The organism is Geomonas ferrireducens (genome assembly GCF_004917065.1).
In the GTDB taxonomy this organism is placed as follows: domain Bacteria; phylum Desulfobacterota; class Desulfuromonadia; order Geobacterales; family Geobacteraceae; genus Geomonas; species Geomonas ferrireducens.
The window spans coordinates 343,003-457,556 of the sequence record NZ_SSYA01000002.1; the positions used below are offsets into that span (position 1 = coordinate 343,003).

Sequence of the window (114,554 nt, forward strand, 5' to 3'; positions counted from 1 at the left end):
CCCGAACGGGCCGTAGAGCAAAAGGTCGGTCTGCCAACCTCCCGCCTGCAGCACGGAGGGGAGGAGCAGGGTGTAGAACCAGACCCCGAAGCCGAGCAAAAGCCCGGTTATGGCGCCCGCCTTGTTGCCGCGCGGCCAGTAGAGGCCGCCGATCAGGGCGGGGGCGAACTGGACCGCTGCGGAGAAGGAGATGAGCCCCATGTTGGCGAGCATGTAGGTCTCGCCCACCGCGCTTTGGTACAGGTACCCGAGCAGGATGACGAGCACGATGCCGAAGCGCTTCAGGTTGATGAGCAGGAGTGGGAACCAGGACTGCGGCCTGAAGCGGATCACGACCGGCATCAGCACGTGGTTCAGAAGCATGGTGGAGACGGCGATGGATTCGACCATCACCATTCCCGCCGATGCCGAGAACCCGCCCAGGAAGGCAACCAGCGCGAGCCATGGCGACTCAAGCCGCATCGGCAGGGTGAGCACGAAATAGTCGGCGCCGGTGTTGCTCCCGGTCATCAGGATCCCGGCGAGGGCGATGGGCATGACGAACAGGTTCATGAGGAACATGTAGGCCGGAAAGCGCCACGATGCGCTGTTCAGGTGCGCCTCGTGCGCGTTTTCCAGCACCATGACCTGGAACTGACGCGGCAGGAGCATGACCGCGCTCATCGAGAGCGCGAGGATGCTGAACATCGAGGAGTAGGAGTTCTCCCCGGTGGCATCGAGCGTGACGAGGCGCGACAAGGTGTGCGGCTCCTTCTGGAACATGCGCCAGAAGATGTCTCCCATGCCGTCGAAGGCGAAGTAGGTGATGAAGGCGCCGACGACGAGCATCGCGACGAGCTTGACCACCGACTCCAGGGCGATGGCCGCCACGAGGCCGTCGTGCCGCTCGGTCGAGGTCAGGTGTCTCGCACCGAAGAGCACGCTGAACACCGCGAGCAGCAGCGCCGTGAATAGCCCGGGGTGCGGGGATGGGATGTAGGCCTGCTCCATGAACCCGAGGTGGAAGTCGTGGTAGCCGGTGATGATAGTAAATGAGGTGGAGACCGCTTTCAGCTGCAGGGCGATGTAGGGCATCACCCCCATGACCGTGATCACCGTGATGATGGCGCCCAGCCACTGCGAGGAACCGTAGCGGGAGCTGATGAAGTCGGCGATGGAGGTTATGTTGTTCTCTTTGGAGATGCGCACCATCTTCTTCAGCAGAAACCACCAGGTAAAGGCGGTCAGGGTGGGCCCCAGGTAGACGGGGAGGAAGTCGATCCCGGTGGTGGCCGCCTTCCCGACGCTGCCGTAGAAGGTCCAGGATGTGGCGTAGACCGCGATGGAGAGGGAGTAGACCCAGGGATTGGCCGTGATGCTGCGCCCGGCCTTCTGCCGCTGGTCGGCGTAGTAGGCGACCAGGAAGAGGAGGGCTATGTAGAGCAGGGCAGTGCCCCAGACCCAGTTGACCTCAAGCATCAAAGCTGCCCCTTGGTATCGGTTTCGCGGCGCGCGGCGCGGCTGAAAAGGTAGACGATGAAGATGGAGAAACTCCATCCGACCAGCAGGTACAGGTAGAGAAGCGGTATCCCGAAGGGGAGAACCTCCTTGTTGAAGATGCTGATAAACGGGTAGTTCATCATGACCAGGCCGAGCACGAAGCAGATGACCCAGGTGTCCTTCAATTTGAGCCGGTGTATGACCACTTCCTTCAGTGTCTTTTTCATGACGGTAACCCCGCTGCCTCGATCACCAGGTCGACCCCTTGGTGAACGGGAAGGGCGCTGTCGACGACGATTGCCTCGCCCGGTTGCGGCGCCTCGAACTCCGCCTCCAACTGGCGGTAATGTTCCCAACGCGCGTCCGATACCTCTGCGGCATCGCCGTTTCGGGCCTCCAGGCGCAGGCGCGCGACCTCCTCGGAACAGCGCGTCTCGACGAGCAGAAACGGGACGCCCAGCCTCAAGGCGAGCTCGCGGAAGCGCTCCCGGTCCGCACTGCGCCGGAAGGTGGCATCCACCACCATCCCTTCACCCCGGGAAAGCGAGCGCTCCGCCTCTGTCAGAAGGGCGAGGTAGGTGGCTTGATCCATGTCGCTGTTGTAGATCCCTGCACGGTATGACCGGGTGGGCGCCGCTCCCACGGTGGCAACGCCGGCCAGTTCCTTGCGCACCACGTCGGAACGCTTTAGGGCGAACCCCAACTCCCGGCTGAGCGCGCGGGCGAGTGTGCTCTTGCCGCTTCCGATCATCCCGCAGGTGAGGACGAGCATGGGATGCATTCTTGCTCTCAAGCTGTAGCCGCGCGCCAGCCTGAAGTAGCGGACCGCCGTGTCCTTGACCTCGATACGCTCTGCCTCGGTGAGGGACGCATGCTCCAGGCGCAGGCTGGTCACCTTGCCGCGCACGAAGGCGCGCTGGGCCTTGTAGAAGTCGAGAAGCGGCGCCATCCCCACGTCTCCGCTTGCCGCCTGGTAGGCGTTAAGAAGCTCGCCGGCCAGGTCCTTGCGATCCGCGTATTCCAGGTCCATGAGCAGGAAGGCTAGGTCGGCGGCCGTGTCGATGTAACGAAACTTGTCGTTGAACTCTATGCAGTCGAAGATGCAAACCGGGTCGGTGAGGCAGATGTTGCCGGAGTGCAGGTCACCGTCGCAGTCCCTGATGAAGCCCCCGGTCACCCGCTCCCGGAATAGTGCGTCGTTTTCCTGGAGAAAGGAGATCACCCACTGCCGAATTTCAGTCATCTGGGCGGCTGAGATAGTCAAACCTACGAAAGAGGCCGCTTGTCGGAAATTCTGTTCCCAGTTCTCGCGTATAGCCTCGGTTTCGCCATAGGCATCGATCACCGGACCACGTTCGGCCCCCTCGTGGAAGCGCGCCACCGCCTGTGCGATGCGCGTCATGTCCCGGGCTTCGACGTTTTCTTCGGCAAGGAGCCTGTCGAGCATGCGTTCCTGCGGCAGGCGCCGCATCTTCACTGCGTAGTCGATCACCGGACCTGTGCCGCCGAAACCGGGGCCGTCCGTAGTGTCGCGCAGCTCGACAACGCCCAGGTAGACCTCCGGACAAAGACGGCGGTTCAGGCGAACTTCCTCGTTGCAGTAGAAGCGGCGACGGTCGAGGGTGGTGAAGTCGAGAAAGCCGTAATTTACCGCCTTTTTCACCTTGTAGACGAAGCGATCGGTGAGGAATATGAAGGAGACGTGTGTCTCAACCAGGCGCACTTCTGTCGTCGGGTCTGGGTAGGCCTTAGCTTCAAGTAGCGATTTTATAACGTTTCGGATCATCGTTTTACCGGTAAAGTTATGATTTCATTTGAGAATAGTACCATACCGCATTTGAGGCGCAACCGCTTAAAATGCAGCTAAATGTTGTTTGACGCTGCTACCTATTTATGCTAGCTTTCATGGTAATTAACCGCGCCACCCACGGATACTGTATCCAGAGAGGGTGCCGCGTTTTTTAGGTTTTTGCCCCAAATCTACCGAAGCCACAGGTACCCCATGACCAAGAAGTGTCTGCCGCTCCTTTTTCTACCCCTGTTGATCAACGCCTGCGCCACCGAGCAAGCTTCGGTTCCGACTCCGCTTGCCGATCTAGGCGCCATCACAGCGCCGACTCCGCCCCCGGGTGGCGGGAAGACCATGTACCTGTTCGCTCTCGCGAGGTTGCGGGCGGCCGAAGGTGACCTGGACGCCGCGCAGGTCTTGCTGCGCGAGGGGATAGCGGCCGACCCGAACTCCGCATTCCTGCACCACACCGCGGCCCAGATCTACCTCCAGCAAAACCGTCCCGAGGATGCGCTTGTGGAATGCCAGGCGGCCATCGGCATCGATCCTTCGTCAGTGCCGGCACAGCTTCTTTGCGGCAACATCCTGATGACGCTTCAGCGCGAAAAAGAGGCGGTCCAGCACTACAAGAAGGTGATCGAGCTCGACCCTTCCAAGGAAGACGTCTACCTGCACGTCGCCATCTACTACCTGAAGAACTTCGAATACGAGCAGGCCGTGGACACGCTGAAGGCGCTGGTGAAGGCTTCGCCCGATTCGGCGCTTGGGTACTACTACCTTGCCAAGACCTACGAGCAGATGCGTCTGCCGAAGGAGGCGCTCGCCTATTACAAGAAGGCCATCGAGATAAAGCCGGACTTCGAGCAGGCCCTGATCGAGATGGGCATCTCCCAGGAGACCCAGGGGCTCATCCCTGACGCGATCGATAGTTACAAGGACCTTCTTGAGATCAACCCTAACAACGCCAACGTGATCCAGCACCTCGTGCAGCTCTACATCCAGCAGAAGCGGCTCGACGAGGCCCTCGCCCTGTTGCAGCAAAAGGGTGGGCGTTCACTGGAGAATTCTCGCAAGATCGGGCTTTTGCTGCTCGAGCTTGAACGCTACGACGAGGCCATCAAGGTCTTCCAGGATATCCTCAAGGCCGAGCCGGACGCGCAGCAGGTCCGTTTCTATCTCGCCAGCGCCTTCGAGGAGAAAGAGGATGTAGATCAGGCCATCGAGCAGTTCCAGATGATCCCGCGGGACTCCGCCTATTACCTGGACTCTCTGGGGCACCTGGCCTACCTGTACAAGGAGAAGGGGCACCCGGAAAAGGGGGTAACCCTGCTGCTGGAGGAAATCGCCAAGCAGCCTTCCCGCATCGAAGCGTACCTGCATCTGGCCGGCTTTTACGAGTCGATGGAGCAGTACCAGTTAGGCATCAACACCCTGAAGTCGATGGACGCGAAACTCCAGGCAGACCCGCGTGTCCTGTTCCGGTTGGGGATCATGTACGACAAGCTGGGACAAAAGGAACTCTCTGTCGACATGATGAAGAAGGTCATCGCGGCGACCCCGAACGACGCGCAGGCGCTCAATTACCTCGGGTACACCTATGCGGAGATGGGGGTGAACCTGGACGAGGCGCTCACCTACCTTAAAAAGGCGGTCGAACTGAAGCCGGACGACGGGTTCATTCTGGACAGCCTCGGGTGGACCTACTTCAAGCTCAAGCGCTACAACGATGCGGTTACCCAGCTCGAGCGTGCGGTCGAGCTTTCCGACGGTGACGCCATCGTCATGGGGCACCTGGCCGACGCTTACTGCGCCGTCCGCGCCTACAAGAAAGCACTGCCGCTCTACAAGAAGCTGCAGAAGATGGAGCCGGAGCAAAGCGCCGAGCTCGCCGAGAAGATCAAACACTGCCGACAGGAAGCCGGCGAGAAATGATCCCGCTGCGTCGTCTTCTCCTCCTCGTCCTTCTGACGCTGACCGCCTGCAGCCAGGGTGCGCCCGCGGACCGGGCCGGGAGCCGTGGACCCGGCGCCAATGGTTCCTCCTTTGTCACCGGGAGTATCGGGGAGCCTTCAACCCTCATCCCGACCCTCGCTACCGACACCTCGTCGAGCGACATCGCCGGGCTCGTCTACAACGGCCTGGTCCGTTACGACAAGAACCTTAAGCTCGAGGGGGACCTGGCTGAGTCCTGGGAAGTCTCCCAGGACGGCCTGCAGATCACCTTCCACCTGCGGCGCGGCGTAAAATGGCATGACGGCAAGGATTTCACCTCGCGCGACGTGCTCTACACCTACCGTGTCACCGTCGATCCCAAGACTCCGACCGCGTACGCCGAGGATTTCAAGCAGGTGCAGAGCGCGCAGGCCCCGGACGCCTACACCTTCAAGGTACGCTACGCGAAGCCTTTCGCACCGGCGCTCGCCTCCTGGGGGATGAACATCCTCCCCGCCCATCTGTTGGAAGGCAAGGACATCACCAAGAGTCCGCTCGCGCGCAGCCCGATCGGCACCGGCCCGTACATCTTCAAGGAATGGGTTCCGGGACAGCGCCTGATCCTCGAAGCGAATCCGAACTACTGGGAGGGGAAGCCTCGCCTTTCCCGCTACGTCTATCGCATCATCCCCGACAGCTCCACCATGTACATGGAGCTTAAGGCCGGTGGCATCGACATGATGGGGCTTTCCCCGGTGCAGTACCAGCGCCAGACCAACACCAAGGAGTTCCTGGCGCGCTTCAACAAGTACCGCTATCCGGCCTCCGCCTACACCTACCTCGGTTACAACCTGCGCCTCCCCATGTTCCAGGATGCGAGGGTGCGCCGGGCGATCACCTGCGCCATCAACAAGGAAGAGATCATCCACGGGGTGCTGCTCGGGATGGGGCAGATCGCCCACGGTCCCTACAAGCCCGGGACCTGGGCCTACAAGGCGAAGGTGGAAAACGACCCCGCGTACGATCCGGCGCGCGCCCAGGCCCTCTTGCGTGAGGCGGGATACGTCATGGGAGCGAACGGCATCCTGGCGAAGGACGGGAAGCCGCTCAGCTTCACCATCCTGACCAACCAGGGTAACGACCAGCGTCTTAAGGCGGCCCAGATCATCCAGATGCGGCTGAAGCGCGTCGGCATCGACGTGAAGATCCGCGTGGTGGAATGGGCGTCGTTTCTCACCAACTTCATCGACAAGGGTAAGTTCGAGGCGGTGCTCCTCGGGTGGACCATCTCCCAGGACCCGGACCTCTTCGACGTCTGGCACTCCTCGAAGACCGGGCCCAAGGAACTCAACTTCATCAACTACAAGAACCCCGAGTTGGACCGGCTCATCGTGGAGGGTAGGGGGACCTTCGATATGGAGAAGCGGCGCGACTGCTACTACCGCATCCAGGAGATCCTTGCGAAGGACCAGCCCTACACCTTCCTGTACGTCCCGGACGCCCTGCCGGTGGTCTCCTCCAGGATAAAGGGGATCGAACCGGCGCCAGCGGGGATCATGCATAACTTCATCAAGTGGTACGTGGAATAGGTGATTTAGGCGCCGTAGCGTCCCCGCCCCCGGAGGGGGAGGGACAGGGAGGGGGAACGCAGCGGCTCGATCAGGCTTGGCCCCCCCCCCCCCCCCCCCCCCCCNGGATAAAGGGGATCGAACCGGCGCCAGCGGGGATCATGCATAACTTCATCAAGTGGTACGTGGAATAGGTGATTTAGGCGCCGTAGCGTCCCCGCCCCCGGAGGGGGAGGGACAGGGAGGGGGAACGCAGCGGCTCGATCAGGCTTCCCCCCTCCCGACCTCCCCCCTCCTGGGGGAGGGGCGCTTCTCACTGACAAATGCAGCTGGGTGAAGAGCTTCGCTTCAACAAAAGGATTATGGCCAACTACCTGATAAAACGTATTCTCATGCTGATCCCACTGCTTCTTGGGATCACGCTGATCACCTTCACGGTGATCCATCTCGCACCGGGCGAACCGGTGGAGATGCAGACGGCGATGAGCCCGAAAGTCTCGGCTCAGTCTCGGGCACGGCTGCGCGAGTTCTACGGACTGGACAAGCCGCTGCACGTGCAGTACGGCAAGTGGCTCGGGAACCTCTCCCGGCTTGACTTCGGCCGCTCCTTCGCGCCGGACAACCGCCCGGTGCTCGACAAGATCAAGGAAAGGATCCCGATCACCATCTCGCTCAACGTGATCGCGCTGATCCTCGAATTCGGCCTGGCACTTCCCATCGGCATCCTGGCGGCGGTACACCGCGACACGCTGCTCGATCGCGCCATCTCGGTCTTCGTCTTCGTCGGTTTCGCCGTGCCGACCTTCTGGCTGGCGCTTCTCTGCATGTACTTCTTCGGGGTGAAGCTCTCCTGGCTCCCGATCTCCGGCATACACTCGCTCGGCAGCGAGCAACTCCCCTTTTTCGGGCGCGTTCTCGATCTCGCCAAACACCTGGTGCTTCCCATCGCCATCGCCACCTTCGGGAGCCTTGCCGGGCTGTCGCGCTACATGCGCTCCACCATGATCGAGGTGCTTTCTCAGGACTACATCACCACCGCCCGCGCCAAGGGGGTGAAGGAGCGCGTGATCATCTACCGGCATGCCTTGAAGAACGCGCTTCTTCCGGTGATCACCCTGCTAGGCTTTTCGCTCCCCGCCCTGATCGGCGGCAGCGTCATCTTTGAGACGATTTTCTCCATCCCGGGGATGGGGCAGCTCTTCTACCAGGGCGTCATGGCACGCGACTATCCGCTCGTCATGGGGATCCTGGTCATCGGCGCCTGCCTCACCCTGATCGGCAACCTCCTGGCCGACCTGAGTTACGCCTTCGCCGATCCCAGGATCAGGCACGGAAAGGGGTAGGGGATGCGGATATCGTCGCTTCATGGAGGGGGCATGCGAGACAAGGTGAGCAGCCCGGCCAGGGAGTTTTGGGAGCGTTTCACGACCAACCGCTTCGCGACCGCGGGACTCGTCATCATCGCGGTGCTTTTCCTGCTGTCTTTGGCGGCGGCTCTCGTGACGCCGTACAGCCCGGACACCATCGACGCGTGGCACGTGCTCCTGCCGCCGTCCGCGGACCATTGGTTCGGCACCGACGAGTTGGGGCGCGACGTCTTCACCCGCGTCGTCTACGGCGCGCGCGTCTCACTGAAGGTCGGTTTCGTCGCGGTCGGCATCGCCGTCGTGGTCGGTACGGTGGTGGGGCTCTTCGCCGGGTTCTACGGCGGCTGGATCGATTCGGTGCTGATGCGGGTCGTCGACATCATGCTCTGCTTTCCGACCTTTTTCCTGATCCTTGCCGTGATCGCCATGCTGGAGCCTTCCATCTGGTACATCATGGTTATCATCGGGCTTACCGGATGGATGGGGGTTGCGCGTCTGGTGCGTGCCGAGGTTCTCTCCTTGAAGAGCCGCGATTTTATCCTGGCCGCCCGCGTGTTAGGGGCGTCGGATCTGCGCATCATCTTCCGTCATGTCCTCCCCAACGCGCTCTCGCCGGTGCTGGTTTCGGCGACGCTCGGTGTGGCAGGCGCCATACTCACCGAGTCGGCACTTTCCTTCCTCGGCATCGGGGTGCAGCCGCCGACGCCCAGTTGGGGGAACATCCTGACCTCCGGCAAGGACTACATAGAATTCGCCTGGTGGCTTTCCCTTTTCCCGGGGCTCGCCATCCTGGTAACCGTGCTCTCCTACAACCTGGTAGGGGAGGGGATCCGCGACGCACTCGACCCGAGAAGGCGAGGCTAACGGCCGTTCAACGTTCCGCGTTCTGCGTTCCACAAGTTGCCGTCTCGTGGCACTGTACGATTTGACTGCCGCCACGATGCAGGGGCGGACAAGGAAAGCCGTGGCGAACGTTGAACGCTGAACGTTGAACATCTTTAGAGAAAGAGGTGCACATGGCAGAATTTTGCGAAGAGGCATTTGACGTATTGAAGGTCGATAAAAGGGATTACGTTCCGACCACCCTCGAGGATGAGGTGCGGGTCGACAAACTGGTCAGCGACCTGCTGCACCGTTTTTACGAGGAGATCCAGCAGACGGGCATGTCGCCGGAACAGGCGACGGCACTGGCCGGCGCCGCCGATTACTTCACCCGCGATTTTGTCGTCTCCATCAAGCAGCGCAGCATCTTCGACGAGCGTGCGGGGATCGTGCGTCAGTTCGCCGGCAACTGGTACATCGTCAACACCATGGAGCCGCTCATCGACGAGATCGAGGGTTACCTTGCCGGGGTCCGCGAGTTCTACCGTTTCCTTTACGGGCACCAGTTGATCTCGCTCAAGTTCCTCCAGGCCATCGAGGCTGAATGCTCGGAACTCGACTACTACGCCGGGCGCATCGAGAGCTTCTGGGATATCGTCGGGGACGGGTATCTCACCTGGGAGAAGGAGTGCACGCTTAAGGACTAGAACCCGTTCAACCTTCAACGTTCAACGTTGAAACCTTGCTCCGATTGGCAAAATCCTCCCCTCCCTCCGGGCCTTCGCCCACCGTAGGGCTTCGGTCCGCAGGCGGGAGAGGGGGGCACGGTGGTGACCATAAAAACGTCCTGACCAGCCGACCTCTTCATCGCTCTCGCTACTCAACACTCACGGAGCCCATGCCGTTTGAAAGACCTAATCGCCAAAGTCCGCAACCAAAACCTCTTCTCCACCGGTGAAACCGTGGTGGTCGCGGTCTCGGGCGGCGCCGACTCGGTGGCTCTCCTCGATATCCTCACCCGGCTCGATACTGAACGCCTGAAACTCATCGTCGCCCACCTGAACCACTGCCTCAGAGGCGCGGAATCAAACGAAGACGAACGCTTCGTTGCCGACCTCGCCGCCCGCTACCATATCCCTTTCCTATCGATACGGGTCGATGTCGCCTCGTTCGCCGCTGCGGAAGGGCTTTCCCTTGAAGACGCCGGACGTCAGGCACGCTACGCATTTTTCCGCGAGGTCGCCCGCCGTCACGGCGCGACCAGCATCGCCTTGGCCCACCACATGGACGACCAGGCCGAGACGGTGCTGATCCGCCTCTTGCGCGGCTCCGGCGGCGCCGGGCTGAGCGCCATGGCTGCGGTCGGCGACAACATGCTGAAACGGCCGCTCCTGAAAGTAACCCGCGCCGAGCTTGAGCGTTACTTGACAGAACACGGCCTAAGCTGGCGCACCGACTCGACTAATGCGGACACCGCGATCCTGCGCAACAGCATCCGCCACGAGCTGATCCCACTGCTTAAAAAGTACAACCCCAAGGTGACCGAGCGACTCGCCGCCACTGCGGAAATCCTCGCCTCGGACGAGGAACTCCTCGAGCAGCTGACCGACGAGACCTTCGCGCGGTTGGCCCGCAGTGAGGATGAAAGCGTCCGCCTGGGGATCGCCTCCCTGCTCGGCGAACGCCGCGGCCTGCGTCTGCGCCTGTACCGTCACGCGCTGCGCGAACTGCGCGGAGACCTCATGCGCATCGCGCTGGCGCACCTCGAGGCGATCGACCGCCTCGTCGCCTCCAGTCGCCCCAACGCGAGCTTAAACCTCCCGGACGATCTGCGTGTCGAGCGCAGCTACGACGAACTTCGCTTCACCTCGGTAACGAAGCCGATCGAGCAGAGATGGGAAGTGGCGATTTCGGGGGAGGGGAACCACCCCTTGCCGAACGGCATGACGCTCAGCGTGCAGCGGGTGCCACGGCCTGCCGACCTCGTTACCGGTTCTGAGAAGATCGCTTACGTGTCGGCGGAAGCTGCACCTTTTCCATGGCTTGTGCGCCCTTTTGCGGCCGGTGACCGCTTCACCCCAATGGGGCTGAACGGCTCACAGAAGGTGAAGGAGCTCTTCATCAACAAGAAACTCCCGCCGCACGAGCGCAGCAGGGTGCCGCTTGTTTTCAGCGCAGGGGATGTCATCTGGGTAGCCGGCGTGAGAGTTGCCGAGAAGGGACGGGTAAAACCCGCAGCTGACGCGGTTTTGCGTTTGGAAATTCTTGAAATTACACCTTAAAGCTCTTGTCAACCTGCACCCTTTATGGTAATCCTTTTTACTCATTTGAATGCTTTTTCTTTCTTTCTCATAAATGCTTGGCATAAGACGAACTTCAACCTCGCGGCCCGTGCTATGTATCAACGGCAAACACTGACAGTACACGGGGTTGCGGCACACCGATTAATCGGGAGGAAACTTGAATCAATTCTATAAAAACTTGGCGCTCTGGCTTGTTATCAGCTTGATGATGATCCTGTTGTTCAACCTGTTCAACAAGCCGAAGCCGACCCAGGAAAAACTCGACTACAGCGACTTCATTGAGGCCGTGGAAACCGGCAAGGTGAAGAACGTGAACCGTCCGGTGGCGAGCGTCGTCATCCAGGGGGACGAGGTCTTAGGCAAGTTCGCCGACGGCAAGGAGTTCAGGACCTTCAAACCGGCAGACGCCAAGCTGACCGACCTGCTGATCGAGAAGAAGGTCGCCGTGTCGGCCCGCCCGGAGGAGGAGCACTTCTCCTGGTTCTCGCTGCTCATCTCCTGGTTCCCGATCATCTTCCTCGTAGCGGTCTGGATCTTCTTCATGCGCCAGATGCAGGGTGGCGGCGGCAAGGCAATGGCCTTCGGCAAGAGCCGCGCGAAGCTTCTCACCGAGGCGCAGGGGCGCATCACCTTCGAGGACGTGGCCGGCATCGAGGAAGCCAAGGAAGAGCTTGAGGAAATCATCTCCTTCCTGAAGGATCCGAAGAAATTCACGAAACTTGGCGGCCGTATCCCGAAAGGCGTGCTGCTCATGGGCCCTCCGGGTACCGGCAAGACCCTTCTGGCCCGCGCCATCGCGGGTGAGGCGGGCGTTCCCTTCTTCTCCATCTCCGGTTCCGACTTCGTCGAGATGTTCGTCGGCGTCGGCGCCTCCCGCGTGCGCGACCTCTTCGTACAGGGCAAGAAGAGCGCTCCCTGCATCATCTTCATCGACGAGATTGACGCAGTCGGCCGTCACCGCGGCGCCGGCTTGGGCGGCGGTCACGACGAGCGCGAGCAGACCCTGAACCAGCTTCTGGTCGAGATGGACGGCTTCGAGTCCAACGAAGGGGTCATCCTCATCGCCGCCACCAACCGTCCCGACGTTCTCGACCCGGCGCTCCTTCGTCCGGGCCGCTTCGACCGCCAGGTCGTGGTGCCGCGTCCCGACGTGAAGGGGCGCGAGATGATCCTCAAGGTGCACTGCAAGAAAACCCCGCTCGCCCCGGACGTCGACCTCGGCGTTGTGGCCCGCGGGACCCCTGGCTTCTCCGGTGCGGACCTCTCCAACGTGGTCAACGAGGCCGCTCTCCTCGCCGCTCGCAAGGAAAAGAGCATGGTCGAGATGATCGACTTCGACGACGCGAAGGACAAGGTCCTCATGGGTGTCGAGCGCCGCTCCATGGTCATCTCCGACGAGGAGAAGAAGAACACCGCATACCACGAGGCGGGACACACCCTCGTCGCTAAACTCATCCCGGGCGCGGACCCGGTGCACAAGGTCTCCATCATCCCGCGTGGCCGCGCTCTCGGCGTCACCATGCAACTCCCGATCGAGGACAAGCACAGCTACTCGCGCGAGTCGCTGCTCGACCGCATCGCCGTTCTCCTTGGCGGCCGCGTAGCCGAGGAGATCATCTTCAACTCCATGACCACGGGCGCGGGGAACGACATCGAGCGCGCCACCGACATAGCGCGCAAGATGGTCTGCGAGTGGGGCATGAGCGAGAAACTCGGTCCGGTTTCCTTCGGCAAGAAAGACGAGCAGATCTTCCTCGGGCGCGACATGGCGCACCAGAAGAACTACTCCGAGGCGACCGCCATCGAGATCGACCACGAGATCAGGCTCCTCGTCGAACAGAACTACGCACGCGTACAGGACCTGCTGCGGAGCAACCTCGACGCCCTGCACCGCATCTCGCACGCCCTCATCGAGAAGGAAAACCTGACCGGCGAGGAAGTGGACCGCATCATCGAAGGCAAGGAGATCGCCTCCGAGCCTGCGGTGACCGAGTAACGATGCAGATTCAGAAGTGGGAACTTTCCCGACGCACCCTGTCCCTGGAGCGTCCGCAGATCATGGGCATCCTGAACGTGACTCCGGACTCCTTCTCGGACGGGGGGCGCTTCTTCTCCCTTGAGAGGGCCGTGGACCGGGCCCGCGAGATGGAGCGAGAGGGTGCCGACATCATCGATATCGGCGGCGAAAGCACCCGGCCCAATGCCCCCGCGGTAAGCCTGCAGGAGGAACTGGACCGGGTGATTCCCGTTATAGAGGCCCTCAAAGGTAACATCTCCGTCCCCATCTCCATAGATACCTACAAGGCGGGGGTCGCGAAGGCCGCCTGTGCCGCCGGCGCCGAGATCGTTAACGACGTCACCGGCCTCATGTTCGATCCGGAGATGGCCGCCGTCGTGGCCGAATCCGACGCGGGAGTGGTGGTCATGCACACCCGCGGCATGCCCGACACCATGCAGAAGGACACGAACTACGATGACCTGATCGCCGACGTGAAGGAATACCTGGCAGGCTCCATCGACATCGCTCGACGGGCGGGGGTTGCCGCGGGGCGCATCGTCGTCGATCCGGGGCTCGGCTTCGGCAAGAGCGTCCAGGGGAACCTGGAATTGATCAAACGGCTTGAGGAATTCCAGCCGCTTGGCTGTCCGATCCTGGTCGGCCTATCCCGGAAGTCGTTCATCGGAACGGTCACGGGACGAGAGCAAGGAGAGAGGATCTTCGGCACGGCAGCCGCGGTCGTCATGTCGATCGCGCACGGAGCCGCTATCATACGGGTTCATGACGTGGCAGCCATGAGGGATGTCGCCGTCATGACGCGGGCGCTCATGTAACCCGCAGGCCCGACAAACCGGAAGCGCTGCTTCCCGACCGGTGCGGATGAATTCATTCCTGCAAAACATAGGCATACTGCGGGACCTCCTGGACCTGTCGCTCGCGATACTGATCGTCTCCAGGCTGGCGCGACTCCTCAAGGGGGTGCTCGCGCTGCGCATCCTCGCCATCCTTTCGGCACTCGTGGCCCTTCATCTCCTGGCGCGCTTTTTCTCCCTGCAGACCGTCCGGCTCATCATCGACCTGATCCTGGCCTCTTCCGTTGTCGGCCTCGCGGTCATCTTCCAGACCGACATCCGCAGGGCCTTCGCAACGCTGACCAGAAGCCGCACCGAAAAGGACGTCGAGATGTCCGACGTCATCGACGAGCTCGTCTTCGCCGTGGCCGGGCTTGCGCAGAAAAAGATCGGGGCGCTCATCGTCATCGAGCGCGCCATCTCGGTGGACAGCTACCTTGCCGTCGGAACCGATATCGACGCCAAGGTGACCAGCGAGCTGATCTCCTCGATCTTCCTGCCGTATTCGCCTATTCACGACGGTGCCGTGATCATCCAGCACGGCAAGCTGACCAAGGCGGGGTGCTTCCTGCCGCTCACCCAGAACCTTGAGGTGAACAAAGCCCTTGGGACCAGGCACCGCGCCGCCATCGGCCTCTCCGAGTTGGTCGACGCCCTTGTCGTCGTGGTATCCGAGGAGACCGGGACCGCCTCGGTGGTGGTGGGGGGAAAGAAGACCGACGTGGTAGACATGCCGTCCCTGGGCAAGACGCTTAGAAGGCTCGTCGAGCCGAGGTGGCTCAAATGACGACCATGCACGCAAGAGGGCATGAATGGCTGAAAGGGGTCAAGGCGCTTTCCGTGCTGCTGGCCGTCCTGATCTGGCTCAGCGTGATCGTCGAGCGACCCGGGGAGATGGTGCTCACCGTTCCCGTCGGCCTTGATCGCATGCCGCCGGGGCTGCAGCTTGACGGGGTGGCGCCAGCCGAGGCGGAGGTCGTTGTCTCCGGGCCGCGGATTCTATTGTTCCTGCTGCCATTTCACCAGACCCGTCTCAGGATCGATCTGACCGGCGCCAATGCGGGGCAGCAGCAGATCTCGCTGAAGGATGGCCTTTTCGATCTTGATCCGGAGATCAAAGTGGTTCACGTCGCCCCCGCGACGGTAACCATCGCGCTTACCAGCAGGGAACAGAAGTAGGGCTGTTTTTAGACTGACTATTTTTACGAGGTGAAGAGAATGAAGAAACTTTTCGGTACCGACGGGGTCCGCGGTGTGGCCAACGTCTACCCGATGACGGCGGAGATGGCGATGCAGATCGGCCGCGCCGCCGCCTACATATTCAAAAACGGCAAGAAACGCCACCGCATCGTCATCGGCAAGGACACCCGTCTTTCCGGCTACATGCTCGAAAGCGCGCTCATGGCAGGCATCTGCTCCATGGGCGTCGACGTTCTCTTGGTCGGCCCGCTACCGACGCCGGGCATCGCCAACATCACCTCCTCGATGCGTGCCGATGCGGGTGTCGTGATCTCCGCCTCGCACAACCCGTTCGAGGACAACGGCATCAAGTTCTTCTCGAGCGACGGTTTCAAGCTGCCGGACGAGACCGAGCTGATGATCGAGGACCTGATCTTCTCGAAACGCATCGACTCCCTGCGCCCGACCGCCAAAGAGGTCGGCAAGGCGTACCGCATCGACGACGCGCAGGGGCGCTTCGTCGTCTTCCTGAAGAGCACCTTCCCGAAGGATCTCGACCTCTCCGGGCTGAAGATCGTTCTCGACTGCGCCAACGGTGCCGCGTACAAGGTCGCCCCGGCGGTATTCGAGGAGCTTGGCGCCGAGGTGATAACGATTGGCGTGAAGCCCAACGGCACCAACATCAACGCTGACTGCGGCTCGCTGCACCCCGAGGTGATGAGCGAGGCGGTGAAGCAGCATGGCGCAGACCTCGGCATCGCGCTCGACGGCGACGCGGACCGCGTCATCTTCGTCGACGAGTACGGCAACGTGGTGGACGGCGACAAGATCATGGCCGTCTGCGGGACTGAGATGATCCGTCAGGGGACTCTGAAGCAGAACACCCTGGTCGCAACCGTGATGAGCAACATGGGGCTCGATATCGCCATGAAGCGCGCCGGCGGTGAGGTGATCAAGACCGCAGTCGGTGACCGCTATGTCGTGGAGGAGATGCTGAAAGGTGGCTACAACCTGGGCGGCGAGCAGTCCGGCCACATGATCTTCCTCGACCACAACACGACCGGCGACGGCATCCTCTCGGCACTGCAGGTGCTCGCCATCATGCAGCGCCGCCAAAAGCGCCTCTCCGAGCTCGCCCTCGTCATGCACTCCCTGCCCCAGGTGCTCGTGAACGTGCGCCTTTCGCAGAAGACGGACGTGATGCAGGTCCCCGAGATCGCGAACCTCGTGAACGACGTAGAGGGTAGGCTGAAAGGGGAGGGTAGGGTGCTGATCCGGTGGTCCGGCACCGAGCCCCTTTTGCGCATCATGCTCGAAGGGGACGACGAGACGAAAATTCGCAACTGGGCCAACGAGATAGCCGAAACCGCGGCGTCGGCCCTGGGAGGAGAGAACCGTGGCTAAACTGGGCGTCAACGTCGATCATGTAGCGACTCTGAGGCAGGCAAGGGGCGGGAGTGAGCCCGATCCGGTCGCGGCCGCGGCCATTGCCGAACTGGCGGGCGCCGACGGCATCACCATCCACCTGCGCGAGGACAGACGGCACATCCAGGATCGTGATCTAAAGATCATGCGCCAGACCGTGCAGACCAAGCTGAACCTGGAAATGGCGGCAACCGACGAGATGATCGCCATCGCCCTCGCGGTGAAGCCGGAGTGCTGCACCCTGGTCCCCGAGAAGCGGGCTGAGCTTACCACCGAAGGGGGGCTCGACGTCCGGATCCACCAGGAAGCGTTGAAGGTCGCCATAGAGAAGCTGCAGGCGGGAGGCATCATCGTGAGCCTCTTCATCGATCCCGATCCCGACCAGATCAAGGTCGCCAACAAGATCGGCGCCGATTACATCGAGATCCACACCGGTTCCTTCGCCGATGCGCCCACCTGGAAAGAAGAGGAGCAGGAGCTGATCAAGATCGAGAACGCGGTGAAGCTCGCGCGTAAGCTCGACCTCGGCGTCAACGCCGGACACGGCCTAAACTACACCAACGTGAAGAAGGTAGCCGCGATCGGCGGCATCGAGGAATTCAACATCGGCCACTCCATCATGTCGCGCGCCATCCTGGTCGGTCTCGACCGCGCCGTGCGTGATATGTCCGAACTGGTCCGCTACTCATAAGGAGACAGTCATGGCAAGAGCAAAAGCGCGTCACATACTGGTGGAAACCGAGGCCGAGTGTCTCGCACTCAAGGAAAAGATCGAAGCGGGTGCCGACTTTGCCGAGGTCGCAAGGGCGCACTCCCTTTGCCCGTCCGGCAACCAGGGGGGACTTCTCGGAGAGTTCGGGCCCGGCCAGATGGTCGAGGAGTTCGACAAGGTGGTCTTCAGCGGCGAAGTGGGGAAGGTGCTCGGCCCGGTGCGCACGCAGTTTGGCTACCACCTGATCGAGATCACCAGCCGCACTGCGTAAGGCTTTTCGCGTGCACCCCTCTCCCTCAGGGCCTTCGCCCACCGTAGGCTACGGTCCGCAGGCGGGAGAGGGGGATAGTCATCGTTTGCGGCCTCGTTGGATGAACCCGGATCACCTGCGACACGGAGGAAATTAGATGGCAGAGAAGCAATCCCTGGGAAGCCTCATCTTCAGCGCACCTTTCCTGCTCGGCCTGGTCGGGGTCGGCTGCATGATCTACGGAGTCGCCGAAGGGTTCAAGGTAATGCAGTTCTTCTTCGGGGTCTGCATCGTCCTCGGGAGTTTGGCCCTGCACTGCATCAGGAAGAAGGACTGGGACGCCCACTGGAAGGAAATGGACCAGATCCGCGAGGCCCACGAGAAGAGAATGGCCGAAGAGGCTGAGAAAAAGAAATAGCCGTCCCTTCCCATTTTTTGTCCGGCAGGTGAACATGAAACCCGTAACTTTGGAAACCCCGCTGCAAACCTCGTTCGACAGGGTCGCCCCGCTTCTAACCGATTTCTCGCTCTACTCGCAATGGAACCCGGTTTTCCCCAGGGTGACCCCGCTCGGTGACGATGGGCGCCACGACCTCGTCGTGCATCTGCCCGGGATGGAAATCTTCCACGTAACCGCTTCCCTCGTCACTGCCGAGCCCGGGCACGTTTCCTGGAAAAGCAGACTCTTCTTTTCCGGCCTGCTTGCCTGGACTTTCTCCTGCCGCATCGCGGTTGAGGCGCCTGACCGGCTTCTCTTCCAGCAGCGCTCCGAATTCACCGGCCTGCTAGCCCCCCTGTTTTGCCTTGCCCTGAACCGTCCCGCCGCCTCGGGGCTGGACGAGTTGTCCCGCGCCGTGCGCCGCTGGGGCGAAAAGGGGAACGTGCGCTGCCTTAAATGTTGAAATGAAATCGCGGCGTCAGCCGCGTTGAAGGAGGAGAGATGAAAGAATCCTGCTGTCCGGACCATGCATCCGTTCTTAACCTGCCCAAGGTGCAGGGGCGCTGGCCCGGCTCCTGTTTCGTTTGTTCCGAAGGACATCCTCACGGCCTCGGCCTGCGCTTCCATCACACCACCGACGGCGTCGCCTGCGTAACGAGCATCCCCGCCACCTATTGCGGCTTTGACGGGATGGTCCACGGCGGCATCATATCCGCCCTCCTGGACGAGGCCGCCGCCTACGCGCTCTTCGCGCGCCACGGAAAGCTCGGCGTCACCCGCGACATCACGGTCCGTTTCCTGAAGCCGGTGCCGACCGGCACCGATATCCGGGTCGTTGGCGAGATCGTCAGCTTCGATCCTCCCCAGGCGGAGGTCGCCATGGCGATCTACGACGCCGAAGGGCAGCGCCTGGCAGAGGGACGCACCAACTGGTCCTTCCCGCGCCTTTCCCGCATCGCCGCCTTGGCCGGCGTCGAGGAGGGTGTGCTCCAGGACTTCCTCGACGACTGCCGCAAGATGTAATTGACAGATACAGGAGAACTCAACGATGAGTGAATTGCTGATCCCCCGTACCCCGTCCGCCTACGACTACCCGCTGCTGATAAAGAACATGCTGCTCTACCCGGTGGTCGATAACCCCGAGCAGGAGATCGTCTACCGCGACCTCTACCGCGGCTCCTACCGCGATTTAAGGGACAGGGTGCGGCGTGCGGCCGGGATGCTGACCGAACTCGGCGTCCGTCCCGGGCAGACCGTGGCGGTCATGGACTGGGACAGCCATCGCTACCTGGAGCTTTTCTTCGCCGTGCCGATGATCGGGGCGGTACTGCACACGATCAACGTCCGCCTCTCGGCTGAGCAGATCCTTTACACCATCGACCACGCCGAGGACGACGTGCTCCTCGTTAACGCCGAGTTTCTCCCGATTCTCGAGCAGATCCGCGGCAGGATCGATAACGTGCGCACCTACGTTCTCATCCGCGACGACGCCGAACAGCACGACGGCACCGTCCCTTTCGCGGGGGAGTACGAGGAGCTTATCGCCAAGGCCGCGCCGATCTCGGAATTCCCCAACCTGGACGAGAACACGCGGGCGACCACCTTCTACACGACCGGCACTACCGGCATGCCGAAGGGGGTCTACTTCAGTCACCGGCAGCTCGTGCTGCACACCTTCGGGCTGCTCGCGACGCTGGGATCGATCACCGCGCACGGCGGGCTGCACCGTGACGACGTCTACATGCCGATCACCCCGATGTTCCACGTGCATGCCTGGGGACTTCCTTACGTCGCCACCATGCTCGGACTGAAACAGGTCTACCCCGGCCGCTATCTCCCGGAGACCCTGCTCGAGTTGAAGGAGAAGGAAGGTGTCACCTTCTCGCACTGCGTCCCGACCATCCTGCACATGATGCTGAAGCACCCGCATGCGGAGAGGATGGATCTCAGGGGATGGAAGCTCATCATCGGGGGGGCCGCCATGTCGCGCAACCTCTGCGTCGAGGCGCTCAAAGCGGGGATCGACGTCTTTACCGGCTACGGCATGTCGGAGACCTGCCCAATCCTCACCATCTCGCAGCTCACGCCGGCCATGCTGGAGCTCTCGCACCCGGAACAGGCGGATATCCGGTGCAAGACCGGGCTCACCCTGCCGCTGGTCGACCTGCGCGTCGTGGACAACGACCTGAAGGAGCTTCCCCGCGACGGCGTGAGCGCCGGCAACGTGGTGGTCCGCTCGCCGTGGCTCAGCCAGGGGTATCTGAAGGATCACAAGGCCTCCGAGCGCCTCTGGACCGGCGGATACCTCCACACCGGCGACGTGGCGGTGCGCGACGAGCTCGGATACCTGCGCATCACCGACCGGAGCAAGGACGTCATCAAGGTGGCCGGTGAATGGGTCTCTTCGCTGGAACTCGAGGATATCATCACGCATCACCCGCTGGTGGCCGAGGTGGCTGTCATCGGTAAGGCGGACGAGAAGTGGGGCGAGCGCCCCCTGGCCCTGGTCGTCCCGAAGCCTTCCACCAACTTGACCGAGAAGGATATCGCTCATCACGTCCGGGCGTATGCCGACAAGGGGGTGGTGAGCAAGCAGGTGGTGCTCGTCAAGGTGAAGTTAGTCGAATCGATCGACAAGACGAGTGTCGGGAAGATCAACAAGGTTGCGCTCAGGGAGAAGTACCTCTCCTGATCGGCCGCTTTTGAGGTGATGATGGCTAAGACGCCACAGAAAAAGAGGGTAGTGGAGATGAACCCGCTGGAGATCGAGATCGCCATCGCTTCGCTGCACTCCACCGGGGATTACCAAGTGCTGCGCCGCCTGAATCTGGCGCGCGACGCAAGGCTCGGGCGCCCGGGGCCGGAGCACGCGCGTGTGGCCCTTTGCCTCGATACGGAGACCACCGGGCTAGATTTTCGGCGAGACAGGATCATCGAGCTTGGTGTGGTCGCCTTCGAGTACGATGCCGAGACCGGCGAGATCTACCGCATCACGGACCGTTACTCCGGCTTCGAGGACCCCGGCTTCCCCATTCCCCCGGAGGTGCAGGAGATCACCGGGATCTCGGACGATATGGTGCGCGGTCAGGCGTTCGACGATGCGTTCATGAACGCCCTTGCCGCCAAGGCCGACCTGGTCATCGCACACAACGCCGCCTTTGACCGGAAGTTCGTCGAGTCGCGTTACCCCGCCTATGCTAAACTCCCCTGGGCCTGCACCGTGTCGCAGATCGACTGGGGTTCTGAGCGGCTTTCCTCGCGCACCCTCGAGTTTCTGCTCTTCAAGACCGGTTCGCTCACCATCAACGCGCACCGCGCGCTCGACGACGCCGAGGGGGTGCTTGGGCTCCTTCTCGAGCGGCTCCCGGTGACCGGCGCTTCCATTTTCATGACCCTTTTGAAGCGGGCCCACGAGATCACCTCGCGCATCTTCGCCGTCTCCGCCCCCTTCGACAAGAAGGACGTCTTAAAGGAACGCGGCTATCGCTGGAGCGACGGCTCGCAGGGTGGGAACAAAGCGTGGTGGCGCGACGTTCCCGCTGACGAGGAGCACGAGGAGCTAGCCTACCTCGCCCGGGAGATCTATCCCCGCGGGAACACGAGCGCCGTGCAGGTCGTACGCTGTGACGCCCTAGCACGCTTCTCCATCCGCGAGTAGCGGCGAAGTCCCGGGGGATAGAGGGAAGGGGAGAGCTAAGGGGCACAGTGCGTCCACGCAGCGCTGCATGAGCGCAAGGTTCCCCCCTTTGCGAAGGGGGGACAGGGGGGATTTGCCTTGGTTAGGCCAAGCAACGGGATAGCGGCATCTTCCCCGAAAAACATCCGGAGGTGTGATACATGAGCTTCGACAAAGCCGACATCCTCATCGTCGGGGCGGGCATCATCGGCCTCACCATAGCACGTGAGCTGGTGCGGACCGGCCACGGTGACATCGTCATCATTGAGAAGGAAGCGGAACTCGGAGTGCACGCCTCGGGACGCAACAGCGGCGTGCTGCACGCGGGGATCTACTACTCGCCGGACAGCATGAAGGCGAAGTCCTGTCTGAACGGCAACTTCCTTATGCGGGCGTACTGCAAGGAGAAGGGGCTCCCCCTGCTGGAAAACGGCAAGGTCATCGTCACCCGCACCCCCGCCGAACTCCCCGTCCTGGACGAGCTCTTCCGCCGCGCCACCGCTAACGGCGCCAAGGTCGAGATGATTGACGAACGGCAGCTGGCTGCCATCGAGCCCAACGCACGCACCGTGGAGCGCGCCCTGTTTTCCCACTACACCGCCGTGGTCGATCCGAAGGCGGTGCTGAAGAGCCTCAGAAAAGACCTGGAGGAGAGCGGCCGGGTCACCTTCGTGATGGGGTGCCGCCTGACCGGGATCAAGGGTAGCGGTATCGCGGTGACGAGCCGTGGGGAGATCCGTTTCAACCGTTTCGTGAACGCCGCGGGGGCCTTCTGCGACAAGGTGGCTGATTTCTTTGGGGTGGGGCAGCAGTACCGTCTCATCCCCTTCAAAGGGGTGTACCGCCTGCTTAAAAAGGACGCTCCCTACACGGTCAACTCAAGCATCTACCCGGTGCCGGATATCCGTAATCCCTTCCTCGGCGTCCATTTCACCCGCAGCGTCCACGGCGACGTCTATCTCGGTCCCACCGCCATCCCCGCTTTCGGTAGGGAGAACTACGGCATCCTTGCCGGGATCGACTCCGAAGCGATCTCCATCGCCTGGGAAGACCTCATCCTCTTCATGACCAACAAGCCGTTTCGCAACGTGGCGCTTAGCGAACCTGCCAAGTACCTCCCATCGGTCTTCTTCAAGGACGCCGCGCGGCTCGTGAAGGAGCTCAAGCCTGAAGACGTGGTGCCCGCCTCCAAGGTGGGGATCAGACCGCAACTGGTGGATTGGGAGAAAAAGGAGCTGGTGATGGACTTCCTGGTGGTCGCCGAAGGGGAGGGGGTGCACGTGCTGAACCCCATCTCGCCCGCCTTCACCTCGTCCATGGATCTGGCGCAAGGGATCGTGACGCAATATTTCTAGAGAGCGTTCTACGCTCTATGTTCTGAGTTCTACGTTACGGATAGCAAAAAAGAGAAACCGCCGGGGCCTTTGGGCCTTCGGCGGTTTCGTTTTTTAGGCGCCCTTCCTTTACTTCAAGCGGACTGCGACTTGAGACGCTTGTTGAGAGTCTGGCGCGCAACGCCTAGAATGTTCGCCGCCATCCCCTGGTTCCCCTTCGCCATCCGCATTGCCTCGGCGATCATCTGCTCCTCAACCTCTGCTATGGTCGGGAAACGGCCGAAAACCGCGCCAAAGGCCTGCTCCAGGCTTTCCGTCCGCGGCGCCGGGGCCTCCGGCACGCTTTGCACCTCGGACCCCATGGCGCTGCGGAAGGTCTCCATGGAGAGAACGCCTCCTTTATGCCGCAGGACCGCTTCGGAGACGAGCGCCTCCATCTCGCGCACGTTCCCCGGGAAACGGTAGAGGGCCAGCATGACGGCGAGCTCGGGGGGGGGAGTAGGCTTCTTCTTATCCAGTTGAGTCGCGGCCTTCTCGAGGAAGTGGTCGAGCAAAAGCGGGACATCGTCCAGCCTTTCGCGCAGGGGGGGGAGGTGTACCCGGTGCGCGCATAGTCTGTAGTAGAGGTCGTTTCTGAACTTTCCCTGTTTGATGAGTTCCTGCAGGTCCCGGTTCGTCGCCATGACGATGCGGGCGTCGCTCTTCTTTACGAAGTCGGAGCCGACCGGGTAGTACTCCTGCTCCTGTAAAAGGCGAAGGAGCTTGATCTGCGACATCTCGCCCAGATCTCCGATCTCGTCGAGAAAGAGCGTCCCGCCTGACGCGCGGGTGATGAGCCCGTCACGCGCCACGTCGGCACCGGTGAAGGCTCCCTTTACGTGGCCGAAAAGGGTATCGGAAAACATGTTGTCGTCCAGCCCCGCGACGTTCAGAGGAACGAAGGGACCTGTGCGCCCGCTCAGGTCGTGGATGGCGCGGGCGGCGAGCTCCTTCCCCGTGCCGGTCTCGCCGGTGATGGTGACAGGCTGCCTGGTCCCGGCGACCACCTCGATGTACTGGAAGACGGCGCGCATCGCCTTGTTCGATGAGACGATGCTGGAAAAGGCCTCCGGGTGGTCCAGGCGGTCGGTGAACATGTACTGTTTCAAGGTGGAAAGCTCGCTGGAGAGGCTTTTCAGCTCAAGCGCCTTTCCAACCGAGGTGAGCAGGCGCTTCACGTCGATCGGCTTCACCATGTAATCGAAGGCGCCCCCCTTCATGCAGCTCACCACCGTCTCCACCTCATTGCTGGCGGTGGAGACGATCACCTTGATCTGCGGGTACCGGTTTACGATCTGCGGCAGCAGGTCGAGGCCGGATAGGTTGGGCATGTGCAGGTCGAGTACGATGACATCGACCTCTTCGCGCTCCAGAAGCGGCAGCACAAGGCGACTGTCGCTTTCGGTGAGGATGTCGCCGAAACCGCTGTTTTTGAGGCAGGAGCGGCAGCCGTCGAGGATGTCCGGTTCGTCGTCCACCAGCAAGATCCGTTGCGTGTTGCGTCTTTTCACAACAGTAAAACCTCCAGCACAATTGACTCGACAAAATTCTTCGGCAGTTCCAGGTGCGGTCTGAGCAAGCGGGAAGCTGCACCCGCCTTTCCGGGGATTTCCTATGAACCGGTTCCGTCCCGCCCAGGTTCGAGGGGGGGCAGGGTGAAGAAGAAACTTGCCCCTTTGTCGACTTCCCCTTCCGCCCACACCCGGCCGCCATGCCGTTGCACGATGCGCTGCACGGTGGCGAGCCCGACGCCGAAACCCTTGAACTCCCGGTCGGAGTGAAGCCGCTGGAAAGGGCTGAATAGCTTGCCGGCGCATTCCATTTTGAACCCGGCGCCGTTGTCGCGCACGACGAAGGCCTCTGTACCGTCCACTTCCGTCTTCAGGAACTCGATGCGCGCCTCATCTTTTTGAGACGAGTACTTGCATGCGTTGGAGATGAGATTTTGCAGCACCACCTTCAGGAGGTCAGGGTCGCCGTAAGCGGTCAGGTCCGGTGCGATGGAGAAGAAAAAACGTCGGCCCGGCTCGGCCAGTTGCTGAGTCGCGGTGATGAGGAGCGCCATCTCGCTCAGGTCGACCGGCTGCTTCGAGAGCTCGGAGCGCGATACGCGCGAGAACTCAAGCAGGGTGCGGATCAGCTGGTTCATGTTCACCGTCTCGTTATAGATGATGTCGATGAACTCCTTGCACCCCGGCTCGAGCTTCTCACCGTAAATTTCCAGGATCACCTGGCAGTAGCCGTTGATGTTGGTGAGCGGGGCGCGCAGGTCGTGTGAGACCGTGTAGCTGAAGCCTTCGAGGTCTCGGTTGGCGATCTCCAGCTCTTGGGCCCGAGCGGAGAGTGAGTCGTTCAGCAGCCTGATCTCGCGCTCGTTTTGCACCCGTTCAGTGATGTCCTCCAGTACCGCCACGAAATTGCTGAGGGCGCCGGCTTCGTCGAAAACGGGAGATATGGAGGCGGCCTCGTAGAAAGGGGCGCCGTTCTTGCGCTCTCCGGTCAGCTCCCCGTGCCACTGGTTCCCGGCGGCGACCGAGGACCAGATGGCATCCCCACCTTGCAGAATGGTGGCGAGGTGGCGTCCCTTGACCTCCGACTCCTGGCGTTCGGTCAGTTCGACGAATTTCGGGTTCACGTATTCGATGAAGCCCCGTGGATCGGTGATCACGATGCTGCTCGGGCTTTGCTGCACGGCCCGGGAAAGCTTCCGTACGAAGGCCTGCTGCGCGGCGAGTTCCCTCTCGATGGTCAGGGTACCTAGGCACGCTTCGATGGCAGCGAAGAGTTTCGCGGACTCGATCGGCTTCAGAACGTAGCGCGACACGCCGAGCTCGATCGCCTCGATCAGGTATTCCATGTCGCTATGCGCGCTCGTGATGATGACCGGCAGGGATGGTTTGAGCTCGAGAAGCTGTCGTGACATCTCGATGCCGCTCATGGCGGGCATCTTAATGTCGGTGACCACGAGGTCCGGGGAGATCCTGCCGAAAAGCTCCAGCCCCTTTGCCCCGTTTTCCGCACCACGGACGGTCAGGCCGGGAAAACGGCGCGCGAGAAGGCCCAGCACCGTTTCACGCGTGACTTCCTCGTCCTCTACGTAGAGCAGGGTGAACCCCGCCCCTGGTTTCGTTGACATGCTATACCTCGATTCTGAACTCGGCCCCGTTCCCGGTGTTTCGCGCCGAGAGCGAGCCGTTCATGCTTTTTTCCACGATGTTCTTGGCCATGAACAGGCCGATGCCGGTTCCTTTTCCCTGTTCCTTGGTGGTGAAGTAGGGCTCGAAGATGCGTCCCATGATATTGACGGGGATGCCGCCAGCGTTGTCGGCGATGGTGATGACGGATTTTTCCCCCTCGCGGGCCACCGTTACCTTGATCCTCGGTTCCGCAATCCTTTTTTCGCATAAGGCGTCTGCGGCGTTGTTGAGGATGTTGAGCAGTACCTGGGAAAACTCGTTGGGGTGCCCTACGATGGGCGGCACGTCGCCGTCCGCGACCTCAACCTGGATGCCCTTGTCGGCGAGGCTTCCCTCCATGAGCGCCAGGGTGCGACGGACCACCTTTTTCAGTTCGAACGCGCTCTTCTCCCGGTCCGGCGTGAAGAAGTTCCTGAAATCGTCGATGGTCTGCGACATGTGCCGGACCATCTGCATGATCTTCCCGGTGCTCGTCTCCAGGTACTCGCGGCTGAAGTTGCCGTACTCGTAGGAGAGGGTGAGGTCCTGGACCAGCAGCCCCACCGCGTTCAGCGGCTGGCGCCACTGGTGCGCGATGTTGCCGATCATCTCGCCCATCGCAGCCTGGCGGCTTTGCTGCATGAGCACTTCGTCCTTCTTCCTCAGTTCGTCCATAGCCTGCAGACGTTCCGCGGTTTCCTGGGTGAGGGCTGCGGTCCGCTCCACGACGCGCTGCTCGAGCTCCCGGTTCAGGCTCGACAGGGACGCCTTCGCCCCAAGCAGTTCCTGGTTCTTTTCCGCAGCCATCTCGTAGGTGGCGAGGAGCAGTTCGATGGTGTGGGCACAGTCGGCCTGAACGCGGTAGTTTTTGCCTCGATAGGCGACGGCGACCTCTCCGTCGTTGTCACCCTGGTGGCAAACCCGTTCCCCGTTCAACACGGCGCTGATGCGGGATAGGAGCAGTTTCTTGCTGTACGGCTTCGATACGAAGTAGTTGGCGCCCACTTCGAGGCTGTGCAGCACGTCCGCCGGATCGTTCAGGTGGGTGAGCAGGATGATCGGTGTTTCACCCCCTGTCTTCGACTCTCTGATGCGGCGGCAGAGCTCGAAGCCGTCCATCCCCGGCATGAGAATGTCGCTGATCACCAGATCCGGCATTTGCGGGAGGGCCTCGAGCGCCTCGTCTCCGTTTCTAGCCACGACGACCCGGTACCCCTGTTCGGCGAGCATCTGCTCGAGGAGCTTCGCCTGGGTGGGGCTGTCATCTACGATGAGGATGCGGTGCGGAACCGCTGTCGAGCTGCTTTGATTCATGTTCGTTGCCAACTCCTTCATTTCAAGGCGGCGGCGCCTTTAGCCGCCAGCGTGGTCAGCAGACCGATGATGCCGTCGGGGGATAGGACGAGCTGGGCCGCGTCGATCTGGATCGCTTCGCCCGGCATCCCGAAGACCATGGACGTCTCCTTGTCCTGCGCGACGGTGACGCCTCCACTGTTGCGGAGCGTCTTGAGTTCCAGGGCCCCGTCCTTCCCCATGCCGGTCAAGAGCACCCCGACCGCGTGCCGACCGTAGTGCTGAGCCACGGTGCGAAAAAGCGCCGACACGGCGGGACGCACGCCGTTTTCAGGGTCCGTGCTGGTGAGGCGGATGCGCCCTTGAGGGGCGACTTCCATGTGGTAGCTGTCGGGCGCCACGTAGACCCGACCCGGTTCCACGGTCATGCCGTCGGCAGCGAGGAGCACCGGCATGGTGGAGTGCTGGTTCAGCCAGTGCACGAAGTTTTCCGTGAAACCTACGGCCATGTGCTGCACCACGAGGACCGCGGCGGAAAAGGATGCCGGGAGCGCGGAGAGTATGCGGCGCAAAAGGGGCGGACCGCCGGTCGAGGCGCCGATGGCCACCACTTTTATCGAAGCGGTGGGGGCGGTCCGGGGCGTCTGGACTGCGGCTGGCGCAGGCGCGATCTTGCCGGTCGGGAACACGCGGCGCACCACCTTGATCTCGGACATGAGCTTCACATGGCGGATGAGGTCCGCCACCGACTCGCGGTAATCGGGAGAGCCTGGCGCGGCGGGCTTGGCTAGCACCATGAGGGCTCCCGCCTCCATGACCCGGAACAGGGTGGCCGAATCCTTCGGGTTCATCTTCCCGGTGACGATCACGATGGGGACGGGGCAGCTCGACATGATGGCGCGGGTGGCGTCGAAACCGTCCATGCCTGGGAGGTTGACGTCCATGGTGATGATGTCCGGCCTGAGGCTCTTTGCGGCCTCCACGGCGGACTCGCCGCTCTCCGCGGTGCCGATCACGGTGAGCTCGGGGTCCGCGTCGAAAGCGGCCACCAGCGCCTGCTGCACGGTTTTTGAATCTTCAACTACGAGAATTCTGATCACGCGGCTTCCTTGTCAGGTGAGTTTCTGGATGACCTCGATGAGGTTGGTCTGGTCGAAGCTGCTCTTCACGAGATAGGCGCTCGCACCGACGTCGATGCCGCGCTCCCGGTCGGTACGCGACTCGAGCCCGGTGACGAGGATCACGGGGAGCGAGGCGAGCTTCGCGTCGGCGCGGATCGACCGGGTGAGCTCGAAGCCGTCCATGCGCGGCATCTCGATGTCGGAGACCACCACGTCGCAGGGGTCGGTTTTAAGTTGTGCCATGGCGTCCGCCCCGTCGACCGCGGTGCGCACGAGGAAGCCGGAGGCCTCCAGGATGTTCTTAAGCAAGGTCCGCGAGGTGATGGAATCTTCCGCCACCAGAACGGAAACCCGCGCCTGGCGAGCCGGGGCGCTTGGTACCGGCAGGGAGGTGACGTCGGCACCGCCCCCCAGGGCGGAGCGGAAGAGGTCGGCAACGTTCAAAACGGGGACCACGCGCCCCGAACCGAGCACGGTGGCACCAGCGACGTTGCGCACCCTCGAGAGCTGGCGCCCGAGCGGCTTCACCAGTATCTCCTGCACCCCGATCACCTGATCCACGGCGAAAGCGATGCGCCGGTCGGCGGCGCGCAAGAGGACGTAAGAGACCGTGGTGTCCGGCTCGACGCTCCGGCGTCCAGTTTCCAGGATGCCGGCCAGTGAGACGAGCGGGAGCACCTCGCCCGCCGCGACCACGGTGTCGCGGTTTTCCACCCGTTTCACCTCTGAGAGCGGCACGCGCGCGCTCAGCTCGACCACCGTCGCCGGGATGGCGCAGTAGCGGCCGGCGACCTGCACCAAGAGCGCGCGCATCCGGGCGAATGAGAGCGGGAAGACGAGCCGGAAGCTCGTTCCCGCGCCGGGCGTGCTTGTGACCGAGACGTGCCCCCCCAGCCGCTCCAGCGTCTCGCGTACGATGGCGAGGCCGACCCCGCGTCCGGAGATGCTGCTGATGGTGCCGCTGGTGGAAAGCCCGGACTCGAAGATGAATTGAAGCGCCTCGGCGTCGGGCATGCGCGCGATGGCCTCCTCGGTGGCGAGTTCCCGGCGCAGCGCAGAACGTTTCACCTGCTCGAGGTCGATGCCGCAGCCGTCGTCGGTTAGGATGAGTTCGGCGCGGTTCGCGTCCTGCAGCCTCACCTCGACGCTCACCGTGCCGCGGCGCGGCTTTCCCGCGGCTTCCCTTGCCTGCGGCAGCTCGATGCCGTGATCTACCGTGTTGCGCACGAGGTGCAAAAGCGGCTCCATAAGCTCGGCCAGGATGCGGCGGTCGAACTCCAGCTCTCCTCCGGAGAGGGAGAAGTCGGCCTCCTTGCCGAGCTCGCGGGTAAGGTCGCGCACCAGTTTCGCGAACGGGTCGAGGATCGAGGAACATGGGAGGAGCTGCAGCTTCTTCATCTCCTCGAGGAGCGGGTCGACGAGAGCCTGCAGCGAACGGGTGTGCTTTTCCGCGTTCTTCTCCAGGAGGCGCAGGCGCCCCTCCACGGTACGTTCATGCCGGCACCTCTGTTCGAGAAGTCCGGCCAGCGAGGCCTCACCGTCGGTACCCTTCTTGAGCGCGCGCCTTGCCGCCTCGAGGGAGCGGTCGCGCTCAGCGCCACGCTCGGCTACCTCGCCGGCAAGGGTGGAGAGTTCCTCCTGCAGTACCGAGGCGGCAAGTTTCGCGGAGACCAGTTCCTCGGACTGCAAAAGGAGCGTCTCGAGAAGCCGCGCGGAGACCCGCACCGTTTCGTCGGCGGCATAGGAGGGCGGTGAAGGGCGTGGCTTTTCCGGGGTAGGCGCCTGGGTGGCCGCAACGGCAACAACAGGGGGCGTGGGCACCGTCGGAAGAGGAGAGGGGGGAACGCTTTGGGAAGCACTCTGTTGCGGCGCCGGTGCAGGTGCGGCGGTGGGGGCGCCTGCCGGGAAGATGCGGGCCGAAAGCCGGTTTATCTCGCGGTGCAGGAGATCGAAGGTTTCCATACCGAACTCGGCCTCGCCACGCTTGATCCCTGCCAGCACCTCCTCCAGCTCCTGGCAGTCATGGGCGACGTCGGCGAGGTTCACGGCGTGCGCCGCCCCTTTCAGGGTGTGCACGCGGCGGAACACCCCTTCAAGCAGGCGCTGCCGCCCTGCCTCCTCCTCTTCGCGTTCCAGGGCGAGGAGATGGGAGGAGAGGGCGTCCAGGTGTTCCTGCGCCTCTATCGCGAAGGTCGCGAGCAGTTCTTTTAACAGCGCCTCGTGGTCGCTCATGTCGTAATAGTCACCTTAATTCGTGATCGCCCGCCGCTGAGGGGGATCAGGCGAGCCGGTAGCCGCTCACCAGTTTCTGCAGCTTCTGGTTCAGCTCGTAGAGGTTTTTCGCCGCCGCTTCGATCTGGCGCGACCCCTCCACGTTCTGATCGCTTGCCTGGTTGATGCTCTGGATGGCGATGGCGATCTGGTCCATGCCGATCGCCTGCTCCTGGGTCGAGGTGACGATCTGCAGCGTCGCGTTCGAGGAGTCCTCGATGCTCGCGGCGAGCTGGCGGATCGACTCGCCCGCTTCGCTTGACTGCTTCATGCCGGCCTCGACCGCCTTGCTCCCTTGCTCGGTGGCAAGGACGGCAGCGGTGGTGGCCTTCTGGATCTGGCCTATGATGCTGCGCACCTGGGAGGTCGCCTGCTTCGACTGGGTGGCGAGGTTCTTCACCTCCTGGGCCACCACGGCGAATCCTTTGCCGTGCTCACCCGCCTTGGCGGCCTCGATGGCGGCGTTCACCGCGAGGAGGTTCGACTGCTCGGCGAGGTCCGCTACCGTGGCGATGATCTCGCCGATGGCCTGGCTCTGCTCGGAGAGGTTCACGATGCGTTCGGCGATGAAGCCCATGCGCTCGTCGATCCCCTGCATGCCGTCCAGGGTACTGTTCACGGAGTCACGGCCGGTCTTGGCGATCTGCGCGGAGCGGTGCGCCCCCTCATAAACCTGGCGCGACTTCTGCGAAGTGAGGTCGGTGGTCTGGCGGATCTCCTGGACCGTGGCGTTGGTCTCGGAGATGGAGGTGGCGGTCTGGGCCGAGCTGGAGGCAAGCTCGCTCACCGTGGTCATGATTTCGGCGGCGCTCCCTGCGAGGACGCTCACCACCTCGGAGATTTCGAGGCTCAAGTCCCTGAGATTTCTGGTCATCACGCTGAAGGAATTGCCCAGGCGGTCCTTATCCGAGGCGGGGAGCACCTCGATGGTTAAATCCCCGGCTGCGATGCGGTCGGCGCTGGCGGCGAGCCTTTTCAGGGAGGCAACCATGTTGCTCATGGCGTTGCCGAAGACGTCGCGCTCGGAGAGGGGAACCACCTCGAGATCGAGGTCGCCGATGGCGATCCGGTTCGCGTTCTCTCCCATGCGGCGCAGGGAGAGCACCATCTTCCTCATCGCCCGTAAAAGCTGTCCCAGTTCGTCGGGAGAGGCGCTGTCGAGCTCGACGGAGACGTCCCCCTGGGCCAGGCGGTCGGCGGCCTGCACGGCGTCGTTTAAGGGCCTTGTGATGGATGCGGTGATGGCGAAGGCGATCATGGCGGCGATGATGCAGGCGAGTGCCACGAGGACCGCGGTGATCGCGAAGGTGAAGCGCTGGTTCCTTGCGGATTCCGCGGCGAAATTGCTGGCCATTGCTTGGGATGCCTTCAGCACCTCTTCCACCTGGGCATCGATCTGGGCCACGGTGCGACGGGCGTAGTTCTTGTGGAAGGCGACCGCCTCCTTCACCTTACCCTGCCGGGTGAGCGCGATGGTCTTGGCGCGGACCTCCTTCCATTGATCCATCGACTCCTTGATCCGGTCGATCTTCGCCTGATCGCCGGGGAAGCGCTCGCGGGCGAGGGCTAGTCCGCGGTAAACCTCCTGCTCGTCCTTGGCTATCTCAGCAAGGGTCGCTTCCAGGTCTTCACGGTCGGCTGCATATAGGACTACGTCCTTCATACCGCGGTGCATCCGGGCGATGTTGGTGTCGACCTGCTGGATCGCATTGGTCACCGTGAAGGGGTGCTCGTAGAACTCGCTGAGCAGGCGCCCCTCGGCGGCGAGGTTCTTGAGGGAGAGCGCGCCGATCAGGACCAGGAACACGAGCAGCACTGAAAAGCCTGCGATCAGTCTGGAGCGGATTTTAAGGTTGCTGAGCATGGAACCTCCAAAAGTCAGGTTGAGATGGCGGCATCAACCTCGATCTTGATTTCAATGTCTACCCGACCTCTTCGTGCACGATGAGGCGCGGGTCGGCCAGGATCCTGGCCATGTCTAGCAGGGCGAGCCGTTCGGCGGTTACCCCGGCAAGGAACTCGCCTCTCATCCCGGTAAAGGTGTCGGGTGTCGGGTGCAGTTCCGACAGGGGCAGAGAGCGCATCCCCTCGACGCGGTCGGCCAGGACGCCGAATTCCATGGTGCCGTCGCTTACAACGATCACCCGGTTCAGGTCGGAAAGTCCGGTTGCCGGGAGTTCGAAAAAGCGGCGCAGGTCGACGATGGAGATGATCTTGCCGCGCACGCTGGTGATCCCCAGGACGAAGGGAGGGGCGCAGAACAAGGGGGTGAAGTCGGCCAGGGGAAGCGTAGCCGCGATGAAGGAGAGGTCGATGGCGTAGTGCTCGCCGGAGAGGGTGAACTCCAGGCAGTCGACGCAGGCAACACTCCCGGCGTCCTCGGCAGGTTTTCGGCTCATGACCCGGGCGCGTTCCTGGAGCAGCAACTGCTCGCGCTCGTGGTCGTGCCGGTCCTGGAGAACGGCGTCGAAGGCAGCCTGCTGGCGGGTGAGCAGTGAGGCCCAGTCTATGGCGGAACTTCTCTGCGACATGCTTCTTCTCCTAAGCGTGAAAACCGTGCTGCCTTACCGCCTGCTGATGCCCTTGATCAGGTGGATCAACATGCCGGCTGTCATCCCCTCGGTGTCGGGGATGGCCTCGTTCGGGTCGAGCCGCTGCAAAAGGCGCAGGGCATTGCCGAAACTCTGTTCCGCCTCCTGCCGCTCGCCGCGCTTGCGGAATAGGTTTCCGAGCGCGAAATAGGCGAGCAGGTAGTCGTGGTCGAGGTAGAGTGCGTGCTTAAGCGAAGTGATGGCCCCTTCGTCATCCCCCGCCTGCTCGCGGATCATGGAGAGGAGGTAGTGGCTGTTCGGGTTCAGCCGCTCGAGCCGGATCGATCTTTCGCAGAGCTCGCGAGCCTCACCGTAGCGCCCGAGGTTCGCGTAGCAGCGAGCCGCGAGGGCGAGCTGCTCCGCATGCTCTCCCCCGGCAAGCGCAACTTCGGCTGCCCTTTCATAGGCTCCCGTGTCGAAGAGCGAAAGCGCCTGCTGCAGCACGTCCGGGCCCTGCGGTGTGGCTGCTATCGCCGGCGCCGCATGGAGTTCCGCCCCGCCCCTCTTTTTGTTGACCGGGGGCTGCTTCTCCGCGGCGGATGTCATGGTCCGCCCGACCACACGCCCGGGGTATGCACCTGGCAGGGGCGCCGGCATGCCGGCAGTAACCCGAAACGCGGCTCGCGTGGCTTTCTGGCGCGGGTCGCTTCTTTTCAGCGCGAGGGCGCCATCGAAGATGTGGCAGGTGAAACCTTCCACCTTGTGGTGGTCCACCTCGGTCGGTCCCATGAAGAGCCAGCCGCCAGGCCTCAGCGCGGCGGAACCTGGCGACGGTCTTCTCGATCTGCTCCTCGTGAAAATAGAGCATCACGTTGCGGCAGAAGATGACATCCGCACCCCCGGCAATGGGGGAAGGGGTATCGGCGTTCTCGGCGAGGTTCAGATGCCCGAAGCGGACCATCTCCCTGATGCCGTTTGCGATCTCGAAGCTGCCGTCCGGCCGCTGGGTGAAATAATTCATGAGCCACCCGGGGGCGTTCCGGAAGGACCATTTGCCGTACACCCCCAGCCGGGCCCGCTCAAGGGCGTGCTCGTTAAGGTCCGTGCCGAGGATGGTGATCTTCCAGCCGGTCGTGTCCCGGAGTACACGGCTCAGGATGATGGCGATGCTGTACGGTTCCTCACCGGTGGAGCATCCGGCGCTCCAGATCCGGATGGTGCGGTTGCCGCGCCGCCTGGCCGCGATCAGTCCCGGGAGCACCCGTTCCTCGAGCACCTGGTAGCTCTTCGGGTCGCGCAGGAAATAGGTCTCGCCGATGGTGAGGGCGCTGGCCAAAAGCCGCAGCCGCTCCTTTCCCAGGGGTGCGGACATGAGCTGCAGCAGGTAACGCTCCAGTTCCTCGACCCCTTCCTGGTGCGCAAGGGTAGCCATCTTCTGCGCCAGTTCGGCAAAGCGTTCCTTGCGGAAGTGAAGCCCAAGTTCTTTTGCTACGAACGCGGCGAACAGCTGCAGCGTCGCGCTTGTCTGCGAATCCGCCATGTCAGGTGCGTTCCAGCGCCGCGGCGATCTGCGCCTCCTCGTCAGGGAAGAGCAGGGCGTCGAGGTCGTGGATCAGTACCAGTCCGTCCGCGGTCCGCGCCACTCCGGCGACGAACCCGGCTCCCGCCACGATTTCGTCGGCGGCAAGGATGCCGGCCGCAGGCGGCTCGATGACCCCTTCGGAACCGTCCACGACCAGGGCAAGGGTGAGCCTGCCGGTGCGCGCGATGACGAACTGGTCGCTCAAGGCGACGGGGCGCTCGGGGAGCCTGAAGCGCCTCCTCAGATTGATAGCGGGAACGATCTCTCCGTGCAGGTCCAGGATGCCCATTACAACGTCCGGGGCCTTGGGGAGCTGGGTGAGGGCCGCCGCCCGGACCACCCGTTTTACGTGGTCCAGACGCAACGCGTAACGCTGGTCGTCAAGGGTGAAGATGAGCAGTTGAATCGTGTCGATCGGTCTTCTCCAATTAGCGGCGTCTATGCGGCTCTCTAATGTACCTCGTGCCGGGCTTGGATTCAAGCGTATTTGTAGGTTTTAAGGGCGAAAAAGGGGGAAGGTGCGCTTTGAGAACTTGCAGTCGTTAGCGATTGCAAATCCGGCGGGTGCCGCTAGTATTGCAGCTGTTTTGCCAAATCGGAATGTTAGCGGGAGGTGAGCCGATGCACGATATCGGCAGGCAGATCATGTTGAGACTGAGGGAGGCCCTGCCATACGCGCGCGTCTATTGGGAGCGCGAACCGGATGGCGACGGCCTGCGCGGCAGTGCGATAAGTGCGGAACTGGAAATGCGGAAGTTTACCATGCAGTTCGATGGTCCACCGAAGGAGGAGTGCCCCGAAGTACTTGAACCGGCCCTCGTGGAACAGGTGGTCGACGATTTCGTCGACTTCTTCGCACGCTCCATCTACCCGAAGGAAAAATTCACGCGCATCATCTGAAAGGTTGCCGCCCGGAAGAAAGGTCAGCGCCGGAGCGTTTCCTCGGCAAAACCGCGAATGTCGGGCAGGAAGGCGTGGAAATCCTCTTGCAAGAGGCGGTAGTGGCGGGTAAGCTCCAAGCCGCCCGAAGCGAGCGGGTTCGCCCTCGGCACGCGCCGCGACATGCGCCGCAGAGCATCGGTCACCCCTTCGGCGTGCAGGTAGGAAGGGATCAGCTCCTCGAAGATCACCGGCACCAGTCCCTTGAGACGCTCCGGGAGCTGGTCGCGGCGCGCCTCGACGCTTGCGCGTGCGCGCTTTAGGTAGTCCGGGAGCGCTTCAGTGCTGCATTGCCGCCATCCCACGGCGAGGAAGTGATCATAGAAGATGTCGACCATGATGCCGCGGTACAGGCCGAAGTCGGCCCCCAGGCGCTTCCTGCTCGCGGTGAAAGCCGCATGGTTCTGGGCGAAGGAATCGATGCGACGGTGCAGTTCTATGCCGCGTCGCAGCTTGTCCGGATAGGCGTCGGTGAGGCGCCCCTTCACGAAGTCACCCATGAAGTTGCCGGTGAGGATGTCGGGGTCGTCGCCGGAGAGGTATAGATGGAACAGGTAGTTCATGAGAAGGGATGATACCAGAACCGCTCGAAGCGGGGTAGGGGGTAAAGCGCCATGCTGGGTGCTCTGACCGGAGACATAGTCGGCTCCATCTACGAGTGGAACAACATAAAGAGCACTGAATTCCCGCTCTTCCAGGATAGCTGCCGCTTTACCGACGACTCCGTACTCACCGTGGCGCTCGCCGACGCGATCATGACCGGCGCGCCGTACGACGACACCATGAGGCATTACTACCGCAGCTACCCGGACGCGGGGTACGGCAGGGGCTTCGTTGCGTGGGCCGAGTCGGACGCCCCCAAGCCTTACAACAGCTGGGGCAATGGCGCCGCGATGCGCGTGAGCCCGGTGGGGTGGGCCTGCGACACGCTCGCCGACGCTTTGTGCATGGCGCGGAACTACACCCTCCCGACCCACGGGCACCCCGAAGGGGTAAAGGGGGCGCAGGCCGTTGCCGGTGCGGTCTTTCTGGGGCGCAGCGGCGCCTCAAAGGACGAGTTGCGCAGCTTCATCGCCGGGGAATTCGGCTACGATCTCGCGCTCAGCTGCGATGAGATCAGGCCCTCGTACCGTTTCGATGTCTCCTGCCAGGGGACGGTTCCGCAGGCTGTCACCGCGTTTCTGGAATCAAACGATTTCGAAGGCGCCATCCGCCTCGCCGTCTCCCTGGGCGGCGACTCAGACACCCTGGCCTGCATCACCGGGGCGATTGCCGAGGCCTTCTACGGTGGGGTCCCGGCTCGCATCGCGGAGCGGACCATGGATTTTCTGGATGATCGGTTGAGGCGGGTGACGGTCGCTTTCGAAGCGCGCTTCGTTGCGGGGCGCTTTGCTGCTGCAAAAGGGTAAACGCTGAAACAGCAAAGGCTGGTCGACCATCGGTCAACCAGCCTTTTAAGGTGCGGGGATAAGAAGCGTCAGGCGCCGTGCTCACGTTGCCATTTCTCAGCGACGTACTGGTAGTTATCCTGCATTTCCTCAAGCATCGAATAAGCTTCGTCGGCTCTGTTTCGCACCCCTATGCCCGTTGCCGCTGTTGTCTCTGCCGGCTCCTCGATGCATGCCTCAGGCAGGATCGAGGTGAGCATCTCGATGATCTGTTGCAGCCGGTCCAGCACTTCCCTCTTGAAGGTCTCGTCGTCCATGGCACTCCCTCAGCCCAGATGGGATAACGGGAAGGAGTATACCGTATGAGCGGCGAGGCTCCAGTTACTTCATCAACTGTTTCCCGATGTCGAAACCCTGGCCCACTTTTTCGCCCAGTGCGTAGTAGCCGCGGTTGGTCGGGCTGTAGACGATGGGCTGCACCTTGGTCGGATCGGGGAGACCGGCTTCGTCGAGCACCGATGCTTCGGCCTTGACGTCTACGATCACGCCGATGAACTGGGTGTGCACCCCGATCTCCACGGTCTGCAGCAGCCTGCACTCGATAACGAGCGGGAACTCGGCGACGTACGGTGCGTCGACCAGATCGCTTTTCACCGGCGTGAGGCCTGAGGCGGCGAACTTGTCGGCGTTTTTGCCCGAGGCGATACCGGCGTAGTCGGCGGCGGCCACGAAGTCGCGGGAGGGGATATTTACTGTGAACGCCTGGCGCTCCATGATGGCGTCGTAGCTGTGCCGCGACTTTCGCAACGAGACGGTTACCGCGGCCGGGTCGGAGCTGCAGACGCCCCCCCAGGCGATGGTGGCGAGGTTCGCTTTTCCTTCACTGTCGTAGGTACCGACCAGCCAGACCGGCGTCGGCATGGCATGGGTTGCCTTGCCCAGACTCTTTTTCATAGGTCCTCCGTGGAATTATTTGATGATGTCGGACAGGAGCTTGCCGCCGACGCCGATGTTGTCGCGCTCCATCTCCTTGATGAAGACGATGAACTTTTCGGCCGGGATCTGTGTTACAGTGCTGGCGGCTTCTGTCAAAGCCTGAACCAGTTCGCCTTTTTTCTCTTTGTTCGCCATGGTTCCAAGGTCGATGGTGATGACGGGCATGCAGGTGCTCCTCCTTAAGTCAGTTTTTTCCAGAAGTGTGGCACTGTAACAGATATCTCACGGCAGTTCAACACGGGCTGAATGTGCAAGCTTCACGACTGTGCGAGTATGTAATCCGGTAAACCGGTAAATATGAGTATAGGGGCGTTAGTTGTTGAAGTTACGATTGTTACGGCTACAGTGTAACGCGCAGCAGTGAGTAGGTTGGAAGGATTGAAGAGTATATGATCGAGATCAGGGAAGCTGACATAAAGGTGGAATTCTACCGCGCCTCCGGGCCCGGCGGCCAGCACCGCAACACGACCGACTCCGCGGTGCGCATACGCCATCTCCCGACCGGAATCGTGGCGCAGGCAAGCGAGAGCCGCTCGCAGGCCCAAAATAGGGAAAAGGCGCTGGAGCGGCTGGCCGAGTTGCTGCGCAGGCGCGAGCAAAAGGCGAAGAAGAGGGTAAAGACCAAGGTGCCGAGAAGCGCCAAGGAGAAGCGGCTTTCCGACAAGAAGGCGGTATCGGAAAGGAAGAAGGGGAGGGGGAGAAGAATTGAAGAGTAACTGATTGACAATTGACAACTAATACTGGCACAGCTTCCACCGCAATCGACAGTAATTCGTCTGCGTCTTTGACCGTTCTGCCGGAGACAGAAGGTCTTTAGTCATCAATTATCAATTGTCCATTGTCAATTGCCTTTATACATCTCCGTCATGATGGTCTTGAAGGCGAGGGCGGCGGGGGAGAGTTCCCTACCTCTGCGGCTCACGAGGAAAAACTGCCTCTTTATGCTGACGCCGTCGACAGGAACCTGCACAAGTGACTTCTGCTCCAGTTCGTGCTGTACCGAAACCGCCGAGACGAAGGATACCCCGATTCCGGCAATCACCGCACGCTTCACCGCCTCGTTGCTCCCAAGATGCGCCGCCACATTGAGCCGCGCGGAGTCTATCCCGGCCTCGCGCAGGGCCTGAGCGGCAGCCTTTCCGGTGCCGGAACCTGTCTCCCTAAGCACGACCTGCTCGCCCAGCAAATCCTCCTTGCTGATTCCCTTCTTGCCGCTCCAGCGATGCCCTGCGGGCGCGATCAGGACGAGTTCGTCGTCGGCAAGCGGCATGAACTCGAGGCTCTCCTCCTCGAAACGCCCGCCTACCACACCCAACTCCACTTCTTCTGAGATCAGCTTTCCCAGCACATCGCGGCTGTCCCCCTGGCGCAGCACGATGGTGACCCCGGGGAAACGGCTGATGAGCAGCGGCAGCGCCGCCGGGATCATGTACTCGCCGGGGATGCTGCTTCCCGCGATGTTAAGCTCGGCCTCCTCGACGCCCTTGAAACGCGCCATGGCGACCGGGATCTCTTTCGCGGAGTCTATAAGTTTGCGTGCTCGCTCGAGCAGTATCTTCCCCCCCTCGGTCGGTAGTGCCCCCTTGCCGGTGCGGTCCAGAAGCTTCATGCCGAATTCGCCTTCCAGTGCGGATATATGCTGGCTGACCGTGGACTGCGTGATGAAGGTGGCCTCCGCTCCCTTCGAGAAACTCCCGCTTTCAGCTACCTTTATGAACACTTCGAGCTGTTTCAGGTTCACCGTCCCCTCCTTATTGGTCGATACGATCCATAGTATTTATTTTATCGAATTTATCAATTTGACTCTTGATGGTCAATTGGTTATTGATGTCAGGCCCTTATTCTGCTTCGGCCGCCTGAGATAACCATAAAAAGAGGCCTTCGTGATCGCAGCGGGAATCGACATAGGATCGCCCGAAGAGTACCAGGTAGCCCCTCTGCCTGCCGCGGTGAACATCATCGAAAAAGATTTTGAAAAGGGCGTGGCACTTCTACCCAAGGAGAAGGGAGGCATCGTCTACTGCAACGGCGGCGGTCGCAGCTACTCCGCCTATCGCAAGCTTATGAAGCTCGCCTATCCCTCCATTTACCAGGCCATCCTTTCCGAATGGAAAGAGGCTGGCCTGCCTGTGGTCAAGTCGCAGCTTTAGGCACGGCATCGTGCCGTTGAATATACGTCTGAACAAGGAGTCCGAATGAAAAGGTTGTTGCTGCCGCTTTTGGCCCTATCCCTCTGCCTCGCTCCCGCCGCCTGGGGCCAGAGCCGCAGCGGTATCGTGAGCGTCGAAGTCGATCTCTCCTGCCAGGAAGCGGGTAAGGAGACGAAACTCTGGGTGCCCTACGCCGTATCCGACCGGTACCAGAACGTCACCGACGTCAAGGTTTCCGGTGATTTCTCCGCTTCTGCGGTCTACACCGACAAGGTGAACGGCACGCCGATGCTTTTCGCCCAGTGGGACAAGGACGCGAAGAGCCGCAAGCTCACCTACACCTTCAAGGTGGAGCGCGAGGAAATCCAGATGAAGAACCTGTCGGGCAAGGAACCGGCATGGAACCCTGCTGATTACGCGGAATACCTTGCTCCGACCTCGATGGGGCCGGTGGACGGCGAGGTGAAGAAGCTCGCCCAATCGATCGTCAAAGGCAAAAAGACCGTTCTGGAGAAGGCAAGGGCGATCTACGACTGGACCTGCGAGAACATGTACCGCGACCCGGCGACGGTCGGCTGCGGCAAGGGGGATGTCTGCGAACTCCTGAAGAAGCCGGGCGGCAAGTGCACCGACATTTCCTCGGTCTACATCGCCCTTGTCCGTGCCGCCGGGGTGCCGGCGCGCGAGGTCTTCGGCGTGCGCCTCGGCAAGAAGGCCGAGGAGGATATCACCACCTGGCAGCACTGCTGGGTCGAGTTCTTCCTCCCCGGCACCGGCTGGGTCCCGGTCGACCCCGCCGACGTGAGAAAGGCGATGCTCGTCGAGAAGCTCGAACTTGGCGACGCCAAGACACGTGCGTACCGCGAATACTTCTGGGGGGGGATCGATCCGTACCGTTTCAAGATCGCCTCGGGTCGTGACGTTGTGTTGAACCCGCCCCAGGCCGGCGCTCCGCTCAACACCTTCGGCTATCCCTATGCCGAGGTCGGCGGCGATGTGCTCAACTGGTACGATCCGAAAGGGTTTAGCTACCGGATAAGCTACAAGGAAAAATAGATAAAGAAGTTACCTCAGTCTTGAACTTGGGCCGCGCACTCCTCTGCGCGGCCCCTTTTTTATTTGTCTGTCCGGTGCGATTGATGTATCTTCCCATACTGTTTGTCCGATTTTGTCCAAGGAGCTTACCCGTGCAAATCCGCATCGTTATCGCCGCATCCATCCTCGGCGCCGGCTTCATCGCGTCCCATGCCATGGCTTCCGAAGCCCCGGCCGCTTCCCCTGCAGCTGCAACCCCGGCCGCCGTTGTCATGCCGCAGACCGGCGACCAGGCCGCCACCATAGCCGCACTCACCCAAGAGAACGCGCTCCTTCAGGAGAAGCTCAAGGCGCTGCAAAGCTGTAGCATCACCTCGACCGATCTCGCCGCGCGCAACAGCAAGAGGCTCAAGGAAATCACCGCTGACGTGCGTGCCCAGCGTCAGTCGATGGCCGACTTCGAGAGCTACGTCAAATGGATGTCCGGACACGTTGCCGGATATTCCAAGTACATTCAGGCCGGCTCGGTCGCGGCGCGCTTCGCCAGGGTATTGCCGATTCCCTACGCGGGACAGGCCTCGCTCTTCACCAAGTTCGTCTCCGACGCTGCGGTTTCCCTCGGGGCCACATCGGTTTCCATCAACAAGTACCTGGGGACTTCGCAGCAGTTCCTGAACCGCGCAGACGCCCTCGACCCGAACAAGCCGAACTACAACCAGGAAGTCTCCGATCTCGTCCGTTTCGCGGACCAGGATCTTCTTAAGGGGATGGGGGACGTGCAGGAGCGCTTGGCCACCACCTCCCAGCTTTCCACTTCGTCGCTTTCGTTCCTGGAGAGCCTGAACCACTACGTCGGCACCACGGACGAATACTGGAACAAGACGAAGGCGCTTCTTAAAAGCGACGACAAGGCGGAGAAGAGTTTCCTCGCCGAGAGCACCGCGGCCCTCAGGAACAAGGCCCAGGTGTTCAATACGAAGCTTCAGTTTTTCGACACTACGGTCAAGAAGACCTCGCCGCAGATCAAGGCGCTTGTCGCCTACGATGACCTGGTGCGCAGCATGGAGCCGAAGCTCGCCAAGGCGAAGTAACCAGGACGACGGGCACTATCCCGCCTGAGAAGGCGTCGACCGCTGGACATTTATTGAATGCAAAAAGGCCTCTCCCGTCAGGGAAGAGGCCTTTTTACTTTCAAGCAGGTGTTTATCTAGAACTTGTAGCCGACGGAGACCGCCACAAGGTGTGCGTCGTTTTCGTACTTGCCGTTGGCGGACGTTTCGTCAACTCCGTAGAGCGTGTTGTGCTTGCTCCGGTTTTCGTAGAGCTGATAGGCGTAGGAGAGGGCGACGGTGACCGGCTTCAGGTTCAGGTCCGTGCCGACGCAGAAGACGTGGGTCTTGGCATCGGGAATGGAGGGGTCGAAGGTGCTGTCCGGTACAGCGGTGTCGCCGTACACGTAGCCGGCCAGGAGGGCGACGGTGTCGTCGTACTGGTACCTGCCGCCGAGGTTCAGCCCCCAGCTGTCCTTCCAGTTTCTTTGCGTGGTTTTCTTCTGGTCGTTCTCTAGTCGGATTGTCAGATCTTCGAACTTGGACCACCCCTCCCAGCGCATCCCTGCTTCGACTGTGAGTTTTTCGATCCCCTTGAATGCAACGCCTGCGGTGAACTGGGGCGGCAGGGTTAGGTCGGTCTTCCCTTTCAAGGAGGGTAGGAGGGGAGTGGAGAAGGTTGCCTTGCCGGAAATGTCCACGTGGGCTTGGCTGCGGTACGAAGCTCCGACAGTCAGGTGGTCGCAGATGTCATAGGCTGCTGCTACGTTGAAGCCGATACCCGTGCCGTCACCCTTAAACTTTTGCCCGATATCGAAATTCGGAATCCCGCTAGGGAGCATGTTCTGCAGCGTGGCGTCGAGGTAGAAGACGTCCAAGCCTGCGGCGACGGTGAGTGAGGGGAGGACGCGGTAGGATACGACCGGGTTGAAGTCGAAGGTGGTGAGCTCCGACTTGGTCGCGATGTAGCGGCCGTCCCAGCCGTTGCCCCACTCGGTGCCGAGGCCGAAGGGGTTGAAGACGCCGAAGCCCGCGCTCAGTTTGTCGTTGAACTTGTGGGTCACGTAGAAGGTGCTCGGAAAAAACGCCGCACTGTCGGAGGCGGTGTTGCTGCCGACGGAGCTTGCGTACTCGCGGGAAGAGAATATGGCCGTGGTGCCGACCTGGAGCTGGGTCCCCTCCAGTTTGTTCATCAGTGCGGGGTTGTAGAAAATGGTGCTCGGGTCGCTCGCGTGGGCGGTGACCGCGTTCCCCTGTCCCAGCGCGGACGCGCCGTGGGTGAAGACTGCATAACCGGCGGCGTGGGCTGCGGACAAAGCACCTGCTCCGAGTGTGACCGCCGATGCAAACACGCCGGCGATCAGGCTCTTCCTGTAGTTCATGGATCCTCCTCAACGATTGATTTCATTCGACGACACCTTCTGCTCCGCCCAAGGGCAGGCGGCATTCCAAATACCATAGCCTACCAATCTTGTAAAGCTTGCATGTGCCGTGCTTTATCGGGAATGTGTGCTGAGCAGTGGGGACTTGCCCAACTGCCTGATTGACGAATCAGCGGGAGATGTGATAAACCCTAATGATTCGAAAAGCTTAACAGGAGCGTTTGATGCAGTCAGACCGGAAGTACCTGATGGAGCACGCAGAAGAATCGTTGCGGCTCGACATGAAGACCGACAACGCCGTTACCGGGGAGCAGGCACGCTGGGCGGGGCTCGCACCGGGGATGAGCGTCGTCGATATCGGCTGCGGCCCGGGCAAGACCACGGCGATGCTCGGCGAACTGGTACAGCCCGGGGGGAGGGCGGTCGGCGTCGACTTCTCCGAGGAACGCATCGCCTACGCCCGTGAGCACTACGGCTCGGACACCGTGAGTTTCGAGCGTTGCGACCTTTACCAGCCGCTCAACTACCTGGGGCAGTTCGACTTCGCCTGGTGCCGGTTCTTCCTCGAATACCACCTCTCCAACTGCTTCCAACTGGTGCAGAACATGTCCGAGGCGGTGAAGCCTGGGGGCATCCTCTGCCTCATCGACCTTGACTACAACTGCCTCAGCCACTTCGGCCATTCACCCCGGATGGAGCGCGCCGTCGCCGCAACGATCAGGAGCCTTGAGGTGAACGACGACTTCGACCCCTACGTCGGCCGCAAGCTCTACTCCTTCCTATACGATCTGGGCTACGAGGATATCGACGTGCAGGTCGGGGCGCATCACCAGATTTTCGGAGAGTTGAAGCAGGTCGACGAGTTCAACTGGACCAAGAAGGTCGAGGTCGCCGCCAAGAGGTCAGGATACGGTTTTGATGAGTACGCCGGGGGATACGAGGAGTTTCTCGAGGAATTCCGCAGCTTCTTTGCCAACCCGCGTCGTTTCACCTACACACCGATCATCTCCTGCCGCGGACGCAAACCTCAGGCTTCCTGAGCCTCGCGCCCCTCTTCCTGCTCTGCCGCTCTCATGCGGCATGTGATGAGCGCTTCGACGATGTGTCTGTCGAAATGGCTTCCAGCCCCTTCCCGGAGCAGCCGGAAGGCGTCCTCCGTCTTCATCGGATCGCGGTAGTGGCGCTGCGAGGTGACCGCCTCGTAGAAGTCGGCGACGGCGATGATCTTCGCCCCCAGCGGTATGTCCTTTCCCCTTAATCCTTTCGGGTAGCCGGTCCCGTCGATCTTTTCGTGATGGGCGCCGGCTATCTCCGGCACCTCGCGGTAGATCCCTTCGAAGTTGACCTGTTCCAGGATGTCGCGCGTCTTGTGGCAGTGCGTCTTGACGATCTCATACTCCATCTCCGAGAGCCGGCCGTTTTTCTTCAGTATCGCGTCGGGGACTCCGATCTTCCCGTAATCGTGCAGAAGCGCCGCCACCCTGATCATCTCCCGCTCCGCCGGCTGAAGGCCCAGTTCTTCGCAGATCTCTTCCGAGTATTCGGTGACCTTTTCGGAGTGACCGGCGGTGAGCGGGTCCCTGGCGTCGATGGATGCCGCCATGACCTTGAGAAACGAGCCGAACTGGTTGGACTTCGCCTCGTGCAGCTTTGCGTTGCGTATGCTGATGCCGATCACCGGTGCGATCCCCATCAATAGCGAGACGTCGCTTTGCACGAGCGGCCGCTTCGACTTCAGGTTATCGACGGCGATGATCCCGAGCGACTCCCCCTCGCATATGATCGGGCAGCAGATGAAGGTCTGGGAAAGGAGCTGCTTGGCGAAGTTCTGGCTCTTGCCGGAGAGGTTCCCTTCGATCTCCTTCACGTCAGCGACCAGGAAGGGGCGCTGTTCGCGGAAGGAGATGACGAAAACCCCTTTGGAGTCGGGGCGGTCCAGATGGAAGGTGGTTTTCCCGAGGAAGGCGAGCTGTTCGTCGTGGTAGCCGAAGCCGGCCTGGAACACGAGCCGCGTCTTCTCCGGGTTGGAGAGCAGGATGAGGCCGCGGCTGTAGTCGAGGCGTTTCTCCAGGATCTGCACCACGTTCTGCAGGATGTCGTTGACCGCGGTCTGCCTGCTGATCACCTGCCCGATCTCGTTGGTGACGAGGGCGTTGGTGTAGTTGATCTCCATCTTCTTGAAGAGGTTGTCGCTCAGGTCTTTCAGGCTTTTCTGGCTGGTGAAGAGGGCGGTCTTCTCGCTGCGCAGGGAGCCGATCTTCAGGACGAGGAGCAGGGAAAGCGCCCAAGGGGCAAATAGGTAGATCGACCGAATCTGTCCGGCGCGGAAGCAAAGGCCCATCACGAGGAGGATGACGACGAAGGCGTAATTCCTCGCGTAGCGCCAGAAGTTGATGCTCGACTTCTCCCAGGTGACGATGTAACGGCACACGGGGTCGCCGTTGAAGATGCACTCCGGGTGCTCGATGCGGGGAAGCTTTGCCTGGAACAGGCTCGCCACCGCTTCGAAAAAGCCCATCCTGTTCTGGCACTGGAACGGCTCTTCCTGCGTGCCGGGCCTCGGGGTCACGATGATTTCATAGCTGTTGCTGCTGATCTGCCTCGAGGTGTAGGTGGAGGAGCGGACGAGGTTGCAGTTGACGGTATCCCCGATGAGGCTGAAGGCGCGCGCAAGCCCGACGAGCCCGAGGAAATAGAGCCTGAGGATCCCGATGGCGTCGGGAGACGCGGCGTAGCGTCCCGCTTCTCGGGCGATGTTTTCGTTGCCGGTAAGCTTCAGGAGGCGTTCGTAGAAGAGGTTGACCTGCTCCTGGGTGAACCAGTGCCCCGGATCGGCCACTTCGAGCGGGGTCATCCCGGCGTAGCTCAGCAGTTCACCGACGTTGATGAAGTTGTACCGGTTCTTTATCAGCTTGATGTATGTGTCGATGATGCTGCTGTTGTATAACGGATCGTTCATCATCTGTTCCTTAAGTGCCTTGAGCCGACTCTGTTCCCTGCGTCCTTCTGTGCCTGTTGCGGTTGTGGAGGTCACCTAGGTACTTGATGAACTTGGAGGTATGGGTCTGTATGTTGAATGCCCAGAGTGTGTACTTGCGTTCGAACGGGAGACCTGTGTGCTCTGCGTAGCTCGCCGGGTAAACGAGTACCGGCAGGTCGTTTTGCTGGTACTTGTGCGTGATGATCGATAGCGCGATGAGCAGGATGTCCTTCGGGAACTGTTCCTGGTCGATGATCAATACGGTGATGCAGTTGGTCAGGTCCGACAGGTTCAGGCCGATGTCGGAGATGTTGACCATGATGACCGCCTTGGCCGTCCCGCCTCTTTTAAGCGTGTAGAGGTGCCGCTCCAGCTTGAAGCCCGCCTCCCGGTAATCCTGCGCGAGTTCGCCGCAGTCGCACCCCGGCTCCAGGTCGAAGGCGTTCAGCATGAGCCCGCCGGAGTGCTGCTCGTAGAAGGCCTCGAGGTCGAACAGATCTTCGCGGGTGGTGCGGGTGAGGCTCCACGGGCCGGAGAAGTTCCAGTTGTCCGAGAAGGTGCGGTGGTAATGGAAGTAGGCGAAGGTGTCGATGGAGCAACCCTTCTTGTCGCCCATGGCCTGCACCGCTTCGCCGAAGACCCGGTTCGGGAATTTGTTGTCCGGGCGGTAGTAGCAGATGAGGTAGTCCATCTTCGACGACTTGAGGTTGTAGGAGTCGTTGGTGGAGTGCGAGAGATGGTTCAGCACGATGAGCCCGCCAAGGCTCGACTCCGCCTTGTTCGAGGCGTGATGGTGCACAAGCCAGCTCCCCCGGTAAAAACGGAGCATCGCCAGGTGTCCCAGGATGGTGCCGTGTTCCTGGTAGACGAAGTGGCGCGCGATGCTCGGGTTCTCCGTGTAGAGGCGGCGGTAGGTCTCCTTCAACTGGGCCTTGTTGGCCTGCACGTAGTGGTACTTCTCCGGGTAGATGAAACCGCTGTCGAAGAAGAACTGCCACAGTGCGTCGAGGTCTATCTGCGTGCTGATATAGGAGTGCTTGTCCTTGGCGAGGTAAAGGATGGAGAGCAGGCTCACATGGTCGCGGATGTCCATGTCGAGAAAGCAGAGCCCGCACTTCACCAGGGAGGACTTTTCCTTTAACGGCTTGTCCTCGCGGTAGATCACCTGCGCGGAGCACCTCGTTGCGAAGCCGTTGCCGATGCGCAGTTCCAGGTCCGGGATGATCATCCCAGGCAAAAGGACGCTCGACTCGAAATCCTCGCAGACGGAAAAGCCCGACCCGGAGATGTCCAGCACCTTAAGGTCGATGTTTTTGTGACTGAAGGGGTGTCTGAAAACGGCATTGGGCAAGGGGAGCAGTTCGTGGCGGAGGCTGCGGACCTCCTTCGCCTTGAAGCGCCGCATGTGGGCCTGCAGCGGCTCCAGGACGTAGATCCTGCGGCTGTGCCCGAGCGTCTGCGTTGCGATGCGGCACTCAGCCGAGTAGAGGGTGGTGTGATCGTCGCTGAAGATGACCTGCACCGCCGCTTCGTCGTTGATCCAGTTGAAGTTCCTGCTGCCGTCTCCCGTTGCCTCTACCCGGAAGGTGAGAGCGCTGAAATCGAGCAGGGTCCCGTTGAGACGCGCACCGTTTTGAAACAGTTCGACGGCGATCCCCTGGCAGGGGTGCCGGCGCGACTTCCGGTAGTTTACCTCGATGCACTTGTCGGGAAGGAGAAAGGTGGCGCCTTCCTCGTCGATGCTGATCAGCTCGGGCTCGGCCATGATAAGCCGGTGGCCGCTCACCACGAATATGTTGTCGAAAATACAGCCGACCGTCGATGTGTTCATGGCGTCGGTCGCGATCCAGCGGCATTCGAGCTTGTTGTTGAGACAGGGGAGGGGAGCCGCCTCGAGCGTTACGGTGCGGGGATATTTGGAGTGTCTGAAGTTGACAAGGATGGATTCTTCCTGGAAGTTGATGAAGTTCAGTTTGTTGATCAGTTTGTTTAGACCAACTTCCTTTTCTGAACCGGGTGCAAACTCTATTACTGTATCTGGCCGGGCAAATTGAAGAATCTTGCTGGCGTCTTTCATCAGGACCTCACATGGCGACAGGAGAAAGCAAAGGCTGTGCTGCCGAAATAACCGTGACCGGCGGCTGTCAGCAGAGCGCAAAGCATGCTTCCGAAGCGCGATGTGATTATTAGCACGATTCGTACACATTTTCACTAATAAAACGCCGTGTGAAGCAACAAAAATACAGCAGTAGCCGAGGTTCTATCAGGAGGGAACGTCATGTTGGGGTGGGCTGAAGGTGGCGTCATCCTTTGGACTGCAGCGATGCCTCCAGGTAGGCGTTGAAATCGAGGGTTTTCGCGAGGGGAGACGCGGCCTGTAGCGGCTCCACATCGACGCTTTTCTCTTGCTGGGGCGCGGAGCTTCGCGCGGCGACGGTGCGGTTTCTGCCCCGGGCCTTCGCCTCGTACAGCGCGACGTCAGAGGCGTGCACGAGATCGTGGAAAGTCCGGCCGTCCTCGGGGAAGGAGGCGACGCCGAGGCTTGCCGTCAGGCGCCGCAACGGAATGTCGCTCTCGCCTGGGAAGCGCTTGTTTTCGATCTCGGTCCGGATCCTCTCGGCGACGATGAGTGCCTCGCTCTTCGAGGTCCCCGGAAGAACCGCGCAGAACTCCTCGCCGCCGTAACGCGCGACGATATCCATCTCGCGCAGCGATTCCTTGATGATGTCCGCGGTAATCTTGAGCGCCTCGTCCCCTGCGAGGTGCCCGCAGAGGTCGTTGTAGCTCTTGAAGAAGTCGAGGTCGATGAAGATGATGGTGAGGTTCAGGCTGTGGCGCGTGCTGCGGTTCAATTCCTCTTCGAGCCTGCTCTTCAGGAAGCGGCGGTTGTAAAGTCCGGTGAGGGCGTCGGTGACCGAGAGCTGTTCGAAACGTTCGGATTCCTCGAGCACCTCGGTACGCTCGATCATGAGCGAGGCCAGGTTCGCGAACGAGGTAAGGAGCTGCAGGTCCGCGTTGGTGAAGGGGCGGAGGTCCTTCTTGTCCGAGAGGTTCAAGACCCCGATTACCTTGTCTTTAAGCTTTAGCGGGATGCAGATGAGCGATTTGGACTTGAAGCGGAGCCGGTTGGCCATGGCGACGCGGCTGTCCTTCTCCACGTCGTTCACCAGGAGGGGCTGCCCGGTCTTCGCCACCATGCCGGCGATCCCCTTGCCCACCTTCAACTGCAGACAGCGGGCGATGTTGAGCGTCATGCCGAGCGTGAAGACGATGTGCATCCCCTCGCCGTCCTTGTCGATCAGCATGATGGATCCCTGGGTTGCCTCGATCAGGTCGGACGCGATCTTCATGATCGCCTCGTACAGCTGCTCCTTGCTGTCGATCTGCAGCAGCGTGTCGGTGAGCGACATGAGGCGCTCGGAGAGGGCGTTCTCCTTGGAGCGCTCCGCGTCCCTCACGATCCAGCTCATTTTGGCGGCCATGGCGCCGGTCAGCATGTTGATGAGCAGGGCCGAGTTCTGCGGGATATCGCTCTCCGGCAGCGCCAAAAAGCCCAGCCGCTCCCCTTGAGACTTGAGAGGGAAGAAGGCGCACATGGCGGTGTTGAGCCCGGGGAGGACGGCGCGCATCTTGGCGTCGTAGGGAACCGCTTTACCCCCTTTGGCCGGCGCCAGGAACAGGTGCAGCGCGTCGGACGGAACGACCCCGATCTCGTCGGGCATCCCCCACACCCCGGTCACCGGATAGGACTTACCCTCGGCGTCGGGGAGCGCCACGGCGATGCGCGGGACCTCGAACTCGGTGGCTATGGTCTCGCAACCGATGGCGACGCAGGCGGTGACCGAGGTACATCGGTCGATACGCTCGAGCGCCTGGGAAACGGCCTGCAGGTGCTGGTCGGTGACCGACTCGCAGGGAGCGGCGGCGTTCTGGGGGAGGGGAGTGCTTACCGTCGGGAAACGGTATTGCTCGATGGCGCGTCCCACCTCCTGGGCTACTTCCTCCACCTCTTCGTAGCGTGCAGTGTGAAGCGATTCCACGTAAGGGAGCAGCGAAAAGGCATCTCCGCCGCCTTCGGTGCGGGAAAGGGCGGCAAGCTGCCACAGGTCGATGGACTCGTCGCGCACCCCGTCGCCCACGAGGCAGCAATCGTCGCCGCCCACGCCGAAGGGGATGAGGAATCCGAGGAATCCGCCGCCGTAGCGGCACACCGACGGAGTTCCCTCCTCGAAGAAGACGTCCATGTTTTCTTCGAAAAACTGGCGGGATACGTCGCGGCAGAGAGGGTCTTCGACGATGGTGGAGCAGGTTTCGAACTGGTGACAGGACGCGACGGCGCCGTTACGCCTGCGGTACAGGGTAAGGCTGTAGTGCGCGAGGGAGGGAAGCTCCTTCAGCTGCACCAGCAGGTCGTGAAGTGGTATGTCAGCCGTTTGCTGCGCCACGTTTCAGTCACTCCGGTTTCAAAGTTGCTTTTCACAGGCGGCAGGCATATCGGCCGCGCCCGGAATCGCATCAAAAATGCACGTTCTGCGCCAAGGTCCGCACGCTGTTTTTCTATCAAAAGGGCACAAGCGCCCCATCAGCGAAGGACATTACATCTAGATAATTACCGGTTTCTTCGACTTCACTCAACACTGCCAGACGGTATACTCACTGGCGAAGGTTGTTAGGGCTTGCTGCATTTTGGGCTATGTTAATATTATGGACCTCATGCATAAAGTCAGTATTTTAAATCACACATATCATAGTTTTATGTGCTTGATTCCAGGAAGGATTGGGCAACATCACTGTATCGTCCTTGCAAGGGCTCACAAAAGACGAATTTGTCACGCCTGAGCCTTGACTGATTAAAAGAACCTTTGTCTCAAGGCGACCCACGGCGCCGCTGACAGTGCAATGTTCGTCATGAGCCTCGTGAGAAATAATTTGATTGATTCCCGCGCATTTAGCCGGTAAACTCCACGCTCCGTTGAAGCGTTACAAGGGCATGGAATCCAACGTTGCACGATACTCCGCTATACAACAGTCGCATCTTCGACTCCTACCTGAAGCTCCTCAGGCAGAAATACCCCCATATCGACACGGCGGCGCTACTGGCTCACGCCGGGATGAATCCCCACGAGGTGGCCGACCCGGGACATTGGTTCACGCAGCGGCAGGTGGACCGGTTTCACGACAGGCTGGTGCAACTGACCGGCGGGCGCGGCATCGCCCGCGAGGCCGGCCGCTACGCCGCATCTCCGGAGGCCCTTGGGCCGCTTCGCTCCTTCATGCTAGGCATGGTGGGGCCCGAGTACATCTTTCATTTCATCAGCAAGGTCGCCCCGAGGTTCACCCGCTCTTCCCGCTGTACACACCGCAGGACCGGTTCCCGTGAGATCGAGGTCACCGTCGCCTTCAACGAGGGAGTGCGGGAGAATCCGAATCAGTGCGAGAACAGGATGGGTTTCTTCGAGGCTGCCTTCCTCGTCTTCGGTCATGACTTCCCTGAGATCGAGCATACCGAATGCGTCTTCGACGGCGGCGAGGTCTGCCGGTACCTGATCCGTTGGCGCCCCGCACTGACTGCGCGCCTGTTGCTCGCACGGCGCATAACCTTCATTGTTCTGCTCGTTCTCTGCGTCTCCACCTTCTTTCTGAGCCATTTCCTGCTGGAGCCGGTCCTCATCTGCAGTCTGGTTTTTTACCTGCTGCTCGCCTTGCTCGGCAACCGTGTCGAGCGCAAGGACCTTCTTGCCTCGCTCACCAGCATGCGTAATTCCAGCGAAAGGCTGCTTGCCCAGGTTCAGGAGAACTGCGACAGCGCTCTCACCATCAACGAGATCGGCAAGGTGATTTCGACCCGGACGGAGTTGGAGGACATCCTCGCCAGTGTGAACCAGGTGCTGCACAAACGGCTCGGCTACGGGCGCGGCATCATGATGCTTGCGGACCCGGAAAAAAACGCGCTTTTGCTGCGCGGCTGTTTCGGGCTCTCCCCCGAGGACGAGGAGAAGATCCGACGCATCGAGCTTCCGCTCGACGACTCCGTCGCGCCTGGGGTCATCGTCAGCTGTTTCCGTGCCCAGAAGTCGATGCTTGTCGACAACATAGACGACGTAAGGGACCAGGCGATTCCCGAGAATTTCTCCCTCTTCGTGGCCCTCGGGGTGCGCTCCTTCATCTGCGCGCCCATCGTCTGCGAAGGCGAAGCCCTTGGTATCCTTGCCGTTGACGACGCGAATCGTGACGGAGGGCTGCTGCAAAGTGACCTGAACCTGATCCAGGGGGTCGCACCGGTGATCGGGGTAGCGATCCGCAACGCCATGCGCCTTGCCAACGAGCGCAAACTCTCCGATCAGCTCAGAAAGGCCTCCGAACAGTTGGAGCGGCGGGTCTCCGAGAGAACCGCGGAGCTGAGTCAGGCCTACGCTGAACTCGAGTTCCTTTACGACTCGGTGTCGCACGACCTGCGCACCCCGCTCCGGGTGATCTACGGGTACGGGGAACTGCTCCTCGACGGTTACGGGGAGCGACTGGACGCGACGGCGCGCGAGTACCTGTCGAACATCATCGGCGGCGGCGAGCGGATGGAGGCGACGCTCGACCGGATGCTCGACATATCAGAGGCGCGTATTGCTCCCATCAAAGAGATCGGCGTCGATCTGAGTGCGATGGCGCAGCGTATCTTGGCCGAACTGAGGGTTACCGACGTGAAACGAGCCGTGCGCGTCGAGATCGAGGAAGGGGTGCAGGTGAACGGCGACGAGAAGCTTCTCGCCAGCGTGATGGAGAACCTCCTGGGGAACGCCTGGAAGTACAGCGCGGGAAAGCCGGAAACGGTCATCTGCTTCGGCAGGCGCGACGGGATCTGCTACGTGAAGGACAACGGCGTAGGGTTCGACATGTCGCAGGCGAACAAGCTCTTCCTCCCTTTCCAGCGGCTGCACCACGGCTCCGACTTCGCCGGGCACGGCCTCGGGCTCTCCATGGTGCGGCGCATGATCGAGCGTATGGGGGGGACGGTATGGGGCGAGGGGAAGCCCGGCGAGGGCGCCACCTTCTACTTCACCATCCCGCCGGGTGACGCCTCTTAGCCTACCTCTTCGTACTCGCGTTCGCGGAACTCGACCCCGAGTGACATCGCGAGCTTACGTACCTTGTCCACGTCTACCCCGGGTACTGTGACCACGCTCGCCGTCACCTGCGGCACGTGCCGCGGCGCCTCGCGCAGAAACTCGCACACCCCCGCAAAACCGCCCTCTCCGAAAGGGGTATTGCAGAGCCTCTCGTACTCCACGGCGTCGGAAGCGTTCAGGCTTACCGAAAGCGCGTCGACGAGCCCGGAGAGCTCTGGCAGCACGTTTCTGCCATGCACGAGATTTGCCTGCCCGTCCGTGTTGATCCTCACCTTCAGCCCGCGCCTCTTCAGCTCGGCCGCCACTTCCTTCACCAGATCCAGCCTGATGAGCGGCTCGCCGAAGCCGCAGAACACCACCTCGTTAAAATCCGAAGCGGCGTCGACAGCCGCGATCACCTCGGCGTAATTCGGCTCGTGGGAGAGTTTCAGCTCGTGCCCCTTGACCGCGAGCTCCTCGAATTTGGGGCAGAAGGTGCAGCGGTTCGAGCAGCGGTTGGTGATGTTCAGGTAAAGCGAATTGCGTATCTTGTAGGCGATGGTGTCTTCCTGCGCCGCCTGCTCGATGCGGAAGAGCCTGCGCGTGTTGAAGGAGGTGATGCGCCCGACGTCGTCCGGCGAGAGCCCCTTCAGTTCTGCGACTTTCTCGGCCGCGTAGCGCACGAAGGCGGGCTCGTTGCGCTTGCCGCGGTGCGGCACCGGCGTCAGGTACGGCGCGTCCGTCTCCACCATGAGCTTTTCGATCTTCACGCCGCGCACCACTTCCCTGAGCGACTCGTTGGAGGGGTAGGTGATGGTACCTGGGATGGAGATCATGAAGTTCAGGTCGATGCAGGTCCGGGCCATCTCCAGGTCGCCGGAGAAGCAGTGCAGCACGCCGCCGACCTCCTCCGCCTTTTCCTCCTTGAGGATGGCGAGGATCCGGTCGTGGGCGTCCCGGTCGTGGATGATGAGCGGCAGCGAGAGTTCGCGGGCCATCCTGATGAAGCGGCGGAACACCTCTTCCTGGGCGGGGCGGGGGGAGCGGTCGCGGAAGAAGTCGAGCCCAACCTCGCCGATGGCGACCACCTTTGGGTTGTTGAGGGCGAGCTCGCGAACCGTCTGGTAGTCCGCCTCGGTCACCCCCTCGGCGTCGTGGGGATGGATGCCGACCGAGCAGTAGATGTTATCGCGTGTCCTGGCGAGTCCGCAGGCGGCGATGCTCGACTCGAGGTCGGCGCCGACCGCCATGATGGTGCCGACACCCGCCTCTTTGGCGCGCGCCATCATCTCCTCGAAATCTTCCGTGTACTCGCTGCCGTATATGTGCGAATGGCTGTCGATCAGTTCCATGAAGTGCTCCTTCGGCGTTGATCTGGTAACTTCTGTATCCCATTGATGTTTGCATCGGTGCATGCATGACCATTCCCTCTCCCCTTGGGCCTGCGCGCCGTAGCGCTTCGGGCTGCAAAGACGGGAGAGGAGTGCCGCAGGCCGGGTGAGGGCGTGGCCGACGGCAACATGTCGCCAATTGCTACGCCCTCACCCCCGCCCCTCTCCCGGAAGAGAGGGGGGAGGGCGAAGCACCATATATTACTGGAAGATATTGCGAGATGCCAGAGCTTTCTGGATTGCCTTCCCGGTAGAAAACTACCTGTTAAGCAGCAAACCTGCTCTGCTTCGGGAGGCTATTCGGTCACGCTGCGGATCGAGGCCTCGATGCCGTCCATGAGGATGGTGAGCTCGTTCATGGAGATTGAGAGGGGCGGGAACACGACGATCACGTTGCCCAAGGGACGCAGGAAGAGGCCGTGCTTTCTCGCCTCCATGATGACTCTCACGCCGACGCGCTCCTCCCAGGGATACGGCTCGCGCGTGTGACGGTCCCGCACCAGCTCGATTCCGCCGATCATCCCTTCCTGGCGCACGTCTCCCACGTTGGGGAGCTCCATGAGCCGCTGCAGACGGTCCTGGATGTAATCGATCTTCTCCGGAAGCTGCTCCAGGAGCCGCTCCTTTTCGAAGATATCGAGGCTTGCGAGGGCCGCAGCGCAGGCGATCGGGTTGCCGGTGAAGGTGTGCCCGTGGAAGAAGGTCTTGAGCGCGCTGTACTCCCCCCAGAAGGCGTCGTAGACCTTGCGGGTGGTGAGCGTCGCGGCAAGCGGCAGGTAACCGGCCGAGATCCCCTTCGATATCGCCATGATGTCCGGCGTCACCCCTTCCTTGCCGCAGGCGAACATGGCGCCGGTGCGCCCGAAGCCGACGGCGACCTCGTCCGCGATCATGAGGACGTTGAAGCGGTCGCAAAGCTCGCGTACCCCTTTCACGAACCCGGGAGGCTGCACGATCATCCCGCCTGCGCCCTGAACCGACGGCTCGATCACGAGTCCCGCCAGCTCGTGCGCGTGCTCTTCCATGAGGCGCTCCAGCTCCTTAAGGCAGAGAAGGCCGCACTTCGTGCAGTCCCCCTCCGGCGAGAGCGGGCAGCGGTAGCAGTAAGGGGAGGGGGCCATGATGGTCGGGAAGAGTAGCGGCGCGTAGACCTCGTGGTAGATGGCGATGCCGCCTACGCTCATGGAGCCGACGGTGTCGCCGTGGTAGGCGTTGTCGAAGCGGATGAACTTCGTCTTTTCCTTGTTGCCGGTCTGCTGCTGGTACTGGAAGGCCATCTTGACGCCGATCTCCACCGCGGTGGAGCCGTTATCGGAATAGAACACCTTGGCGAGTCCCGGAGGAGCAATATCTATCAGGCGTTTGGCAAGTAGCGCCGCGCGGTCGTTGGAGAGGCCTAAGAGCGTTGCGTGCTCGAGCCGGTCCACCTGCTCCTTGATCGCGTCGTTGATCTCTTTTTTGCAGTGGCCGTGCACGTTGGTCCAGATGGCCGCGACGCCGTCCAGGTAGCGGTTGCCGTCCGAGTCGATGATGTAGGACCCCTCGCCCCTGGTGATGATGATGTTTTCCGCTCCCTCCCACTCGCTCATCTGGGTGAAGGGGTGCCAAAGGTAATCGCTGTCGTAGCGCCTTAGAGTTTCCGTATCCAGTTCGATCACGTTCATCCTCCTGAAAAAGGCTCTGCCGCCGCACCGTTCAAGGTATCGGCGGCAGAGCCGGCGTTGTCAATCGTCGATTGTCAATTGTTAGTCAAACATCTCGCGCAGCATGATCCCGGTTGCCGGTTGCTGCAGCAGGTGATCGGTGACGCGGGTCACCGTCTCGCGCTCGTCGGCTCCCTGGATGTCCGGGAAGAGGCCGAGGAGTTGCGAGCCGGAAAGGGAATCGATCATGTGCGGCGCGTAGGACTCGGCCTGGTCGGGGGTGTCCGGGTAGCGGTTCACGATGACCCCCTTCACATTCAGCCCCATGGTGCGTGCGGTGAAGGTGGTGAGCAGGGTGTGGTTGATGGTGCCGAGATTCGGGCGCGCCACCACCGCGATGGGAAGCCCCAGGTGCAGGGCGAGGTCGGCGACAAGAAGCCCGCCTGCAAGGGGTACCATGAGCCCGCCGGCCCCTTCGACAATGACGAACTCGTGCTTCTGGGCGAGCCGGTCGTAGGCCTCCTTGATCACCTGGAAGTTGATGCGGACGCCGTCCTGGCTGGCCGAGACCGAAGGGGCGAGGGGCGCTCTGAGTAGGTAAGGGGTGCAGTCGGGCGTCAACGGCACGCCGGCTCCGAAGCAGAGGAGCTCGGCGTCCTCGGAGATTAGCTTTCCGTCCCGCTCGATGCAGCCGCTCGTTACCGGCTTCATGACGCCGACGCTGTGTCCCAGCCTCCTGAGCAGCATGGCGATGGTCGCCGACGCGATGGTTTTTCCCACACCGGTATCGGTGCCGGTGATGAAGATGCTTTTTGCTGACATGTAGGTTCCTTTCCGCTTCGTGCTAGTGCGCGCACATCACCGTGGTGAGGCCGAGATCGCTGAACATGGTCAGGTCGGTATCGACGTTGCGCCCGAGCGTGGTGAGGTAGTTGCCGATCATGGTGCCGTTGGCGCCGGCGAAGAAAATCCAGGACTGCAGGTCGCGCAGGTTCTTCTCCCTGCCTCCACAGATGGTGATGCGCTTCTCCGGCAGGATCAGGCGGTACACGGCGATGGTCTTCAGACACTCCATGGCGCTGATGAGGGCGGCCCCCTCGAGACGGGTCCCATCGATCGGGTTCAGGAAGTTCATCGGCACCGAGTCGACGTCGAGCTCCTTCAGCGTGAAGGCCATCTCGACGCGCTGTGCCGCGCTTTCACCCATGCCGAAGATCCCACCCGAGCAGACCGTGACGCCAGCCTTTTTCACGGCGCGAACCGTTTCCACGTCCTCGCGGTACTCGTGCGTGGTGCAGATATTTGGGAAAAAGCTCTCTGCGGTCTCGAGGTTGTGATGGTAGGTATCCATCCCGGCATCCTTCAGCTTGAGCGCGGTCTCCTCGTCGATGATCCCGAGCGAGCAGGAGGGGAGGATGGTGGTTTCCTTGCGGATGCGGCGCAGCGCGGCGAGGATCTGCTCCAGTTCCTGCCCTTTCACCGTGGTGCCGCTCGTGATGATGCCGAAACAGGCGGAGCCGTTGGTCTCTGCCGTCTTGGCGCATTCAACGATCTGATCCTCCTGTACCAGCGGGTAGACCGGCGCGTCGGTTGAGTGGTGCGAGGACTGGGCGCAGAAGGCGCAGTTCTCGGCGCAGCGTCCGGACTTCGCGTTGATGATGGAACAAAGATGTATTTCGTTGCCGACGAAGTGTTCCTTGACGCGGGTGGCGGCGCGGAACAGGTCGTATATTGCCGAGCCCTCGACCTCGGTGAGGCGGACGGCCTCCTCGGGTGTGATGGAGCCACCGGCGATGATCCTTTGTGCAATTTCAGCGATTAATTTTTCCATGAACGATCCTCCAGCCGGTCATGTAGCACGCGGGGGAGCTGGTTGTCAACCTCTTCCGGAAAACTGGTTGACGATTTACCTCCGCCCGGTCTCAGGGGCGAACACTATTAGCCTGACTGTGAACGGGGGGTAGGGCGGGGCTAGAGTTCTTCCGTGGTGAAGGCGACGACGTCGTCGATGCTGTCGGCGTTAATGAGCACCATGACCAGGCGGTCGAGCCCGAGGGCGATGCCGGCGGCCTCAGGCATCCCGGACAGTGCGGCGAGAAACTTCTCAGGCATCGGGTAGGTCCGCTTCCCCTGCGCTGCACGCTCGGCTGCTTCCGCCTCGAAACGGGTACGCTGCTCGATGGGGTCGATCAGTTCGGAGAAGGCGTTCGCGATCTCGAGCCCGCCGATGTAGAGCTCGAAGCGCTCCGCCACCGTGGGGTCGGACGCCTTGAGCCTCGCGAGGGCCGAGCAAATGGCGGGGTAGTCGTAGATGAAGGTGGGACGCGTGAGGCCCAGGTGCGGTTCGATGCGCTCCACCATGAGCTCGTCGAAGCTCCCGTCGGCAAGAGCCGCTTCCGCAGTGGTGTCGGTGTAGCGCCGGAAGGCGTCGCGGACCGTGATCCGCTCCCATGGAGGCGAGAGGTCGATCTTGTGGCCGCGGTAGTCGGTGCTTTCGCTCCCGGCGGCGGCACGGACCAGTTCCTCGGTCTCGGCCATGAGGACCTGGTAGTCCGCCTGTGCGCGGTACCACTCGAGCATGGTGAATTCGCTTAAGTGGCGCGAGCCACGCTCGCCATCCCGCCAGCAGCGGCAGATCTGGAAGATGCGCGGATACCCCGCGGCCAGAAGGCGCTTCATGCAGAGTTCCGGGGAGGTCTGCAGGAACCAGCCGTCGCTGGGGATGGCGTCGATCTGTGCCTCGGGGGCGGGAGCAGGTATGCGAAAAGGGGTCTCGACCTCGAGATACCCCTTTTCATGGAAAAACATCCTGATCCTGTTGAAGATCGCGCCACGCTGGGCCAGGGCCTGTGAGCGCCTGGCCAGTGGCCAACTTCCCGGCATCTTTTTACCCCTTCACCCTGGTGGAGTACTCGCCGGTACGGGTGTCGATGGTGATCAGCTCGCCTTCTTCGATGAACGGCGGTACGCGCAGGACGTAGCCGGTCTCGACGGTGGCGGGCTTGGAGTCGCTGCCGGAGGTGTCGCCTTTGACCCACGGGTCGGTCTGCACGACGCGGAGGTTGACGAAGTTGGGAACCTCGACGCCGATCGCCTTCTCCCTGAAGAGGAGCACGTCAACTGGGAGGTTGTCGATCAGGTAGTTTTTGGCGTCGCCCATGGCGTCTTCGCTGATGTGGATCTGCTCGTAGGTGGTGTTGTCCATGAAGCAGTAGTGGTCGTCTTCCTTGTAGAGGTACTGCATCTTGCGATCCTCGAGCTGCGCGGGCTCGAAGGTCTCGCCGGAGCGGTAGGTGCGGTCCAGGGTAGAGCCGGTGATCATGTTCTTCAGCTTGGTGCGGTAGAGCGCCTGACCCTTGCCCGGCTTCGCGAAGTCGAAGTGGGTGATGATGTACGGCTCGTTGTCGATGGCGATCTTCAGGCCTTTTCTCAGATCGGCTGCAGTGTACATAGGTTCTTCCTCGTTCTTGATTGATATTTGGATAGGGCTCTAGCGTGCGGCGTGGGCGGCACGCGCTAAACCGTTATCGGGTCTATGTTATCCGTATTGCCTTGCAGCGATGCTGAATGTGGCTGGGACAGACGCCGGTGACGTACGGGGGAGGGCTACTTGGCGCGATAGGTGATGCGGCCGCGGCTCAGGTCGTAGGGGGAAAGCTCTACGGTGACCTTGTCGCCCGGCAGGATCTTGATGAAGAACTTCCTCATCTTGCCGGAGATGTGTGCCAGCACGATGTGGTCGTTTTCCAGCTTCACCTTAAACATAGCGTTGGGAAGCGGCTCTATGACCGTCCCTTCGACTTCAATTGCTTCTTCCTTGCTCATTTTCGCTCCTGGCGGTATGTGTGGCTTGTTTTAACAACAGGCGAGTCTACAAATATTTACTTAAAAAAGCAAGCTGGTTTTCGCCGTCTGCTCCATTTTCCTCACGGTATCATCGCTATTTACAGAACATCCATAACATGCTAAAAAAATGACGAGATTTCAGCCAGAGGTGTCCTTTTACATGTCAAAACTGATCAGGGAGATCCCGCTCTCCAACGGGCTCACCGTTCGTTTCTTCGATGCATCCCGCCGCTACTTCGGCGACTACCACCAAGTAAGGGTGAAGATAAGCTGCGACGTGCCTCTTACTCCGGACCTCTTCCAGGACGAGGCGTCCTATGAGGCAGCCACAAAGCTTCTCGGCGCCTGTGTCAGTTACCAGAAAGAGATCGAGCACCAAGGCGTTGCCGGCGCCTCGGTCGAGGAGACCGTCGACCGGGTGATCGCCCATTTCGTAGAGCACTCCCTTGATTATTTCAGTGGTCCCGGTTTCCCTAAAAAACTTGCGCAGGCCGAGCTCGTCAAGGCCCAGGGGCGCAGAAGAGGGTTCATCCCGCGGGGCGTCCATGACTGAGCACGAGGTCTCCATAGAGAGCCTTTGCTACGGCGGTGCCGGGTTTGCACGCCTAGACGGCAAGGCCTGTTTCGTACCTTTCACCGCGCCTGGGGACATCGCCCGCGTCCGCGTCGTGAAGGAGAAGCGCTCCTTCGTGGAGGCCGAGCTGCTCGAACTGGTGACGGCCTCCCCGTTGCGTATCGAGCCGTCCTGCCCGGTGTTTGGCGCCTGCGGCGGCTGCGACTGGCAGTTCCTCTCCTACGCCGAGCAGTTGGCGACAAAGGGGACTATCTTCACCGACACCTTGAGCCGCATCGGCAAGGTGCCGCGCGAGGTGGTCCTCCCGGTTTCCCCCTCGCCGGAGTGCTACGGCTACCGCTCGAGGGTCCAGTTGAAGGTCTCCCGGCACAAGGGCGCATTGAGGCTTGGTTTCTTCCGCACCGGTTCCCACGACATCGTCGACTTCGGCGCCGGGTGCCCCCTGGCTCACGAGCTTTTGAACCGGATGGCGGATGAGTTCCGCTCTCTCTTGTCGCGGCTGCCCCGCGGCGAGGCGGTACAGCAACTCGATCTCGCCATGGGCGACGACGGGGAGGGGATCGCCATCCTGCACTGCCGCGAGGCGCGGCCGGAACAGGTGGCTGTGGAGCTTGCCGCCGCACGCGACCTTATCCCATCCGTATCGGGAGCGTACGTGAAGGGGGGGGCGAAGGGCGAGCTCATCCGCGCCTTCGGCATCGATTCCCTGAGCTACCGTATACCCGCCGACCTGTTTCCGGGATCACGGGAGCTGCGCCTTCGTTTCAGTCGCGGCGGCTTCTCCCAGGTTAACTACCGGCAGAACCTAGAGCTCATCCGCACCGTCTGGGAGTGGGCGGCCCTCACCGGCAAGGAACGGGTGCTCGATCTTTACTGTGGCAACGGCAACATCTCCATCCCGCTGGCCCCTCACGCCGCCGAGGTCTTCGGGGTGGAGGGATTCGCTCCCTCGATCCAGGATGCGGTGGCCAACGCAGAGGCGAACGGCGTCGAGAACGTCTCGTTCCAGGTGAGCGACGCATCACTCGCGGTCCGTCGTCTGGCGAAGCGCAAGGAGAGGTTCGACGTAGTTGTGCTCGACCCGCCGCGCGCTGGGGCCGAAGCCGCCGCCGAACTGGCTCAGCTCGAACCGGAACGGATCATCTACGTCTCCTGCGACCCGACGACCCTCGCGCGCGATCTCGCGCAGCTGCAGGGCGCCGCATACCGGGTCACGCGGTCCAAGCCGGTCGACATGTTTCCGCAGACGTATCACCTAGAAAGCGTTACCGAACTCATTCGGATGTGATGTGAGTTTGTTATTTCCACCATTATCGGAGGCTGCATGTTTTTCGGACTGTTCGGCAAGAAGGATTTTCGTCACTACCAGAACCAGGGTGCCAAGCACCTCGCGGCGGAGCGTTTCGCCGATGCGCGCGTCGATTTTCAGGAAGCGCTGAGGCTTTGCCCTGCTGATGCCGCTCAGGAGGCTGCCGCGATCCAGGAAGGTCTCGACCATGCTTGCGATCGTCTGGGCGAGTTGAACCTCCAGGAAGGGGAGCACGCGCTCAGGGCGGGCGAGGCGCAGAAAGCGTACGACCACTTCCGCCTTGCCGCCGATCTCGCCGTCGACCGCGGCCTCAAGTCGCGCGCCGAGGCCGAGGCCCTGAAACTGGAGCAGCCTGCTCCCGCCGCCGCTCCCGCGGCCGGTGCTGCTGCCGGTGCCGGTGCCGGTGCCGGTGCTGCTGCGGCTCCGGCCGGCGTCGGCAACTACAAGCCGCACAGCGGCGGTTCCTGCACGAGCTGCAAGGGGCACGGCGGGCACCACCACGAGGAGCCGGCCCCCATGGAAATGAGCCTCTCCGAGGAGGACCAGTTCTACCTCATGGTCCAGCCGCTCCCCGGCGACCTCCCGGGACGCTACGCCGCCATGGGTCCGAAATTTGCCCGTGCCTACCTTCTGATTCATGAGGGTAACGACCGCGACGCTTTCACAATTTTGCAGGAAATGTTGTTATCTGGTGAAAATGACATTGTATTATACGAAGTGGCACTTATAATGTTCAGGGGCGGCCAAATTCATGAGAGCGAAAAGCTCCTGAATCGTGCTCTCGCCCTCAACCCGCAGAACGCTGCGGTGTACCTCGCGCTGGTCCAGCTTTACGCAGGCGGCGGGGCTTATCCGCAGGCCATGGCGGTCGTGGAAAAGATGCTCGAGCTTGACATCCTCGCCGACCAGGCCCAGTTCATGCTGGGCGAGTTGCACGAAACAACGGGCAACACCGAGCGCGCCATGGAGCTTTGGACCAAGTCGCTCGAGTATCCGAGCGTGGCGCGTTCCGCCGCTGAAAGGCTCATTCCGATTCTCAACGGGCAGGGACGCACCGACGACGTGAAGTTCCTGACCAAAAAATATTTAAAGGGTTGTTGTTAAAGCAAGTGGTTCCCCGGAGGTGGACAATGAACAAATCAGAACTCATTGAATCTCTCGCTGCCAGAAAGACCCTCTCCTTCAAGAAAGCCGAGGAGGTGGTCAACGCGGTCTTCGCTTCGATGACCGAAGCCCTGCTATCCGGTGACCGGATCGAGATCAGGGGCTTTGGAAGCTTCGTGGTGAAAGAGTACGACGCCTATACCGGAAGGAACCCCAAGACAGGCGAATCCATTGCAGTAAAGGCCAAGAAGCTTCCTTTCTTCAAGGTCGGCAAGGAACTGAAGGAAAAGGTCTCCGGTTAGCTGAACTTTCCGTCAACGTTCGCGGGATCCGAAGATCTTCGTAGTCACCATTGCGCCCGCCGGCCTCCCGCCGGCGGGCGCCCATTGTTTTTGTAGCTGTAGTACAGCTTTTACAGAGCCAGAACCGGCCTTGCCATGTTTCCCACCTTTTGGTCGTATATCGTAGAGGCCCTCGGCGGGCTCGCGCTCTTCATCCTCGGCATGCGGACCATGTCGGAGGGGCTGCAAAAGGTCACCGGAGAGCGCCTGCGCCGCATCCTCGAGCGCACCACCGGAAACCGCCTCACCGCCCCTTTGCTCGGCAGTTGTCTCGCATCGCTGCTCCAGTCCGGCCCGGCTGCGTCCGTGCTCGTGGTCGGCTTCGTGAACGCAGGTCTTCTCTCGCTCTACCAGGCCCTGGGCGTACTGCTCGGCACCGGTATCGGCACCACGCTCGCCATCCAGTTCATCGCCTTCCGGGTCTCCGCACTCGGGCTGCCGGCCATCGCCCTCGGCGTCTTCTTCAGCTTCTTTTCGCGCAGCAGGAGACTCTCCAATCTCGGCCGGATGCTCCTCGGCATCGGTCTCGTCTTCTTCGGTCTTTCCATCCTGGAGGGGGCCTGCCTGCCGCTCAGCGAGAGCGCCATCATCGCGGGGCTGCACCAGACGCTTCCTTCGCTTCGCCTGGTGGCGGTCCTTATCGGCGCGCTCCTCACCTTCGTGGTGCAGTCCGGCAGCGCCACCCTCGGTATCGTAATAGCACTCGCCTCGGCCGGCGTTCTCTCCTATGATTCCGCCATCGCCATGGTGATAGGCGAAGTGGCTGGCGCCGCGCTCATTCCGCTCATCGCCTCGATCGGCGGCAGCCAGACCGCGAAACGGGCGGTGATCATCTACCTCGGCATCAGTTGGGGCGCCATCGCCCTCGCGCTCATCTTTTTCCCGCTTTTTCTGCGCCTGGTCGCCCAGGTCTCGCCCGGTGATCTGACCCTTTTGCACCAGGGCGCTCCGCCCGAGGCCGTGGTGCAGGCCATGCGCCCGCACATAGCCCGGCACCTGGCCAACGCGCATACCATTTTCACCGTCGCGTCGCTTCTCGTGTTTCTCCCCACCATCGGCTTTTTCGCCCGCTCCGCCGAGACGCTGCTCCCGACCAGACGCTCCGAGAGCGAGCCGAGGCCCCGCTTCATCGACGTCCGGGTGATCAAGACGCCGACCATCGCCCTCGTGCAGGCCTGGAACGAACTGGCCCGCATGGGGAGCATCGCCGCCTCGATGTACGCCGACCTCGTTTCCGAGTTCGACGGCTTCAACCCCAAGGTCGCCGCCGCGGTACGCAACAAGGAAGTGGTTCTCGACGTCCTGCACCGCGACATGTCCCAGTTCCTGGTGGCCCTCTCGCGCGAGACCCTCTCGCTTGAGCGCGCCATGGAAATCCCGGCCATGCTGGAGCTCGTGAACGAGATCGAACAGGTGGGGGACCATATCGAAGCGGTGCTCAACTACCTGATGCGCAAGAAGGAAGAGCGGCTTCGTTTTTCGTCAAGCGCGATGGACGAGTTGAAGCGTTTCGCGGCGCGGGTGGGCGCCGTGGTCCAACTCTGCGAGGCGGTCCTGAAGGGAGAGGACGCCCCCGACGTGACCCCACTCAAACTCGAGATCGCTTCGCTGGAAAGCGAGCTGCAGACAAGTCACCTGCGCCGTCTGAAAAGCGGCAAGTGCAGCATTGTCTCCGGGCTTTTGTACGGCGACATGATCGCCTCGTTCTCCAAGATCGCCCAACTCGGATTCTCCATGATCAACGAAAAGAAAGGAATAACCCCATGACCGACAAAGTAGCCTCCATCGACCTCGGCACCAACACCGCGCGCCTCCTGATCGCCAGCCGGGATCCCTACCGCCAGATCCTGCTCAAGAGGATCATCACCAGGCTCGGGGGGGGCTTCACCAGGGAGTTCGGGCTCTCGGAAGAGGCGCAATTGCGCTCGCTTGCAGCACTCAAGGAATTTGCCGCCGACATGGCGGCGCACGGCGTCCGTCGCGTGAGAGCCGTGGCGACTTCCGCGGTCCGCGACGCCAAAAACGGCGCGGAGTTCTGTCGTCGTGTGCAGGAAGAAACCGGCATCACCCTCGAGGTGATCGATGGCAACGAGGAGGCCATCCTCACCCTCAGGGGGGTCGCATCCATCCTCGACAACAAGGACGAGGATCTCGCCGTTTTCGACGTTGGAGGGGGGAGTACCGAGTACACGCTGGCGGCGCTGCAGCAGCCGCTGTTCTCGCGCAGCCTCCCGATCGGGGTGGTGCGTCTAACGGAAGGGAAGGGGAGCGTCGCCGCCATGGAGGAGAAGGTCAGACGCGAGCTTGAAGGGCTCAAAAGGGAACTTCAGGGGGAGGGGCACCTGGAGCGTTTTGCCGCCGCAACCCTGGTCGGCACCGCCGGCACCGCTACAACCTTGGCCGCCATCGACCTCGGTATGACCGACTACGATTACCGCCGGGTGAACAACTACACCCTGCCGCTTGCGAAGGTCGAGGCGATGTTCGAGCGGCTGCTTCCCCTGACGCCTCAGGAGCGCCTCCGGGTGCCGGGCCTTGAGCCGGGCAGGGAGGATCTCATCGTCGCCGGTATGCTGGTGGTGCTGACCACCATGCGCGTCTTCGGTTTCGGTAGCTTCAAGGTGAGCGATTCCGGACTGCTGGAAGGGGCGATCCTCGGGGTCTAGCTGCGGCGGGCTTTTTTGACAACGCTCAGGGCCGCGACTATACTCATTAACACTTCGGCCACATCTTGCTCATTATTCGCTGTCTGGCCGCGCATCCTTCGGATACCGGTTCAGTCTTCTCCGCCCTGAAGGAGCACGTGTCATGCATCTCAGCAGCGCTTCATACTTAAAAATCATCGAAGAGCTGCGGGACGGACTGTACATCGTCGACATGAACCGGAGGATCGTCTTCTGGAACCATGCCGCGGAAAGGATCTCCGGCTACGGCGCGGATGAGGTAGTCGGGAAGCCGTGTGCAGACAACATTCTCTGCCACGTCGACGATATAGGCCTAAACCTCTGCTGCAGTGAATGTCCCCTCGCGACCACCATAGAATCCGGCACTCCGCACGAAGCGCGCGTCTTTCTGCACCACAAAAACGGTCACCGGCTGCCGGTCTTGGTCCGGGTCGTGCCGCTCACCGACGACGACGGCAAGGTAATCGGCGGCGTCGAGATGTTCTCCGACGACAGCTTTACCGCGGCCAACGAGATGCGGCTGCAGGAGCTGGAAAAACTGGCCCTCTTGGATGGACTCACCCAGCTTGCCAACCGCCGTTACCTGGACCGTGAGCTCGAGGCCCGCCTTGAGGAACTTAACCGCTACGACATCCCCTTCGGCGTCCTGTTCATGGACCTGGACGACTTCAAGTGCATCAACGACCGCTACGGGCACGATACCGGCGACCGGGTACTGCAGTTCGTCGCCGGTACGCTGAGCGCCAACTCCCGCCCCTTCGACCTTTACGGGCGTTGGGGAGGCGAGGAGTTCGTCGGCATCGTACGAAACGTCACCGCCGCGAACCTCAAACACATGGGGCAGCGCCTGCGCAAGCTCGTCGAGAAGTCCTTTCTCCTGGTAGATGACGTGCATCTGCGCGTCACCATCTCCATCGGCGCCACCATGGCGCTCAAAACCGACACGCTGCAAACCCTCCTGCAGCGCTCAGATTCCCTAATGTACCAGAGCAAGACGTCCGGCAAAAACCGGCTCAGCATCGGGTAGTCCCGCCGCGATACTGTTTTCAGCCGCGGCGCGGCAACGCCATACTCCTTCTCTCCCCGAATAACCTCTCTGTGTTTAAAAAAGCATGCCGGTGTAAGGCCTAGCTGCCGCGAACTTTGCGGTATGCACTGTCGCGCCGCATGCGCTGACTAAGAAAACCCAGCGCTGAGGTTCGGCCTGCCTCTTCACGGGCATCTTGTTTCCTACTCTGTGACAAGGAAAACGTCTATCACGAAAGGAGAGGTCTTTGTGTCGCAAAAGTCTTTCCTTTAGCGAGCTGCCGCATCGTGGGGACAATGTCAGAATTGGTGGTACACTGAGGGGCGTTTTCCAATCAAACCATGAGCAAAAGGAGGCACAAATGCGGAGCAGGAAAGCAAGGTACCTTTCAGTTTTCGCTTTTATGACTGCGGTTTTGATCTGGAGTGCGTGCGTGCAGAAAAGAATGGATCCCGTAACCAGCGAAATGGCCCCGGAAGGCAAGGTAGATCCAGCCGATGCCGCCATAGATCCGGCGCACTGGGGCAGGCTTTATCCCATTCACTACCAGCAGTGGAAGCTGACCAGCGAGCCGACCCCCGCAGGTCTCAGCAAGTACAAGAGGGGGTACGACGTCGGTGAGGAGCGACGCGACAAGCTGGACGAATACCCCTTCCTTGCGCTTTTATACAACGGCTGGGGCTTCGGGGCTGAGTACAATGAGCCGCGCGGCCACTATTACATGGTGCAGGACCAGCTCGAGGTCGATCCGGGGAGGATCAAGGCGGGGGGCGCCTGTCTCACCTGCAAGACACCTTACGCGCCGAAGCTTGCCAAGGACATGGGGGCGGCATATTTCCCGACCCCGTACAAGGAGGTCCTGGCGAGGCTTCCCAAGGATAAGCAGACCTTGGGTGTTGCCTGCGTCGATTGCCACGACAACAAGGGGATGGCCCTGAAGATCTCCCGCGGCTTCACGCTCGGAAAGGCGCTCAAGGAGATCGGTCTCGATGAGACGAAACTGACCAGGGAACAAAAACGTAATTTCGTCTGTGCCCAGTGTCACGTGACCTATATGATCCCGAAGGACAAGGACATGCATTCCACCAACGTGATCTTCCCCTGGGCGGGGAGCCAGGAAGGGCACATCACCATCGAGAACATCATCAAGCAGATCAAGAGTTCACCCGCGAACGGTGAGTGGGTGCAGGCGGTTACCGGCTTCAAGCTCGGCTTCGTCCGCCACCCCGAGTACGAGTTCTACTCGAATCAGAGCCCGCACTACATGGCAGGCGTCACCTGTGCCGACTGCCACATGCCTGTGATGACGGTGGATGGCGAGGACCTGACCGATCACAGGATCATGAGTCCGCTCAAGGGGAGCATGTCCGCCTGCGCCGCCTGCCACGGCGAGACCCCTGCGCAGCTAAGGCAGAAGGTCATCGACATCCAGGACCGTTTCACCGATCGCTATCTCAAAGCCGGATACGCCGTGGCGACCGATGCGAAACTGTTCGAGATGGCAAACCGGGCGAAGAGTGCGGGCAAGCAGATCGACCAGGAACTGTACGGGATGGCGCGCGAGCATTATGAGCAGGCCTTCTACCGGCTCGTGTTCGTGGGGGCCGAGAACTCCACCGGTTTCCACAACCCCGCAGAGGGGATGCGCGTTCTGGAGGATGCGGTAAATCATGCCTCCGCAGCCGACATGCACCTGCGCCAGCTCCTCGCCCAGGCCGGCGAGAAGGTGCCCGAGAAGGTCGACCTCGAGCTTCCGAAGTACCTCAACAACCGCGGCACGAAGAAGCTCCAGTTCAGGCCGGAATTCGAGGTGAAGCCGCCGACCATAGTGCGGTAGATCGCAACCTAGGCGGGAGGAGCCGTCCCCCTCCGGGTGGACGGTACGCGGCAACACCTGTGAGGCATAGAAAAAGGGCAACGGGTCGTGGGGAAAGTATCCCCAGCTCCGTTGCCCTTTTTGTTGTCCTCGCGTATCGGCGCGTTATCTCAGGCGAAGTCCTTGGCGTTGATCACGGTGCCGCTACGCATGCCGTGAATGCTCGACCAGTACGCCTGGGCCACCTGCTCGGCGGGCATCCCACCGGTCGCGTCCATCCCGAGCGCTTCGAGCGTTTCCTTCACCCACGGCGGGCTCACCACGTTGATACGTATGCCGCGCGGCATCTCGAGCGCCGCGGCGCGTACGAAACCTTCCAGCCCGGCATTGACCATGCTGATCGAGGCGCTCCCCGGCATCGGACTGTGGCTCAGGACACCGCTGGTCAGGGTAAAGCAGCCGTTGTCGCTTATGTAGTTCATCCCCACCCGCACCAGGTTCACCTGGCCCATCAGCTTGCCGGCCAGCCCGGTCTGAAAGTCCTCGTCGGAAAGTTCCGCCAACGCCCCGAAGCGGGCGACCCCGGCGGCACAGGCGAGGGCGTCGAAGTGGCCCACCTCCTGGAACATCCGCTCGATGGACTCCTTGTTCGACATGTCCACCCTGTGGTCGCCGCTTCTGAAGGCGACCTTGACGACGTCGTGCTCGGTCGCCAGGAGTTTCGCCACTGCCTTCCCTATGGTTCCCGTCGCTCCCACCACGATAATCCGCATATGCTCCTCCTGTTAAGCGGTTATGGTTTGAGGGGCCCGGTGTCTCTCTTTAGAGCCCCAAGTACAGCGCGAAGTATATCTGATCTTCGCCGTTCTTGTTGAACCCGTGAGCGAATCCTATCGCAGGGGTGACCTTGGCCCAGTAGCCGATAGTCAGATCGGCGCGCAACTCGACACCGGCGCCGACTCTGGTTTCGTCTGCTGCGAAGGGGCGCAGGCCGCCCCAAACCTGGCCTGCGTCTACGAAGAGAGCGGTGTGCAGCTTTTCTGCGAAGGCGGGAACGGTGCCGGGGCCGGAGAATGGGTACATGATCGGCGCACGGTACTCGATGGTTCCCGTTGCCACGTACTTGCCGGTCATGGAACGGAGCGGATAGCCGCGCAGCGGGTACGGGTTGAGGTCGGACGGTGCGCCGCCCAACTGGAAGGCCTGCTGGCCGTACTGAAGGTCGCCATCGGCGAAGGCACCGGCCAGGCGCAGATAGAGCACCTGGTTCCCCGGTTGCCGAATCGGCAGATGCAGGTACTCCTGCCAGGTCGCGCTGTACTCCGAGAGGTTGATGTCGCTCCCGAACCCTTTGTCGAAGCGGCGGTACAAAAGCGAAACCCTTCTCCCTTCCTCGGAGCTGATCGAATAGGGGTACTTAAGCACGTCGTCGAAGTCGATTCCGGCGAAGAGGTTGTCCCTGCGCCCCTGAAAGACGGGGACGCCATGGAAGGTGCCGTCGTCAGCCACGTCGCTCAGCGCCTTCTGGTCGAGAAGTTCATAGCCGGCCCGCAGGCGGTAGCGCGATTCCAGCCGGTTCAGGGGGACGGCGGCCTCGACGGACACCCCGCGGTTCAGTTCGTAGTAGTCGTTGCCCGTCTGGTAAAGGTCCCCGTACAGAAACGGTTCGTTGTGCGCCCGGAGGGTGAAGGTCGGATAGAACGAGTCGTTTTGGTAGATAAGGCTCCCGTAGCCGCGTTTGCGGCCTTCACTGTAGGCGCCGCTTACGGCGTAGGTGTGGTAGCCGAGCGCATCGCTTCCAGCGGTATAGGCGCCGATGGCGACCCCCTCGCCGTCGGCGTAGAAGCGCGGCAGCCAGAAGCGAGGTGCGATCGTCTTCAGCGGCGTGTATGAGGCGGAGGGGAGCAGCGCCGGAGTTTGAGAGGTGGCAGTCTGGACAGTCGTCGGCTGGGCTGTCCCAGCCTGTGTTGCCGCAGTATCGGAAGTGGCGCCTTCGGGTGCGGTCGGCTCCGATGCGGGAGAAGTGGGGAGGGCGCGGGTAAGCGGCAGTGAGGGGCCGCGGCTTTCACTCCAGTCGGAGCGCTCCAAGTTGAATGCCGCGATCCTGAAACCGTGTGAGGTGTAGTGCGCGATCAGCATGCGGCTTCCGTCGGGAGAAGGCTCAGGCTGCAGGGCGCCGGTCAGCAGGTGACTCACCTGGTAGCTCTTGCGCGCCTTGAGATCATAGGCAAAGACGTTGAAGACCCCGGTCTCGTCCGAGATGTAATAGACGACCGCGCCGTCGGGCGCCCAGACGGGGTAGGCGAGGGAGTTCCCCGCGCTTAGCAGGACGCTCTCGGATTTCCGGCCGAGGTCATAAATCATGAGTGAACTCCGGCCGTAATTGTCGGTCCGGATGTAGCTGAGCGTGCGGCCGTCGGGCGACCAGCGCGGAGCGGAAACCCGCTCCCCCTGGTAACGCGTCACCGTGGAAGGTTTCGGTTTTTCCAGTCCCGCCAGGTTCTCGAAGAGGACGAGATTTTGGCTCCCGGAGCCGCTTTGCACGGCGGCAAAGAGTTTTCCGTCCGGGGAGAGCTGCACTTCGCCGAGGCGCTCACCCTTGGTGAGTCGGTCGGTGCGGTCATGGTCGAGGTCGTGGACGTAGAGGTCCTGGTACAGGTCGAAGCCCCGTGTGATCTCGGCTTGGGTGAAGTAGATGCGTTTGCCGTCCGGTGACCAACTGAGGCTCCCGTCGGAGAACTGGCGCCTGAAGCTTGCCAGCACGCGCCGGCCGGTGGCATCGGTCACCACGATCGAGGTGTGGTCGTGCGGGTCGCGCCTTGTGAATGCGATGCGACTTCCATCCGGGGAAAAGCGCGGGTAGGTGAGGTTTTCACCTTCGTCGCTGATGCGGGACAGCGTCGTGAAGGGCTTCTGGGAGAGGACAGCGATTCTTGCGCTTTGCTCCTTTCTCAGCGCCACGAGCATATCCTCGTACACATCCCGATAGCTATTGCCGTTGAAGTTCCTCTTGGCAGGCGCGCTGATGGTGTAGGGGATACGCCCGGCATGGGCCTGGGTGAGCGTTCCCGCCGCGTCCTGGCCGTAGGTCTCGGCGATGTAGCGTTGCAGGCGGTAGCCGTAGATGTAGGGGAGGCTCCCCGCGGGCCAGAAAGGCACATCGCCGTTGATCTGGTCCACGCCCGGGAGGTTGTTTTCCGCTACGGCCGCACGGAAGATCATGTCGTAGTAGCTCCCCTTGCCGCGCCCCTGGCCGGTGTACTTCGTCTCGGCCCAGGTTGCCATCCCCTCGTGCCACCAGCGCGGCATGAAGGTGTTGGGCGGGGCCGTCGCAAGGAACATGACCACGGCGATGGGATCCATCCAGGGAAGCGGTTTGCCGAAAATGGCGCGGGTCACCTTGGAGTAGCCGCGCGCCGGGTCGGCGGATAGGATGTGGGCGTACTCGTGCGTGATCAGCGTCCTCATCCAGTCGTCGTACTCCCCGAGCGTGGAGGCGAGTGAAGGGGGGACCACCTGCAGGTAGATCGTGTTGTACGGGATGGTGATGGCGAGCCCGTTGGTGAAGTCGCTGTCGTCGATCAGGATCACCTGGGTCTTTTCCGCTGGTTGCCACTTGAATTCATGGGTGAGCTTTTCGTGTGCCTCCTCGGCCAGGCGAGCGGCCTTTTGCGCCGCAGCCTCCAGTCCTTGGTGGTAGTGGATGGCGAAGTGAGCGGTCTCGATGGTGGAGTAGGTGAACCTGGTATCAAATTTGGCCGCCTGCGCGGTGGTTGCCAGACAGAAGAGGGTGACGACGGCAAGCATCAAAGATTTCATGATGTCCTTTCCAAACGGTAGTGGGATAGCGGTTGCGGGGGATGGACGCGGGGGTGCCTCAGCTGATGCTTATCTGATTCAGCTAAGGCAAATCCCCCCTGTCCCCCCTTCGCAGAGGCCGCTACGGGGGGCAGGCTCCCCCTTCGCGGAGGCTGCTACGGGGGGCAAGCTCCCCCTTCGCAAAGGGGGGAACGTGATACCCGCTCACTCTTCGAGACTAACGGGATTGCCGGACGAACCCTACTCGAGCCCGACCAGGTCGCGCCCCTTCGGGTAGTCGATGACGATGTCGTAGGAGACCTTCCGCTTCTCGCGCGGTGCAAGCTCGAGTTTCCAAATAATGGTGCCGTCTTCCTTGGTCTCCGCCGGTTTCAGTGTTAGTTCTTCAACTTTGACCGCAATCTCGGCGTTCCCCGGCAGCGGCTTCTGGTCTTTTAGTTCCACGGAAACCGGTCGGCTCTTGAAATTCTGCAGCTCGATGTCGACGTGATAAGTGACGCTGCTGTCGGCGATGAGGCCGCCTTTTTTCTTCACCCTTGCCACTTCGCGCTTCACCTTCACCTGGTCATCGCTGCCGAAGTAAAGGTCGAAATCCTCGCCGGAAGCGACCGTTTTCAACTGGCTTTTGCCCACGAAGACGGCGTCGTTGAAGATGTTGATCTCGCCGGCAAGAAGGGGATAGGTGCTGCGGTTGGTGACGGTGGATTTGAGATAGGCCCGCGGCGAGAGTTTGGGCACCGTCTCGTAGCCGACGCTGACCGGGAGCTTTTCTATCGCTATCACGCTCTGCGCGTGGCTGCTGTCGGCGGTAACGTCCACAGGCTGCACCACCTCGAACTGCACCGAGGTCTGACCCTGTGCCACCTGGGCCGCACTGAACTCCGTCTGCTGCATCCGGTCCTCGGCGGGTGCCGCCGGGGCCGCGCCGTACGCGGGCGCAGCCATCTCCATCTTGGCGCGTGGCAGGTACGGAATGGGGCGTGGCGGCTCGTAGAAAGAAACGCGCCACGGGAAAAGCTCGGGTGCGCCACCGCCGGAGGCGGGGCTCGCGGTGGATAGGGTAAGCTTCACCCCGGGCCAGTCTTCACCGGTCATCTGCCAAATCTGCGCGCGATAGACAAGCTCCGCCTCTTTACCGTCCGGGGCGAGCCGCACGTCGTAGGTCGGGGTCCATGTCGCCTGCGGCACCAGGTAGCTGAGCTCCATGTCGAACTTCATCTCGCGCTCGGCCTCGATCGCGACCTGAACCGAGCGCACCTCCTTCATTCCGTCCGTCCGGTTCTGCTCCAGCTCTTTTTTAAGGGCGGCGATGCGGTCCTGCAGGGGACGCTTTTCCGCTTCCGTGTCGTAGATTTTCTCTTCGATCTTGCCGGTGTTCTCACCGACGAAGCGCATCGCCTGGTCGAGTTCGCCGGTGATCGGCTTTCCTGCGCCGATCTCCTTCGAGATCCTTTCTCCATAGCCGACCCGGATCGAGTCGACGAACGCCTTCTGCGCCGCGAGCGCCTTGCGGCGCGCCTCGATGCTCTCAACCTTTCGGGTTAGCTGCACGATCTCGTCCTCAAGTTCGCGCACCCGCTTTTCACGGGTCCGGTCCAGAAAGACCTTTTTCACCGAGATGCCGGCGATGCGCGCGCGGCCGGATCCCTTTCCCTCGGCCCTGAGCGACTCTTCCATCATGAGCTGCGGCATGTCGTCGAAGTTCACCAGGTTCATCCCCGGCCTGAGGGTGAGGGCCGCATGACGGGTAACCTGGGCGCGGTCGGAGAAAACCGTGACCGCCGTGATCCTCGACTGCGCCTGCAGCGTGCCGGTAGCGGCATGCAGGGAAAGCGGCCATGCAAGCAGTAGGGTGATCAGGAACAATCTAAAAGCATGCATTTGACACCTCGGTTCCAAGTATCGGTTATCGGGGACGGCGGATGGATATCCTCTTGTGATGGCTTGCAAAATCTCTGTTTCTATAGCGCGTCCGTGACGGCAAGTCAATGAGAATGGGCTCAGGCCTGCGGTGCGCGACGCTAGAACCTGCAGTTTCCGTGCGGCTGTCTCGATCTGCACGCATTGTTTGGTGGTAAGATGGCGATATTCTACGATATTTGAATACTCTACTTATGCTGTAGGCAATGTATTTATTTTTGTTGACCGAATTGGTTGAATAAAGTATCTTGCCTAAAATTGCACGCTCAGGTGTGCTTTGCGCTTTTCGAATCGACGGTAGGGGAGGGGCCATGAGGATAGACGAGAAAAAAATACGGGAGCTGGCAGCCCGAACTTCTCCGTTTTCTCCGGATGAACTGCGGCGGGAGGAGAACGTTTTCTTCATAGGTGGCAACCTTCCCGAGCGCCAGACCATAGAGACCCTGTACGAGAGTCATTACCAGAGCAACGCCGCCCTGTTTCACCTCACCTTCGGGGAGCGGGACCGCTTCGGCAACGGCGAGAACCTCGCCCGTCTCATCAAGAAGAACTTCAATGCGCGTCTCACCGGCAGGCTCGACTTCGCCGCGACGCCGCAGATGATCGACCGCGCCTATGCCGCCGGCATCGATATTCTCGATATCCCGCTGCGCGCTGACCGGCGCGCACACGCAGCAGGCGAGGGGGGCAAGCATGAAGAGCGGGGTAAGGCCCTGGCATACGCCCGCACCATATTCCCCAAGTGGTCCGTTGTCTCAACCCTCGCCGCGGCCCGGGAATCTCCCGCCGCCATAAAAGCGGGGATCGATGCCCTGCTTGAGGCCGGCATCGTCCCGCTGGTCGAGCTGTCGGGAGACGCTGCCGGGGGCGCCGAAAAAGAGCTCACCCAGCTGTTCGGCTACCTGCAGTCCGCCTGGCAGAAGAAAAAGGTGCTGGTCAAGCCGCTGCTGCCGCTCATTTATCTGATCACTCCCTTGGCGCCGGCCGCGCGTAAGGGGATCCTGCGCGGCTTCATCGACAGCGTCGAAGACCGTCGCCTCCTGGCTACCTCCGACCTCAGGCGCTTGCTGCGCGTGAAGGAAGTGGCAGAATCTTTCGAATCGTCCGGACTGTAAGTCCCTGTCATAAATAGATCCGCAAGAGGGCACACCGCACCAATGGAAAATAACCACCTCCTCGAAAAACCGCTCAAGATCGACAACCGCCCCATGTGGCTCATCCTGCTGGACCGCACAGCGCGCTACCAGGTCATGGCTGTCGTGGCCCTGGTCATCGCCGTGCTGGTTCGCCTGACTCCTCCCGAGGGACTCTCCGTGGAAGGTTACCGGGCGCTGGTTCTTTTCGGCGCCACGGTCTTCTTCTGGATTTCCGGACTGCTCCCCATTGCGGTCACCGCCCTCTTGTCCATGGTCATGCTCCCGCTTCTCGGCATCATGGACGCGAAGAAGACCTACTCGATGTTCGGGAACGAATCCGTCTTCTTCATCCTCGGGGCCTTCATCCTTGCCGCCGCCATGACCGGCACCGGCATCTCGGCCCGTCTCGCCAGGGCCATGCTCGCCCGCTTCGGCCGGACCCCGACAAGGCTTGCCCTGACCGTGTTTCTTTTGTCCGCCTTCCTCTCCTTCATCATGAGCGAGCACGCCGTCGCCGCCATGCTCTTCCCGGTGGTGACGGAACTCGCCACTGCGCTACGCCTCGAGAAAGGGAAGAGCAGTTTCGGGCGGCTCCTTTTCATGTCCATGGCGTGGGGATGCATCATCGGCGGCATCGCCACCTTCCTCGGAGGCGCCCGCGCACCGCTCGCGGCCGGACTTCTGAAGGAGTCCACCGGACTTCACTTCTCCTTCGTGGAATGGTCCACCGCCGCCTGCATGATCGTCCTGCCGCTCCTCGTGCTCGGCTTCGTGATCCTTTTGAGGTTCTTCCCTTCTGACATCGACGACGTTGAAGTGGGACTTAAATTCCTGAACGGCAAACGCCTGGAAATGGGAAAGATCAGCGGCGACGAGATCCTCACCGCGCTCGTCATGGTGGGGACGGTTGCCTGCTGGATGTTCCTCGGCGAGAAGACAGGACTTGCAGCCATCGCCATCATAGGCGCTGCCGCGCTGTTCACCTTCCGGGTCGTTTCCTGGCAGAAAATCGAGGAGTACGTCAACTGGGGGATCATCCTGATGTACGGCGGCACCATAGCGCTCGCCTCCGCACTGGAAAAAACCGGGGCAGCGGTTTGGGTGGTGAAAAAGGGGATGGGGGACCACGCGCACGCGCCGCTTGCTGTGATCGCGGTGATCTCGCTGGTAGCGATCCTAGTGACCGAGTGCATCAGCCACGCCGCCGTGGTCGCCATCCTGATGCCGGTCGGGATGGGGCTGTGCCAGACCACGGGGATGGACCCCAAGGTGATGACCCTTTCCATCGCGCTCCCCGCAGGGCTCGCTTACTGCCTCCCCATGGGGACGCCTGCCACCGCCATCGCCTATGCATCCGGCTACCTCAAAAGCCGCGACATCATCGTGGCGGGAGGCGTGGTCATGGCCGTGTCGTGGCTCCTCTTCATGGGGTCGGTGGTGTTTGTCTGGCCGGTACTCGGCCTGAAGATCTGACAGGAATACTTGCATGATTTCAAAGAAAACCAAATACGGACTGAAAGCGCTTATCTACCTGGCGCGACGCTACGAGCAGGGACCGATCCTGATTGCCGACCTCGCGCGCGAAGAGAGGATTCCGAAGAAGTTCCTGGAGAACATCCTGCTCAACCTGAAAAACGCGGGGGTGCTGCAAAGCAGAAAGGGAAGGGGAGGTGGCTACTCGCTTGGACGGCCGCCCGAGAAGATCACCTTCGGCCAGGCGATCCGCCTCATGGATGGGCCGCTCGCCCCGGTCCCCTGCGTGAGCGAGATGGCCTATGCCAGATGCACCGAGTGCGGCAGTGAGCTCACCTGCGGCATCAGGCTCGTGATGAAGGACGTGCGCGACGAGATGGCCAGGATTCTCGACGGCACGACGCTTGCCGACGTGCTGGAGAAGATCGATCGGGCTGGCGCGCAGGGGAAAGATCTGGCCGATTTCTGCATCTGACACGACGAGCCCTTTACTTGCCGTCCCAGTAGCCGTATAGTGCGTCGCGTTCAAAGGTGAGTACGGTCGCAGTGGCGTCCCCGCCCCCGTAGGGGGAGGGACAGGGAGGGGGCGCGTAGCGTCTCGCTCATGACTACTTCCCCCCTCCCGGCCTCCCCCCTCCAGGGGGAGGTGTTTAACAGATGCCACCAATCTGCGAGATGCTATGTGAAGGGGTGCCGCTATGAAATACGACATTGTCGGCCTCGGCGTCTCCACCATCGATCTCCTGATGGTGGTTGATGAGCTGCCGGGTGGTGAGCTGGTGCAGAAGGCGCATGCGACGGCGGTGGCGGGCGGAGGGCCGGTGGCAACGGCGCTGGTCGCCCTGGCACGACTGGGGGCGAAAACGGCCATGCTCGACCGGCTGGGAGACGATCTCTTTGGCAGGATGATCCTCGAGGAGTTCGGCCGCGAAGGGGTGGATACTTCCGGCATCGCAATAGCGCAGGGGAAGAGCTCATCGCAGGCGAGTATCCTGGTCCGGCGGCGCGACGGCGCCCGGGCCATCACCTTCGCCCCGGGCGACTGCGGCGAGCTAGATGCCGCATACCTCCCGGTGGATGCGATCCGAGCAGCCCGCATTCTGCACCTGAACGGCCGCCACTGGGATGCCTCGCTGCGCGCGGCGCACGTCGCGCGGGAGGCAGGGGTGAGGGTCTCCTTCGACGGCGGCTCACACCGTTTCCAGCCGATGCACCGCGAGCTGATGCCGCTCGTGGACATCTGCATCGTGGCCCACGACTACGCCACTGCTTTCACCGGTGCAGCCGATCCCGGGAAGGCGGCACTCGCCCTCGTTGAAGCGGGCCCAAGCATCGTCGCCGTTACCTGCGGCACCGGCGGAAGCCACGTCGCCGCCAGGGGCGGTGAACAGTTCCACCAGATCGCTTTCCCGGTCGAACACGTGATCGATACGACCGGAGCGGGGGATGCCTACCACGGCGCCTTCCTTTTTGCCTTGGCCCGCGGCTATGCCCTGCGTGATTCCGCCTGCATGGCAAGTGCCGCCGGAGCTCTCAACACGCGCGCCTTGGGCGGCCGTGCCGCACTTCCCACCCTTGCCGAGATCGAATCCTTCCTCCTCGAGCTGTCCTAGCGTCGCTCCGACGCCGGCTGCTGTCCCGCCCAGATGCTCCACAGGACCAGTCCACCTCCCAGCAATTGCAGCGGGGTAAGCCGCTGCCCCAGCACGAGAAAGCCGAGCAGAGTCGCCATGACCGGGCTTAAGAGCCCGAGCAGGGAGACCGCCGACGGCTGCAGCCGCCTTATCCCCCAGAAGAAGATCATGTAGGTGATCCCCGTCCCGAAGATGCCGAGGTAGGCGTATCCCATGACGTTCATGGCGGTGAGGTGCGTGATCGGTTCCTCGAAGAGTAGCGCGAAGGGGAGCAGGAAAAGTCCGCCGAAGACCAGTTGCCACCCGGTGAATGAGGCGATGGGGAGGGGCGTCGCCGCCCAGCGCTTGGTGAGTACGGTGCCTAGGGCCATACAGACGGCGCCGGAGAGCGCGGCCGCTATGCCGACGCCGTCCAGCCGTGCGGCCGGGGTGAGCACCAAGAGGGCAACTCCCACCACACCGATAGCCGCTGCAATCCAAGCCAGGCGCACAGGGCGGCTGCCGAGTAGTGGGCGGGAGAGCAGGATCACTCCCAGTGGCTGGGTTGCTATCACCGTCGCGGCCACGCCGCCGGGAAGCCGGTAAGCGGCGATGAAGAGCAGCGCCTGGAATACGCCGATGTTCAGAAGCCCCAAAAAGAGCAGCCGTCCCCACCAATGCCCCTCAGGAGCTCGACGCTGCACTGCGATCATGATCACACCGATGGGGAGTACGCGTAAAAGAGCCGCGGTCAGGGGGTGGTTGGGCGGCAGCATCTGCGTCGTGACCAAGTAGGTGCTGCCCCAGATGCAGGGAGCGATGGCGGTGATGAGCGAAGTGCGCAGCGTGTGGCGGCTGTTGTCCTCGTGCATGTGCTGGGGAACTCCTAGGTGCGCGGAAGTCTATTGTCCAAAAACAAAAGGCATCAACGCAAAGACGCAGAGCCGCAAAGGCGCAAAGATAAAGACCTGACTCTTGGTTCTACCATGTATCCGGTTCTCTTCGCGCCTCCGCGCCTTTGCGTCTTTGCGTTAAGTCTTTTGGTCTAAATGAACTCTTCGAAATAATCGAGATCCTTGTGGAAGGTCTCCTGCAGGCGCGACAAAGAGAAGAGTGCGATGGCAAGCGTCGCCACCCCGACGGCGATGGCGCCTGCCTCCAGTCCCATACTCTTTCTTGCCACCTGGAAGAGCATGGTGATGGGGATGGTCATGCCGCGCACGAAGTTGGGGACCGTGGTGGCGACGGTCGCACGGAGATTGGTGCCGAACTGCTCCGCTGCCACGGTTACGAAGATGGCCCAGTAACCGATGCCGAAGCCGAGCAGGCAGCAGATCCCGTAGAAGGCACCGGCACTAACGCCAAGGGCATTGAAATAGACTGCCACTCCTAAGACGGTGAGCAGCAGGAACAGGAGCACCACCTTCTTGCGGCTTTTCATCAACTGGCTCAGGACGCCGCTCACGAGGTCTCCTCCTACCAGGCCTAGGTAGCAGTACATCACCGCGTTCCCCGCGTTCACGTTCCCCTGCACGGCGAGTGCCTTGGCGAATTCCGGCGAGAAGGTGATCAGCACGCCGACCACGAACCAGGAGGGGAGCCCGATCAGGATGGAGTGCAGGAAGCGCCCGAAGCGGTCGCGTGAAGTGAAGAGGGCGAGGAAGTTTCCCTTGGAAACCGAGGCCCCTTCCATCCCCTTGAACATGCCGGACTCGGCGACGGAAAGCCGCAGTACGAGCAGCATGAGGCCCAGTACGCCGCCGATGACGAAGGCGCTGCGCCAGTCGAACTCCCTGGCGACGAAGTTGGCGAGGATCGCCCCGGAGACCCCGACGGTGGCGACAATCATGGTGCCGTAGCCGCGGATGGAGCGGTGCAGCACCTCGGATACCAGGGTGATGCCGGCGCCCAGTTCGCCCGCCAGACCGACGCCGGCCAGAAATCGCAGTGCCGCGTAGGCCTCGATGGAGCCGACCATGCCATTGGCGAGGTTGGCGAGGGAATAGATGAAGATCGAGCCGAACATGATCTTCAGGCGTCCCTTGCGGTCCCCGAGGATCCCCCAGAGAATTCCCCCCAGCAGCATCCCCGCCATCTGCATGTTCAGCAGGAAGACCCCTTTGTCGATCAGCTCCTGCCCGGCGAGACCGATCCCCTTCAGGCTCGGCACCCTCACGATGCTGAAGAGCACGAGATCGTAGATATCGACGAAATAGCCTAAGGCGGCGACGATGACTGGTAGCCCCAGCACCTGGCGCAGGGAACCTTGTGATGATGCGGTCATGACATGCTCCGGAAGCTCGTTGTTGTTCATCCAAACATTAAAATTTTTACTCTAATACACCGGTCGGCTGCGCCAAGTCAACGAGAATACGGGTGAGGAAGGGTTTTCCGCTGGAGCGGGGTGGGGAAGGCGGCAGGAGCTGCAGGTGCAGCTCCCGCCTAACCAGAGATCACTTTGGCGGTTGCGGGAAGAGGATGAAGGGACCCTGGGGCTCCTGCTCGGGAGGGAGATACGCCGGGGCCGCCTCGCCCCTGGGGCCGGACGCCTTGACGTAGCGGTAGATGGCCCGCAGGTCCTCGCTGGACATGGCGCGCACGTCGTACCATGGCATGGGTGGCTTGGTCTCAATGGTACTAGCGAAACTGAGCCACTGCTTTTCCGTCATCTGCGCCATGAAGTTTCTGAGGTTCGCGGGGTACGTGGTGCCCCATGGCCCCCTCCACCCTAGCCGGTCGCCGGTCAGCCACTGCTCTTCGGCAACCTTACCGGCGGTCATGGCATAGCCGCTCGTATGACAGTCATTGCAGCCGCCGATCCTCACGAGATAGCGTCCCCGCTCGATTGCGCCTGAACTACTTGTGCTCTTCCCGGCCGCCCATGCCATTTGTGTCGATGCTGCTACCGTCACAAGCAGCGCCCATGCGATGGTCCTGCGCAGTAAAGCCATGCTTCGCCCCCCCCCCTGATTGGCTTAGAGATAGAAACCTGCACGATTGTACCATTGGGGATGTCGTCACGCAGCAAGCGTTGTAGGAAAAGGGAAGGCGTATCTGTATCTACTGCCCCCATGATTTAGTTGAAAACTGCACCTGTTGCCGTTTTTGAGTTTTAGTTATCTTCCCTTACACAGTGTACGAAGCAGGGCAACCCCTTCATCGATCCGTTCCGGAAGCAACCCGCCAAAGCCTAAAAGCAGGTGGGTCTCTGCAGGCGGGTCTCCGGCGCACATCTGCGAGAATGGGACCAGTCGCATCCCGCTGCCCTTGGCCCGGTGCAGGATCTCGGCCTCTCCCGGGTTCTCGGAAACAAGGCGCAGTACCACGTGCAGACCGGCGTCGGCCCCGAGCACCACGCCGTCTGCGCCGAACTCCCGCCCGATCGCGGCGAGGAGCAGGTCGTGTTTTTGCTGGTACAGCGTCCTCATGCGCCGCACATGGCGCTCCCAGTACCCCTGCTCCATGAATTTAGCCATGCACCTTTGCTCCAGCAGCGGCACCGTGGAGAAGTAGTTTCCAAAGTGTGCCCGGTAGGCGGGAAGCAGGGGGCGCGGCAGCACCATGTAGCTCAGGCGCAGGGTCGGCGAGAGCACCTTGGAAAAGGTGCCGAGGTAGACGATGTTGCCGTCGGGACGCAGCCCCTGCAACGACGAGATCGGCTTGCCGTGGTAGCGCAGTTCGCTGTCATAGTCGTCTTCGAGGATGAGGTTGTCCCCCGTTTGCGCCCACTCGATCAGCTTGAGGCGATTGGCGACGGGCATCACGTGCCCCAAGGGTAGCTGGTGCGACGGAGTGACATATACGATGCCGCTTCCGGTCGATCTGAGATGGTCGATGTCGATACCGGAGGGGAGCGTCGCGACCTGGTGCAGTTGGTAACCGTTGTTCGCGAACACCGCCCTCGGCAGGTGGTAGCCCGGCTCTTCCAGAGCGACCGCCGGACGACGTTCCCGCATCACGCGGCATAAAAGCTCCAGGCCGTGCTGCAGCCCCGAGGTGATGATGATCTGCGCCTCGTCGCAGATGACGCCGCGTGACCGCTCCAGGTACTCGCGCAGGTTCGTCCGCAGCGCCCAATCTCCCTGCGGGTCCGTGTAGGTGGTGAGAGAATCGGCGCAATCTCGCAGCGCCTCGAGGTAGCAGTTGCGCCACTGCGCCACGGGGAAAGTCCCAGGCGCAAGGCGTGCCGGGTGAAAGTCGTAACGCAGCTGATCGGGTTTCCCGGAGTGGGAACGGCGGGGTGAAGGGTAGGGGAGCGCTGAGGCGAAACCCCGCTCGAGAGGCGATACGAAATACCCGCTACGTTCGCGGCTGTAGATGAAACCTTCGGAGTAGAGCTCCTGGTACGCTGCGTCTACCGTGTTGCGGCTGGTGGAAAGTTCCGCAGCCAGATCCCTGACCGAGGGGAGTTTCTGGTCCGGCGCGAGGCTGCCGGCGAGGATCTTCTCCCTGATCTGGTTGTAGAGCTGCTTATAGAAGGGAAGCGGAGTATTGTCACTTAGGATGAACATGGTGGTATCCATGAATCAACGGGCGTCATGCCCGCATAACAACTAAGGAGAAACAAAATGGTTGCAGAAAAATTGCTTGAGATCCTGAAGCAGGATGGAGTTGTCGCCATAGCCACGCTGGGTGAGGACGGGCCGCACATGGTGAATACCTGGAACAGCTACATCCGGGTGACCGCCGACGGGCACCTGCTGATCCCCGCGGGCTACATGCAGAAAACCGAAGCCAATGTCGCATTCAACCCGGAAGTCCTCATCACCGTCGGGAGCAGCAAGGTGCAGGGGTTGCACGGGCCGGGCGCCGGGTTCCTGATCCGTGGCAAGGCTGCCTTTCTGACCTCGGGAGAGGAGTACGATCTGATGAAGTCGAAGTTCGGGTGGCTGCGCGCCGCGTTTGTGGTTACCCCCGATACCGTGACGCAGACCTGGTAGGGGCTCGCCCTCTACTTGTCAGCCTTTCCCTTTGCCGCAACGGCCGCGGCCGCACAGCTTCCTTCGATGCGGTTGCGGCCGTTTTTCTTGGCGTCGTAAAGCGCCTCGTCGGAGCGCGCCAGGAGCTGCTGAATGGTGTCCCCATCCTCCGGGAACACCGCGATCCCTCCCGAGATGGTGACTCGCCCAAGAGGCTGCCTTCCCACCACCAGCTGTAAATCCATCACCGCGCTTCTGATCCGGTTGCCGATGTCTGAGGCCGTGTCGCAGTCGGCCTCAGGCAGGATGAGGGTGAACTCCTCGCCTCCAAAGCGGCAGGCGATGTCGCTCTCCCGGACCTGATTCTGCAGCAGGTGCCCGAACTCCTTCAAAACGTGGTCCCCAGCCTCATGCCCATAAGTGTCGTTGAAATGTTTGAAGTGGTCCACGTCCATCATCAGCACGCTGAGCGGCTGCTTCGTCCTGGTGGCGCGGCTGATCTCGCGCAACAGGGATTCCTCCATGTGGCGCCGGTTCAACAAACCGGTGAGCGGGTCACGAATAGAGAGTTCCCTCAACTGTTCGCGCAGCTGCAGGCTCCGGATTGCGAGGGCCACCTGTTCGGCAAAGGACGTTGCCTTTGCCCTGAGTTTTTCGAGCTCTGCCGCAGTCATCTCTTTTGGGTGATGCAGATCGAGGGTGCCCAAGGTCTCGTGGTGTGCCGAAAGGGGGATGCAGAGATGGGCGCCTTCCTTAGTCGCCACGTGCTGACATCTCACATCCGTTTCCTTCGCGGAGAGGTGCGGCTGTCCCAGGCGCAAGGCCCAGCACTGATCCGGAGAGAAGGGGGCCTGTTCCATGTTGCCCCAGACCGCCACGTCCGCCATAAGTGTTCTCGATGAGTTGATCAGGTAAATGCCGCCGGAATCCCCACTGAAGAACTTGTTCCCGTAGCCGGCGAGTATGGAGCGAGCCTCTTCGAAATCGGAGCATGTCTGTAACAGCTGTGTCATGTTGCTCAGGTCGGAGATGTCCCTGTTTGCGGATTCGAGTTCATCGGCGGCAAGAATATGATTGCGCGTCTCCCTGCGCGCGATGTAGTAGCTCAGGCTCAAAAGGATGAACGATATGAGCATCCCGGACAGGATCACCATGGTGAGGACCATGAGTGAGGTCTGCTCCTCGGCGCGCCGCACGGCAAGCAGCCCCTTCTCATGGGTCTTGATATCCTGAATGCCGTTGCGCAGGTAACCCATGAGGGTGGAACCTTCCTCGGTGAACTGGGCCTGCGATTCGGGATCGAAGCCTTTTCTGTCGTAGGCGTTCATGGAGAGGCGGAAGATGGTCAGCTTGCGGTTCATGTACTCCTGCAGCCGGTTCAATCGCCCCTGCTGCGAGCCGTTGTCCAGTGTCAACTTTTTCAGCTCCTGGAAGTTGTCTTCCGTTCTCTGGGAAAAGGAGAGACAACGCGCCTTCTCCTGCTGGTTCCCTGTCAGGACATAACCGCGCCTGCTGCTTTCCGCCTGAAGCAGTGAGTTGTTGAGCTGGTCGACCGACATGATCACTTCGTAGGTGTGTTCCGTCAGTCTGTTCGACTGTGCCACTTCTATCCTGATGTGATAGGCAAGTACCAGCATCGCTGCGAGAAGCAGCAAGGCCGATGAAAAGGTGAGATCGATGATCCTGACACGCTTATAGGAATGGTTGAGGTAGCTCACAAACAGTCCGCCAATGTTACTGCCGTGCACCGTCTATCGATGAAGTCGGTGAGGCAGAGTTTTTCTTTCTTGTCGGTTAATAATAACCTGAAAATGAGCTTTTTGCTCCGATTCATTTCATGAGACTGCGATAGCCCCGGATTAACGTACCCGGCTAAAGGCGTTTGAGCTCTTCGATGATCGTCGCCGTGGTCGTGACGCGTGCAAAGGGAAGCGACAGCGCCGCCATATATGCGGCGTGAACGTCGGCCGCCGGTACTACCCGACCCTCAAAGGTGAGGTTGCGGGTGGCGCAGGCGTCGGCCGCCAAGGTGCAGGTAAAGCCCAGGTCGAACGCGGCGCGGACCGTGGTGTCGATGCACATGTGGCTCATTGCCCCGCAGATGGCCAGATTGGTGATCTGTTTCGATTTGAGGAGGTCGAGGAGCCCTGTATCCCTGAAGGAGTTGGGAAAATGCTTTACGACGACGGGCTCAGATGCAATGGGGGCGACGATCTGGTTGATCTCGGCTCCTGGCGTTCCGGGAATAAAAAAGGTGGCGTCGGGACGTGCGGCCAGATGCTGTACGTGGATTACCGGGAGCCCGGCCGCGCGGTAGGCGTCGAGCAGCAGGCGCGCATTAGCTGCGGCCTCCGGCATGCCAACCAGTTCCATGGTGCCGCCCGCGAAATAATCGTTCTGGATGTCGATGATGATGAGGCACATAAGGATTCTCCCTTTCAGGTCCGGCAGGTCGGACGTCAATAGCGTATCTGGGTGCTACGAGGCGATGTTTATAAGCCTGTCGGCGAGGTCGGCGAGTGATGACACGGTGAGAGTCGGCTCGATCCCCCACGGGTCGTAGAGTGCGTCCGGCGAGCGCTTCACCCATGCGCCGTTCATGCCTGCAGAGATGGCGCCGATCACGTCGAAGGGGTTGCCGGAGACGAGCCAGGCGCTTGAGCCGGTTGCGCCGGACCGGCGTAGAAAGTGGGCGTAGACCCCGGGATTAGGCTTGAAGGACTTCACCTCGTCCACGCTGACCACGTCGATGAAGTATTGGCGGATGCCTGCGTGGGTGAGGAGCGTTTCCACCGCTGCGGCACTGCCGTTGGAAAAGGCGTACATCCTGAAACCGGCGTCCTTAGCGCGCTGCAAGCCGGGTTCCACGTCGTCATAGGTTGGGAGCACCCGGTAAAGGGCCAGCAGGTCGTCCTTTTCTGCTTCGGTCAGTGCGGTTTTGTAGAAGGCGTCCGTGTAGTTGAGGGCGTCCCTCGTGCAGACGGCGAAGGTCTCGTAGTTCTGCATGAGGCCGCGGCGGAAGGAATATTCAAGCTGTTTCTCCCGCCAGGTGCGCGAGAAGCCGGCCGCCCTGTCGCTGATGATCTTTTCCAGCGCGACGATGACGCCGTGCGTGTCGATCAGAGTTCCGTAGACATCAAAGGCAAGGGTGATTTCCATTGGTCGTGCCCTCCTTTTTAGTTAAGTGCCGGGTTCTTCCCCGGCACCCCTCATTTATCCGCTCGCAAAAGTTTCAGCAATTCTTCGGCACTCACCTTGCCGGAGAGATCGCTCTCCTCCAATAGGCTGTCGGCGAGGCCGCGCTTTTGCTGGTGCAGCCCGACGATCTTCTCCTCGATGGTCCCCTTGGTCACCAGGCGGTAGATGGTCACCGGACGCTGTTGTCCGATGCGGTGGGCACGGTCAGATGCCTGATCCTCGACCGCCGGGTTCCACCAGGGATCCATGTGGATGACGTAGTCCGCTGCGGTGAGGTTGAGTCCCACGCCACCCGCCTTCAGGCTGATCAGGAAGAGGTCTCCCTCGCCGGACTGGAAGGCGTCCACGCGTCGCTTCCGCTCCGGCGCCGGAGTGGACCCGTCGAGGTACTGGTGGGGGATGCCTGCCCGCTCCACGTACTTGCGGATGATCTCCAGGTGCCCGACGAACTGGCTGAAGACGAGAGCCTTGTGACGGTTCTCCCGAAGTTCCTCGACGATCTCCGCAAAGGCGGCGAGCTTGGAGCTGGGTATGGCGCTGTCGGGAAGGATAAGGCGCGGGTTGCAGCAGGCGCGGCGCAGCCTCATGATCTCGGCCAGGATCTTCAGGTGCAGCTCTCCCTTTCCCTCCACCTTGCCGATGCCGGCCAGGTTCTCGAGGGCGCTTTTCCTGATCGCCTCGTAGAGCGCGGTCTCCTCGTTCCCCATTTCGACGGCGACGGTGATTTCGGTGCGCGGCGGGAGTTCCTCCAGCACCTGATTCTTCGTGCGGCGCAGGATGAAGGGCTGGATGAGCCGTTTCAGGCGCTGGCGTGCTTTCTTGTCTTCGCTCTTCTCGATCGGTGAGGCGTAGCGGACGTTGAACTGCTTGAGCGAGCCTAAGAGTCCCGGGTTGATGAAGCGGAAAACGTTCCAGAGCTCGCCCAGGTGGTTCTCGATCGGGGTGCCGGTTGCGACCATCTTGAAGGCGCCGGAGAGCTGCATCGCGGCCTGGCTGCGCTTGGTGGACATGTTCTTGATCGCCTGGGCCTCGTCGAGCACGATCGCCTGCCACTGCACCGCGGCGAGCAGCTCGCCGTCCTGCTGTAAAAGGCCGTAGCTGCAGACGACCAAGTCGAAAGGCCCCAGCCCCTTCAGAAGCTCTTCCCGTTTGTTTCCGCCGTAGATGATGCACCTCAGTGTCGGTGCGAATTTAGCGGTCTCGCTTTCCCAGTTCAGACAGACCGAGGTGGGGGCGACGACGAGCGACGGTCCCTGTGCCGCCATGGTGAGCATCTGGGCCAGCGCCTGCACCGTCTTTCCCAAACCCATGTCGTCGGCAAGGCAGGCCCCAACGCCCCAGTACGCCAGGCGGTTCAGCCAGTTGAATCCTTCCACCTGGTAGCCGCGCAGCTCGGCCTGCAGCGTGTTCGGTATCTCGGGGCGGAAGGTCTGCGCTTCGCGCAAGCGCTTGAGTTGTGCCTGCCATTGCTTATCCCCCTCGAACTCCCCGGCGTCGGCCGCGAAATCCTCGAAGAGCGTGGCGGCGAGGGGATGGAAGCGGAAGGTTGATCCGTGCGGGTCGCAGCAGGCGGCGAGGTCGTCCAGGTACCTCCGTAATTGCGCCGAGAGGGCGATGAACTCGCCGTCGCCCAACTGCACGAATCGCCCCTGTGTACTGCGCGCCAGCTCGACCAGTTCCCGAAGGTCGAGGGCGAGTTCCTCGTTCACCTTCACCTCGCCGGAAAGCTCGAAGTAGTCCTTCGCCTGTCTCACGGAAAGCTTACAACGTGAGGGGGTAACTATCTGCTTTATCTTGAAGCACGCCCCCTGCGGCCACGACACGCGCGCTGACTCTCCTAAGGCCTGCAACTGCAAGAGCAACTCGAGCGCACTCTCGGTGGAGGGGACGAGCCATTCGCCTTCGTTCTCCTCCGCTTCGCCCAGCGCGGTGAGGAGGACGAGGGCCTCGGCGGCGCGGCTTTCCTCGAGCTTCAGGTCACGTTTTGCTTGAACCCGTTTCCCGTCCAGCTCGGCCATCACGGTCTCTCCGCCGGAACCCGGGCGGAAGAAGGGGCCAGCGTCTGAGAACGGGCGCACGAGAACCTCGAGCCTGAGCCCGGCCTGATACGGGAGCAGATGGAAGCATGGGGTGACATCGCCCGCCATGGTCTCGGTCGAGGCGTCGCTTATGTCGGAGTGGACCGTCAGCATCGAGGAGAGGGCGTTCACGGCGCTCAGCGCCTGATCCTTTGCGTGTGCCGGAAGGGTGAGCCCGTTTCCGAGTATGGCGGCGATCTTCAGGTACTCCGGCTTCGCCTCGAAGACCTTGATGCGGGTGGGGGCCTCCTTCTGCAGGTGAAGTTTCTGGTCCTGCTGGAAGGGGGGGACGAGCTGAAGCCTGAAGCCGTCCTTCTCGGCGACCAGCTGGATCTCCGGCTCGCCGTGCACGAGTTCGAGGCGCACCGAAGCGCCGGTATCGAGGTAGACGTGCGGATGTCCGATCATGAGCGGCACGGCCTGGTCGAGGTCCAACTGGTAGCTGTCGCGGCCGTAGTAGCCGTAACCGCGCTCCTTTTTTATGCAGCCGCAGATGAGCCGGTCCTGCGGGGTGAGGTACTCAAAGGAATCCGCGTCCTCGGCGAGCCTTTTGAGCGAAACGTTGCGCCCCGCGCTCCACTTGCCGTTCGCGCCCTGCTTCTGTTCGCGCGGCGTGATCTCGAAGTTGTGGCGCAACTCCTCGAAGTGCCATATGAGGCGCGACTGAGGCAGCGCCGTGTCGGACTCCGATTCCGGCCCCGCATTCAGACGCAGTAGCGCCGTGAGGGCGCTTTGCCACGATTCCACCGGCTCCACGCAGCGGTACAGAGGAACGAGTCCTTTCGCCTCATAGCGCTTCAAAATAGAAGCCCCGGCAGCCTCCTGAACGCCGCATGCGGCCATGAGAAGGTCCAGTTCGTCGGCAAGCCAGAGCTGCGAGGCCTCGCGCAGGCGGGCGACCAGCTCCCTTTGTTTCAACGCCTGTGCCTTGCGTCTCTCAGAGCCGCACCAGTACAGAGCCAGCAGATGGATGAACGTCTCAAGAGGGGACGCTGCCGTGCGCGATAGCAGGTTTTCGAGCAGTTCCCTGATGCCTGCCTCGCCACGCCGTTCCGCGGCTACCAGTTGCAGGAGGTGAAAGATTTGCTGGTCGGGCCATTCACGCTTACCCAGGACGTAGCGGCAGTGTTCGGCGGCCTCCTCGAGAAGCGCCGGGTCGTTTGACGCCATGAGCGCCATGACGAAGAAGGGGCCGAGGCCGTCCTCGAAGAAGGTCTTGCGCTTGCCGGTCTCCTTTTTCAACGCCGCCAGTGACCTACGAAAGGAGGTCACCGCATCAGGGTACGCGCCGTGCTGCAAGGCGCAGCAGGCAAGCACCGAGAGCTGCGCGGAGCTCGCCCCCTCGCAGGCGCTTTTCTCGGCTTCACCACTCCTGCCGCGCCAAAGAAGTTCGCGGCAGTACATGTCGTGCAGCAGGTACGATGCCCTGGAGTCGGTGGCGAGTAAGTCTGTCAGGGCCTGAAACGGCGCGGCGCAAGGGATCAGTTGGCGACGGGCGTGAGGGATCTGGACGAGCAGGGCGGTGCCGCGCAGCGGGTTGGGCAGGGAGCGGAACCAGGCGTCGTCGTAAGGCATGAAGCAGGCTGCGATGAAGGGATGACAGCGCATGGCCTCGTAGGGGAACTGCTTCAGGTACCTCTCCGCGGCGTCGAAGGCACCTGCTACATCCTTCCTGTAGAAGCAGATGCGGACGTCGCGCAGGCCGTGCTCGGCAACACGGTAGTAACTGCTGCCCCATTCCGAGACGATGGGGAACTCGGACTGCACCGTTTTCGCCATCGCCTCAAAGCGCCCCTCCGTGTAGGCGCTAAGCGTGGCCGCGTGGGCGATGAGCGGACGGCAGTGGACGCCGCGGTCGCTCCCTTGGACGAGGCCTGTCACCTTTAGGTTTTCCAGCGTCTCGGAGAGTACGGCGCCGGTGTAACTCGGTCCGGTGGGAGAGGGGAGCTGGAGTCGTTTGACAAGATTAAGCAGGACGTGTTTGGAGACCGGCGCGTAGACCACCGAAAGCAGCTGGAGCAAGCTACGCTGTTCCGGCGTGCAGGCTGCGAAGGCATCGAGAAGTTTTTGCTGGGGCGAGGTGTCGTTCCTCACGGCGGGACCTCGTTCAATAATTTACAGCTCTGCAGCCACTCCCCCCCTCTCTTTGGGGAGGGGGGGGAGTGGGGAGGGATGGTAAACCTAATCGCGGTAGCGCTTCGCCAGGTCGCCATAGGCGTCGATGCGGCGGTCGCGCAAGAAGGGCCAGATGCGCCGCACGTCCTCGCTGCGTCCCATGTCGAGATCGACCACCAGGAGCTCCTCTTCCTCGCCGCCGCGTGCCAGGAATTCCCCCTGCGGTCCTGCCGCAAAGCTCGAGCCCCAGAATTTGATGCCGGCGCCCGCGCCGCTCGGGTCGCCCTCGAAGCCTACGCGGTTCACGCTGACAACCGGAATGCCGTTTGCGACTGCGTGCGATCGCTGCACGGTCACCCAGGCGTCCAGCTGACGCGCCTGCTCGTCCTTCTCGTCGCGCGGGTCCCAGCCGATGGCGGTCGGGTAGATGAGGAGGTCGGCGCCGGCGAGCGCCATCATGCGCGCCGCCTCGGGGTACCACTGGTCCCAGCAGACCAGAACGCCGAGCCTTCCCACCGAGGTCTGGATCGGTTCGAAACCGAGATCGCCCGGGGTGAAGTAGAACTTCTCGTAGAAGGCAGGATCGTCCGGGATGTGCATCTTGCGGTACTTGCCGGCGATGCTCCCGTCCTTTTCCAGTACCACGGCGGTGTTGTGGTACAGCCCCGGCGCGCGGCGCTCGAAGAGCGAGGTGACGATGACGACGCCGAGTTCTTTTGCCAGTGCGCCGAACTCTTCGGTGGAGGGGCCGGGGATCGTCTCGGCCATGTCGAAGCAGGCGGTGTCCTCGGTTTGGCAGAAATAGCTGCCGGTATGGAGTTCCTGGAGCACCACGAGCTGAGCCCCCTTGGCGGCTGCCTCGCGGATTCCGGCGATGGTGGCGGAGACCATGGCTTCACGCCCTTCCTGCAGGGCCTGCTGTACGAGGGCTACTTTCAGTTTCTTCATGTTCTTCTCCGTCATTTTGTCTAAGCCTCCTTCCCCGGGAGGGGGGAGGGGATGGACCGGCGGGCGCCTTACTTAAGCGTCCCCTTCGGCAGCTGCATGGTCACGCAGTGCAGCGAGCCGTGCTGCAGGATGAGCGGCAGGCAGTCGATGCCGATGATCTCGAAGCCCGGAAAAGCCTCGCCGACGGCAACCAGCGCGGCGGCGTCCTTTTCATCGTTGTAGGTCGGCACCAGCACGGCACCGTTGATCACCAGGAAGTTCGCGTAGGTGGCCGGGAGCCGCTCCCCGTCCTCGTCGAACTTCGCGCCCGGCCAGGGGAGGGGGATGCAGCGGTACGGCCGCCCACCGCTGGTGCGGAAGGCGAGGATCTCCTCCTCCATCGCCTTGAGGGCAGGGTAGTGCTCGTCATCCGGGTCGTCGCAGCGCACGTAGGCGATGGTGTTGTCGGGGCAGAGGCGCGCGAGCGTGTCGACATGGGAGTCGGTGTCGTCGCCCGCCAGGTACCCGTTGGAAAGCCAGAGGAAACGGTCGCTGCCGAAAAGCCCGTGCAGCTCCTCTTCCAGCTCTTCGCGGGTCAGGTGCGGGTTGCGGTTATCGTTCATGAGGCATTCTTCGGTGGTGAGGATAGTCCCCCTGCCGTCGCTCTCGATGCTCCCCCCCTCGAGGATGAGGCCCACCGTGTCGAGCGGCGCCTTCCAGAGGCCTTGCGCCTGCAACTGCTTGTTGATCCGGTTGTCGAGATCGGAGGGGAACTTGAGCCCCCAACCGTTGAAGCCGAAGTTCAAGAGCCTCGGCGCGCCGTCTTCCAGAACAGTGATGGGGCCGAAGTCGCGTGCCCAGGTGTCGTTGGTGTCGATCGGAAGGAGCCGTACGTGCTCGAGGTCGGCCCCGGCGGCGGCAAGCGTTTCGCGCACCTCTTCGGGGTCGTCTGCGGCTACCACTACCGTTTCGAAGCGGCTGATGACGGCGATGATGGCGGCGAAAACCGGTTGGACCTGGTCGAGATACGGCAGCCAGTCGCTGTTCTCGTGCGGCCATGCCAGGAGCACGCCGTCCTGGAGTTCCCACTCCGCCGGTAGTCTTCTGTTTTGTTTCACTTGATCTCCTGCTTGGGCCTCGGCCCGGGTATTGGCGAACGAAAAAAATACCATGGCGCGCGAAAGCAATGCAAGTCAAATGCTCTGAATGAAAAGGGCATTGCTTCCATATGCGGTTCCTGTATTATGCACGGCGTCGCTGGACCAGTAATGCAACAGGAGCGGTGCATGTCATATCCCGATACCATCAACCTTCCCTTTAACGGCGAGATCATAAAAACCCGATTCACCCAACTGAAACCGGACGCGGCCACCGATCCCGGGCCGGGCTACTGGGTCCTCCTCCAGGGGGACGCGCTCCTCTTGCAGGATGGCGACCTCTACCGGGGCGAGCTCCCCCCATCACTAAACGACGACGGCCGCGCGCTGCAGTTCGGGGAGTGGGACGGTGCACCGGTGCGCCTTTTAAGCCTCGGGAAAACCGAAGCGGTTCCTGAGACGCTTCAGCCCGTCCCGTGGACCGAGCTTCCGGACCAGTTGGCCTCCATCTACGGCGTCGCCAAACAGATCCTTTACTGGGAGCGGCAAAGCAGCCACTGCTCGCGCTGCGGCAGCGGCGAGATGACCCGCATCGCCCCCACCTGGGGCAAGCGCTGCGGCGGCTGCGGGCACGAGCATTACCCGCACATCCATCCCTGCATCATCGTCCTCATCAAGCGCGGCGACGAATTCCTGCTGGCGCGAAAGCCGGAATGGGCCGCCGGGCGCTACAGCCTCGTTGCCGGTTTCGTGGACTTCGGAGAATCGCTTGAGGAGTGCGTGGCGCGCGAGGTGTTCGAGGAGACCGGTCTCAAGGTAACCGACGTAAACTACGTCGGGAGCCAGAACTGGCCCTTCCCGAGCCAGCTCATGGCCGGCTTTGTCGCGCGTCACGAGTCGGGCGAGATAAGGGTCGATCACGACGAACTGGAGGATGCGCAGTGGTTCACCAGGGAACGCATGCCCCCGGCGCTCCCCCCAAGGCGCAGCATCGCGCGCTGGATCATCGACAATTTCGCCCTTAAAGACGAGGGGTGAAAAAAAATAATTAAAGTCCTGGGAGCTGTGTCCGAAGAGTAGTTGTGAACCTTGGAACACACTCCTGGGTCTCCTTTTCGAGGGGACGGTCGCTGCCGTCCCCATTTTTTTCCCCTCCCATCGTTTTTCTTCCCACTTTGGATCAACTGCAGGTGCGCGCCCACGAATAACCTCCTTTCGTTGTTAAACTAAAATTGACGTTAGTGGCCAACCGTCCATGTTAGTGGCTAAAGTCGCGTCTTAGTATATAAAGTCGCGTCTTAGTGGATAAAAACGCAACTTAGTGGACAAAGACGCAACTTAGCGGACAAAGACGCAACTTAGCGGATAAAGACGCAACTTAGTGGCTAAAGACGCAACTTAGTGGCTAAAGTCCCAACTTAGTGGCTAAAGTCCCGTCTTAGTGGATAAAGTCCCATCTTGGATAAAGTTTTATGTTTGCTGTCGGACCTTCGCTGCCGGCGGGGAGGTTTTGGATCTTGGGGCCGGCTCCCACCTTCTTTTCAATCCCTTGGTAAGGCGCGGTTGTATTCGGGCTCTGTTTCTGGTACCTTATACGATCCTTTGCTCGCACACCCGGGGAGTTCCCACGTGATCGACATTCCGTCCAACCCACTGCTGCGGCACCTGTTCCAAATGCCTGCGGCGGGCATCTATGCGCTGGCCGACAAGGTGCACCTCTTCAACGGCTTCGAGCTGTGCAAGAGGACTCCGGTCGCAAGCGTCGCCTGGCAGCAGGCCGGCGACGTCCTTGAGGTCGGCCTGTCGGATGCGGGGCAGACCTGCCGGGTGAGCCTGTCGATCGCCCATGGCGAATTCAACGGCAGTTGCAATTGCGGCGTCTGGAGTCCGCACGGGCGTTGCCCGCACCTCGTCGCGGCCCTCGCCACGGTGAAAAAGGCGCTCGCCCCGGCTTCCCTTCCCATGCTGCAACTCCCCAACGATTACCTGGCTGGAATCCGTGAGCAACTCTCCCTGGTTCCGGTTAAAGAGGTCGCTGCCGAAGAGGGGACGATCCCCGCCGATAGTGGCTACGCCCTGGTGCTTGAAAGGCAGCAGGGTGAAGTGCGCCTTCGCCTCATGCAGAACCTCCTGCCGGTCGCGCTCTACGACACGGCTCTTCCCGCCTCCATGCGCGACTTCCTGAGACTGTTGCATTCTTCGGCACTGCGCGGCCGCGTCGTGGAAGAGTTCCTCGGGCGTTTCCGCGGGCGCTTCCCGATCCTCTACCTTTCCGGGGATGAGACGAGGCCGCTCTCGTTCGACGCCTCGGTGACCCGTGCCGTCCTGCTGCAGCTCGATCTGGATAAAGGGGAGGTCGCCGCAACCCTCTCCCTCGAGAACGGCGCCTCGATGGATGACGCGCTCTTCATCCACCAGGGTTACCTCTTCGATCTCAAACGCAGCCTGATCCAGAAGGTCGATGACACCGGCCAGCGCCTCTACGGAAGCCTCACGGTTCTTCTTGCGCGGCTTCCCGAAGCCCCGGCGGTGGAGGCGACAGGTTGCCGTTTCCCTGCGGCGCTCTTCAACCGGCTTCAGTTCGAGCTCGGCGCCGAGGGGGAGACCGCCTCGCGCCTTATCCTCTCCGTCTCCGGCGTCTGCGTGACGCCGAGAGTCATCGAGCCGCGCTACCGACTAAATATCCTCGAGCTCGAGGATATGGTGCCGCTGGTGGCCGAAGGGGCGGCCGGGGAAGCCGTCTTTTCCTTCTACTCCGAGGCCTTCCGCTTCCTGAACGGAGACGGCCGCGCCTCATACCCGCAACCGTTGAAGGCGAAGAAGCGTGTCGCCGCCATCGCGAAGGCCTGCTTCGCAGCCTTTGGCTCCAACAACCTTGCGGAGCGCGACCGCCTCGTACGCCAGACGCTGGAAGGGGCCGAATTCTTCAAGCGCGGCATCAGAGCCGACGCCCGCGCCATCATCAACGGTTTCTGCGAAGAGGCGCGCAGGACGCTCACCTTGTTGCAGCTCTCGGAGGATGGAGAGTGGCTCGCCCTCGGGGTCGACGTCTCGCGTCAGACGCGTCTTCTCGAGATCCTCGCGGAAATCTTCGGCTTCGATATCTTCTGGCAGGCGGGGGAGGGGGAGCGCTTCTCGCTGGAGCGCAAGGTTTTCATGGGGCGCCTGGGCGAGCTGAAGGCGGCGCTTGTCGCCGAGGGGTATTCCATCGCCCTTGCCGGCGAGGAGCTGCAGACCGTTTCCTGGACCTTCACCCTGGACGCCACCAGGTCGACCATCGACTGGTTCGAGCTGCGTCCGGAGATTCGCGCCGACGGCGAACTGGTCGACGAGGCCGAACTCATGGCCGCTTTGAACGGCGGCGGGGTCTTCCGTCGGGGAGGCGCCGTTTTCCTTCTCGACCCGCTCACGAGCAGCACACTCGCCCTTTTTGCCCCCCATACGAAACGCGAGGTGGTGCGGGTGCCGCGCCTGCAGATCCTCGACTGGATCACGCTCAGGAAAAACGGCGTGCGCGTGCTTTTGTCCCCCGAGGACGAGCGCATCTTCGAGAGCCTTACCCGCTTCGAGGGGATACCGAAACTCGACGCACCGGTGGGGCTGAAGGCCACCCTGCGCAACTACCAGGTCGAAGGGTACAGCTGGCTCGCCTTTCTCTACGAGCACCGTTTCGGGGCCTGCCTAGCCGACGACATGGGGCTTGGCAAAACCATCCAGGCGATCGCGCTTCTGGCCGGGCTCAAGGAGGGGGCCATCGCCTCCGATGTGCCCCGCGAAGTGCCGCACCTCGTCGTGGTTCCACCCACCCTCATCTTCAACTGGGAGAGCGAGCTTGCCCGCTTCTACCCGGACCTGAAGGTCGGCGTCTATCGCGGCCAGGGGCGCCGTGCCGAATTCGCGGGTTTTGACGTCGTCATCACGAGCTACGGAGTGGTGCAGCGCGACATCGAGGTGCTGCGCGAGATCCCGTTCCACGTCGTCGTCTTCGACGAGGCCCAGGCGGTGAAGAATATCCACGCCGAGACCACCGGGGCGGTACGCAGGCTGAAGGGAGCCTTCAAGGTCGCCCTCACCGGGACGCCGCTGGAAAACCACCTGGGTGAGTATTTCTCGGTGATGGACCTGGCTCTCCCCGGGCTCCTCGGCCCGTACGAACAGTTCCGCAAACAGATGGGGCGCGAGGGAAACGACTTCATCGAGACGCTGATCCGGCGCACCCGCCCCTTCATCCTGCGCCGCTCGAAGGACATGATCGCAGCGGAGCTCCCGCCGAAGGTGGAGACCGACCTCTACCTGGAGATGAGTCCGAGGCAGAAGGCGCTCTACGCCCGGACCGTCACCGAGGTGCGCGAGACGGTGGCGCGTGCCTTCGCCTCCAACGCCGCCGGACAGGCGCGCATCATCGCGCTAACCGCGATCCTCAAGCTGCGCCAGATCTGCCTCTGCTCACGACTCGTCCTCCCCGGGGCCAACGACCGCTCTCCGAAGATAGAGTTCCTGGTGGATCAGCTGCAGGAACTCTTCGCCGAAGGGCACAGCGTGCTCGTCTTTTCGCAGTTCACCTCGTTTCTCGACATCGTCGAGCAGGGGCTCACCCAGCACGGCATCGCCTCCTCGCGCCTGGACGGCTCCACGCCGGTCTCACGCCGCAAGGAACTGGTGCAGAACTTCCAGGAAGCGACCGAGCCCGGCGTGTTTCTCTTGAGCCTCAAGGCTGGGGGACGCGGCCTCAACCTGACCCGCGCCTCCTACGTCTTTCACTTGGACCCCTGGTGGAACCCGGCCGTCGAGAGTCAGGCCTCGGACCGGGCGCACCGCATCGGACAGAAGCGCCAGGTCACCATCACGAGGCTTTTGATGCGGCACAGCATCGAGGAGAAGATGATGGAACTGAAGAAGCGCAAGCTGAAACTGTACCGGGCGCTTCTGGATGAGGCGGAGCAGGGGGGGAGCGTCTCTATCGGGCGGGAGGACTTCGAGTTCCTGCTGGGGTAGGGTCAGGCCTGGGGCTGGGTGAAGTAGCGGCAGAAGGAGAGGGTGTTCCTGCCGTTATGGGAGCGGTAGCTCACCTCGTCCATGAGGGTCTCGATGATGAAGAGCCCCATGCCGTTTTCGGGGATGGAGCCGATCACTTCGGGGTCGAACTCGAGGCTTCTAGGCGCGAAATCCTCGATCGCGGTCCCCTCGTCGGAAACCTCGAAGGAGATGCGGTCGTGATGCAGCGTGATGGCCGTGTCGACGCGGTAACCTTCCTGGCGGCGGTAGGCGTGGGTGATCGCGTTGTTTAGCGCCTCCACCACGCATACTTCCATCTCACCGTAGATCTCCTCCTTAAGGGGCGAACAGGCGCAGACGCCGCGCACCGCATGTCCCACGAGGGCCACGTCGCACAATCTGCTTTCGATGCTTAGATAGAGGGTTTTGCTCGGCTTCTTGATTATCACGCTGTCCCGCTTTCGTAGTTTTCGGTGGGGTCAGGCAGGTGAGGCCGCCTGCTGTTTCGGCGCGTCCGGTTCCACCCAGGAGACCCAGGATTGCGCCACGGAAAGCTGCTTTAAGAATTCTGCCGCGAAAAGAAACTCCCCCTGCGGCGCCGCCACGTTGATGCTCTCCTCGCCGCGCTGGATGGAGAAGGCGTATCCCTTCCGGCCGTGGCGCTCATAGCACTCCACAGTGAGCTTAGTTATCGTCTCCCCGTCGGTGGATTCGTAGCGGTGGGTGAAGGTTTCCTTCCCGCCGCTCGCCTCTACCTGTGCGATCTTCCTGGAGATCTCGAAGGCCTCGCACGGCTCCGCCACGAAGCGGATGTGCTGGCGGCCTGCGGCGAGCCGGAAGAAGCGGAAGGCGACGCGCCCCTCTTCGGGCCTGCCGTTTTGCTTTTTTTCACTGGGAGCTATTTCGACGCCGGTTTCCTTGGCGAAGATGGTCAGTTTCGGAATTCTCATTGGTCCCCCCGGGCAACGCGTATAACTTTAGCGTCCTTGCCAAGGATGTCAAATACCTAGAGCAATACCGGGACCGGATGGGTGAGGCGTATCTCGCCGAGGGTTACCTGGGCCTGGTAGGCGAGGAGCTCGACCCCGGCGTCTGCCGCCTCCCTTAAAAGGCGGCCGTAGGTCGGGTCGATGGCGTCGGCGGGTGCCAGGGCGTCGCCGTCGCCGCGCTGTACCACGAAGAGGTTCACCGCACGGTGCCCCTGCCGCACCATCTCCATAAGCTCGCGCAGGTGCTTCTGTCCACGCGTGCTGACCGCGTCCGGGAAGAGGGCGCAGCGCTCTTTGACCAGGGTGACGTTCTTGGTCTCCACGTAGCAGAGGCCGCGCTCGCCGCTCAACAGGAGGTCGATCCTGCTTCCGGTGCCGTAGGGGACCTCCAGGGTGATCTTCTCGTAGCCGGAAAGCTCCGCAATGGTCCCGTTCTGGATCGCCTCCCTGGTCAGCAGGTTGGGAAGCTGCGTGTTTATGCCGACCCACACGCCGTCCGCCTGCACCAGTTCCCAGCTGTGCGGGTACTTGCGCCCCGGGTTGCCGCTTACCGAAAGGACCACCCGGTTTCCAGGCACGGCGCACCCCATCATGCTCCCGGTGTTCGGCGTGTGGGCGGTGACGAAGGTGCCGTCGTCGAGCTCGACGTCGGCGAGAAAGCGGTGGTAACGGCGGATCAGGGTTCCCTGGTACAGGGGGGGCGGCAGCATCATGTTTCTTCGTCCTCGTGTTACGTCTTGTCTTGGGAGTTTCCCGTCGAGACCTTAACCGCGAACGCCGCTCGCTGTCCAGTGAAAACTGTCCCGTAAATATGGCGCCTGGGCGAGAAAACTGTTGATCCGGTTGACCATTCTGCTAGACTCGGCAGCGCTGCCATTCAGGCGGCAAGGAGGCGGGAATGGCAAAGGGCGCGCAGCAAAACAAGGACCACCTGGAGGCGGTGCAGCTTTTCGGCAAGACCGTGAGCAAGAGGGCGGCTTTCAAGTGCGAATGGTGCGAGGGGAACGAGGAGTTGCGCCTCTGGGAATACCGGCCGGATGAAGAGCCTGTTGAGGATAACCTCGCGCTTTTGTGCCGCTCCTGCCGTGAGCTCGCCGTCATGAAAGCCCCCGACCCCAGGCGGCTGCGCTCGATCAGGAACGCGCTCTGGAGCCCGGTCCCGGCGGTGGCCGAAGGGGCCGCCGTGGTGCTTGCGCGCTGCAAGGAGCCTTGGGCGCGGGAGGCGATCGAGGAGAGCTTCATCGACGAGGCGCTCAAGGAACGCCTGCTCTAGCCGCCGGGCGCCGTTACGACTGGGCCGCCCGGGATTATCTGTTTGACGCATGATGAGCCGTTGTGGTAATAAATACAGTTTGTTAAATGTCAATTTCGGTTCTGGAAAGGTTGGTATGGCGCAAGGGATAAAAAAAGGGATCCTGTTGGCTGGCGGTGCCGGCAGCAGGCTCTACCCGCTCACGATGGTGGCCAGCAAGCAGTTGCAGCCGGTCTATGACAAGCCGATGATCTACTACCCGCTGGCGACCCTCATGATGGCGGGGATCTCCGACATACTGATCATCTCCACGCCGCAGGACACCCCTCGTTTCGAGGCGCTCCTCGGTGACGGGTCGCGCTGGGGCATCCGGCTGAGCTACGCGGTGCAGCCCGAACCGAAGGGGATCGCCCAGGCCTTTCTCATCGGTGAAGAATTCATCGCCGGCGACCCGGTCTGCCTGATTCTCGGCGACAACATCTTCTATGGCAAGATGGAGCTCGACAAGCTGATCGCCGACTTTGACGGCGGCGCAAAGATATTCGGCTACTACGTGCAGGACCCGGAGCGCTACGGCGTCGTCGAGTTCGATATCGACGGCAAGGTTCTCAGCATCGAGGAGAAGCCGAAAGTTCCCAAATCAAGCTACGCGGTTCCCGGTCTCTACCTCTACGACGGGAGCGTGGTCGAAGTGGCCAGGGCTCTCAAGCCTTCACCCCGCGGTGAGCTCGAGATCACCGACATAAACCTTGATTACCTGAGACGCGGCGAGCTTACCGTTCAGAGGCTCGGGCGCGGCATCGCATGGCTCGACACCGGTACCCACCAGAGTCTCCTTGAGGCCTCCCACTTCATCGGCACGCTGGAAGCCCGGCAGGGGCTCAAGACCGCCTGCCTGGAAGAGATCGCCCTGCGCATGGGCTATCTCGATTGCAAGGGTATGGCGCGGGTCATCGAACAGACGCCCAACTCGTCCTACCGTGACTACCTAGTGCGGGTGTACAACGAGACCGAGCTTTGCGGCGGGGAGGGGATGAAATGAGTGAGGCGGTAGTTTACAAAAAGGGGCGCATCCACGACGTGGTGCACAAGCCCCTGGGCAAGTTCCTGGACGAGCGGGGTTGGCTTACCGAGCTTTTCCGCTCCGACGAACTGGAACCGGGCGTCATGCCCGCCATGGCGTACATCTCGATGACCCTGCCCGGAGTGGCGCGCGGTCCGCACGAGCATGTCGACCAGACCGACCTTTTCTGCTTCATGGGGCCTTCGAACTTCAAGGTGTACCTCTGGGACGCCCGCCCCGATTCTCCGAGCTACGGAATCAAACAGGTGATTTACGCTGGCGTGGACGCACCGATGATGGTGATCGTGCCGCCGGGCGTGGTGCATGCCTACCGTAACATCGGTCTTGAAAGCGGCATCGTCTTCAACGCCCCGAACCGGCTGTACGCGGGGGAGGGGAAACGCGAGCCGGTCGACGAAATCCGCCACGAGGAACTCGTGGACTCTCCGTTTCAGCTTGACTGAGCGCCTCTTCTTCGCGGCGACATGCGATGACATCATTCGACAAATAGGGGGCCGCAGTGCCCCCTAAACCATTTCTGAGGCCGATGAAAAACCTTCTTAACCGCTACAGGCGATTCCTGCTGACCGCCCTGATCCTGCTGGTGGCGTTTCTCACTTACGCCATGAACCTGAGGAACAGGGAGCACGCGAACCCGGTCGAGCGTACCGTGATGAGCATGACGGCACCGGTTGCCGGCTCCGCCGCGAGCGCTACCGGTTTTCTGAGCGACATCTGGAACAACTACATCGACCTGATCGACGTGCGCCGCGAGAACATCGAGCTCAGAAAGAGCGTGAAGCGTCTCAACGAACGCGTCGTCGCCAACAACGAGGCCATTGCCGCCAACCTCAGGTACAAACAGCTGCTCGAACTCAAGGAGAGCGTGGCCATCCCGTCGGTTGCCGTGTCGGTGATCGGCGAGGACAGCTCGGCCTGGTTCAAGACGCTCGTGGTGGACCGGGGCGCTGCCGACGGGCTTGCCGAGGGGATGCCGGTGGTTGCCGCGGGCGGCGTCGTAGGTCGCCTGGTCAAGGTGGCGCCGCACTCTTCGCGCGTGCTCCTTCTCACCGACCATGCCAGTGCCATCGCCGCCATCGTGCAGCGCACCCGCGCCCGCGGCGTCGTGCGCGGCGCCGGGGGAGGGCGCTGCTCCATGGAGTTCACCGTGAAGGACGAGGACGTAAAGGTGGGGGACACCGTGGTTTCCTCAGGCATCGGCGGCGTCTTCCCGAAGGGGCTTCCCATCGGCGAGGTGACCATGGTGAAGAAGGGGGAGTACGGGGTCTTCCAGACCATCGAGGTGCGCCCCCTGGTGAATATCGGGCAGCTCGAAGAGATGCTGGTGCTCGTGCAGCAGCGCGATGAGTAGGATTTTCCCGTGATAGCCTATCTAAAGATAGCCGCCGTGGTTGCGTCCGCCTGTCTCCTCCAGATGACGCTGCTGCCGAGGTACCTGCTGGACCCTTTCCAGCCCAACCTGATCCTCATCCTGGTGGTGTACCTGGGGCTTAAGCTGCCGCACCGCTATTCCGGAGTCGCCGTTTTGCTCCTGGGGCTTTTGCAGGACAGCTTCAGCGGCATCTACCTCGGGCTGCATGCCTTTTCCTATCTCTGCATCTACACGCTCCTGTCTGAGCTTGCCGACCGGCTCTATACCGATAACCGCGTCCTGTTCGTGCTGGTCGTCTTCATTGCAACGCTTATGAGTGCCCTGTTGAACCTCTTGATGCTCCTTGTCTTCTCCGTCTCAAACGGCCTTTACGCCTCGTTGTTGCCGGCGCTTTTGCCGCAGGCCCTGATCAACGCCCTGGTTGCCTCCCTGGTGTCCGGGGTGAGGCTCCCCGTGGAGGAGGCGCGATGAAGAACCTGAACAACATCATACCCGATGACGACGGGGGCGGCCGCCGTATCATAGGCCTTTCCATCGGCGCCTTCGCCATGTTCTTCCTGCTCCTGTCGAGGCTTTGGTACCTGCAGGTGATCAGCGCCGAGGACCTGATCGACCAGTCGGAAAGCAACCGGCTCCGTTTCGTCCCGGTCGCGGCACCGCGAGGCGCCATCCTGGACCGAAACGGCAAGGTGCTCGTCTCCAACACCCCATCCTTCTCCGTTGCGGTCATCCCGCAGGACGTGAAGAACAAGGATCAGCTGATCGACAACCTCGCCCGCTACCTGAACCTCGACCGCAAGGAAATCGAGACCAAGTGGACCAAGGGGCAGGGGAGGGCGAAGTACTACCCGCTGGTCGTCGCCTCGGGCATCACCCGTGATCAGATGGAGTTCCTCGAGGAGAACCGGCTCGCCCTTTCCGGGGTGAACATCGAGATGAAGCCGATCCGCGCCTACGCGAACGGCACGCTCGCCTCGCACCTGCTTGGTTACCTGGGCGAGGTTTCCGAGGACGAGCTCAACTCCGAGCGTTACCGCGAGTACAACGCGGGCGACTACATCGGCAAAAGCGGCATCGAGCGGGCGTGGGAGTCCTACCTGCACGGCACCGACGGCGGGCGCCAGATCGAGGTCGATGCGCGCGGACGTTTCCTGCGCACCGTCGCCGAGACCGGGTCGAGCGTCGGCAACACGGTGATGCTCACCATCGACCTCGACCTGCAGAAGGCGGCCGAGCAGGCGCTGGGCGACCAGGCCGGCGCGGCCGTCGCCATGGACGTCAACACCGGCGAGATCCTCGCCTTCGTCTCCAGCCCCGATTTCGACCCCGCCCTCTTCACCGGCAGGATGCCTCCCGACGTCTGGAAGAAATACCTCGAGGACGAGCGGCATCCCCTGGAGAACAAGGCGCTGAAGGGGATGTATCCCCCCGGCTCCACCTTCAAGGTGATCACGGCGATTGCGGGGCTCGAGGAAGGGCTCATCGACGAGCACACCACGGTGCAATGCACCGGCTCCTACAAGTTCGGCAACGCCACCTTCCGCTGCTGGGACCACAAGGGGCACGGCACCGTCGACCTGAAGAAGTCGCTGCGCGAGTCATGCGACGTCTACTATTACAAGCTCGCCGAGCGCCTCGGCGTGAACCGGATCGCCAAGTACGCCAAGGCCTTCGGGCTCGGTGCTCCGCTCGGCATCGGCCTGGAAAACGAGAAGGGGGGCGTGATCCCGACCGAGGAGTGGAAGCTGAAACGTTTCGGCAAGAAGTGGTACGCGGGCGAGACCCTTCCGGTCGGCATCGGCCAGGGGTACGTGCTCACCACGCCGGTGCAGTTGGCCTCGATGATCGGGACAATCGCCAACGAGGGGACCATCTACCGGCCTCACCTCGTCAAGCGCGTGGTGGACGCGGACGGCAAGGTGCTGCAGGATTACACGCCGCAGGTGATCGGCAAGACGGGGCTCAAGCCCTCCACCTACCGTTTCGTGAAGGAGGGGCTCTTCGCCGTCGTCAACGAGGCGCACGGCACCGGCGGCATGTCCAGGCTCTGGGAGGTCAAGGTGGCGGGGAAGACCGGCTCGTCACAGGTCGTGAAGCTGCGCGACAGCAAGGGAGGCATCCCTTACCGGTTCCGCGATCACGCCCTGTTCGTCGGGTTTGCTCCCTTTGAAAAGCCCGAGATCGCCGTGGCCGTCATCGTGGAGCACGGCGAGCATGGCGGTTCCGCCGCCGCCCCGATTTCCGGCAGGATCCTGCGTGCCTACTTCGAGGGGAAAGGGGTCATCAAGAAGCCGGTACCCAAAGCGTCGGTGAAGGAAGAAGCCGGGGGCGAGGGAGTCGCCGAGCCCGATACCGGAGCTAAGGAAGAATGACGCAGTCCGGCGCACGCGGTGCAGTGCCGCTACGCTGAACCATACGAGGAAGAGATGTTCGATAGACGACTATTCACAAACTTCGACTGGACCCTCCTGGGCTTGGTGCTTCTCATCACCGCCTTCGGGGTTATCAACATATACAGCGCCTCGTCCTCCTACCGGGACATCGGCACGCCGTACTACATAAAGCAGCTCTACTGGATCTTCGCCGGCCTTTTGCTGAGCCTCACCGTCTGCAGCCTCGACTACCACATGCTCGAGGACTTCGCCTACTGGCTCTACGGGGGTGTCGTCATCCTGCTCCTGCTCGTCCTCGTCGCCGGCAAGACCACGATGGGTGCGACCCGCTGGATCAGCTTCGGCTTTTTCAACATGCAGCCCTCCGAGCCGATGAAGATCGTCATCATCATGACCTTTGCCCGCTTCTTCAGCCGCTATCCCGTCTTCAAGGGGCTGACCCTCAAGGAGCTGGTATACCCGCTGCTGCTTCTAGGGGTTCCTGCCGCGCTGATCATGAAGCAGCCCGACCTAGGTACCGCGATCCTCGTCTCGCTCATCGCAGGTACCATGCTCCTCTTCGTAGGCGTGCGCTGGTCCGCGCTTGGCTCGCTCTTCGCCGCCGCGGTCCCCGTCGTCGTCGTCGCCTGGCAGTTCCTGCTGCACGACTACCAGAAAAAGCGCGTCTATAACTTCCTGAACCCCGATCTCGACCCGCTGGGGAGCGGCTACCACATCATCCAGAGCAAGATCGCCGTCGGCTCCGGCGCAACTCTCGGCAAGGGGTTCATGCAGGGGACCCAGTCCCAGCTCCGCTTCCTTCCGGAGCAGCACACCGACTTCGCCTTCTCCGTTTTCGCCGAGGAATGGGGTTTCATCGGATGCCTCCTCATGCTCGCCCTCTACCTGTTCCTGATCCTCTGGGGGCTCGGCATCGCCAAGAGGTGCAACGACCGTTTCGGTTCGCTGCTCGCCGTAGGCGTCACCGCGATGCTCTTCTGGCACATCGTCATCAACATGGGGATGGTGATCGGGCTCATGCCCGTGGTCGGCGTGCCGCTGCCGTTTTTCTCCTACGGCGGCACCTCCATGGTGACCTCGATGGTCGGCGTCGGAATCCTGCTCAACATCAGCATGCGCCGCTTCATGTTCTGAGGCGGCTTTCCCGCCGCAGGAGGCCAAACATGCACATCGTCCTCGTCGAGCCTTATTGCACCGGGTCGCACGCCGCCTGGGCCAGGGAATACGCGGCACACTCCCGCCACGAGGTGGAACTCTTAACGCTCGCCGGCCGCAACTGGAAGTGGCGCATGCACGGCGGCGCGGTGACGCTCGCCTCGCGCTTTCTCGAAGGGGGCAGGCGTCCGGACCTGATCCTCGCGACCGACATGCTCGACCTCACCACTTTCCTTGCGCTCGCCAGGCCTCTTGCCGACGGCTGCCCGAGCGCCATCTATTTCCACGAGAATCAGCTCACCTACCCATGGTCCCCCGGCGACCCCGACCCATCCCGCCAGCGCGACCTGCACTACGCCTTCATCAACTACGTAAGCGCCCTGGCGGCTGATGCGGTCCTCTTCAACTCCCGCTATCACATGGACTCCTTCCTCGGCGCGCTCCCCGACTTTCTGCGGCGCTTCCCGGATGCCGTCGATCTCGACTCGGTGGGGGAGATCGCCGCCAAGAGCCGCGTGCTGCCGCTCGGGCTCGATCTGGGCCGCTTCGATGCGCACCGCCCGGCCGATGCCGTCGGGAAGAAGGTGCCCCTTTTGCTCTGGAATCACCGCTGGGAATTCGACAAGGCCCCGGAGCCCTTCTTCGATGCGCTTTGCCAGCTGGACGACGAGGGGGTGCCTTTCGAGGTCGCGGTGCTTGGGGAGTCTTTCGGGAGAGTGCCCGAGGCGTTCGAGAAGGCGCGTCGGCGCCTCGGGGGACGCGTGGTGCAGTGGGGATACCAGGAGAGCTTCGCCGAATACGCGAAGTGGCTCTGGCGGGGTGACGTGCTGCCGGTCACCTCGCGTCAGGAGTTCTTCGGCGCGAGCGTGGTGCAGGCGCTTTACTGCGGCTGCGTTCCTTTGCTGCCGGACCGGCTTGCCTACCCCGAGCACGTACCGCAGCACTTGTCCTCTCATGTTCTGTACCGCGAGGACGAGACTCTGGCGGATCGGCTCAGGTCGATTTTAAAACAGCCGGACGATGAGCGTGCGCGGCTGGATCGGCACGTTTCGCGTTACGACTGGACGCATCTTGCTCCGGTGTACGACGACTTTTTCGAGGGGATGGCTGCGGGTGAGCGTCAAGTGGTGCCCGAGGTTGCTTCGCTCCCGGGGTGAGTGGGGAATTATTCGAGGAAGGAATCGGAGGGGGGGCGCCTGGGGCGCCCCCTTTCCCGTTTAGGCCGCTTTCCTGTTCACCGTGATGATCTTGCTGGCCTTCTCAAGCCAGATGGTGCCACAAGAGTTGCATTCCAGAAGGTCTTTCGCGTAACCGTCGGAATGCATGTCGATCTCGATTCCGATTTTGTTGCTGCAGTGCGGGCATTCCATGTTTTGTTTCTCCTACGTTGGGGGTATTTTGATTTTGACAATATATAGAACATGCGTGGTCGGTCAAGTGCTAATTTTCCGAAAAAATGACCTAAAACAGTAGTTTAGCTTTTATGCACCCCCGCCGTTACGAGCCTTCATTTTAAAACATCCCTCTCTTTTTCGGAGATAAGTTCTCCTAATCTTGTCGTAACGTTGCGTAATTTAATGGCATTTACCGATATAAAACAAAGGTATGACATTTTTGAAGAACTAGGTTTACCTTTGCGTAAATGAGTGGCTTCTTCAACTTTTTTTTTCCACCTGGTGCTTGTGGAACACCGGTTTGTGTCCGCGTATACGGCATCGCGTTACTTTTGCCGGCAACGGCGGATGTCGCTAAATTTGCGCTGGAATTTTTTTTGCGTTAATGGTACTATTGGCCGCTGTTAATTTTGCCTTGACACAACAAGGGAGGCGGCATGAAAGAGGCGATGTTCTACCAAAAGCTGGACGGGGGTAGGGTGCGCTGCGGGCTGTGCCGTTTTGGATGCCTCATCAGCAACGGGCAGCGTGGGCGTTGCCGCGTCCGGGAAAACCGCGAAGGGACCCTGTACTCTCTGGTGTACGGCAACCTCGTGGCCGAGCACGTGGATCCCATCGAGAAGAAGCCGTTTTTCCACCTGCTTCCCGGGAGCCGCTCCTACTCCGTCGCCACGGTGGGATGCAATTTCCGCTGCCTGCACTGCCAGAATTACACCATCGCCCAGCCCGACGAAGCGAGCGTCGAACGCTCGGGGAGCTTTGTCCCCCCCGAGACCGTTGTCAAGCGGGCTATCGCCACCGGGTGCCGTTCCATCGCCTACACCTACACTGAACCGACCATCTTCTTCGAGTACGCCTACGAGACCGCGCGGCTTGCCAAGGCAGCAGGGTTGAAAAACGTCTTTGTCACCAACGGCTATATCACCGCCGAGGCCCTCGCCGCCATCGCCCCATTCCTCGATGCCGCCAATATAGATCTCAAGGGGTTTACCGAGTCCTTCTACCGCGATGTGGTGGGGGCTTCGCTCGCCGAGGTTCTCGATTGCATCCTGGATTACAAGAGGCACGGCATCTGGGTTGAACTTACTACCCTGGTAATACCGAACCGCAACGACTCCGAGGGGGAGCTGCGCGATCTGGCGCGATTCATCGCGTCGGAGGTCGGGGTCGAGACGCCTTGGCACGTAACCCAGTTCTATCCTACGCACCGGCTGACCGACCAGCCCCGCACCCCGGTGGAGACGCTGAGGATGGCAAGCCGGATAGGCCTTGACGCCGGCCTTCGTTACGTGTACGAAGGAAACGTTGCCGGGGAAGGTGGAGAGAGCAGCTACTGCCCCGGTTGCAGGTTGCTCCTGATAAAGAGGTACGGCTACCTGGTGGAGAAGAACCTCCTCTCAGGCGGCCGCTGTCCCGGCTGCGGCACGGGGATCGAGGGTGTATGGAATTAGTGCGTAAGTTGTCCCGATTAACCCGGCTTGGTGAACCGGGTGCCACATCGTTTGTCTGCCAGGCGCTCCTTGGTGCCCTGCTTATCTTCACTTTTTGGCTTGCCGACGCGGTCATGGACTTCCTGATTCAGGGAAACCGCACCTTCCTCGAGTTCCTGTTACACCCCGATCCCCACGAGATTTCCGATTTCGCCTTGATTCTCTTTCTCGTTTGCTGTCTGCTTTTGTACTCACGCAGGTCGCACCGTATCGAGACTCGCCTTGAGGATGCCCTGCAGCAGGCGCTCGACAAGGCCGAGCGGGAGCGGGCGAAGCTTGAAGGTATCGTCGAGGCGATGGGGGATGCCATTTCCATCCAGGACCCGGACCTGAACGTCATCTACCAGAACCGCGCGCACCAGGAGTTGACAGGGTACAGCGTCGGGCGCCCTTGTTATGAGGCGTACCGTAAAAGAAGCACGGTGTGCGAGGACTGCCATCTTACGGCCGCCTTCGAGGATGGTCAGGTGCACCGCAGCGAGCTCGGACCAGGGACCTCCGCGACGGGCGGTTATGTCGAAATCATCGGTTCGGCGCTGCGTACCGGCGACGGAACGCCACTGTACGGAATCGAGGTGGTCCGCGACATCACTGCGCGGAAGAGCGCCGAGCGTGAGGCGATCGAACTGAACGCTGCCCTGACCCGGCAGGCGCAGGAGCTCAAACAGACCAACCAGGAGCTGGAATCCTTCTGCCAGGCAATCTCCCATGACCTGCGGGCGCCGCTTACCCGCGTCTACAGCTCAGCCCAGGAGCTGAAGGGGTACCGCGAGCTTCTGGACGACAACGGCCGGTTCTTCGTCGACCTTGTGCACGACGGCTGCGTCCAGATGGAGGAATTGCTCGACTCCCTCATGGTTCTTTGCCGCGTGACCCAGGTGGAGATCGAACGCGGCGAGTTGGACCTCGTCCCGGTTGCTCTTGAGATCGCGGCACGACTGCGTCAGGACTACGAGGGGCACCCGGTCTCCTTCCAGCTTCCGGAGCGACTGGTCGCCAACGGCGATGCGAGCCTCATCCGCGTGGTGCTGGAAAACCTGCTGTCGAACGCCTGGAAGTACACTTCCGGCATGCCGGCCCCTGCCGTCGAGCTCGGCACCACGGCCGACGACTCCGGGGAAACGGTCTTTTTCGTACGTGACAACGGAGCCGGTTTTGACGGCACACGCGCCGACCAACTGTTCCAGCCTTTCAAGCGGCTTCATAGCTACCGCGACTTTCCTGGCACCGGTCTTGGGCTCGCCACCGTGCGCCGCATCGTGCGCCGCCACAACGGCCGCATCTGGGCAGAGGGCGAGCCTGGGAAGGGGGCGAGCTTCTACTTCACTCTCCCCGGGTAGAGGGGCTCGAAACGGTTGCCCCGGGTCCGGCATTCGTGCTATACCCATTCTTCGTAATGAAATCCACGTGATGAAGAGGTTATCTTCTTGAAGGTCTCATTTTTACGCCGCTTCTGGGTGACGTTCTCCATCTGGGTGATCGGCTTCTACGCTTCGTATCTCAACCGCTTCCGCATCCTGGGGGGCGAGGCGATCCCAGGCAGTGGCGGCGTGCTCATCGCTTCCAACCACATCTCCGCTTACGACACGGTTTTCCTCCCCTGGGCTGTCATCCGCAGCCACCCTATGCAGATGCTGTGGGCTCCCGCCAAGGAGGAGCTCTTCGAGAAGCCGTTTCCCGGTCTCATTTACCGCTCCTGGGGTGCCTTCCCGGTGAAGCGCGGGCGTGACGTCCGGGCCGGGAAACAGATCAACGCTCTCTTGGCCGATCAGAAGGTGATGCTTTTTCCCGAGGGGACCCGCCATAAGGACGGCGTCCTCGGCAAGGGTAACCGCGGCGTCGGGAAGATCATTTACGACACGAGGCCGCATGTCATACCTACCGCCCTGGTCGGCATCAACCGGTGGAAGTTCCCCGGGTTGGGGCTGCAGGGGAGTGTCTCCTTCGGAGCGCCGCTCGACTTCACCGATCTGTACCAGTTGGAGGACTGCAAGGAGACGCATCAGCTCATCGTCGACCGGGTGATGGCCGCCATTGCCGAACTGATTGAACGGCAAGGGGGGGCGCCTTATGCAAGTTGAGATCTTCTGTGACGGCGCCTGCAGCGGCAACCCCGGCGTCGGCGGATGGGGCAGCATCCTGCGCTACGGCGACAAGGTGAAGGAGCTTTCCGGGGCCGACGGGGAAACCACCAACAACCGCATGGAGATGAGCGCGGCTATCGGTGCCCTCGAGGCGCTCACACGTCCCTGCGACGTGGTCGTCACCACCGACTCCCAATACCTGGTAAAGGGGATGACCGAGTGGATCCACGGCTGGGTTAAGCGCGGGTGGGTCAACTCGAAGAAGGAGCCGGTGCTGAACCGGGAACTCTGGGAGCGCCTCATGGCCCTCTCCAAGACGCACAGGATCACCTGGGTCTGGGTGCGCGGCCACAACGGCCACGTCGAGAACGAGCGCTGCGACGAACTCGCGCGTGCGGCGATCGACAGCTACCGCCTGGGCGTGAGGAGTTAGGGAAGGGGATGGATTACTTCATCATCGAGGTCTCCGAGGAGGAGATCCGGCGCGAACGCGAGAAGGGGCGTGAGCTGAGGCGCACCCAGTGGTGGAAGAACCGGGTTGCCAAGGGGGTGTGTCACTGGTGCCGCGGGAAGTTCTCCCCCGACCAGCTTTCGATGGACCATATCGTGCCGGTGATCCGCGGCGGCAAATCCGCGCGGGGCAACGTGGTCCCCTGCTGCAAGGAATGCAACAACAAGAAGAAGCACATGCTCCCCATCGAGTGGCAGGAATACCTCGAACAGATGGGGACGGGGGAGGGTGAGCCTTCCCGTGGAGAATGACTTGAACAACGGCATCAAGGCGGTCATCTACGACTGCGACGGCGTCCTCTTCGACTCCTTCGAGGCGAACTACGCCTTCTACCACCTGATACTGGAGCGCTTCGGCAGGCCGCCGCTCGACCGGGCCGACGAAGAGACGATGCGCATCCTGCACACTTACAGCAACAAGGTCGTCCTGGAACACATCTTCGCCGGCGAGGAGCGCATGGACGAGGTACGTGCCTTTTCGGCCAGCCTCGATTACCGCAAGCTCTTCCCGCTCATGGTGATGGAAGAGGGGCTGCGCGAAACGCTCGACGCCTTGAAAGGGCGGGTGGAACTTGCCGTCTGCACCAACCGCTCAAGTTCCATGGAGGCCCTTCTCTCCACTTTCGGGCTGGACGGCTATTTCAGCCTCGTCATGACCGCGGCGCTGGTGAAAAACCCGAAGCCGCACCCGGAGCCGGTGTTCAAGGTGCTGGAGCATTACGGAATAGCCCCGGAGGAGGCCATCTTCATCGGGGACTCCGAGGTAGACCAGCGCGCTGCCGAAGGAGCCGGCGTCCGCTTCGTCTCGTACCGCGGCGATTTTCCCGCCCCACTGAGGATAGAGAAACACCAGGATCTGCTGTCACTGCTTTAACCCGGAGGTTGATCTATGGAGCCCGTGCCGCAGGAAGATGCGCTGAAGCTGACCAGCCGCGCCCTTTGCGCTTTTTCCGCAGGGGAGATTTCGTCCGCGCTCGCCCAGTTGGAGCGCGTACTGAAGCTCGGTGACAACCCGCAGCTCCACTCCTACCTCGGCTTTTGCATCGCCAAGGAGAGAGGGCAGGTGAAAAAGGGAGCCGAGTTTTGCCTCGCCTCGCTGGAGCACGAACCGCAGAACCCGGTGCATTACCTGAACCTCGCCCGGGTGCACCAGGTCGCCGGCAACAAGCTGCAGGCCATCGAGGTGCTGAGGCAAGGGATGGGTGTCGGTGGGAGCGAAGAGATCGTTACCCTTCTCGGCAAACTCGGGACCCGCAAACCGCCCCCGCTTCGCTTCCTGTCGCGCGACCATTTCCTGAACAAGTGGCTCGGCATCGCGCTGGGTCGCATCGGGCTGCGCTGAAGGCACGGCCACTGCCGTACCGGCAAAACAAAAGGCCGTGCCCCGGATCATACCGGTGGCACGGCCTTTTTTCTGTGCGCGGCTTCTTGTCAGATACCCAGGATCTTTGACAGCTCGTGCAGCTCGTCCTGGGTCGTCTTCTCGCTCACCACCACGGTCTCAAGTAACGTACTGCAGATCTCGCCGCAGCAAAGCCCCACCATCTTCCCCATCTCTCCGGCCAAAAGCTGCTCGACCGCGGCATTGCCGAAACGGCTCCCAAGCAGCCGGTCGAAAACCGACGGGGCTCCGCCGCGCTGGTAGTGGC

104 protein-coding genes (2 of these 104 only partly in view) are annotated in these 114,554 nt (G+C 61.7%); 57 read left to right on the forward strand and 47 right to left on the reverse strand.

The annotated features are described in order from the left end of the window. The 3 genes in view from E8L22_RS10335 to E8L22_RS10345 are tightly spaced (each overlapping or abutting the next) and all read right to left on the reverse strand, a layout consistent with a single transcriptional unit that may run on beyond the window. Positions 1–1,458, reverse strand: the beginning of a protein-coding gene (locus tag E8L22_RS10335; protein WP_136525110.1) for a SpoIIE family protein phosphatase. 1,776 nt of this gene lie to the left of the window's left edge; the window shows 1,458 of its 3,234 coding nt (coding positions 1–1,458); it begins with the start codon at positions 1,456–1,458; its stop codon lies beyond the left edge, outside the window. After that, a complete protein-coding gene (locus E8L22_RS10340; protein WP_136525111.1) occupies positions 1,458–1,706 on the reverse strand; it encodes a hypothetical protein in 249 nt (82 codons plus the stop codon). Before E8L22_RS10340 ends, E8L22_RS10335 begins: the two co-directional genes overlap by 1 nt. Further along, entirely contained in the window at positions 1,703–3,265 is a 1,563-nt protein-coding gene (locus E8L22_RS10345) for a bifunctional aminoglycoside phosphotransferase/ATP-binding protein (RefSeq protein ID WP_136525112.1), read from the reverse strand. Before E8L22_RS10345 ends, E8L22_RS10340 begins: the two co-directional genes overlap by 4 nt. A 216-nt stretch (positions 3,266–3,481) precedes the next feature. Here E8L22_RS10345 and E8L22_RS10350 point away from each other — a divergent pair, with 216 nt between their 5' ends. From E8L22_RS10350 to lhgO, 19 genes are all read left to right on the forward strand, one after another. Beyond that, on the forward strand, positions 3,482–5,200 hold the full coding sequence (locus E8L22_RS10350; protein WP_136525113.1) for a tetratricopeptide repeat protein: 1,719 nt from the start codon (positions 3,482–3,484) through the stop codon (positions 5,198–5,200). Next, positions 5,197–6,789, forward strand: coding sequence for a peptide-binding protein (locus E8L22_RS10355; RefSeq protein ID WP_136525114.1), 1,593 nt, complete (start codon positions 5,197–5,199; stop codon positions 6,787–6,789). The genes E8L22_RS10350 and E8L22_RS10355 overlap by 4 nt, the downstream gene beginning before the upstream one ends. Positions 6,790–7,130: 341 nt before the next feature. Continuing rightward, positions 7,131–8,111: an ABC transporter permease gene (locus E8L22_RS10360; protein WP_136525115.1), complete on the forward strand. Its 981-nt coding sequence runs from the start codon at positions 7,131–7,133 to the stop codon at positions 8,109–8,111. Between the two features lie 33 nt (positions 8,112–8,144). Continuing rightward, entirely contained in the window at positions 8,145–8,999 is an 855-nt protein-coding gene (gene opp4C, locus E8L22_RS10365; protein ID WP_136525116.1) for an oligopeptide ABC transporter permease, read from the forward strand. Positions 9,000–9,151: 152 nt separating this feature from the next. Beyond that, positions 9,152–9,664, forward strand: a complete 513-nt coding sequence (locus tag E8L22_RS10370; RefSeq protein ID WP_135870185.1) for a hypothetical protein — start codon at positions 9,152–9,154, stop codon at positions 9,662–9,664. 198 nt (positions 9,665–9,862) lie between these two features. Then, positions 9,863–11,239 carry a tRNA lysidine(34) synthetase TilS gene (gene tilS, locus E8L22_RS10375; protein WP_136525117.1) on the forward strand — a complete coding sequence of 459 codons (1,377 nt, stop codon included), beginning with the start codon at positions 9,863–9,865 and terminating at the stop codon, positions 11,237–11,239. A gap of 178 nt (positions 11,240–11,417) precedes the next feature. Next, on the forward strand, positions 11,418–13,256 hold the full coding sequence (gene ftsH / locus E8L22_RS10380) for an ATP-dependent zinc metalloprotease FtsH (RefSeq protein WP_136525118.1): 1,839 nt from the start codon (positions 11,418–11,420) through the stop codon (positions 13,254–13,256). Between the two features lie 2 nt (positions 13,257–13,258). Further along, positions 13,259–14,092: a dihydropteroate synthase gene (gene folP / locus E8L22_RS10385; RefSeq protein ID WP_136525119.1), complete on the forward strand. Its 834-nt coding sequence runs from the start codon at positions 13,259–13,261 to the stop codon at positions 14,090–14,092. 46 nt (positions 14,093–14,138) lie between these two features. Then, entirely contained in the window at positions 14,139–14,897 is a 759-nt protein-coding gene (cdaA, locus tag E8L22_RS10390) for a diadenylate cyclase CdaA (protein WP_136525120.1), read from the forward strand. After that, complete coding sequence (locus E8L22_RS10395; RefSeq protein ID WP_246044611.1) at positions 14,894–15,289, forward strand: YbbR-like domain-containing protein; 396 nt, start codon at positions 14,894–14,896, stop codon at positions 15,287–15,289. Before cdaA ends, E8L22_RS10395 begins: the two co-directional genes overlap by 4 nt. A 39-nt stretch (positions 15,290–15,328) precedes the next feature. Then, positions 15,329–16,693, forward strand: a complete 1,365-nt coding sequence (gene glmM, locus E8L22_RS10400) for a phosphoglucosamine mutase (protein ID WP_136525121.1) — start codon at positions 15,329–15,331, stop codon at positions 16,691–16,693. Further along, a complete protein-coding gene (locus E8L22_RS10405; RefSeq protein ID WP_135870179.1) occupies positions 16,686–17,405 on the forward strand; it encodes a pyridoxine 5'-phosphate synthase in 720 nt (239 codons plus the stop codon). Before glmM ends, E8L22_RS10405 begins: the two co-directional genes overlap by 8 nt. 10 nt (positions 17,406–17,415) lie before the next feature. Next, positions 17,416–17,697 (forward strand): peptidylprolyl isomerase, encoded by a 282-nt coding sequence (locus E8L22_RS10410; RefSeq protein ID WP_135870178.1) that lies wholly within the window; start codon positions 17,416–17,418, stop codon positions 17,695–17,697. A 136-nt stretch (positions 17,698–17,833) separates the two neighbouring features. Next, positions 17,834–18,094, forward strand: coding sequence for a hypothetical protein (locus E8L22_RS10415; RefSeq protein WP_136525122.1), 261 nt, complete (start codon positions 17,834–17,836; stop codon positions 18,092–18,094). Between the two features lie 34 nt (positions 18,095–18,128). Further along, on the forward strand, positions 18,129–18,578 hold the full coding sequence (locus E8L22_RS10420) for an SRPBCC family protein (protein WP_136525123.1): 450 nt from the start codon (positions 18,129–18,131) through the stop codon (positions 18,576–18,578). A gap of 38 nt (positions 18,579–18,616) precedes the next feature. Beyond that, complete coding sequence (locus E8L22_RS10425) at positions 18,617–19,138, forward strand: PaaI family thioesterase (protein ID WP_136525124.1); 522 nt, start codon at positions 18,617–18,619, stop codon at positions 19,136–19,138. Positions 19,139–19,163: 25 nt separating this feature from the next. Next, the gene (locus E8L22_RS10430; RefSeq protein ID WP_136525125.1) at positions 19,164–20,807 is read left to right on the forward strand and encodes a fatty acid--CoA ligase; all 1,644 of its coding nucleotides are present in this window, start codon (positions 19,164–19,166) and stop codon (positions 20,805–20,807) included. Positions 20,808–20,828: 21 nt separating this feature from the next. Continuing rightward, on the forward strand, positions 20,829–21,773 hold the full coding sequence (locus E8L22_RS10435) for a 3'-5' exonuclease (protein ID WP_136525126.1): 945 nt from the start codon (positions 20,829–20,831) through the stop codon (positions 21,771–21,773). Between the two features lie 179 nt (positions 21,774–21,952). Next, positions 21,953–23,146 carry an L-2-hydroxyglutarate oxidase gene (gene lhgO / locus E8L22_RS10440; protein ID WP_136525127.1) on the forward strand — a complete coding sequence of 398 codons (1,194 nt, stop codon included), beginning with the start codon at positions 21,953–21,955 and terminating at the stop codon, positions 23,144–23,146. A gap of 113 nt (positions 23,147–23,259) precedes the next feature. On the opposite strand, the gene E8L22_RS10445 is transcribed toward lhgO, so the two are convergent. From E8L22_RS10445 to E8L22_RS10485, 10 genes are all read right to left on the reverse strand, one after another. Further along, on the reverse strand, positions 23,260–24,675 hold the full coding sequence (locus tag E8L22_RS10445; protein ID WP_136525128.1) for a sigma-54-dependent transcriptional regulator: 1,416 nt from the start codon (positions 24,673–24,675) through the stop codon (positions 23,260–23,262). Between the two features lie 101 nt (positions 24,676–24,776). Continuing rightward, on the reverse strand, positions 24,777–26,300 hold the full coding sequence (locus E8L22_RS10450; protein ID WP_136525129.1) for a sensor histidine kinase: 1,524 nt from the start codon (positions 26,298–26,300) through the stop codon (positions 24,777–24,779). Between the two features lies 1 nt (position 26,301). Then, entirely contained in the window at positions 26,302–27,654 is a 1,353-nt protein-coding gene (locus tag E8L22_RS10455) for a hybrid sensor histidine kinase/response regulator (RefSeq protein ID WP_136525130.1), read from the reverse strand. Positions 27,655–27,671: 17 nt separating this feature from the next. Continuing rightward, positions 27,672–28,733: a chemotaxis-specific protein-glutamate methyltransferase CheB gene (gene cheB / locus E8L22_RS10460; protein WP_136525131.1), complete on the reverse strand. Its 1,062-nt coding sequence runs from the start codon at positions 28,731–28,733 to the stop codon at positions 27,672–27,674. 12 nt (positions 28,734–28,745) lie between these two features. Next, positions 28,746–30,986, reverse strand: coding sequence for a hybrid sensor histidine kinase/response regulator (locus tag E8L22_RS10465; protein ID WP_136525132.1), 2,241 nt, complete (start codon positions 30,984–30,986; stop codon positions 28,746–28,748). Positions 30,987–31,032: 46 nt separating this feature from the next. Beyond that, a complete protein-coding gene (locus E8L22_RS10470; protein ID WP_136525133.1) occupies positions 31,033–32,889 on the reverse strand; it encodes a HAMP domain-containing methyl-accepting chemotaxis protein in 1,857 nt (618 codons plus the stop codon). Positions 32,890–32,947: 58 nt separating this feature from the next. Then, positions 32,948–33,556: a chemotaxis protein CheW gene (locus E8L22_RS10475; protein ID WP_136525134.1), complete on the reverse strand. Its 609-nt coding sequence runs from the start codon at positions 33,554–33,556 to the stop codon at positions 32,948–32,950. A 33-nt stretch (positions 33,557–33,589) separates the two neighbouring features. Continuing rightward, positions 33,590–34,060: a hypothetical protein gene (locus E8L22_RS21725; protein WP_246044612.1), complete on the reverse strand. Its 471-nt coding sequence runs from the start codon at positions 34,058–34,060 to the stop codon at positions 33,590–33,592. Further along, entirely contained in the window at positions 34,017–35,096 is a 1,080-nt protein-coding gene (locus E8L22_RS10480; RefSeq protein WP_246044613.1) for a CheR family methyltransferase, read from the reverse strand. The genes E8L22_RS21725 and E8L22_RS10480 overlap by 44 nt, the downstream gene beginning before the upstream one ends. A gap of 1 nt (position 35,097) precedes the next feature. Next, positions 35,098–35,619: a chemotaxis protein CheW gene (locus tag E8L22_RS10485; RefSeq protein ID WP_246044614.1), complete on the reverse strand. Its 522-nt coding sequence runs from the start codon at positions 35,617–35,619 to the stop codon at positions 35,098–35,100. A gap of 140 nt (positions 35,620–35,759) precedes the next feature. Between E8L22_RS10485 and E8L22_RS10490 the strand changes: the two genes are divergently transcribed. Continuing rightward, positions 35,760–36,038, forward strand: a complete 279-nt coding sequence (locus E8L22_RS10490) for a hypothetical protein (protein WP_136525135.1) — start codon at positions 35,760–35,762, stop codon at positions 36,036–36,038. Between the two features lie 23 nt (positions 36,039–36,061). Here E8L22_RS10490 and E8L22_RS10495 read toward each other — a convergent pair whose 3' ends face one another. Continuing rightward, positions 36,062–36,640, reverse strand: a complete 579-nt coding sequence (locus E8L22_RS10495) for an acyl carrier protein phosphodiesterase (protein WP_136525136.1) — start codon at positions 36,638–36,640, stop codon at positions 36,062–36,064. A gap of 51 nt (positions 36,641–36,691) precedes the next feature. Here E8L22_RS10495 and E8L22_RS10500 point away from each other — a divergent pair, with 51 nt between their 5' ends. Continuing rightward, positions 36,692–37,486 carry an ADP-ribosylglycohydrolase family protein gene (locus tag E8L22_RS10500; RefSeq protein WP_136525137.1) on the forward strand — a complete coding sequence of 265 codons (795 nt, stop codon included), beginning with the start codon at positions 36,692–36,694 and terminating at the stop codon, positions 37,484–37,486. A gap of 68 nt (positions 37,487–37,554) precedes the next feature. Here the strand turns inward: E8L22_RS10500 and E8L22_RS10505 are convergent, their stop codons facing one another. The 3 genes from E8L22_RS10505 to dmpI all read right to left on the reverse strand — a co-directional run bounded on the left by E8L22_RS10505 (position 37,555) and on the right by dmpI (position 38,626). Continuing rightward, positions 37,555–37,782, reverse strand: a complete 228-nt coding sequence (locus tag E8L22_RS10505; protein ID WP_136525138.1) for a hypothetical protein — start codon at positions 37,780–37,782, stop codon at positions 37,555–37,557. A 64-nt stretch (positions 37,783–37,846) separates the two neighbouring features. Then, the gene (locus E8L22_RS10510; protein WP_136525139.1) at positions 37,847–38,419 is read right to left on the reverse strand and encodes a flavin reductase family protein; all 573 of its coding nucleotides are present in this window, start codon (positions 38,417–38,419) and stop codon (positions 37,847–37,849) included. A 15-nt stretch (positions 38,420–38,434) separates the two neighbouring features. Next, positions 38,435–38,626, reverse strand: coding sequence for a 4-oxalocrotonate tautomerase DmpI (gene dmpI, locus E8L22_RS10515; protein ID WP_136513496.1), 192 nt, complete (start codon positions 38,624–38,626; stop codon positions 38,435–38,437). Positions 38,627–38,853: 227 nt separating this feature from the next. Between dmpI and E8L22_RS10520 the strand changes: the two genes are divergently transcribed. Then, positions 38,854–39,177 carry a peptide chain release factor family protein gene (locus tag E8L22_RS10520; RefSeq protein ID WP_136526086.1) on the forward strand — a complete coding sequence of 108 codons (324 nt, stop codon included), beginning with the start codon at positions 38,854–38,856 and terminating at the stop codon, positions 39,175–39,177. Between the two features lie 125 nt (positions 39,178–39,302). Here E8L22_RS10520 and E8L22_RS10525 read toward each other — a convergent pair whose 3' ends face one another. Continuing rightward, complete coding sequence (locus E8L22_RS10525; protein ID WP_136525140.1) at positions 39,303–40,202, reverse strand: selenium metabolism-associated LysR family transcriptional regulator; 900 nt, start codon at positions 40,200–40,202, stop codon at positions 39,303–39,305. A gap of 142 nt (positions 40,203–40,344) precedes the next feature. On the opposite strand from E8L22_RS10525, the gene E8L22_RS10530 reads away from it, so the two are divergent. The 3 genes from E8L22_RS10530 (at position 40,345) to E8L22_RS10540 (ending at position 42,737) form a co-directional block, all read left to right on the forward strand. Continuing rightward, complete coding sequence (locus tag E8L22_RS10530; protein WP_136525141.1) at positions 40,345–40,611, forward strand: rhodanese-like domain-containing protein; 267 nt, start codon at positions 40,345–40,347, stop codon at positions 40,609–40,611. 45 nt (positions 40,612–40,656) lie between these two features. Then, positions 40,657–41,667 (forward strand): transglutaminase-like domain-containing protein, encoded by a 1,011-nt coding sequence (locus E8L22_RS10535; RefSeq protein WP_136525142.1) that lies wholly within the window; start codon positions 40,657–40,659, stop codon positions 41,665–41,667. 131 nt (positions 41,668–41,798) lie between these two features. Then, positions 41,799–42,737 carry a hypothetical protein gene (locus tag E8L22_RS10540; protein ID WP_136525143.1) on the forward strand — a complete coding sequence of 313 codons (939 nt, stop codon included), beginning with the start codon at positions 41,799–41,801 and terminating at the stop codon, positions 42,735–42,737. A gap of 116 nt (positions 42,738–42,853) precedes the next feature. Here E8L22_RS10540 and E8L22_RS10545 read toward each other — a convergent pair whose 3' ends face one another. Continuing rightward, a complete protein-coding gene (locus E8L22_RS10545; protein ID WP_136525144.1) occupies positions 42,854–44,077 on the reverse strand; it encodes an OmpP1/FadL family transporter in 1,224 nt (407 codons plus the stop codon). Between the two features lie 224 nt (positions 44,078–44,301). On the opposite strand from E8L22_RS10545, the gene E8L22_RS10550 reads away from it, so the two are divergent. After that, positions 44,302–45,117, forward strand: a complete 816-nt coding sequence (locus E8L22_RS10550) for a class I SAM-dependent methyltransferase (protein ID WP_136525145.1) — start codon at positions 44,302–44,304, stop codon at positions 45,115–45,117. Here E8L22_RS10550 and E8L22_RS10555 read toward each other — a convergent pair. The 3 genes from E8L22_RS10555 to E8L22_RS10565 all read right to left on the reverse strand — a co-directional run bounded on the left by E8L22_RS10555 (position 45,105) and on the right by E8L22_RS10565 (position 51,502). Then, on the reverse strand, positions 45,105–47,039 hold the full coding sequence (locus E8L22_RS10555) for an HD domain-containing phosphohydrolase (protein ID WP_136525146.1): 1,935 nt from the start codon (positions 47,037–47,039) through the stop codon (positions 45,105–45,107). The genes E8L22_RS10550 and E8L22_RS10555 overlap by 13 nt on opposite strands. 7 nt (positions 47,040–47,046) lie before the next feature. Then, positions 47,047–49,134: a PilZ domain-containing protein gene (locus tag E8L22_RS10560; RefSeq protein ID WP_136525147.1), complete on the reverse strand. Its 2,088-nt coding sequence runs from the start codon at positions 49,132–49,134 to the stop codon at positions 47,047–47,049. A gap of 226 nt (positions 49,135–49,360) precedes the next feature. Continuing rightward, on the reverse strand, positions 49,361–51,502 hold the full coding sequence (locus tag E8L22_RS10565) for a sensor domain-containing diguanylate cyclase (RefSeq protein ID WP_136525148.1): 2,142 nt from the start codon (positions 51,500–51,502) through the stop codon (positions 49,361–49,363). Positions 51,503–52,060: 558 nt separating this feature from the next. On the opposite strand from E8L22_RS10565, the gene E8L22_RS10570 reads away from it, so the two are divergent. Next, the gene (locus tag E8L22_RS10570) at positions 52,061–54,136 is read left to right on the forward strand and encodes an ATP-binding protein (RefSeq protein WP_136525149.1); all 2,076 of its coding nucleotides are present in this window, start codon (positions 52,061–52,063) and stop codon (positions 54,134–54,136) included. Here the strand turns inward: E8L22_RS10570 and E8L22_RS10575 are convergent. The 7 genes from E8L22_RS10575 to infA form a co-directional block, all read right to left on the reverse strand. Beyond that, a complete protein-coding gene (locus E8L22_RS10575) occupies positions 54,133–55,509 on the reverse strand; it encodes a TatD family hydrolase (RefSeq protein WP_136525150.1) in 1,377 nt (458 codons plus the stop codon). The two genes, E8L22_RS10570 and E8L22_RS10575, sit on opposite strands and share 4 nt — an antisense overlap. A 335-nt stretch (positions 55,510–55,844) precedes the next feature. Beyond that, positions 55,845–57,212, reverse strand: a complete 1,368-nt coding sequence (gene bioA / locus E8L22_RS10580) for an adenosylmethionine--8-amino-7-oxononanoate transaminase (protein ID WP_136525151.1) — start codon at positions 57,210–57,212, stop codon at positions 55,845–55,847. Between the two features lie 81 nt (positions 57,213–57,293). Beyond that, positions 57,294–58,013, reverse strand: coding sequence for a dethiobiotin synthase (gene bioD, locus E8L22_RS10585; RefSeq protein ID WP_136525152.1), 720 nt, complete (start codon positions 58,011–58,013; stop codon positions 57,294–57,296). A gap of 22 nt (positions 58,014–58,035) precedes the next feature. After that, positions 58,036–59,022, reverse strand: coding sequence for a biotin synthase BioB (bioB, locus tag E8L22_RS10590; RefSeq protein WP_136525153.1), 987 nt, complete (start codon positions 59,020–59,022; stop codon positions 58,036–58,038). A gap of 140 nt (positions 59,023–59,162) precedes the next feature. Beyond that, entirely contained in the window at positions 59,163–60,074 is a 912-nt protein-coding gene (gene epmA, locus E8L22_RS10595; protein WP_136525154.1) for an EF-P lysine aminoacylase EpmA, read from the reverse strand. Between the two features lie 4 nt (positions 60,075–60,078). Further along, positions 60,079–60,642: an elongation factor P gene (efp, locus tag E8L22_RS10600; protein ID WP_129125669.1), complete on the reverse strand. Its 564-nt coding sequence runs from the start codon at positions 60,640–60,642 to the stop codon at positions 60,079–60,081. A 155-nt stretch (positions 60,643–60,797) separates the two neighbouring features. Then, positions 60,798–61,016, reverse strand: coding sequence for a translation initiation factor IF-1 (gene infA, locus E8L22_RS10605; protein WP_129125668.1), 219 nt, complete (start codon positions 61,014–61,016; stop codon positions 60,798–60,800). Positions 61,017–61,197: 181 nt separating this feature from the next. On the opposite strand from infA, the gene E8L22_RS10610 reads away from it, so the two are divergent. The 8 genes from E8L22_RS10610 (at position 61,198) to E8L22_RS10645 (ending at position 69,913) form a co-directional block, all read left to right on the forward strand. Continuing rightward, entirely contained in the window at positions 61,198–61,590 is a 393-nt protein-coding gene (locus E8L22_RS10610; protein ID WP_136525155.1) for a hypothetical protein, read from the forward strand. Further along, the gene (rlmD, locus tag E8L22_RS10615) at positions 61,583–62,899 is read left to right on the forward strand and encodes a 23S rRNA (uracil(1939)-C(5))-methyltransferase RlmD (RefSeq protein ID WP_136525156.1); all 1,317 of its coding nucleotides are present in this window, start codon (positions 61,583–61,585) and stop codon (positions 62,897–62,899) included. The genes E8L22_RS10610 and rlmD overlap by 8 nt, the downstream gene beginning before the upstream one ends. Positions 62,900–62,935: 36 nt before the next feature. Continuing rightward, a complete protein-coding gene (locus E8L22_RS10620) occupies positions 62,936–64,024 on the forward strand; it encodes a tetratricopeptide repeat protein (protein ID WP_136525157.1) in 1,089 nt (362 codons plus the stop codon). Positions 64,025–64,050: 26 nt separating this feature from the next. Then, positions 64,051–64,326, forward strand: coding sequence for an HU family DNA-binding protein (locus tag E8L22_RS10625; RefSeq protein ID WP_129125664.1), 276 nt, complete (start codon positions 64,051–64,053; stop codon positions 64,324–64,326). A gap of 135 nt (positions 64,327–64,461) precedes the next feature. Further along, a complete protein-coding gene (locus tag E8L22_RS10630; protein ID WP_136525158.1) occupies positions 64,462–66,132 on the forward strand; it encodes a Na/Pi cotransporter family protein in 1,671 nt (556 codons plus the stop codon). Further along, positions 66,129–67,031, forward strand: coding sequence for a Ppx/GppA phosphatase family protein (locus E8L22_RS10635; protein ID WP_136525159.1), 903 nt, complete (start codon positions 66,129–66,131; stop codon positions 67,029–67,031). The genes E8L22_RS10630 and E8L22_RS10635 overlap by 4 nt, the downstream gene beginning before the upstream one ends. A gap of 142 nt (positions 67,032–67,173) precedes the next feature. Beyond that, positions 67,174–68,076 carry a sensor domain-containing diguanylate cyclase gene (locus E8L22_RS10640; protein ID WP_136525160.1) on the forward strand — a complete coding sequence of 301 codons (903 nt, stop codon included), beginning with the start codon at positions 67,174–67,176 and terminating at the stop codon, positions 68,074–68,076. A gap of 403 nt (positions 68,077–68,479) precedes the next feature. Further along, on the forward strand, positions 68,480–69,913 hold the full coding sequence (locus E8L22_RS10645; protein WP_407925352.1) for an ammonia-forming cytochrome c nitrite reductase subunit c552: 1,434 nt from the start codon (positions 68,480–68,482) through the stop codon (positions 69,911–69,913). A gap of 149 nt (positions 69,914–70,062) precedes the next feature. On the opposite strand, the gene E8L22_RS10650 is transcribed toward E8L22_RS10645, so the two are convergent. From E8L22_RS10650 to E8L22_RS10660, 3 genes are all read right to left on the reverse strand, one after another. Continuing rightward, positions 70,063–70,665: a short chain dehydrogenase gene (locus E8L22_RS10650; protein WP_136525162.1), complete on the reverse strand. Its 603-nt coding sequence runs from the start codon at positions 70,663–70,665 to the stop codon at positions 70,063–70,065. A gap of 49 nt (positions 70,666–70,714) precedes the next feature. Further along, positions 70,715–73,711, reverse strand: coding sequence for a BamA/TamA family outer membrane protein (locus tag E8L22_RS10655; protein WP_136525163.1), 2,997 nt, complete (start codon positions 73,709–73,711; stop codon positions 70,715–70,717). Positions 73,712–73,951: 240 nt separating this feature from the next. Next, a complete protein-coding gene (locus tag E8L22_RS10660; RefSeq protein WP_136525164.1) occupies positions 73,952–75,592 on the reverse strand; it encodes a mucoidy inhibitor MuiA family protein in 1,641 nt (546 codons plus the stop codon). Between the two features lie 350 nt (positions 75,593–75,942). Here E8L22_RS10660 and E8L22_RS10665 point away from each other — a divergent pair, with 350 nt between their 5' ends. From E8L22_RS10665 to E8L22_RS10680, 4 genes are all read left to right on the forward strand, one after another. Beyond that, positions 75,943–76,746 carry a hypothetical protein gene (locus tag E8L22_RS10665; RefSeq protein ID WP_136525165.1) on the forward strand — a complete coding sequence of 268 codons (804 nt, stop codon included), beginning with the start codon at positions 75,943–75,945 and terminating at the stop codon, positions 76,744–76,746. A gap of 42 nt (positions 76,747–76,788) precedes the next feature. Then, positions 76,789–78,240, forward strand: a complete 1,452-nt coding sequence (locus tag E8L22_RS10670; RefSeq protein WP_136525166.1) for an SLC13 family permease — start codon at positions 76,789–76,791, stop codon at positions 78,238–78,240. Between the two features lie 13 nt (positions 78,241–78,253). Then, positions 78,254–78,715, forward strand: a complete 462-nt coding sequence (locus E8L22_RS10675) for an RrF2 family transcriptional regulator (RefSeq protein ID WP_136525167.1) — start codon at positions 78,254–78,256, stop codon at positions 78,713–78,715. Between the two features lie 223 nt (positions 78,716–78,938). Next, entirely contained in the window at positions 78,939–79,853 is a 915-nt protein-coding gene (locus E8L22_RS10680; RefSeq protein ID WP_136525168.1) for a carbohydrate kinase family protein, read from the forward strand. On the opposite strand, the gene E8L22_RS10685 is transcribed toward E8L22_RS10680, so the two are convergent. From E8L22_RS10685 to pdxR, 4 genes are all read right to left on the reverse strand, one after another. Further along, positions 79,850–80,725: an EamA family transporter gene (locus E8L22_RS10685; protein ID WP_136525169.1), complete on the reverse strand. Its 876-nt coding sequence runs from the start codon at positions 80,723–80,725 to the stop codon at positions 79,850–79,852. The two genes, E8L22_RS10680 and E8L22_RS10685, sit on opposite strands and share 4 nt — an antisense overlap. A gap of 173 nt (positions 80,726–80,898) precedes the next feature. Then, on the reverse strand, positions 80,899–82,137 hold the full coding sequence (locus E8L22_RS10690) for an MFS transporter (RefSeq protein WP_136525170.1): 1,239 nt from the start codon (positions 82,135–82,137) through the stop codon (positions 80,899–80,901). A 169-nt stretch (positions 82,138–82,306) separates the two neighbouring features. Then, positions 82,307–82,804 (reverse strand): cytochrome C, encoded by a 498-nt coding sequence (locus E8L22_RS10695; RefSeq protein ID WP_136525171.1) that lies wholly within the window; start codon positions 82,802–82,804, stop codon positions 82,307–82,309. A 165-nt stretch (positions 82,805–82,969) separates the two neighbouring features. Continuing rightward, complete coding sequence (gene pdxR, locus E8L22_RS10700; protein WP_136525172.1) at positions 82,970–84,364, reverse strand: MocR-like pyridoxine biosynthesis transcription factor PdxR; 1,395 nt, start codon at positions 84,362–84,364, stop codon at positions 82,970–82,972. 57 nt (positions 84,365–84,421) lie between these two features. Between pdxR and E8L22_RS10705 the strand changes: the two genes are divergently transcribed. Beyond that, the gene (locus E8L22_RS10705; protein WP_136525173.1) at positions 84,422–84,793 is read left to right on the forward strand and encodes a pyridoxamine 5'-phosphate oxidase family protein; all 372 of its coding nucleotides are present in this window, start codon (positions 84,422–84,424) and stop codon (positions 84,791–84,793) included. Between the two features lie 11 nt (positions 84,794–84,804). Here the strand turns inward: E8L22_RS10705 and E8L22_RS10710 are convergent, their stop codons facing one another. The 6 genes from E8L22_RS10710 to E8L22_RS10735 form a co-directional block, all read right to left on the reverse strand. After that, complete coding sequence (locus tag E8L22_RS10710; protein ID WP_136525174.1) at positions 84,805–86,490, reverse strand: sensor domain-containing diguanylate cyclase; 1,686 nt, start codon at positions 86,488–86,490, stop codon at positions 84,805–84,807. 154 nt (positions 86,491–86,644) lie between these two features. Then, a complete protein-coding gene (locus E8L22_RS10715) occupies positions 86,645–87,196 on the reverse strand; it encodes a cysteine hydrolase family protein (protein WP_246044616.1) in 552 nt (183 codons plus the stop codon). Between the two features lie 54 nt (positions 87,197–87,250). Next, on the reverse strand, positions 87,251–87,931 hold the full coding sequence (locus tag E8L22_RS10720) for a haloacid dehalogenase type II (protein ID WP_136525175.1): 681 nt from the start codon (positions 87,929–87,931) through the stop codon (positions 87,251–87,253). Positions 87,932–87,981: 50 nt separating this feature from the next. Beyond that, positions 87,982–92,142 carry a DEAD/DEAH box helicase gene (locus E8L22_RS10725; RefSeq protein ID WP_136525176.1) on the reverse strand — a complete coding sequence of 1,387 codons (4,161 nt, stop codon included), beginning with the start codon at positions 92,140–92,142 and terminating at the stop codon, positions 87,982–87,984. A gap of 87 nt (positions 92,143–92,229) precedes the next feature. After that, positions 92,230–93,111, reverse strand: a complete 882-nt coding sequence (locus tag E8L22_RS10730; protein ID WP_136526088.1) for a carbon-nitrogen hydrolase — start codon at positions 93,109–93,111, stop codon at positions 92,230–92,232. A 68-nt stretch (positions 93,112–93,179) separates the two neighbouring features. Next, the gene (locus E8L22_RS10735) at positions 93,180–94,208 is read right to left on the reverse strand and encodes an agmatine deiminase family protein (protein ID WP_136525177.1); all 1,029 of its coding nucleotides are present in this window, start codon (positions 94,206–94,208) and stop codon (positions 93,180–93,182) included. A 168-nt stretch (positions 94,209–94,376) separates the two neighbouring features. Between E8L22_RS10735 and nudC the strand changes: the two genes are divergently transcribed. Both nudC and E8L22_RS10745 read left to right on the forward strand, forming a co-directional pair. Continuing rightward, the gene (nudC, locus tag E8L22_RS10740) at positions 94,377–95,225 is read left to right on the forward strand and encodes an NAD(+) diphosphatase (RefSeq protein WP_136525178.1); all 849 of its coding nucleotides are present in this window, start codon (positions 94,377–94,379) and stop codon (positions 95,223–95,225) included. 591 nt (positions 95,226–95,816) lie between these two features. Then, entirely contained in the window at positions 95,817–99,182 is a 3,366-nt protein-coding gene (locus E8L22_RS10745; RefSeq protein WP_246044617.1) for a DEAD/DEAH box helicase, read from the forward strand. Positions 99,183–99,184: 2 nt separating this feature from the next. Here the strand turns inward: E8L22_RS10745 and E8L22_RS10750 are convergent, their stop codons facing one another. Genes E8L22_RS10750 through sfsA form a run of 3 tightly spaced genes read right to left on the reverse strand, consistent with a single transcriptional unit; the run spans position 99,185 to position 100,884 of the window. Then, a complete protein-coding gene (locus E8L22_RS10750) occupies positions 99,185–99,631 on the reverse strand; it encodes an ATP-binding protein (RefSeq protein WP_246038012.1) in 447 nt (148 codons plus the stop codon). Positions 99,632–99,661: 30 nt separating this feature from the next. Beyond that, positions 99,662–100,132, reverse strand: coding sequence for a hypothetical protein (locus tag E8L22_RS10755; protein ID WP_136525179.1), 471 nt, complete (start codon positions 100,130–100,132; stop codon positions 99,662–99,664). A gap of 56 nt (positions 100,133–100,188) precedes the next feature. Beyond that, on the reverse strand, positions 100,189–100,884 hold the full coding sequence (gene sfsA, locus E8L22_RS10760) for a DNA/RNA nuclease SfsA (RefSeq protein WP_136525180.1): 696 nt from the start codon (positions 100,882–100,884) through the stop codon (positions 100,189–100,191). A 185-nt stretch (positions 100,885–101,069) separates the two neighbouring features. On the opposite strand from sfsA, the gene E8L22_RS10765 reads away from it, so the two are divergent. The 8 genes from E8L22_RS10765 to E8L22_RS10800 all read left to right on the forward strand — a co-directional run bounded on the left by E8L22_RS10765 (position 101,070) and on the right by E8L22_RS10800 (position 108,584). Further along, a complete protein-coding gene (locus E8L22_RS10765; RefSeq protein ID WP_136525181.1) occupies positions 101,070–101,444 on the forward strand; it encodes a hypothetical protein in 375 nt (124 codons plus the stop codon). 115 nt (positions 101,445–101,559) lie between these two features. Next, positions 101,560–102,465 carry a glucose-1-phosphate thymidylyltransferase RfbA gene (gene rfbA / locus E8L22_RS10770; RefSeq protein ID WP_136525182.1) on the forward strand — a complete coding sequence of 302 codons (906 nt, stop codon included), beginning with the start codon at positions 101,560–101,562 and terminating at the stop codon, positions 102,463–102,465. After that, positions 102,462–102,950: a dTDP-4-dehydrorhamnose 3,5-epimerase family protein gene (locus E8L22_RS10775; protein WP_136525183.1), complete on the forward strand. Its 489-nt coding sequence runs from the start codon at positions 102,462–102,464 to the stop codon at positions 102,948–102,950. Before rfbA ends, E8L22_RS10775 begins: the two co-directional genes overlap by 4 nt. 83 nt (positions 102,951–103,033) lie before the next feature. After that, positions 103,034–103,858 carry a rod shape-determining protein MreC gene (gene mreC / locus E8L22_RS10780; RefSeq protein ID WP_136525184.1) on the forward strand — a complete coding sequence of 275 codons (825 nt, stop codon included), beginning with the start codon at positions 103,034–103,036 and terminating at the stop codon, positions 103,856–103,858. 9 nt (positions 103,859–103,867) lie between these two features. Then, positions 103,868–104,350 carry a rod shape-determining protein MreD gene (gene mreD / locus E8L22_RS10785; protein WP_136525185.1) on the forward strand — a complete coding sequence of 161 codons (483 nt, stop codon included), beginning with the start codon at positions 103,868–103,870 and terminating at the stop codon, positions 104,348–104,350. Next, positions 104,347–106,251 carry a penicillin-binding protein 2 gene (mrdA, locus tag E8L22_RS10790; RefSeq protein WP_136525186.1) on the forward strand — a complete coding sequence of 635 codons (1,905 nt, stop codon included), beginning with the start codon at positions 104,347–104,349 and terminating at the stop codon, positions 106,249–106,251. Before mreD ends, mrdA begins: the two co-directional genes overlap by 4 nt. 54 nt (positions 106,252–106,305) lie before the next feature. After that, a complete protein-coding gene (rodA, locus tag E8L22_RS10795) occupies positions 106,306–107,406 on the forward strand; it encodes a rod shape-determining protein RodA (protein WP_136525187.1) in 1,101 nt (366 codons plus the stop codon). Positions 107,407–107,435: 29 nt separating this feature from the next. Further along, on the forward strand, positions 107,436–108,584 hold the full coding sequence (locus E8L22_RS10800) for a tRNA-queuosine alpha-mannosyltransferase domain-containing protein (RefSeq protein ID WP_136525188.1): 1,149 nt from the start codon (positions 107,436–107,438) through the stop codon (positions 108,582–108,584). Between the two features lie 60 nt (positions 108,585–108,644). On the opposite strand, the gene E8L22_RS21530 is transcribed toward E8L22_RS10800, so the two are convergent. Continuing rightward, positions 108,645–108,797 carry a hypothetical protein gene (locus tag E8L22_RS21530; protein ID WP_198419417.1) on the reverse strand — a complete coding sequence of 51 codons (153 nt, stop codon included), beginning with the start codon at positions 108,795–108,797 and terminating at the stop codon, positions 108,645–108,647. A 461-nt stretch (positions 108,798–109,258) separates the two neighbouring features. Between E8L22_RS21530 and amrS the strand changes: the two genes are divergently transcribed. The 7 genes from amrS (at position 109,259) to E8L22_RS10835 (ending at position 114,247) form a co-directional block, all read left to right on the forward strand. Then, the gene (gene amrS / locus E8L22_RS10805; protein ID WP_136525189.1) at positions 109,259–110,272 is read left to right on the forward strand and encodes an AmmeMemoRadiSam system radical SAM enzyme; all 1,014 of its coding nucleotides are present in this window, start codon (positions 109,259–109,261) and stop codon (positions 110,270–110,272) included. Then, positions 110,263–111,651: a sensor histidine kinase gene (locus E8L22_RS10810; protein ID WP_136525190.1), complete on the forward strand. Its 1,389-nt coding sequence runs from the start codon at positions 110,263–110,265 to the stop codon at positions 111,649–111,651. The genes amrS and E8L22_RS10810 overlap by 10 nt, the downstream gene beginning before the upstream one ends. 87 nt (positions 111,652–111,738) lie before the next feature. Continuing rightward, entirely contained in the window at positions 111,739–112,392 is a 654-nt protein-coding gene (locus E8L22_RS10815) for a lysophospholipid acyltransferase family protein (RefSeq protein WP_136525191.1), read from the forward strand. Then, the gene (gene rnhA, locus E8L22_RS10820) at positions 112,382–112,828 is read left to right on the forward strand and encodes a ribonuclease HI (protein WP_136525192.1); all 447 of its coding nucleotides are present in this window, start codon (positions 112,382–112,384) and stop codon (positions 112,826–112,828) included. Before E8L22_RS10815 ends, rnhA begins: the two co-directional genes overlap by 11 nt. A gap of 8 nt (positions 112,829–112,836) precedes the next feature. Beyond that, complete coding sequence (locus E8L22_RS10825) at positions 112,837–113,157, forward strand: HNH endonuclease (RefSeq protein WP_129125617.1); 321 nt, start codon at positions 112,837–112,839, stop codon at positions 113,155–113,157. A gap of 1 nt (position 113,158) precedes the next feature. Then, on the forward strand, positions 113,159–113,779 hold the full coding sequence (locus E8L22_RS10830; protein WP_136525193.1) for an HAD family hydrolase: 621 nt from the start codon (positions 113,159–113,161) through the stop codon (positions 113,777–113,779). Positions 113,780–113,794: 15 nt separating this feature from the next. Then, entirely contained in the window at positions 113,795–114,247 is a 453-nt protein-coding gene (locus E8L22_RS10835) for a tetratricopeptide repeat protein (protein ID WP_136525194.1), read from the forward strand. 89 nt (positions 114,248–114,336) lie between these two features. Here the strand turns inward: E8L22_RS10835 and pfkA are convergent, their stop codons facing one another. Then, a protein-coding gene (pfkA, locus tag E8L22_RS10840; RefSeq protein WP_136525195.1) for a 6-phosphofructokinase crosses the window boundary here: on the reverse strand, positions 114,337–114,554 show its 3' portion. 742 nt of this gene lie beyond the right edge of the window; the window shows 218 of its 960 coding nt (coding positions 743–960); the start codon falls outside the window, past its right edge; its stop codon occupies positions 114,337–114,339.

What these genes read in the sequence shown, in the direction of transcription:
- E8L22_RS10810 (WP_136525190.1), top strand. Translation starts at nt 110,263, where the DNA reads ATGGAATTAGTGCGTAAGTTGTCCCGATTAACCCGGCTTGGTGAACCG.
- E8L22_RS10755 (WP_136525179.1), bottom strand. Translation starts at nt 100,132, where the DNA reads ATGAGAATTCCGAAACTGACCATCTTCGCCAAGGAAACCGGCGTCGAA.
- lhgO (WP_136525127.1), top strand. Translation starts at nt 21,953, where the DNA reads ATGAGCTTCGACAAAGCCGACATCCTCATCGTCGGGGCGGGCATCATC.
- E8L22_RS10650 (WP_136525162.1), bottom strand. Translation starts at nt 70,665, where the DNA reads ATGCGGATTATCGTGGTGGGAGCGACGGGAACCATAGGGAAGGCAGTG.
- E8L22_RS10645 (WP_407925352.1), top strand. Translation starts at nt 68,480, where the DNA reads ATGACTGCGGTTTTGATCTGGAGTGCGTGCGTGCAGAAAAGAATGGAT.
- E8L22_RS10705 (WP_136525173.1), top strand. Translation starts at nt 84,422, where the DNA reads ATGGTTGCAGAAAAATTGCTTGAGATCCTGAAGCAGGATGGAGTTGTC.
- E8L22_RS10630 (WP_136525158.1), top strand. Translation starts at nt 64,462, where the DNA reads ATGTTTCCCACCTTTTGGTCGTATATCGTAGAGGCCCTCGGCGGGCTC.
- dmpI (WP_136513496.1), bottom strand. Translation starts at nt 38,626, where the DNA reads ATGCCCGTCATCACCATCGACCTTGGAACCATGGCGAACAAAGAGAAA.
- E8L22_RS10730 (WP_136526088.1), bottom strand. Translation starts at nt 93,111, where the DNA reads ATGAAGAAACTGAAAGTAGCCCTCGTACAGCAGGCCCTGCAGGAAGGG.
- E8L22_RS10535 (WP_136525142.1), top strand. Translation starts at nt 40,657, where the DNA reads ATGAAAAGGTTGTTGCTGCCGCTTTTGGCCCTATCCCTCTGCCTCGCT.
- nudC (WP_136525178.1), top strand. Translation starts at nt 94,377, where the DNA reads ATGTCATATCCCGATACCATCAACCTTCCCTTTAACGGCGAGATCATA.
- E8L22_RS10765 (WP_136525181.1), top strand. Translation starts at nt 101,070, where the DNA reads ATGGCAAAGGGCGCGCAGCAAAACAAGGACCACCTGGAGGCGGTGCAG.
- E8L22_RS10355 (WP_136525114.1), top strand. Translation starts at nt 5,197, where the DNA reads ATGATCCCGCTGCGTCGTCTTCTCCTCCTCGTCCTTCTGACGCTGACC.
- E8L22_RS10410 (WP_135870178.1), top strand. Translation starts at nt 17,416, where the DNA reads ATGGCAAGAGCAAAAGCGCGTCACATACTGGTGGAAACCGAGGCCGAG.
- mrdA (WP_136525186.1), top strand. Translation starts at nt 104,347, where the DNA reads ATGAAGAACCTGAACAACATCATACCCGATGACGACGGGGGCGGCCGC.
- E8L22_RS10480 (WP_246044613.1), bottom strand. Translation starts at nt 35,096, where the DNA reads ATGGCGGATTCGCAGACAAGCGCGACGCTGCAGCTGTTCGCCGCGTTC.
- folP (WP_136525119.1), top strand. Translation starts at nt 13,259, where the DNA reads ATGCAGATTCAGAAGTGGGAACTTTCCCGACGCACCCTGTCCCTGGAG.
- E8L22_RS10680 (WP_136525168.1), top strand. Translation starts at nt 78,939, where the DNA reads ATGAAATACGACATTGTCGGCCTCGGCGTCTCCACCATCGATCTCCTG.
- E8L22_RS10510 (WP_136525139.1), bottom strand. Translation starts at nt 38,419, where the DNA reads ATGAAAAAGAGTCTGGGCAAGGCAACCCATGCCATGCCGACGCCGGTC.
- bioD (WP_136525152.1), bottom strand. Translation starts at nt 58,013, where the DNA reads ATGTCAGCAAAAAGCATCTTCATCACCGGCACCGATACCGGTGTGGGA.
- cdaA (WP_136525120.1), top strand. Translation starts at nt 14,139, where the DNA reads ATGAATTCATTCCTGCAAAACATAGGCATACTGCGGGACCTCCTGGAC.
- E8L22_RS10690 (WP_136525170.1), bottom strand. Translation starts at nt 82,137, where the DNA reads ATGACCGCATCATCACAAGGTTCCCTGCGCCAGGTGCTGGGGCTACCA.
- E8L22_RS10395 (WP_246044611.1), top strand. Translation starts at nt 14,894, where the DNA reads ATGACGACCATGCACGCAAGAGGGCATGAATGGCTGAAAGGGGTCAAG.
- E8L22_RS10620 (WP_136525157.1), top strand. Translation starts at nt 62,936, where the DNA reads ATGTTTTTCGGACTGTTCGGCAAGAAGGATTTTCGTCACTACCAGAAC.
- E8L22_RS10345 (WP_136525112.1), bottom strand. Translation starts at nt 3,265, where the DNA reads ATGATCCGAAACGTTATAAAATCGCTACTTGAAGCTAAGGCCTACCCA.
- amrS (WP_136525189.1), top strand. Translation starts at nt 109,259, where the DNA reads ATGAAAGAGGCGATGTTCTACCAAAAGCTGGACGGGGGTAGGGTGCGC.
- E8L22_RS10720 (WP_136525175.1), bottom strand. Translation starts at nt 87,931, where the DNA reads ATGGAAATCACCCTTGCCTTTGATGTCTACGGAACTCTGATCGACACG.
- rnhA (WP_136525192.1), top strand. Translation starts at nt 112,382, where the DNA reads ATGCAAGTTGAGATCTTCTGTGACGGCGCCTGCAGCGGCAACCCCGGC.
- opp4C (WP_136525116.1), top strand. Translation starts at nt 8,145, where the DNA reads ATGCGAGACAAGGTGAGCAGCCCGGCCAGGGAGTTTTGGGAGCGTTTC.
- E8L22_RS10370 (WP_135870185.1), top strand. Translation starts at nt 9,152, where the DNA reads ATGGCAGAATTTTGCGAAGAGGCATTTGACGTATTGAAGGTCGATAAA.
- E8L22_RS10420 (WP_136525123.1), top strand. Translation starts at nt 18,129, where the DNA reads ATGAAACCCGTAACTTTGGAAACCCCGCTGCAAACCTCGTTCGACAGG.
- bioA (WP_136525151.1), bottom strand. Translation starts at nt 57,212, where the DNA reads ATGAACGTGATCGAACTGGATACGGAAACTCTAAGGCGCTACGACAGC.
- rodA (WP_136525187.1), top strand. Translation starts at nt 106,306, where the DNA reads ATGTTCGATAGACGACTATTCACAAACTTCGACTGGACCCTCCTGGGC.
- efp (WP_129125669.1), bottom strand. Translation starts at nt 60,642, where the DNA reads ATGTACACTGCAGCCGATCTGAGAAAAGGCCTGAAGATCGCCATCGAC.
- sfsA (WP_136525180.1), bottom strand. Translation starts at nt 100,884, where the DNA reads ATGATGCTGCCGCCCCCCCTGTACCAGGGAACCCTGATCCGCCGTTAC.
- E8L22_RS10695 (WP_136525171.1), bottom strand. Translation starts at nt 82,804, where the DNA reads ATGGCTTTACTGCGCAGGACCATCGCATGGGCGCTGCTTGTGACGGTA.
- E8L22_RS10430 (WP_136525125.1), top strand. Translation starts at nt 19,164, where the DNA reads ATGAGTGAATTGCTGATCCCCCGTACCCCGTCCGCCTACGACTACCCG.
- E8L22_RS10800 (WP_136525188.1), top strand. Translation starts at nt 107,436, where the DNA reads ATGCACATCGTCCTCGTCGAGCCTTATTGCACCGGGTCGCACGCCGCC.
- E8L22_RS10435 (WP_136525126.1), top strand. Translation starts at nt 20,829, where the DNA reads ATGGCTAAGACGCCACAGAAAAAGAGGGTAGTGGAGATGAACCCGCTG.
- bioB (WP_136525153.1), bottom strand. Translation starts at nt 59,022, where the DNA reads ATGGAAAAATTAATCGCTGAAATTGCACAAAGGATCATCGCCGGTGGC.
- E8L22_RS10425 (WP_136525124.1), top strand. Translation starts at nt 18,617, where the DNA reads ATGAAAGAATCCTGCTGTCCGGACCATGCATCCGTTCTTAACCTGCCC.
- E8L22_RS10640 (WP_136525160.1), top strand. Translation starts at nt 67,174, where the DNA reads ATGCATCTCAGCAGCGCTTCATACTTAAAAATCATCGAAGAGCTGCGG.
- E8L22_RS10635 (WP_136525159.1), top strand. Translation starts at nt 66,129, where the DNA reads ATGACCGACAAAGTAGCCTCCATCGACCTCGGCACCAACACCGCGCGC.
- E8L22_RS10685 (WP_136525169.1), bottom strand. Translation starts at nt 80,725, where the DNA reads ATGCACGAGGACAACAGCCGCCACACGCTGCGCACTTCGCTCATCACC.
- E8L22_RS10775 (WP_136525183.1), top strand. Translation starts at nt 102,462, where the DNA reads ATGAGTGAGGCGGTAGTTTACAAAAAGGGGCGCATCCACGACGTGGTG.
- E8L22_RS10835 (WP_136525194.1), top strand. Translation starts at nt 113,795, where the DNA reads ATGGAGCCCGTGCCGCAGGAAGATGCGCTGAAGCTGACCAGCCGCGCC.
- E8L22_RS10625 (WP_129125664.1), top strand. Translation starts at nt 64,051, where the DNA reads ATGAACAAATCAGAACTCATTGAATCTCTCGCTGCCAGAAAGACCCTC.
- E8L22_RS10610 (WP_136525155.1), top strand. Translation starts at nt 61,198, where the DNA reads ATGTCAAAACTGATCAGGGAGATCCCGCTCTCCAACGGGCTCACCGTT.
- mreC (WP_136525184.1), top strand. Translation starts at nt 103,034, where the DNA reads ATGAAAAACCTTCTTAACCGCTACAGGCGATTCCTGCTGACCGCCCTG.
- E8L22_RS10450 (WP_136525129.1), bottom strand. Translation starts at nt 26,300, where the DNA reads ATGTCAACGAAACCAGGGGCGGGGTTCACCCTGCTCTACGTAGAGGAC.
- E8L22_RS10470 (WP_136525133.1), bottom strand. Translation starts at nt 32,889, where the DNA reads ATGCTCAGCAACCTTAAAATCCGCTCCAGACTGATCGCAGGCTTTTCA.
- E8L22_RS10490 (WP_136525135.1), top strand. Translation starts at nt 35,760, where the DNA reads ATGCACGATATCGGCAGGCAGATCATGTTGAGACTGAGGGAGGCCCTG.
- E8L22_RS10505 (WP_136525138.1), bottom strand. Translation starts at nt 37,782, where the DNA reads ATGGACGACGAGACCTTCAAGAGGGAAGTGCTGGACCGGCTGCAACAG.
- E8L22_RS10475 (WP_136525134.1), bottom strand. Translation starts at nt 33,556, where the DNA reads ATGTCGCAGAGAAGTTCCGCCATAGACTGGGCCTCACTGCTCACCCGC.
- E8L22_RS10560 (WP_136525147.1), bottom strand. Translation starts at nt 49,134, where the DNA reads ATGAAAGACGCCAGCAAGATTCTTCAATTTGCCCGGCCAGATACAGTA.
- E8L22_RS10495 (WP_136525136.1), bottom strand. Translation starts at nt 36,640, where the DNA reads ATGAACTACCTGTTCCATCTATACCTCTCCGGCGACGACCCCGACATC.
- E8L22_RS10465 (WP_136525132.1), bottom strand. Translation starts at nt 30,986, where the DNA reads ATGAGCGACCACGAGGCGCTGTTAAAAGAACTGCTCGCGACCTTCGCG.
- E8L22_RS10655 (WP_136525163.1), bottom strand. Translation starts at nt 73,711, where the DNA reads ATGAAATCTTTGATGCTTGCCGTCGTCACCCTCTTCTGTCTGGCAACC.
- E8L22_RS10545 (WP_136525144.1), bottom strand. Translation starts at nt 44,077, where the DNA reads ATGAACTACAGGAAGAGCCTGATCGCCGGCGTGTTTGCATCGGCGGTC.
- rlmD (WP_136525156.1), top strand. Translation starts at nt 61,583, where the DNA reads ATGACTGAGCACGAGGTCTCCATAGAGAGCCTTTGCTACGGCGGTGCC.
- E8L22_RS10360 (WP_136525115.1), top strand. Translation starts at nt 7,131, where the DNA reads ATGGCCAACTACCTGATAAAACGTATTCTCATGCTGATCCCACTGCTT.
- glmM (WP_136525121.1), top strand. Translation starts at nt 15,329, where the DNA reads ATGAAGAAACTTTTCGGTACCGACGGGGTCCGCGGTGTGGCCAACGTC.
- E8L22_RS10670 (WP_136525166.1), top strand. Translation starts at nt 76,789, where the DNA reads ATGGAAAATAACCACCTCCTCGAAAAACCGCTCAAGATCGACAACCGC.
- E8L22_RS10550 (WP_136525145.1), top strand. Translation starts at nt 44,302, where the DNA reads ATGCAGTCAGACCGGAAGTACCTGATGGAGCACGCAGAAGAATCGTTG.
- E8L22_RS10350 (WP_136525113.1), top strand. Translation starts at nt 3,482, where the DNA reads ATGACCAAGAAGTGTCTGCCGCTCCTTTTTCTACCCCTGTTGATCAAC.
- E8L22_RS10575 (WP_136525150.1), bottom strand. Translation starts at nt 55,509, where the DNA reads ATGGAACTGATCGACAGCCATTCGCACATATACGGCAGCGAGTACACG.
- E8L22_RS10665 (WP_136525165.1), top strand. Translation starts at nt 75,943, where the DNA reads ATGAGGATAGACGAGAAAAAAATACGGGAGCTGGCAGCCCGAACTTCT.
- E8L22_RS10455 (WP_136525130.1), bottom strand. Translation starts at nt 27,654, where the DNA reads ATGAATCAAAGCAGCTCGACAGCGGTTCCGCACCGCATCCTCATCGTA.
- rfbA (WP_136525182.1), top strand. Translation starts at nt 101,560, where the DNA reads ATGGCGCAAGGGATAAAAAAAGGGATCCTGTTGGCTGGCGGTGCCGGC.
- epmA (WP_136525154.1), bottom strand. Translation starts at nt 60,074, where the DNA reads ATGCCGGGAAGTTGGCCACTGGCCAGGCGCTCACAGGCCCTGGCCCAG.
- infA (WP_129125668.1), bottom strand. Translation starts at nt 61,016, where the DNA reads ATGAGCAAGGAAGAAGCAATTGAAGTCGAAGGGACGGTCATAGAGCCG.
- E8L22_RS10500 (WP_136525137.1), top strand. Translation starts at nt 36,692, where the DNA reads ATGCTGGGTGCTCTGACCGGAGACATAGTCGGCTCCATCTACGAGTGG.
- E8L22_RS10555 (WP_136525146.1), bottom strand. Translation starts at nt 47,039, where the DNA reads ATGATGAACGATCCGTTATACAACAGCAGCATCATCGACACATACATC.
- E8L22_RS10675 (WP_136525167.1), top strand. Translation starts at nt 78,254, where the DNA reads ATGATTTCAAAGAAAACCAAATACGGACTGAAAGCGCTTATCTACCTG.
- E8L22_RS10415 (WP_136525122.1), top strand. Translation starts at nt 17,834, where the DNA reads ATGGCAGAGAAGCAATCCCTGGGAAGCCTCATCTTCAGCGCACCTTTC.
- pdxR (WP_136525172.1), bottom strand. Translation starts at nt 84,364, where the DNA reads ATGTTCATCCTAAGTGACAATACTCCGCTTCCCTTCTATAAGCAGCTC.
- E8L22_RS10340 (WP_136525111.1), bottom strand. Translation starts at nt 1,706, where the DNA reads ATGAAAAAGACACTGAAGGAAGTGGTCATACACCGGCTCAAATTGAAG.
- E8L22_RS10660 (WP_136525164.1), bottom strand. Translation starts at nt 75,592, where the DNA reads ATGCATGCTTTTAGATTGTTCCTGATCACCCTACTGCTTGCATGGCCG.
- E8L22_RS10825 (WP_129125617.1), top strand. Translation starts at nt 112,837, where the DNA reads ATGGATTACTTCATCATCGAGGTCTCCGAGGAGGAGATCCGGCGCGAA.
- E8L22_RS21530 (WP_198419417.1), bottom strand. Translation starts at nt 108,797, where the DNA reads ATGGAATGCCCGCACTGCAGCAACAAAATCGGAATCGAGATCGACATG.
- E8L22_RS10715 (WP_246044616.1), bottom strand. Translation starts at nt 87,196, where the DNA reads ATGTGCCTCATCATCATCGACATCCAGAACGATTATTTCGCGGGCGGC.